The organism is Aliidiomarina taiwanensis (genome assembly GCF_003987015.1).
In the GTDB taxonomy this organism is placed as follows: Bacteria; Pseudomonadota; Gammaproteobacteria; order Enterobacterales; family Alteromonadaceae; genus Aliidiomarina; species Aliidiomarina taiwanensis.
Genome location: NZ_PIPQ01000002.1, coordinates 171,766 through 287,108, shown reverse-complemented (window position 1 = coordinate 287,108; position 115,343 = coordinate 171,766). Strand labels below are relative to the sequence as shown.

Sequence of the window (115,343 nt, the reverse complement as noted above, 5' to 3'; positions counted from 1 at the left end):
CCAAATGACAGTGCAAGCCGCCCAAACAGGGCACCTCGTTTTAGCCACTCTTCACGCCAGCCATGCCATGGCAGCCCTGATTCGGCTGCAGCAGCTTAATATAAGCCACGCCCAAATTGCCGGCTCTCTTAGCTTACTGATAAATCAGCGACTTGTGCTGGTAGGTGAGCAGCGCCGTGGAGTATTCGACTTAAATCAAGTGGATGAAGCTGCCCAACAGGTACTGCTTGGTTCGCCACACCAAGCGGATTATTGGCAGCGTACCGCGCAACTTTTAAAACCGAAACATATCACCCCATGAAGCTTACTTGGTACTATTGGCAAGGCCACCACCTGCATGACACGCACCAAGTTTATACCGGCGTTCAGCAAGCGCGGCATCCTCACTCTGTGGCCTTTCAGCTGATTCAGCGGCACATACGAGCACGCAAAGTGAAGCCTTTACCTAAGTTGGGCCCATCTCGGCAGGCGCGTACTCGTTTCTGGGCCCACTGGCTCACGCGTTGGCATGCGCTGCTAGACAGTGGTTTTGACTTAGCCCAAAGCCTTCAGCAACTTATACAGCAAAGTCGTTTTCAAGAAGAAGCAAGCTTGTGTCATGCTTGTTTGCTTGCCCTGCAACAAGGCAAGCCCTTGGCCCCTCTTTTTCAACAGCCCCCTTTGCCGCTGCCATCACGAAGCCATCACTTACTTGCTTTTGCAGAGCAAGCCGGACAACTCGATGTCATGGTGCAGCAATTAAGCGAGACAGCCCAGCAGTCTTACGAGCAAACAAAAGTGCTACGTCAGGCCTTACTATACCCAGTGGCTGTGCTGTTCATGGTGGCCATACTGGGTGCGGGGTTAAAGCTATTTATTCTGCCTAAATTTGCCGCTCTTTACGCCAGTACAGCCGCAGAGCTACCTGCCCTCACGCGTTTTTTGCTAAGCCCTAGCGCTACCATTTCCGGTGGCCGCCTTGTTTTAGCTGGGGCATGTCTGGTTACGCTTCTGTTTATCACGCGGCTTTGGCTGGGTCCTGCCTTGCGTTGGCACCCATTGCGTCAGTGGCTAGGCCGGGTGCCCCTTTGGTACTCTTGGTACGAACGCCCTTTGGTGCAACAAGACATACATGCCTTGGCACTGGCCATGCAACATGGCATGACCTTACAGCAGGCCCTGTTAAGCGTGGCCCATACCCACCACTGCACCTTCCGCCAGGCTCTTTGGTTACAGGGGTTGCAGGCATTACAAGCGGGCCAAGGAAGTCGCGCCATTTTTGCAGGGCAAGGGCTAACCCCTGCAGAACAAGCCCTCATTCAAGTTGGCGAGCAAACTGGGCGCCTTGACACTAAGCTGTTTTATATTGCTCAACAACAGCAGCAGGCCATATCACGCCGCCGGGCTAACTTGCTGGCTTTGTTACCTAATATCATTCTTATTCTGGTGAGCATTGTGACAGCTGCTGTTATGATTGCTTTATATTTACCACTTTTTCAACTGGGGCTGGCAGTAGCCTAGCGAATTTAGAAGGACCTTTTATGCTCGAACTCATTCAATCTTACCCGGCTCTAGGCCTTAGCCTCGCTGCCTTCATTGGCTTGCTTTTTGGCAGCTTTGCCAATGTGGTTATTGCCCGTCTACCCGTTATGATGCAGCGCCAGTGGCAACAAGAATGTGCAGAGGCTAACAGCAGCGAGGTATCCGAGCAGGCTCGGTTCGATATCGCTTTTCCCGGCTCTCACTGCCCTCACTGCCAAACCCCCTTACGTTGGTATGAAAACATTCCACTACTCAGCTTCCTGTTGCAAGGCGGGGCCTGTCGCCACTGCCAACAGCCTATTTCATGGCGCTACCCGGCAGTGGAAGCAGGCGCTGCTTTTCTAACGGCTCTGTGCATATATTTCTTTGAGTTTTCGCTGCTGGGCTGGAGTTATGCTGTTTTTGTCTACCTCCTGCTCATTTTAACCTGCATCGACAAACAGCACATGCTACTACCCGACCAGCTTACCTTGCCTTTGGTATGGCTTGGCCTACTTGCGAGTGTCTGGGTAACCCCGGTGACGCCGACCGACGCAATTATTGGTGCTGCAGCAGGGTACTTGTGCCTGTGGTTGGTGTTTTGGCTTTTTAAACTATTAACCGGCAAAGAAGGTATGGGCTATGGCGACTTTAAATTGCTCGCCGCCCTTGGAGCCTGGCTTGGTTGGCAGATGTTACCCATGATCATTTTGTTGTCATCGGTAATAGGTGCTGCTTTTGGCCTTATTATGATAGGGTTTCAACGACACCAGCAGGGCAACCCAATGCCCTTTGGTCCCTTTTTAGCATTCGCGGGTATGGTCGCTTTATTTTTTGGCGAGAGCTTGTACCATGCTTATTGGCAATGGCTTGGGCTTTAAGGAGGCTGCATGACTGAAGCACAATTTGTAGTAGGTCTCACCGGCGGCATAGGCAGCGGCAAAACCACAGTGTCTGACTTATTTGCTACCCGACAAATTGTGGTGGTTGACGCCGACCTTGTTGCCCGCGAGGTTGTCGAGCCGGGCGAGCCTTTACTCGACACACTCGCCGATACTTTCGGCACAGACATTTTGCACCCGAATGGGCGCTTAAACCGAGCGGCCTTGCGGCAATTGGTTTTTTCCGACTCCAGCAAAAAAGAGCAACTGAATCAGCTTATGCATCCAGCCATTCGGGCGCGTTTACTCAGCCAGCTTGAAGAAGCACGTTCCCCTTATGTGATTCTTTCTGCCCCTTTATTATTTGAAAATCAGTTAGACACCTACTGCTTACGCACCTTGGTTGTGGATGTTCCCGAGTCAGTGCAAATAGAGCGTACCATGCAACGGGACGATGTAGATTTAGCGCAGGTGCAGGCTATTATGCAAGCCCAGTGGTCACGCCAACAGCGTTTAGACAAAGCCACAGAAGTCATCGACAATAGCCTTCCCATCGACACCCTCGATGCCCGAGTTGAAGCCCTGCACCAGTTCTATTTGCAACTAAGTGAACAATGAACCTTGAAGACAAGCTTGTCTCGCCCTTATCATAGGCGCGCAGCCATTTAATAAAAGAAGTAGAGAGTATTATGAGTCAGTCGGTTACACGCGTAAATTGCCCCACCTGCCAGAAGCAAGTTGAATGGCTACCTAGCTCCACCTTTCGGCCGTTTTGCAGCGAACGTTGTAAGCTAATTGATTTAGGCGAATGGGCGAACGAAGAAAAGCGCATTCCTGGAGAAGAGTTACCTATGAGCGCCAATGAAGGCAGTGACGAATGGGGCTACTAAGGGCCTGTCAGGCCTAGTTTCTTTTCAATGGCACGAAGAATGGGGGTGTTTGCGTCTGGGAACTGGTATTGGCTAAGGTCCTTTGCTGGTACCCAGCGCCACGCCTGACCTTCTTTCCCTTCCACGTCTCCGCTAAAGCCTGTTACCCACCATACATTTAACGCTACCTGTTTTTCTGGGTAGGTATGAGTAATACAACAAAGGGGCTCGGCAGACTGCACCTGCACCCCTAGTTCTTCATGAAGCTCGCGGGTTAATCCTTGCTGGGGCGTTTCATGGGCTTCTATTTTACCGCCCGGAAACTCCCAACGCCCGCCCTGGTGCTGATGGGCAGCACGTAAACTCAACAGTATCTGCTGGTTGGCGTTTATCACAACGCCAACCGCTACCTGCACAAGTTGACTCACTTAGGTTAACTTACCGTGGCAGTGCTTATACTTTTTACCTGAACCACAAGGGCACGGGTCGTTACGACCCACTTTTTCGCCTTCACGTACCATAGGCTGGCCATCCGCTTGAGGTGCGGCTTCTGCCGATGCATGGGTGTATTGGTGAGGTACTTGATCCGCCTTACGACGCTGTTCCTCAACGGCTTCCACATCTTCTTCAGCCCGTACCTTCACTTTACTTAATACGCTAATCACGTCGACTTTCAACGACTCCAGCATATCCATAAACAATTCGTAAGCTTCACGCTTATACTCTTGTTTCGGGTTCTTTTGCGCGTAACCACGTAAGTGAATGCCTTGACGTAAATGGTCCATCGCCGCCAAGTGTTCTTTCCAGTGCGTGTCTAAGCTTTGTAGCATCACGGCTTTCTCAAAGTTCCGCAGAACCTGCTCACCCACTTGCTGTTCTTTTTCTTGGTAAGCTTTCTCAGCTTCTTCAATAATGCGTTCACGCAGCAGTTCTTCGAACAACTTGTCGTCTTTCTCTAACCACTCTTGCAATGGCAAGTTTAGGTCGAAGTCGCTTTGCAAACGTTTTTCTAGGTTCGGCACATCCCACATTTCTTCTAAAGACTCTGGTGGAATGTATTCAGAAATAACGTTATTGAGTACGTCTTTGCGAATCACTTGAATGGTTTCTGCTACGTCCCCTTCATCCAGCAACTCATTGCGCTGGCTGTATACAACCTTACGCTGGTCGTTGGCAACATCGTCATACTCCAGCAGCTGTTTACGAATATCGAAGTTACGCGCTTCCACTTTACGTTGTGCGTTTTCAATCGCTTTGGTTACCCACGGGTGTTCAATTGCTTCACCTGGCTTCATGCCTAAGCGTTGCATCATGGCACTCATACGCTCGGACGCAAAAATGCGCATCAAGCTGTCTTCAAGCGACAAGTAGAAGCGTGAAGAGCCCGGGTCACCTTGACGGCCCGCACGACCACGAAGCTGGTTATCAATTCGACGTGACTCGTGGCGCTCAGTACCAATAATATGCAAACCGCCAGCCGCTATAACCGCGTCGTGACGTTCTTGCCATGCCTTACGCACACGCGTTATTTGTTGCTCGTCGGCTTCACCAAGCTGGTCAAGCTCGGCCTGCAAGTTACCGCCAAGAACAATGTCCGTACCACGGCCCGCCATGTTTGTTGCTATGGTTACAGCTCCGGCTTGACCTGCTTGCTCAATGATTTCTGCTTCCTGCTCATGGAACTTCGCATTCAGTACTTTGTGCTTTATTTTTTCTTTCTTTAACAGGCGAGAAACAAGCTCAGACGTTTCGATAGAACTAGTCCCCACAAGAACTGGACGCCCAGCGTCACGTTGCTCGCGAATGTCTTCAATAATGGCCTTGTATTTGTCTTCCGCTGTAATATAAATAAGGTCGGCACGGTCGTCGCGAATCATTGGCTTGTTGGTGGGTACCACAATGGTTTCCAAGCCATAAATTTGCTGAAACTCAAAAGCTTCCGTGTCCGCAGTCCCTGTCATTCCTGAAAGCTTTTCGTACAAGCGGAAGTAGTTCTGGAATGTAATAGACGCCAATGTTTGGTTTTCGTTTTGAATGGGCACACCTTCTTTTGCTTCAACAGCTTGGTGTAGCCCTTCCGACCAACGACGACCTTCCATTGTGCGTCCCGTGTGCTCGTCTACAATCACGATTTGTTCGTCTTTGACTATGTAGTCTACATCGCGCTGGAACAAGTGATGCGCACGTAACGCCGCATTGACATGGTGTAATAATGAAATGTTTCCTGCAGAATACAGGGAGTCCGCTTCTTCCAACAAGCCTGCTTCACGCAGAATGTTCTCAATGTTCTCTTGGCCTGCTTCTGTTAAGTGCAACTGGCGCGCTTTCTCGTCAATGGTAAAGTCGCCACTTTCGTCGCCTTCTTCCTCTTTACCGTCTTCATGGGTTTGACGTGTTAAGCGCGGTACTAACGCATTAATTTGACGGTAGAGCTCCGAAGAGTCTTCCGCAGGGCCGGAAATAATGAGCGGGGTACGGGCTTCATCGATTAATATCGAGTCTACTTCGTCTATCACAGCGTAGTACAAGTCCCGCTGTACGCGTTCAGCGGGTGAAAACGCCATATTGTCCCGCAGGTAGTCAAAGCCAAACTCGTTGTTTGTGCCGTATAAAATGTCTGCTTGGTAGGCTTCTTTTTTCGCTTGTGGGTGCATACCGGCAATATTGCAGGCTACTGTCATGCCAAGGAATTCAAAGAGGGGTCGGCTCCAGTCTGCGTCACGGCTGGCTAAGTAGTCGTTCACCGTAATAATATGTACGCCACGCCCTGTGAGTGCGTTTAGGTAGGCCGGCAAAGTGGCCGTTAACGTTTTACCTTCACCGGTGCGCATTTCAGCAATGCGGTTGTCGTTAAGAATCATGCCGCCAATCATTTGCACGTCGAAATGGCGCATGCCAAACACGCGCTTACTGGCTTCACGTACAACAGCGAATGCTTCTACAACCAAACTATTAAGTTCTGCACCTTCTTCTAGGCGCTGTTTGAACTCTGCTGTTTTCGCCTGTAACGCTTCGTCAGATAAGGCTTCAAATTCTGCCTCAAGCGCATTAATGCGCTCCGTTTCTTTTGTTAATTTACGAATTATGCGATCGTTACGGCTACCAAATATGCGTTTAACTAAACTACCAATCATTTACTTAGAATTCCTGAGTTTAATTCCGGTGAATTGCCTGCGAATGAGCCGGACAATAGTATATTAAAAAAAACAAAACGGCACCTATCTAGGTGCCGTTTTTAAAAATGCTGCGCCTAACGTTCAGGTGCACGGCGTAATACGTAATTTACAGGGTTTATATGACGCCCATTTTCCAGTACTTCGTAATGCACATGTGGCCCTGTTGCTCGACCTGTTTGCCCAACTTCACCAATGACTTGACCCCGCGTAACAACGTCACCCACTTTAACTTGGTAGCTGTCTAAGTGCGCATAACGGGTTCTTAGTCCTGCACCATGGTCTACTTCTACCAAGTAGCCATAGCCGGAGCGACGGCCAGCATGTGTCACAATACCTGCGCCCGTAGCAGCTACAGGGGTTCCTAAGTCCGCAGCATAATCTATACCGCGGTGCATGGTAGGAGTTCCGGTAAATGGATCACGGCGAATACCATATTCAGAAGCTAGCCAACCCGTGCTAATCGGACGCCCTGCAATGAAGCGTGCATCATCTATATGGTGATGAACCATCACAGACTCAAGGACCTGGAGTTGATTTTGTTGCTCTTTTATTTGCGCCAGCATGGCGTCTAGTTCATTCAGCAAGCTATGGTCGGTGACTAAAGGCCATTCATCTACATTGCTTTCGGGGCCACCCATAGGCACAGACTGCGCCAAAAGGGGCGCTTGCTGGGCACCTTCAACAGAAGCACTCAGCTGCTTGCTGTAAGCTTCTAGGCGGCGTAGCTGACCCTGTAATTCACCCATTTTCATGGTTAAAGCAGAAAGCTCGCGCTGAACCTGACTGCGCACCTGCTGTAATGCAGCCGACTCCATCGCCAGTTCTGTTTGTTTTTGTTGAATACGCTCTTGCGCATAGGCAGGTGGGACACCTTGGTCTTGCCAAGGTTGGTAGTAGCTTGTAATTAGGAACAAAGTAACGCCTAATATAGTGAGTAGACGCCGCCTAGAAAGGTTTACCTTATAGGTGCCCTTCCGGCTTTTAATTTGGATTGCTAAACTCATGCAACATTCACTCACTCAGTTGGTTATTTTACATGCTAAATAAACCGCCAAAAACACTCCAACAGCTACTGGCTCGCGGAACGCTTGCTGAATTGAGTCAACGTTCGAACAAGGCCGAGCATCTTAGCGCACTCTGGCAGCAAGCCATTTCCAAAGAACTTGCTGCGGCCTCACGATGCATAGGGCTTCGTGATGGGGTACTGTCAGTTGCCGTAGCAAGTGCTGCTTGGGCTACGCGCTTGAAACTGACGGAAAAAAACATACTTAAGAATTTCAAGAAAACACCTGAAATTCAAGTAAAAAGCATCGACATACGTGTCGACCCTTCCCTGTTTAAGCAATAACAGGGCTTAAGTAACTAATTGGAGCCTCAGCTGCAGGCTCCTCAAAGGTTACAAACTCCCACGCTTCCTGTTCTTGCATAAGCGCAACAAGAAGCTGATTATTCAATGCATGGCCTGACTTGAAGGCACGCAAATGGCCCAGAATACTGTGGCCCGCCATGTATAAGTCGCCTACAGCGTCTAATACTTTATGCTTTACAAACTCGTCGTCGTAACGTAAGCCGTCGTTATTTAACACGCGAAACTCATCGAGGACCACGGCGTTGTCCATGCTACCACCAAGGGCCAAATTGTTTGCACGCAACAACTCTATGTCTTTCATAAAGCCGAAGGTACGTGCACGGCTAATGTCACGGATAAAGTTCTGGCTGCTGAAGTCCATAGACACCATTTGGTTCGAGCCGGCAATAACCGGGTGATCAAACTCAATCGCAAAGTCGATGCGGAAACCGTTATGGGGTAACAATTCGGCCCACTTATCGCCCTCTTCTACACGAATTGGCTTTTTCACCCGTATAAAGCGCTTTAGTTTTGACTGTTCTTGCACACCAGCAGACTGTAACAAGTAAATAAACGGATGCGAGCTACCATCCATAATAGGAATTTCATGGGAGTCTATTTCCACGTACAGGTTGTCGATACCCATAGCCGCCACTGCAGCAAGCAAGTGCTCTACGGTGGAAACGCGCACATTGTCGTCATTAATTAAGCAAGTACACATACGGGTGTCACGTACTAGTTCAGGCGACGCTTTAATCTCGACTACAGGATCGAGATCGGTGCGGCGGAACACAATACCCGTGTCTGGGGCAGCCGGACGCAACATCAAGTTGACCTTATTTCCCTTATGGAGGCCTACACCAGTGGTTGCAATCGCTTCTTTTAGTGTTCGTTGCTTAATCATTACAATATCCCCTTGCTATGGCGCATAGTCAGCTCGTGCACCAATCGCTTACCTGCCTTTTACTAGGTTATGCTTTACCCTTTCGGCAATAAAAAATTGTCAAACGGCAAAAATCATAACAAATAGCAGACCACTGGTCAAGCCAGTGGCTATTTTTTAGCCTAATCTGCCTGCCGGCGTAAAAACGCAGGAATGTCCAAAAAGTCTTGGTCTGGGTTCCCTTTTGTACGCGGTGCTGTTGCCGGCTCTTCCGCTTTTTGTGGTTCTTCTTCTAGTTTAGGCGCTGTCGCTGTATTGCCCTGGTATGTGCGTGGGGTTTGCTGCGCACGTGTTCCTGAAGCTTCTGCTTTGCGTGGCTCTACTAGGGAAATGTCAGGCTTACGCTCTGCACCAATACCTGTAGCAACAACGGTTACACGCATTTCGTCAGACATGTCTACGTCAATAACAGCACCAATAATAACGCTGGCATTGTCGGAAGCGAAGGCGCGAACCGTCTGACCTACGGTGTCAAACTCTTCCATGCTCATGTCCATACCTGCAGTGACATTCACTAGCACACCACGAGCGCCGGACAAGTCAATGTCTTCAAGTAACGGGCTGTTAATCGCCATTTCAGCGGCTTCTTGTGCACGCTCTTCGCCACTGGCTATTCCGGTTCCCATCATGGCCGTGCCCATTTCACGCATCACCGTTTGCACGTCCGCAAAGTCCACGTTAATTAAACCTGGGCGGGTAATAAGTTCTGCAATACCTTGCACCGCACCTAACAGGACGTTGTTTGCCGCACCAAATGCGTCAAGCAAGGAAGTGCCTCGGCCAAGTACTTTTAGTAGTTTTTCGTTTGGAATGGTAATCAGCGAGTCCACATGTTTTGCTAACTCAGCCATACCCTCTTCCGCTGCAGCCATGCGCTTCTTCCCTTCAAAGGAGAAAGGCTTAGTGACAACAGCAACGGTGAGTATGCCCATTTCTTTGGCAATTTCCGCAACAATAGGTGCAGCACCAGTACCTGTACCACCGCCCATACCTGCGGCAATAAAGACCATGTCCGAACCCTCGAGGTAACCGGCAATTTCTTCCCGGTTTTCTTCCGCTGCCAAACGTCCCACTTCTGGGTTTGCACCGGCTCCGAGGCCCTTGGTGATCTCACCGCCCAATTGGATGGTAATTTCCGCATCGTTACGACGTAATGCCTGCGCGTCTGTATTCGCTGCTAGAAACTGAACGCCTTCAATGGACTGCGCCACCATGTGTTGTACGGCATTACCGCCCCCGCCACCAACACCAATGACCTTAATCACCGCGTCTGTTTCAAACTGTTCCATTATCTCGAACATGTTCATAGTTTTTACCTCTCCACTTTCCTGTAGTTCTTCTTGTTACCCCAACGTTCTAAAACTCGCCTCGGAACCAGCTTTTCAGTCGCGTCCAAATGCGCCCTTCTATTTGTCGGCTTCTCTCTTTTTCTTGTTCTGCCAACTCAAGCTGTCCGAATTTTAACAGACCAACCGCTGTGGCATAAACAGGATCGCTCACATAATCTGTTAATCCTTTCACACCTAATGGGCCACCTAGGCGCACCGGCATTTGAAATACTTGCTCAGCAAAGTCGACGGCACCTTCCATTTTGCTTGTACCACCTGTTAATACAACCCCTGCTGCAATTTGATTGTCTAAACCTGTGCGTTCAATTTCGTCTCGCACTAGTTCAAACAGCTCTAAATATCTTGGTTCCACCACTTCTGCTAGGGTGTGGCGGCTCATAATGCGGGCGGCACGGCCTCCGACAGAAGGCACTTCTATGGTGTCTTCGTTGCTCACCATTTGACGCACTGCACAGGCATACTGCACTTTAATGTCTTCTGCATTACCCAACGGCGTGCGGAAAATTTTGGCAATATCATTGGTCACCTGGTTACCGCCAACTGGAATAACCGCCGTATGGCGTAATACGCCTCCTGCATATATGCAAATGTCGATGGTGCCTCCACCCATATCCACAAGCGCACAACCTAACTCTTTTTCGTCGTCCGTTAATACCGCATGGCTCGATGACAAGGCAGAAAACACTAAGCCTTCTACTTGTAATTCGCAGCGCTCCACGGCCTTTATAATGTTTTTAGCCATATCGTTGGCACAGGTAATAATGTGTACCAGGGCTTCCATACGCACGCCCGACATACCAATCGGGCTTTTAATGCTTTCTTGCGAGTCAATAACAAACTCTTGTGGTAACACATGCAAAATTCGACGCTCTTGGGCAATAGGCACCGACTGAGCTGCGTGAATCACGTTTTCCACATCTTCCTGGGTTACTTCCACGTCGCCTATGGGCACCATGCCGCTTTCATTCTGGCAGCTAATGTGGCGACCTGAAATATTCAGGTACACTGCAGAGGCTCGGCAGTCTGCCATAAGCTCAGCTTCATTGACGGCCGTTTGGATTGACTGCACCACAAGGTTGAGGTCGTTTACGCCTCCCTTGTCCATGCCACGCGAGGGCGTTACCCCTACGCCAATCACACTTAACTCACCGTCAGGGAGTATTTCGCCAATTAATGCGGTCACCTTACTGGTGCCAACATCCAGGCTTACGATCATGGTTCCTTCTTCATTTTTTACTATCACGTTATTCACCTGGTTGTGTGTTATGCCAACCGACAGCAACGCCGGTGTCATAGCGTAAATCCACGTAAGCAATGTCTCGCTCACTCTCAGCCCGAATCGTGGGCAGTAAGTCCATAAAACGTTGCGTTCGCTCTAGTCGAGCTTCCCGGCCGAGTCTTAATTCTATGCCCGACTCAAGCCATAACTGCACCGCAAAGCGGTCTGTCATGGCAAACCGAATAATGTGGTGGTCTCCTTGCGCTAGAAGTGCCTGAATGCGCTGAAACTGAAACACAACTTCGTCTGCGTCACCTTCTGGCCCTTCCAGCTCTGGCACAGTCCCCACCACATAACTTGGGTCTGCCGCGAATAACTCACCCGAGCTATTCAATAATTGTTCTTTATTCCAAATGGCCAAGGGTTCCTGCTCGACCACATAAATACGTAGGGTGCTTGGCCATTCTTTCCTGACCGAAGCCGAATACACCCAAGGCAAACCTTCTACCCGCTGTCGAATTGCGTCGCTATCGGCGGCAAAAAAACTACCCGTTGGCTCTGCCACTATAGCCTTTACCACATCTGCATTCGTGGTATAGGTGCGTTCGCCTTGAATAATCACACCCGTAATAGGCAACTGCTGTTCATCCACCAAGGTTTGATACAGCCAAACACAGCCCACTGCAAGACCAAGCAAAATAATAATAAAGGCGCTTAGCCCTGCCAAAAACTCGTAGCGCTGCTTTTTCGTCATTCCTTTCACGGCGCTGCTCGTTTCCTACTGGTCGACGGCAGATGCCAAAATGCGCATCACCAACTGCGAAAAGCTTAACCCATGCTGTTTCGCGGCCATAGGAACCAGGCTTTTCTCTGTCATTCCCGGCACCATATTCACTTCCAACAACTGGGCATGGCCCTGCTCGTCGAACATCAGGTCGACCCGGCCCCAGCCTTTTCCGCCAACTGCTTGGAACGCCTGCAAAGCGAGCGCGCCTAAGGCTTGCTCTTCAGCTTCACTCAAACCAGCGGGGCAATGGTATTCCGTGGTATTGCTTTCATATTTCGCTTGGTAGTCGTAAAACCCGTTCGGGGTATGTACGCGAATACTGGGTAATGCCTCATCCGCTAAAATACTTACCGTGTATTCTGGTCCTGCTAACCAGCGCTCCACAAGCACTTCTGCGTCAAATTTTGCTGCATGGCTCAATGCCTGGGCAAGCTCTTGCGCCGACTCGGCTACCGCCATACCAATGCTTGACCCTTCACAGGCAGGCTTTACCATGACTTTTCCGCCCATGCGCTGCAATAGGGCGCTGGTGTCTAACGTGGCCAAGTCTTTTGCACGTACCGTGAATGAGGCCGCCGTTGGTAACCCCATGCCTTGCCACAAATACTTGGTACGCGACTTGTCCATAGCCAAGGCACAAGCCAATACGTCAGAACCCGTAAACGGAATACCCAAAGTATTGAGCACAGCTTGCGCTTCACCGTCTTCGCCACCACGGCCATGGAGGGCAATAAATGCCGCCTCTACCCGCTGCTCGGCTAGTTGTGTAAGCGGCTGTTCTGCCGGGTCAAACCAAAGCACATCCAAGCCTTGCTCTTGCAACGCCTTAAACACAGCTTGGCCTGAACGTAAGCTCACCGCACGCTCGGCCGAATGTCCCCCAGCTAATACTGCAACCCGTTGTGGCATGTGCACTGTCTTTGTCATGAGTGCGCCTCCGCAAATTGCAACAAGGCGGTACGGTCTAGTTTCAATTCCGCCAGCTGTTTCGCCAAAGCTCCCACGTTTCCGGCCCCTTGTGTGAGAACCAAGTCGCCCGGCTGAATAACCCGCGCCAAAATTTCTGGCAGCTGCTCAGGCCCTTTGACATACAGCGGCTCTACTTGTCCCCGTTGACGGATAGAACGGCATAAGGAACGGCTGTCGGCTCCTGCAACAGGCTCTTCCCCTGCGCTATACACTTCCAACATTAACAATTCATCTACTTGCGCCAGCACGTCCACAAAGTCTTCATAGAGATCGCGCGTGCGGGAAAAACGGTGTGGCTGATAGCACATCACTAAACGACGCTCGGGCCAGCCAGCACGTACCGCAGCAATCGTGGCTGCCACTTCTGACGGGTGGTGCCCATAGTCATCCACCAGCATGACATCGCCGCCGTCACATGGGTAGACCCCGTATTGTTCAAACCGGCGACCAATGCCTTCAAACTTTTCCAACGCGCTGACAATGGCCGCGTCGTCCAGCCCTTCGTCCGTTGCTACAGCGATAGCTGCTAAGGCATTCAGCGCATTATGTTGGCCAGGCAAATTTAAGCGAATGGCCAAGTCTGGCATGCCTTTGCGTACCACAGTGAACTGACTGGTGTTCCCCACTTGCTGGTAGTTTTTGCCACGCACGTCTGCTTCTTCATGGAAGCCGTAGGTAATCATAGGGCGAGCTATGTCCGCCTGAAGTGCTTCTAACACTGGGTCGTCAATACACAACACCGCCAGCCCATAGAATGGTAAGTTATGCAAAAACTCCATGAAGGTTGCTTGCATACGGTTAAAGTCGCCTTCGTAGGCGTCCATATGGTCTGGCTCCATATTGGTCACCACGGCCACCATAGGTTGCAAGTGCAAGAAAGAAGCGTCGCTTTCGTCGGCTTCTGCAATTAAGTACTTACTATTGCCCAAGCGCGCATTTGTGCCCGCACTGGTTAGCAAACCACCAATCACAAAGGTTGGGTCACTGCCTGCTTCGGCAAATATACTAGCCAGCAAGCTGGTGGTCGTGGTTTTCCCGTGGGTCCCTGCAACGGCAATACCGTGTCGGAAGCGCATAAGCTCTGCCAACATTTCTGCTCGGCGCACAATTGGAATGAATTGTTCTTTCGCTGTTTGTATTTCAACGTTGTCTTCTTTTATGGCACTGGACACCACTACAACGTTTGCGGTTGCCACGTTGTCAGCCGCATGGCCTAAGGTCACCTTGGCACCCAAGCGTTTAAGGCGCAACGTATTGGCGTTTTCGCCCATGTCCGAACCAGACACCCGGTAACCCTGGTTTAGTAAAACCTCGGCAATACCGGCCATACCTGCACCGCCAATACCCACAAAGTGAATGCAACGGACTCGGCGCATTTCTGGCACGTTTACAATTTTAAAAGGTTGCTTGGCGACCTTGCTTGTCATTATTTGTTCCCCACTACTAATTCATTACATCTATGCACGACGGCTTGTGTCGCGTCGGTCACAGCGGCTTTACGCGCATTTTCCGCCATTCCTTGCAAGTCTGCTGGGGCTTTTACTAACCTTTTCAGTTCTTCCGCTAACCGTGCTGCAGTGAACTGCTGTTGCTCAATCACAATGGCCGCACCGACTGCTTCCAGCGCTTTCGCATTGAGCAGCTGGTGGTTGTCTACCGCATGCGGGTAGGGCACTAAAATACTCGCCCGGCCCACACAAGCCAGCTCGCTGCAGGTTAAGGCGCCTGCTCGACAAATAATTAAGTCGGCTTGCTGGTATGCCTCGGCCATGTTGTCTATAAATTCTGTCACCTTGGTTTCTGGGCGATCACCATAGCCTGCTTGCACTGTGGCCAAATGGCCTCGCCCTGTCTGATGCCATACCTGGATAGGGGCATCGGTCCATTCCGCCAGCGCCGTCGGCACCACTTGATTCAAGTGCGCTGCACCCAAGCTGCCACCTACTACCAGTACGCGCAAAGGGTGCGCTGGCGGCTTGATTGGCAGCTGACTTAGGGCTTGAATACTTGCTCGTACTGGGTTGCCAACGTACTCACTCTGCTTAAACTGCTGTTGTGCAGCGTCAAAACCAAGCAACACTTTATTCGCTATGCGCGCCAGTAATCGATTGGTCAGCCCCGCCGCAGCATTTTGCTCATGAATTATCAAAGGAATGCCCTTGCTCCATGCAGCGACCCCTGCTGGTCCAGCCGTATAACCACCAAACCCCAGTACCAAGTCAGGCTTGAGCTTTGTCAAGTGGCCGCGCATTGTAAACACTGCGCCCACTAAACGAAAGGGGGCCGTGAGCCAACCGAAGAAACCACGCCCTCGCAAGCCTTGTTGTGTGACCCCAATAAAGGAAAAACCTGCCTTAGGTACCACGTCTGCTTCCATTCTATTGTTGGTGCCTAGCCAGCTAACCTGCCAGCCTTCGGCTTGCAATTGTTGCGCTACGGCCAAAGCAGGAAACACATGGCCACCTGTGCCACCAGCGGTAATTAATACATGCTTCATGGGGCACCCCCTACCGCTTTTTTCTTATCACTTTCTGGCAACTTATAACCTGTACGCACTTCATAGTCGACGCGTAATAAAATGGCGACGGCCGCTGTCATCACCATCAGGCTGTTGCCGCCGTAACTAACTAGCGGCATGGTCAGCCCCTTAGTGGGAATTAAGCCTGCGGCAGCCCCCATGTTGACCGACGCCTGGAAGAAAAACCAAATGCCAATACCATGGGCTATGTAGCCACCAAAGGCCCGCTTCTGACGCAAAGCACGCTGCCCTAAAGTGAGTGCTTTCACCACAATCACCATGACTAAGCTAAGCGTGAGCAGTACGCCCATAAAGCCAAGCTCTTCGCCAATCACCGCAAGAATAAAGTCCGTATGGGCCTCGGGCAGAAACTGTAGCTTCTGAATACTGTTACCTAAGCCTTGGCCCGCAATATCGCCCCGGCCAAACGCCATCAGTGACTGGGTTAACTGATAACCACTGCCAAAAGGGTCTTCCCATGGGTCCATAAACGAGGTGACCCGGCGCATTCGGTACGGCTCTACCACAATCAAAATGACAAACAGCACAAGAAACGTCAGCATTAAAGCAATAAAGTGCGCCATACGCGCACCAGCAATAAACAGCATTCCCATGGCAGTAAAGGAAAGCACCACCACGGTTCCTAAGTCAGGTTGGAGTATAAGAAGCACACTCATAACCCCCATGACCGCCAGCGCTTTCATAAACCCACGAGCGTTTTTCCGTACTTCGTCGTAGCGCCGATTTAAGTAACTCGCTAAGAAGATGAAGAAGAACAGCTTAGAGAACTCCGCCGCCTGTATGGTAATAGGCCCTACTTTTATCCACCGCGTTGCACCATTCACCTGGTGCCCAATAGCTAACACCAAGACCAACAAAGCAATGGCTAACACACACAAACTATAGTTGTAGCGGTCTAGCAAGGCGGAAGGCACCATCAGCAACGTGGCCCCAATAATAAAACTTAACACCAGGTAAATGCCGTGGCGGGTAATAAAGTGAAAGGGGTTACCCACCAAGCGCTCAGCGATTGGCATAGACGAGGACGCCACCATGACAAAGCCTAAGCCAAGCAGAAAAAGTGCGCACCATAACAGCATGCGGTCGAAGGCTTGCTGTTCAGCACCACCATTCCAAAAATTCACCAGCCCCTGCTTTAACGACTCGCTGCGCGGTATGGTCAGTTCAAGTTGCTGTTCATGAGACTGCATGCACCACCTCCACAGCTTTTCTAAAGGCCATGCCGCGGGCTTGGTAGTTTTCAAACATATCCAAGCTCGCGCAAGCTGGTGAAAGCAACACTAAGCTGCCGGGCGTAGCATGCTCCAAAGCTACTTGTACTGCCTCTGTCATGCTTGCCACCTGAATGGCACCGTTTTTTAACGCTGCCACCCGGTGCCCGTCGCGGCCAAGGGTAATAAGTACGTCCACGGAACTTAAGGGTGCTTCTAATTCTTGTAAATCGCTGCCCTTGGCGTCGCCACCCGCTATCAAAATCAGCTTTTCTGGCACATCAGGACGCAAGCCAAGAATGGCGGCTTCCGTAGCTCCTGGGTTCGTGGCCTTTGAGTCATCAACCCAGCGCACATTGAAGCGATTGGCTATCAGCTCGCACCGGTGCGGCAAGGGTTTAAAACTGCCTATATGCTTTAATGCCTTGGCGGGTTGCAGGCCTAGCTGCAAACACAACCCTAAAGCAGCCATCACATTTAACCAGTTGTGCACCCCAACCACAGGTAAATCTTGGGTTTCAATTAAACGTGTGCCGCGCCAGCAAATCCAATGCTTTCCTTTGTTGCGCTGTAAGCAAAACCCTTCCGCCGACATGTTCTTGCCAAAGGTGGTCGACTTTTGCAATTTGCGCACACCAGGCGCAGTGCCCTGGGGCCGTGTTCCTATGTCGTCTAAATTCCAAACCATGTGCTCTGCATGAGCATAAATGCGATGCTTACTGCGGCTGTAGTCGCGTGTGTCGTCGTATCTGTCTAAGTGGTCTGGGCTTATATTTAAAATGCAGGCCGCTTTTAGTTCTAATTGGTACGTTAAGTCAAGCTGAAAACTCGACAGCTCCAATACGACACAGTCGTGCTCTGTGCTTAACAAGTCCAGTGCTGGCGTGCCAATATTCCCGCCCATGACAGCCTTCCGCCCAGAAGCGTTTAAAAGGTGGTAACACAACTCGGTTACCGTCGACTTGCCATTCGAACCGGTAATACCAATAACAGGGGTCTGTACATACCAAGCAAATAACTCAATATCGGAAATCAGCACCACGCCTGCGTCTCGCGCCATCCGCAGGGCCCCCTTGCGCGTGTCTAGCCCTGGACTCACAATAATTAAGTCCATGCTTAACAGCAGCTCTACACTGAGCTCACCAAAGTGGCACTCGCTCTGCGCTACTAACTCGGCATGCTGCGTCAGTGCGGGCGGCTCCTGTCGCGAGTCCACAACAGTTGGCGTAATACCTTTACTGAGCAGGAAGCGCACAGCAGAAACACCCGTATTGCCAAACCCGGCAACGGCTATGTTTGTGTAATGCTGTAAGTCGCGCTTCATCTCGTCCATGGTTTCCTTCGTTATCTAAGTTTCAAGGTGGCCAACCCAATCAGCACCAGCACCAATGAAATAATCCAAAAGCGCACGATAACACGGGGCTCGGGCCAGCCTTTTAATTCATAGTGGTGGTGAATGGGTGCCATTCTAAAAATGCGCTTGCCCCGTAGCTTGTACGAGCCCACCTGCAACATAACCGACACAGTTTCTAGCACAAACACACCACCCATAATAAGTAAAACCAACTCTTGTCGAACGAGTACGGCAATAATGCCGAGTACGCCGCCAAGGGCCAGAGAGCCTACATCGCCCATAAATACTTGTGCCGGGTACGTGTTAAACCACAAAAAGCCAAGCCCAGCCCCAACAATGGCGGCGCACACCACAGTTAGCTCCGCCGCTTCTGGAATATACGGAATATGCAAGTAGGCAGAAAAATTCACATGACCCGTCACGTACGCAAAGACAGCTAAAGCCCCAGCCACCATAATGGTCGGCATAATCGCTAACCCGTCCAAACCGTCGGTCAGGTTTACCGCATTGCTTGTGCCCACCATCACAAAGTAAGCAAGCACAATATAAAACAGTCCAAGTTGCGGCATCACGTCTTTAAAGAAAGGAATTAACAGCATGGTTTCTGCCGGTTGCGCTGCGTGGTAATACAAATAGGTTGCAACACCTGCGGCAATTACCGACTGCCAAAAATACTTCCACTTCCCTGGCAAGCCCCGTGTGTCTTTGCGCACCACCTTTCGGTAGTCATCAATAAAGCCAACGGTGCCAAACCCAAGTAGCACAACAATCACTGCCCAAATATAACGGTTATTTAAGTCGGTCCACAGCAGCACCGACAGCATTACGGCACTCAGAATGAGCAAACCACCCATGGTCGGCGTGCCGGTTTTGGCTAAATGGGTTTGCGGGCCATCGTCGCGTACCACTTGACCCATTTGCAGCTTTTGCAACCCACGTATTAAACGGGGCCCCAGCCACAAAGACACAGTGAGTGCGGTTAAAATACTTAATATCACCCGCATGGTGATATAGGTTAAAACGTGAAAGCCCGTTGCCACTGTTGCTTGTAAGTACTCTGCTAGCCAAATTAACATACAGTGTCTCCTGCTTGTTCGTTTGTATGTGTGGAATTGGCAAGCAGTGCTGCAACAACTTGCTCCATATGGGCACTGCGTGAGCCCTTCACTAAAACAGTGAGCGCTGGTCGTTCTTGCACAAGCTGCAGCAGTGCTTTCGTTAAACTGACTTTATTGTCAAAGTGTCGCGCTCCATGCTCGCCCGAAAAGGCGTCGTTGGCGCTTTGGCTTAATACGCCTACCGTGTACAGTTCATTCACGCCCGCCTCACGGGCATACACGCCTACTTCTTCATGATAGGCTCGAGCGTCGGTACCTAATTCACCCATGTCACCCAGCACAAAAATGCAATGACCCGGCAAAGTGCTTAATACGTCTATGGCAGCCCGCACTGAACCAACATTTGCGTTATAACTGTCGTCTATCACTGTCAGTCCATTTTCAAGGCGATGTACCCACATACGGCCAGGCACTGGTTGTAACTCACTTAGCCCTTGCACAATGCTGGTCATAGGTATTTCAATAGCCAAACAACAGCTTGCAGCAGCTAAGGCATTACTTACATTGTGCAAACCAGGCATGGCTAACTGCACCCGATCGCGGCTTTTTGCCGTGCAAAGGTCAAAGGCAGCACAGCCTTGAGGGTCAAGCTCAATGTGTTCCGCCCAGACTGTCAGGCCCTGCTTTGCAGGCTTCTCAACGGCCCCTTCATAGCTAAATAACCAGTGCTGCTTCCCTTCTAGTTCACGCACAAACAGGTCATGAAAGTCCGAATGTGCGGGGGTAATCGCTACGCCTGTAGAAGAGAGCTCCCGAAATATTTCCATTTTGGCCCGGGCCACACCCGCAATACCGCCAAAGCCTTCCACATGGGCAGGTGCAATATTATTAATCAGGGCCACATCGGGCTTGGTCAGCCCTGTGGTGTAGGCAATTTCACCTCGGTGGTTTGCGCCAAGCTCTACCACGGCATATTGATGCGCATGGGTTAACCGCAACAAGGTTAAAGGCACTCCAATGTCATTATTAAAATTGCCTTCTGTAGCCAGCACTTCACCCCGCCCTTGTAAATGCAGGGTTAGAATGCGCGCCAGCATTTCCTTCACTGTGGTTTTGCCACTGCTACCGGTAATACCTATGGTTACAGGCGCTACTTCACGCTTCACAGCGGCCGCCAACTGGCCCAACGCATAGCGAGTGTCGGGCACCACCAGTTGCTGGTCGCCTAGCTGCATATCTCGGCTAACAACCACAGCAACAGCACCCTGGTCAAGGGCTTGTTGTGCATAATTGTGGCCGTCAAAGCTGGGGCCTTTTATGGCAATAAACAAGTCGCCTGGGCTTACTGTGCGGCTGTCAATGCTTACTCCGGTTATTTCGGGCGTTGGTTCACCTGCACCCTGCCAGTGGCCTTGAATGTGTTCATTTACCCAGTTTAAAGACACTTTAATCATGGCGCAGCTCCTCGGCTAAAGAAGCCACATAAGCACGTTCGTCGTAGTCGTAACTACGGGTGCCAATAATTTGATAGGTTTCATGCCCTTTCCCAGCGCATACAATGACATCGTTTGGACCTGCTTCGCTCATCGCATGGCGAATAGCGTCCGTACGCCCTGGCATACGCTTATACTCAGTGCCATGGGGCATACCGGTCATAATGTCATCTATAATTTGAGCTGGGTCTTCCGTGCGTGGGTTATCGTCGGTTACCACTGACACATCAGCATATTTGGCTGCTGTTTGGCCCATTTGTGGGCGCTTACCCCGGTCTCGGTCACCGCCACAACCAAACACACACCACAGCTTACCTGTGCAGTGGTTACGTGCGGCCAGCAATACATGCTGCAAAGCGTCCGGCGTGTGCGCGTAGTCGACAATCACTAAAGGACCTGACGGTACCCGGAAAGTTTCCATACGCCCTGGTACAGACTGCAGTTGGCTGATTAAAGGCGCAATGTCTTTTAAGCAGTAACCCGCTGCTAATACTGCTGTTGCCGCGGCCAGCACGTTGGCAATGTTAAATTCGCCAAGCAAAGGGCTGGCCACTCGCAGGCTTTCGTATTCCCAGTTTAACGTCATCTGGGTGCTGTCTTGCTGAAACTGCCAGTCGGAGGCCACTAATGTATGGGGGCGCCCCATATTCTGTGGCTTTAAACTAAACCAGTAGTCGTCTTCTGTGCCCCACTTCGCCGTCACCTTGTCGTCGGCATTCAATACCCGGTGCAGGGCTGGAAAGTCTGTATACAAACGCTGTTTGGCTTTGGCATACGCGCGCATACTGCCATGGTAGTCAAGGTGGTCTCGGCTAACATTGGTGGCTATTACCGTATTAAACTGCAGGCCTTCTACTCGGCCTTGTGCTAACGCATGGGACGACACCTCCATGGTCACCGAACGCGCGCCCTCAGCAACAAAAGCTGCAAGTCGCTGTTGCAAGGTGACTGGGTCCGGCGTGGTTAACTGCTCTGGTAACAACTGGCTCATTAAGCCACTTCCCGCGGTGCCAATAACCGCAGCAGGCGGCTCGAGTTGCTGCCAAAGCTGACCCAATAAATGACTCACAGTGGTTTTGCCGTTGGTGCCGGTAATACCGGTCACGCGAATATGTTTTGACGGGTTGTTAAAGAAGTGGCCCGCAATACTCGACACCTGCATTGCTAGTTTTGGAATATACACAATAGGTACAGGGCCGTCGGTGTCGACTCGAAACAAACGACCTTCAGCTAATATCACGCTGGCACCAGCAGCAATCGCAGCGCTAATAAACTCGCGCCCGTCCACAGCATGCCCAGGCACCGCAATAAACGCATCGCCAGCTGCCACTTTGCGGCTGTCCAACTTCAGCCCGGCCACTTCAATGTCTGGCAGTGGGGTTTTTATAAAGTGCAGTAGTTGCTGTAACTTCATTACTGCGCCCCTCCGCTAAAACCAGCCACGCGCATTGCGCGCTCATCTATATTGTCGGGTGTTAAATTCAAAATACGGGCGGCCTGCTCGGCTACTGCTGAGAATACCGGCGCGGCGACTGAGCCACCATGGTACCTATCACCCGCTGGCTCGTTGATCATCACGGCCATGGCAAAGTGAGGGTTTGACGCTGGCATAACCCCTGCGAAAAGGGCCACATACTCGTCGCCATACCCACCCGCAATTGCTTTTCGTGTGGTACCTGTTTTACCTGCTACGCGGTAGCCTGGTACACCTGCGCGTCGACCGGTTCCATTTTCGCCGGTCACGCTTTCAAGCATTTTCACCACACTTTCCACATACTCTTGTTCAAACACTCTTTCGCCTTCTACTACTTGATCTTGTGCTAATACTGTTAAAGGACGCTTAATACCGCCGCTACCAAGAATGGCGTACATTTGAGCTAACTGAATAGTTGTCGTGCTAAGTCCATACCCATACGACAAGGCAGCTACTTCAAATTCATACCAACGGTTACGGTGGCGCATTTGCCCCATGCTTTCGCCTAGCAAGGGAACTCCCGTGTCTGTTCCAAAACCTACCGAGTAGTAATTCTCAAGTAGTTTGTTCACACCGATATGCAGAGCTAGCTTAGACGTCCCTACGTTACTTGAACGCGCCAAAATACCAGCCAGGTCTAGCTCGCCTTCATTGCGGCCATCTTGAACCCGGCGGCCCCCTACGGTCATCCAGCCCGGGCTGGTGTTTAAGGTGGACTCTGCGTCAAAGTCACCACTTTGCAAGGCGCCTAAAATGACCAAGGGCTTCACGGTAGAGCCTGGCTCAAAACTGTCTGAAATTGCCCGGTTACGCAACTGGTGCGCTTGCACATCGGTTCGGTTATTTGGGTTGTACGAAGGGCTATTCACCATGGCAATAATTTCGCCCGTATGTACATTCACCATCACCAAAGAGCCAGACGTTGCCTGGTGGTAACGAACGGCTCGCTTCAGCTCTGTGTACGCCATCGCTTGCACACGCTGGTCGATGCTTAATCGAATGGACTGTGGCAATTCTGACGCGGTTACTTCGAGTTCTTCAACCACGCGCCCTGCGCCGTCGCGGCGGTATCTGCGCTGACCGGACGTACCCGTGAGGTACTCATCAAACACAGCTTCTATGCCGTCTAAACCTTGCCCGTCAATATTGGTAATACCCACCACATGGGCCGATATTTCCCCTGTGGGATAAAAGCGGCGTGACTCTTCTTTAAGTGACACGCCCGGTATTCTTAATTGCGCCACGTAGTTGGCCACGCCTGGTGTTACCATGCGCTGAAGGTACACGAACCGACGGGTTGGATCTTCCACTTTACTTAATAATTGCTCTACCGGTACATTAAACACTTCCGCTAACGCCGCCCAGCGACGGGTGTCAGCTAAGCTACCGCGCTCATGAATAACCTTCGGGTCAGCCCATACCGTATGAACAGGCACACTCACTGCAAGCTCAACCCCGTTGCGGTCGGTAATATTCCCCCGTTGAACTCGGTCTTCGCTCACCCGCACCGTCCGCAAATCACTCTCATGTATCAGCCGGTCTGGCGACACAACTTGTATATAGGCGGCACGCGCTACCAACATAGAAAACATCAAGCCCAGGGCAACACAAACCACGACAAAGCGGCCATGCAGTGCTTCTGGACGTAATATTTTCTGGTTGCGCTTTATCGCCATGGCACAAGCACCTCCTGCGACTCTTGAGCGGGCTGTAAGCCCAGCTCTTGGCGGGCTAACCGGTCGATGCGACTATGTTCTGACAGGGCATTTTGCTCAATTATTAAGTGCCGCCACTCTACGTCTAGGGCGTCACGTTCTGAGAAATACACCTCGCGCTCGGCCATTAACTCGCGGTACAAATACGTTTGATACACAATGACAAAAGCGCTGAACACGGCCAGCGCTGTCCAAAACAGTAAGCCTTTAAACCGCAGAAGGTCTTGGCCAACCTGTTTCAACAAGTGTGTATGCAAAGGTAAATGTTTCATGGCAAACGCTCCGCAACCCTCAATACCGAACTGCGGCAGCGCGGGTTTTGCTTTATTTCCTCGGCACTTGGTTTAATTGCCTTGCCCAATGTTTTAAGGGTTCTGTTATCAGCAATTTGGTCTTCACGCAGCGGCAAGCCCGGTGGCAGTTGTTCCCGCTGGCTGCACTTCCGCATAAAATGCTTGGTCAGTCTGTCTTCTAAGCTATGAAAACTAATTACCGCCAAACGTCCGCCTGGTTTGAGCGCACTTACGGCAGCTTCCAGTGCGTTTGTCGCTTCCTCTAGCTCATGGTTTACATGAATACGCACCGCTTGAAACACGCGGGTCGCCGGGTGCTTATTTTTTTCTTTGGCTGGGCTCACCTCTTGAATTAGTTTGGCCAACTCAGACGTACGCGTAAGTGGTTGCTCACTTCGGCGCTCGACAATAACGCGAGCGATACGTCCGGCATAGCGCTCTTCACCGTACTGGCGAAAAACATCGGCCATTTCGTCTTGGCTTGCATGGGCTAACCAGTCTGCTGCCGACTCGCCCTGTTCTGGGTTCATGCGCATATCTAACGGACCGTCATTCATAAAACTAAATCCACGCTCGGCGTCGTCTAATTGTGGGGAAGAAACACCAAGGTCGAATAGAATACCGGCCACTTTGCCTGTTAAATTGCGCTCTGCAATGATGTGGGGCAATGCAGAAAAAGGAGTGTGAATAAATTCAAAACGAGGATCGTCGGCAAGCTGTTCGGCAGCCTGCGCAGCAGTTGGGTCGCGGTCGAGCGAAATTAAACGCCCATTTTCACCTAAATGTTCTAAAATAGCGCGACTGTGCCCACCACGTCCAAACGTGGCGTCAATATATATTTGGTCCGGCTGTATTGCTAAGCCCTGAATCGACTCGGTCAGTAACACCGGTATATGCTGTTGAGTTTGCGCCATTATAATGTGAATTCTTGTAGTCGTTCGCTCAAAGTGTTGTCGTCTGCTTGCTCTGCTTCCATGTCTGAGGCTATTTGCTCATTCCAGGCCTGCTCGTCCCAAATTTCAAACTTATTTAACTGACCCACCAACATAAGCTTTTTGGTAAGCCCTGCGTGTTGACGCAAGGTAGGAGCTATTAACACCCGACCGCTTTTATCCATATCACAGTCTTCGGCATAACCTAGAAGTAAGCGCTGCATACGGCGCTCGGCAGGGATCATGCTTGAAAGGCCAGCCAAACGTTGTTCAATGACTTGCCATTCAGGCAGTGGATATAAAAGTAAACAGGGTTGTTTCAAGTCAATGGTGCACACTAATTTGCCTTCACAATCTAAAGACAGCAGGTTGCGATACTTAGCTGGAATAGCTAAGCGCCCCTTTGCGTCTAAATTGATTAAGCTGGCTCCACGAAACATAGCGATCACTTTTCGGGATCGTCATCCGATCCACTTTTCTCCACTTTTCCCCACAATGTTACAGTCTAGGTGTCTACATGAACAACTGTCAAGACAAAAGCAGAACTTTCATGCCGCAAAGGTGCAGCTCTGCCAAGTGGAAAAAGTACGAAGGTAAATTAAGCAATGGAACTGTTTGATAACACGGAGTAAAGCGAAGAAATTAAAAAGAAAGGTGGAGTCAGCCAATAAGCCGGGTTCTGTCGTGGACAATCATTCATCTAGGGCTATAGTCGCCTATAGCCTCATGCAACCTACCCGGATCCGAAGCGGGCCGCCCCAAGGATCCCTATTTGGTCTTGCTCCGAGTGGAGTTTACCGTGCCATGAACTGTTTCCAGCCACGCGGTGCGCTCTTACCGCACCCTTTCACCCTTACCTGTGCACACTTCCGAAGAAGCGGCCATCGGCGGTATACTCTCTGCTGCACTAGTCGTCGGCTCGCGCCGCCCAGGCGTTACCTGGCACTCTGCCCTATGGAGCCCGGACTTTCCTCCCCTTGCTGCCTTAGAAATTCTAAGGAAAGCAAGCAGCGATTGCCTTGGCTGACTCCGCGAAGGAGTATACACCAGCCCCGCTACTGGAGCTATGCTTTCAGCGTAAGTTTATACAAGTCATTGGCACGCAAGCCATAGTGGTTCGCCACCACTTTTGCCGCTTTCTTCGGGGGTAACAAAGCGGTTAACTCGGTGAGTAGCTTCAAAGCCTCTGCTGGAATATCTGACTTATTCAGCTGCTTGCCTGCCACTATCAGCACTATTTCCCCCCGTTGCTGATTCGCGTCCGCTTGCACCTTAGCCAGCACGTCTGCCGCACTGCCATGCAAGTATGTTTCGTATTGCTTACTAATTTCCCGCGCTACCACCACCTCACGCGCTGCGCCTAATACCTCGGAAATAGCAGAAAGTGACTCTGCGATGCGTCGCGGCGACTCGTAAAACACCATGGTGCCCGTTTCGTCCGCTAAGGCTTCTAATGCAGTCACCCGTGCTTGTTGCTTCGCAGGTAAAAAACCTGCAAATAAAAACTTATCGGTAGGTAACCCGCTTGCAGACAAAGCGGTAATAACCGCTGAAGGACCCGGCAATGCGGTCACTTGCACGCCTGCTTGGCGGCACGCCCGTACTAATGGAAACCCAGGGTCGCTGATTAGCGGCGTTCCCGCGTCGGAAATTAAAGCAATAGACTCACCCCCTTGCAGCCGCGCCACAAGCCCCGCCGCTTTTTCTCGCTCGTTATGCTCGTGCAAAGCAAACATAGGCGTGGTTATACCGTAATGTTCCAGTAAAACCCGTGAGTGCCGTGTGTCTTCTGCGGCAATGGCAGAAACACTCGCCAGCACCTGCTGCGCCCGCTGTGTCATATCGTCTAAGTTGCCGATAGGGGTTGGAACTATATACAAAATACCCGGCTTCATTACGTACCTCTGTTTGTTTGTAACCGCAGAGCGGTTTATAGTAGAGCCTAGCTGATAACGGAAGAGAGTTGCATTGTGCCAAAGAAGCTACTGATGTGCATTGCTGTATTGAGCCTTTTAGGTTGTGGCAGCACCCCCGAACAACAAACACCCGCGCCTGTTATACAGGCAGAGCCGAGTTCTGTACAGGCGGCACCAACCGCTGAAGAACTGATAGCAGCTGCAGAAACTGCAGCTACGCCCGCCACTATGCGTACTTATTTATTGCAAGCAGCGGCCGCCTACCTCGACCAGGACCAACCCCAACATGCGGGCGCTATTCTAGTTGAACTTGAGGCGGAGCAGTTTGGCGCACATGAACAAAGCCTATTACGACTTCAACGCGCTCGCTTTTATGCCGCCTTGGGTGACTGGGCGCAAGTCGTCAGCCTGCTACAAGACCTGGACCAACGCTTTACTCAACGCGAACAGCGGGTCCAAGTGCTGGAGCTTAATTATCAGGCGGCGGTGGCCCAACAGCAACATTTACGTGCCGCCGACCAATTACTTTTATTACAGCCCTATCTAGAAACGTCACAGACCGCGCTTATTTGGCAACATATGCGCCAAGTGCCGGCCGACGTTTGGCGCAGCAACCCACGCAGCGTGCACCCGAACGGTCCAGGCTGGTATAGCTTGCTCAACCGGCTCACCACGGCCATTGACGACCAACAAAGCATAGAAGATGTTTTAAGCCAGTGGCAAAGGGCGTTTCCACAACACCCTGCACAACCCATAGTGCAGCAGCTGTTGGACACCCCTTACTTTGCTAACCCTCCGCAACAAGTGGCCGTGTTATTACCTCTCACGGGGCCATTAATGAAGCAAGGGAACGCCGTGCGTTATGGTGTGTTAGCTGCCCTCGCCGAACAAGGTCAGCAAGATGTGCACTTTATTGACACCAATACCTATAGCGACGAAGACATTCTTGCTGAGCTTGAAGCACTGAATATCGAACTTGTTATTGGCCCTTTGCAGCGTGAGCGTGTCGACAGTTTGGCCAGCCACAGTGTACGACCTTGGTTGCAGCTTGCTTTAAACCACCCGCCACAAGCAACCAAGCCTGCTGGCAGTAGTTACTTTGCACTCGATATAGCAGCTGAAACTCAGGCCGCAGCGAAAGCCATGAAGGACAAAGGGTACCAAGGCATTTTGCTCCTCGGGCCAGACAATAATCGGGGCCGACAACTGTCCCGTTTGTTTACCCGCTACTGGCAAGTACAGCAACCAACAGGGCATATACGCACAGGGTTTTATAATAGCAGTGCCGACATGCGTTCACTGGTCAGCGACCGTTTAAAGGTAGCCCACAGCGAAGCGCGAAAAGAGCGGCTAGAGCAAGCCTTTCCTGGTACCGATATTGAAATGCAGTTTCGCAATCGACAAGATATCGACGCCATTTACTTATTGGGCGACGCAACCCAAGCGCGCCTGTTAAAACCTTATATTGACGTCAACCAAAGTGCCTTTGGCAAGCGTATTCCTGTGTATGCCAACTCCATGGTCAATGAACAGACCCAAACTCAAGGAGAATCCGACCTTTCTGGCATTTCCTTCGCAGACGCACCTTGGCTGCTCCCACAACATGCCAAGCAGCCGTTACACCAACAGTTAAGCTCGTTGCTGCGGGGTTGGAGTTTAAGCGAGCAGCGCCTGACCGCTATGGGTTATGACAGCATGCGGCTCGCTCCCCTTTTGGCGCGCATGCAGCAACTGCAAGGTTATAGCTACCAGGGTTTAAGTGGGCAATTGCGGATTGATGAACAAACACTGGTACGAGAGCTAACCTGGGCTATGTTTGATGGAGACCATATTCGTTTGGAGCCATTAAACAATGTCGACACGCGCCCTAGGAACTAAACAAGAAGACACCGCTTTACGCTTTTTAACTCAGCAGGGCTTACGCTTACTCGCTCGCAACTACCGGCTGCGAGATGGTGAAATTGACCTGATTATGTATGACCAGGCATATTTGGTTTTTATTGAAGTTAAATACCGTAAGAATGGCCACTTTGCTGATATTCTAGAACAAATAGATCAGAGGCAACTCGTACGCATAAGGCGCTCTGCCCGAATTTTCATGCATCAACATGGTATGGTAGAGCACCAAACCCTTTGCCGCTTCGATGTTGTGGCAATAACCGGGCAGCCCTTTCACATTGAATGGTTAAAGGACGCATTTTAAACATGCAAGAAACAGTTCAAAATCTTTTTAATGAAAGTATTCAAATTCAAGTTGCCGCCGCAGACAACATAGGAACACCTGTTCTGTCGGCCATTGATAAACTAGTACAAGCCTTGCTTTCCGGTAATAAAGTGTTTACCTGTGGCGATGAAACCAACCGCTTTGTGGCCGCGCACTTTGCCGAGCTCTTACTGCATGGCTGTGCCCTAGAACGGCCACCCTTCGCCGCTATTCATTTAACCGGTCAAGCCCGCGACGAACTTGCGCAAGAATGTTTTGCTCGTCAGGTCAGTGCATTAGGCAATGCAGGTGACATACTGGTGGTGTTTGTTACCCAAACCCATAATGAACGGTTACACCAAGCAATGGCTGCAGCCGTTTCTCGCGATATGACCATTATTACCATTACCGGAGACGACCCGGGGGATATTGCGGGCCTGCTGGGCGCTAACGATATTGAAATACGGGTTCCTTCCAATGTCCGGGCACGTATTATTGAACAACAATTATTTTTAGCACAAACCTTTTGCGACGCTATTGAAGCGAGTATTTTCCAGGGAGTTTAGTCATGTTGTTGCGTCGTTTATGTATTTTGCTATTGGCTTTAATACCTTTAACAGGCTGTACTGTGCTTGCCGTCGGCGGCATGGTGGCAACGACATCCGTTATTTTAGACAGTCGTCAGGTAAATACCCAAATTGACGACTCGGGCTTACATTTACACGTGGTGCAGGGAATTCAAAGCGACGAGCGGTTGAAGAACCAGCGCATTCGCGTGGTGGCCTACAATGGCGATGTGCTACTGGTAGGCCAAGTGGCCTCTCTTGAGCTTAAACAACGGGCTGAACGGGTTGCAGTGGAAAGCGCCACCATACTCACTGTGTTTAATGAATTAAAAGTAGGTGACCCGAAAGGCTTTATTGACCGCTCAAAAGACAGCTGGATTACCACCCGTATTAAAGCCAACCTTTTAAGCAGTAACGAAATTGACACTTCCGGTGTTAAAGTTGTGACAGAAGCTAGTGAGGTGTTTTTACTCGGCATTGTGGACGAACCAGCAGCGCAACATGCCGTTCGTGTTGCCCGAAATACCCCTGGGGTAACCCGTGTTGTCCGTGCATTTTCATTATAAAAAACGCACAAAAAAAGGCAGCCATTTTTGCTGGCTGCCTTTTTCATACAAGGTCTTATTACTTAATGACTTTTAAATGAGGCCGACCACGACTTCTGGCGCTTTTTCCTGCTGAGTCACCCTCATTCTCGGGTGTGCCTTCTGGTGTTTCAACAGGCTTTAAATCAGCAGGGTTTGGCTCTTCCGGTATGAAAGCAGCTTCTGGATCTTCATAAGCAGGCTCAGGCTCAAAAATAGAACCCGCACCATTCTCTCGAGCATAAATAGCAAGCAAAGCACCATAAGGCACTGTAATACGCCGAGGAACACCCCCAAACCGTGCTTGAAACTGCATGTCTACCTCAGCCATTTGCAGGCCAGTGGTAGCGTCCGGATGAATGTTCAATACAATTTGACCGTCTTGAACGTATTCAGCCGGCACTTCCGTGCCAGGCCAATTTGCATCAATCACCACGTGTGGCGTGAGCTCATTGTCCAATAGCCATTCATACAAAGCACGGACTAAATAAGGGCGTTTAGGAGTCATCATAAATACCTAACTTACGCCTTACCCATTTCGCGTTCTACATCCGTTAATGAGTCTTGGAATGACTCACGCTCGAACAAGCGCAGCATATAGTTTTGAATGTCTTTGGCGCCTGCACCAGACAGTTCAATACCGTAAATAGGTAAGCGCCATAACAAGGGCACTAAATAGCAGTCTACTAGGGTAAACTCGTCACTCATAAAGTACGGTTTGTCAGCAAACGCAGGAGCTAATGAAAGAATGCTTTCACGCAGCTCTTGGCGGGCTTGGTCCGCTTCTTTCTTGGTGCCGTTAAGAATGGTATCGGCTAACGCATACCAGTCGCGCTCTAAACGGTACATCATTAAGCGGCTGTAACCACGGTTCACCGGGTAGACAGGCATTAACGGTGGATGTGGGAAGCGTTCGTCAAGGTATTCAATAATAATACGCGAGTTGTACAGCACAAGCTCACGGTCCACCAAAGTTGGAACATTGTCTGGATACGGGTTTAATTGCTGCAAGTCTTCCGGAATATTTCCGTCGTCGATAAAACTAACTTCATAAGAAACGCCCTTCTCAGCCAACACAATACGTGTTTGGTGGCTAAATAGGTCGTCACGTCCTGAGTACAGTGTCATTACTGAGCGTTTATTGGCAGATACAGCCATCTTTTTCTCCACTTTAGCAAACAGCAAAGGGGGCACAAGTGGCCCCCATCCATTCCAAATTAATGAACAGCTTGGAATGCTTTACTTAACATCTCTCCAATACTCTTTCTTCAATAGTATTGTTAAGACTAATAGTACAAATAAGAAGCCTATTACGAATAAGCCCATACGCTGACGTTCCAGTTTTACCGGCTCGCCCACGTAAACAAGGAAGTTCGTAAGGTCAAGCATCGCCTGATCAAACTCTTCTGCATTCAAACGGCCGTTACCGTCCGTTGTCAGAACAGTTACTTCTTGTTCTTTGCCATTCACAACCTTCGTTTCTGTTACCTTGCGTGGGGTACCTTGTAACTCTTCCAGCATCCATGGCATACCAACGTTTTCAAATATAACGTTGTTCACACCAAACGGACGCGACTCATCCGCATAAAAGCTGCGGAAAAAAGTATAAAGCCAGTCGGCACCACGAACACGCGAGACAAGTGTTAGGTCGGGCGGTGTTAAGCCAAACCATTCAGCCGCAGCTGACTTGTCAATTGCAGAAACCATATGCGAACCAACACCGTCACCGGTAAATTGCAATAGCTCTTCACCTAAGTCGACAGGAATACCAATGTCTTCAAAGGTACGTTGGTAACGTTGATACTGAGCGTTATGACATCCCAGGCAGTAGTTCATAAAAATCTGAGCACCGCGCTGTAATGAAGCATTGTCGGTTAAATCGTAATTCGCTTTGTCTAGGGGCATGCTAGGGCCGGCTGCAAATACAGCCGACGGAATTAAGAATGCCACCGCAAGAAGAATACGCTTCATCATTTCGTCAACCTCTCCGGTAATGGCTTGGTTTTCTCATTCTTACTGTAGAACCATAGGAACACGAAGAATGCGAAGTACAAGAAGGTGAATATTTGCGCCATCATCGTATAAATGTCGGTTGCAGGCTTCACACCTAAGTAACCCAACACAATAAAGCTAATGACAAACTGGAAGATATTCAGCTTATGCCAAATGCTACGGTAACGCATGGAACGTGTGTTGCCACGGTCAATCCAAGGTAGCAAGAACAACAATACAATAGCACCGAACATCAGAATAACACCCAGTAACTTAATGGGTACTGCACGCAAAATGGCATAGAAAGGCGTGAAATACCATACCGGCGCAATGTGTTCTGGCGTACGCATTGGGTCTGCGGCTTCAAAGTTTGGCGGCTCAAGGAAGAAACCACCCATAGTTGGCGCGTAGAAAATAACCAGCGCAAACAGAATTAAGAAACCTGCTAATCCAACTAAGTCTTTCACCGTGTAGTACGGGTGGAAAGGAACCGAGTCAACAATGTCGTATTTGTCTGCGTAGTGCTTATGGAATTCAAAGGGCGACTGCTCTTCTTTTGGCACACTGCCTTTCTTGCGCTTCGTGTCAATACCGTCTGGGTTGTTTGAACCCACTTCATGCAAAGCAATCAAGTGTAAGAACACAAGAATAACCAGCACTAATGGCAAGGCAATAACATGCAGAGCGAAGAAACGGTTTAGCGTAGCGCCTGAGATAACATAGTCACCACGAATCCACGTGGTCAACTCGTCACCTACAATTGGAATAGCACCAAACAAGGAAATAATAACCTGTGCACCCCAGTAAGACATTTGTCCCCAAGGTAGCATGTAGCCCATAAAGGCTTCTGCCATTAGCACAAGGAAAATAAGCATACCGAAAATCCACAGCAGCTCACGTGGCTTTTGGTATGAACCATACATTAAGCCCCGGAACATGTGCAGATAAACAACAACGAAGAATGCTGAGGCGCCTGTGGAGTGCATATAGCGCAGTAGCCAGCCGTACTCAACATCACGCATAATGTATTCAACCGAGGCGAATGCGCCTTCTGCTGACGGTACATAGTTCATGGTGAGCCAAATACCGGTGACAATTTGGTTCACTAACACAACCAGTGCTAACGAGCCCATAATGTACCAAATATTAAAGTTCTTCGGTGCAGGGTATTGGGTTACGTGGAGCTTCATCGTATTCGACATTGGAATACGCGCGTCGATCCACTCAATAATACGGTTCATTAAGCTGTCCCCTCGTCTTCACCAATGATGACGGTGTTGTCGTCAACAAAGTAGTATGGCGGAATGACTAAGTTCGTTGGTGCAGGTACCGACTGGAATACCCGTCCAGCTATGTCGAAGCGAGAACCGTGGCACGGGCAGAAGAACCCTGACTCAACGCCTTCAGCAACCGAGAAGCTTTTTGGAATAAACTGCGGTGAACAGCCTAAGTGTGTACAAATACCAACAGCAATAAACCATTCAGGCTTGATAGAACGGTGTTGGTTTTGCGCATACACAGGCTGCTGTGCCACTTGTGAATCCGGGTCTCTCAGGTTCTTTTCGGTTTCATTCAAGCTTGCTAACATTTCTGGTGTGCGGCGAATAATCCATACAGGACTGCCACGCCACTCTACACGGACCAGTTGACCTAGCTCTATTTTATCTATTTTCACTTCAACCGGTGCACCCGCAATTCGGGCTTTTGCACTTGGGTTCCATGAAGCAATAAAAGGTACGGCTGCCCCGACTGCACCTGCCGCACCTACAACGGAGGTGGCAACAGTTAAAAATCGGCGACGGCCCTTATCTACAGGCGCATTGCTCATCCATCTTTCTCCAGTTTTGGACGCTGTGCGGAAAATACCGCAGCACAAGTATGAATACTCGCGACTAAAAAAAATGCTTTCTGATAATAATGAAAACCCTTGCTATTTACAAGGTCTACACCTAGATAGCAGCAATAAAAAACCCAGCAAAAGCTGGGTTTTGTGTCGGTAAAAATAAGCGTTTAACGTTTTGAGAACTGTGGACGCTTACGTGCTTTCGCAAGACCGACTTTCTTACGCTCAACGCGACGCGCGTCACGAGTAACATAACCCGCTTTACGTAAGTCGCTACGTAGCGCTTCGTCGTACTGCATAAGTGCACGTGTAATGCCGTGACGGATTGCACCCGCCTGACCTGTGGTACCACCACCAGAAACAGTTACGTATACGTCGAACTTGTCTGCCATTTCTAGCAATTCAAGTGGCTGACGTACAACCATACGTGCTGTTTCACGACCGAAGTACTCTTCGATTTCGTGGTTGTTGATCTTTATCGCACCGCTACCCGGACGCAGGAAAACCCGCGCTGTAGAGCTTTTGCGACGACCTGTACCGTAGTATTGAGTATCTGCCATAGTCATCTGCTCCAATTAAATATCAAGGGTTTTAGGTTGCTGTGCTGCGTGGTTGTGCTCAGGTCCTGCGTAAACTTTTAGTTTACGGAACATGTCACGTCCAAGAGGACCACGAGGTAGCATACCTTTCACGGCGGCTTCAATAATCATTTCTGGCTTTTTCGCCTGTAGCTTTTCAAAGCTCATCGACTTCAAGCCACCTGGGTAACCACTGTGCGAGTAGTATATTTTGTCTTGTGCCTTGTTACCGGTAACAGTAACTTTTTCAGCATTTACAACAATAATATAGTCACCCGTGTCAACGTGTGGTGTATATTCAGGCTTGTGCTTACCACGTAAACGGGTAGCAATTTCAGTCGCGATGCGACCTAGTGTTTTACCTTCAGCGTCAACGACATACCAGTCGCGCTTGACGGTTGCTGGTTTTGCAACAAATGTTTTCATGTTTATTACCTAGAATTCATGAACTTAGCCGAGGCTTCTCCGGGCTTCCCCGCGAGCATGCCGAATAAATTTCCCGAGGCCCTTTGGCCGACTGCGCTGGGATAACGCAGGGGAAGTAACGTGGGCTGCGCGAGATTATACTGAAAGCTGGTTAGAAGATCATCCCTTTTTATGATTTATATTCCATCGCTAAATACTCGCGCGACTGCATTTCAAGTAATCGACTTAAACAACGCTTAAACTCAAAACTTAACCGACCGCCTGCGTATAGTTTTTCTAGGGGAGCTTCCCCAGACATAATAAGCTTCACGCGGCGCTCGTAAAATTCATCCACTAACGCAATAAAGCGTCGGGCCGTGTCGTCGTTATTACCGCTCATTATGCTGACATTGCTGACCAGTACCGCCTGGTATTTTTCAGCTATGGCAATATAGTCATAAGGGCTTCGTGGCCCTTCACACAGCTCTTTAAAGTCAAACATCACCACATCTGCCGCGGCCATTCGCGCCTGAAGCGGGCGCTTGTTAATGGTCAGCTCAACAGGAGTACACGCCGACTCTTCTTCACCGGCCAAACTACAAAAGTACTGCTTCAAATTGGTGTCCGCTTGTTCGTCCAAAGGCCAGTGGTATATTTCAGCTTTTTCTAAGGTGCGCAGGCGGTAGTCAATGCCGCTGTCTACGTTCACAACTTCACAGTGCTGCTTAATTAAGTCGATGGCCGGTAAAAAACGTGCCCGCTGCAAACCGTTTTTGTATAAGTCGTCGGGGACAATGTTCGAGGTAGCAACCAGTACCACGCCGCGCTTAAACAGCTCTTGAAACAAGGTGCCAAGAATCATAGCGTCGGCAATGTCTTGCACAAAAAACTCGTCGAAACAGATGACCCGTGCATCTTTAGAAAATTGCTCAGCAATAATCGCCAGAGGGTCTGAACGGCCTTTCAGCTTCTTTAGCTCCTCATGAACACGCTGCATAAAGTGATGGAAGTGCACGCGCCACTTTCGTTCAAAGGGCAAGGCATTGTAAAAAGTGTCGACCAGGTAGGTTTTCCCTCGACCAACGCCACCCCAAAAGTAAAGGCCGCGTATTTGCTGCCCAAACAGCTGTGCCCTGCCGGTTAGCACGCGCTTTAACTTGCGGCGCACACGCACACGGCGGCGGGGCTTTACTAATAAGTCGTCAAACAGCCGCTGTAAATGGCGCACTGCATTTTCCTGCGCTTCATCGTAACTGAAGCCTTCTTTCTTTAAATCTTGCTGATACAAGGCCCACGGAGTAAGCTCACTGGGTGGGGGTGCCTGCGTCACTGGTTTATTCATGAAAAAAATACCCTGACATCTGACGACTGAAAACAAAAATACATGATACCATTATTCATAGTAGACGAACTACGTTACCAAGGAGATTTTTAAATGGGCTGGCTCATAGGTATTCTTTTAGTCATTATTGGCGGAGTTATTGGGTTCTTCCTAAGCCGTTATGCATTTCCTGGCGGCCGTAACTCCTCGGCGCTTGCGTCGCAATTGGCCGACACACAACAGCAGTTCGACGCCTATCGGCGCGATGTGGCGGATCATATGGCAACAGCTCGACTTCTTTCCGAACAAGTGGCTGAAGTACAAAGCAAACTCGACACTTTTTTAGGGGACAGTGAACAGATTCTGCAAAGCGACAAAGAATGGCAGGAGCCCTTGCCATTTTTCGCGGAAGGCACCATGCAAGAACTCCGGCAGTCGAACCTGCTGGAAACAGAACGCCGCCGCAGCCGCAGCAATGAAACCAAGCCCCGCCTAGACGAAGCGCCTCTCGACTATTCCGAGCCCGGCAGCGGCATCTTCTCGGCGCCAGACAAAGAAAAAAGCTAACTTCCCCGCTATTCCTTCCACCCGGCCTTGGCGCCGGGTTTTTTCTTCGTGCTGCTTGAAATTCACTTTTTCAGAACTTATTTAGTATCAATGAGTCTGTTTATATGCGACTCGTCTACCCAACGACAGGGTCTGCTCCTGAATGTTTTACGTCTAACTTAACTGTGGGGTACTTTATTCCATGAAACGACTTTATATTCTCATGGCCCTTTTGGCCCTTTCTTTGACTAGTATTACTTCGTTTGCTCAAGTGCCGTTTGCCCAACTCGAACAGCGCATGGGCACTCCCACACTAGCGCCCATGCTGGAGCAGGCCACCCCTGCTGTAGTAAACATTTCCGTGGAAGGTGTGCGCGTTACCCGCCAACGCATTCCCGACGCTTTCCGGCACTTTTTTGGCCAACAAGAACAAACCCGGGAACAGCCATTTCAAGGCTTGGGATCTGGCGTTATTATTGATGCCCAAGAAGGTTATGTGGTCACCAACAACCATGTGGTGGAAGGCGCCTCCGATATCACCGTCACCTTGAACGACGGCCGCACTTTCTCGGCCACCATTCTTGGCACCGACCCCGAGTCCGACATTGCCCTGCTCAAATTGGACGAGCCTTCAAACTTGAAAGAACTGCCCCTAGCCAACTCTGACGAACTCCGTGTGGGCGACTTTGCGATTGCTATTGGGAACCCCTTTGGCTTAGGTCAAACGGTCACCTCTGGTATTGTTTCAGCCCTTGGTCGTGGTGGTTTTGCCGGTGGTCGCCTAGAAAATTACATTCAAACCGACGCCGCTATAAACCGCGGAAACTCGGGCGGTGCTCTGGTTGACTTGAACGGCCGCCTCATTGGAATTAACACTGCAATTTTAGGGTCAACCGGAAACATAGGCATTGGTTTTGCTATCCCTTCTAACATGATGAAAAACCTGGTGGACCAAATTCTTGAGTTCGGCGAGGTACGTCGTGGCATTCTGGGTGTGCGTGGTCGCGACCTAGACCAACAATTAGCCGACGCCTTAGGCATCGACCGCACCCAAGGTGCTTGGGTCAGTGAAGTTATACAAGACAGTGCTGCCCAGCAAGCAGGCCTGCAAGCGGGCGACGTAATTGTTAGCATCAATGGCACCCAACTCCACTCCATGACGGAGCTTGCCGCCAAAGTCGGAGCCGCAGGGGCGGGTCGTGAAGTACGACTAGGGATTATTCGTGACGGTCGCGAACTAAGCCTGAACGTCAAGTTAAGCGAAGCTGAAACCACAGTAACAGCTGCAACAATGCACCCTGCTCTACGCGGAGCTACCTTGCAAAACAATGGGGGTAATGGCCTGCGAGTTACAGGAATTGAAGTCAAGTCGCCGGCGGAGCAAATTGGACTGGCAGAAGGCGACGTTATTGTGGCGGTGAACCGTCGCCCCGTGAACTCGGTCACTGAGCTACGCAGCCTGTTAGAGCGAAGCAAAGGGGTAACGGCCCTGACGATTACTCGAGGCAATCGACAGCTTTATTTACTCTTACCCAACTAAAACCTGAGGACCCTTCCTAGAATTCGAGGGCGGAGAACTACCTCCGCTCTCTTTTCAGTGTTAAGATCGGTTTATAATTCACCGACATAAAGACACTGCATGGCTAAGCAACACGCTTCATTACTCACGCAATACCTTATTAAGCCCGCTTTGCTTGGCTTTATTGTTGCCGCCTTAGTGCTGGCCGTTTTGCCTTTGGTACAACAGCCAACCGAATCCAGTCGGGTCGCCACAGCCAGTGACTTGGTCAGCTTTGCTGACGCTGTCGAGCTTGCAGCTCCTGCCGTGGTGAACATATACACGACCCAAAGCAGCCACCCCAATGCCCACTTGCAAGGTCCGCCCACTCTTCGCTTAGGCTCTGGGGTGATTATGAATGCCAAGGGCTTTATTCTGACCGCGCGGCATGTGGTGTCAAACGTGGACCAAATACGAGTGGCCTTACAAGACGGCCGCGTTTTCGGCGCCCAACTCATTGGCAGCGACAGCCTTACCGACCTTGCCGTACTGCGTATTGCCGCCGACAACCTTGCCGTTATTCCACGCAACGACAGCTATACCCCGCGGGTGGGTGACGTGGTGCTTGCCATCGGCAACCCTTACAACATTGGACAAACCGTAACCCAGGGCATTATTTCTGCGACCGGACGTAACAACCCCGACAATGCTTACTCTGAATTTATAAGAATGGACGCAGCCATTAATGAAGGTAACTCAGGTGGGGCCTTAGTCAATTCGCGTGGGGAATTGGTGGGTATTAATAGCGGTCGTTATTTGTCGGAACAAGGTGAAGAGCTGACCGGTATTTCTTTCTCAGTTGCTTACCATTTAGCTGAACGTGTCATGGAGCAAATTATTGCGGAAGGCTCAGTAACCCGTGGCTACTTTGGCGTAGAAGCGCGGCATGCCTTCCACCCCGAGCTCAACATTCCAGGTGTGGTTATTGAGCGCATAGAGCCGGAAGGCCCAGCTCACTTGGCAGGCCTGCGCCCGGGCGACTTCTTAGTTCGTATCAATGGGGTAGAATTGAAAAGCCTAAACCAAGCGCTAGACATGGTTGCTGCAACCCGTCCGGGCACCAGCATTCGTATCGACTTTGTGCGCCAACAGCAGTATTTAACCACTGAAGCTGTTATTCAACATTTGCGCGTACCGGAAGAGTAACAGCACAGCAATACAACGGGTTTACATAGAAACCCGTTGTATGTTGGCGCCTAAAGCCGTTAGTTTTTCTTCTATTTTCTCGTAGCCACGGTCTATGTGGTAAATACGCTCTACTTCCGTTTCGCCTTTTGCCACAAGCCCCGCAATAACCAAGGAAGCAGACGCACGTAAATCGGTACACATTACTTGTGCACCACTTAGTTCTGCTGCTCCACGGCAAATGGCGGTATTGCCGTCTAAGTCGATGTCCGCTCCCATGCGCTTTAATTCTGGTACATGCATGAAGCGGTTTTCAAAAATAGTTTCCCGCACCCAGCCTGTGCCTTCGGCAATGGCATTTAAGGCCGTAAACTGTGCTTGCATGTCGGTAGGAAACGCAGGGTGTGGTGCAGTTACAATATTTACCGAACGTGGTGTACCTGTACTGCGCAGCTCAATAGTGGTCTCGCCGCGGGTAATGTCCGCGCCAGCGTCGCTCAGTTTCTTTAATACCGCATCAAGTAAGCTTGGGTCTGTGTGGGTACAGCGAATGTGCCCGCCTGTTGCAAGCGCTGCCACTAAAAAGGTGCCTGTTTCTATCCGATCAGGCATCACTCGATATTCGCCGCCGTGTAATCGCGACACGCCTTGAATACGAATGGTGTCAGTCCCTGCACCGCGAATGTCCGCGCCTAAGGTATTTAAGAAGTTCGCCAAATCAACCACTTCGGGTTCGCGAGCAGCGTTTTCAATAATGGTTTCACCCTTCGCTAGGGTGGCAGCAGCCATTAAGTTTTCTGTACCTGTCACACTGACCAAGTCTAAAATAAGGTGTGCACCCTGCAAGCCATTGGGTGCTTTTGCTTTAATATAACCTTGCTCGACGCTAATTTCCGCGCCCATTTGGCGTAAACCTTCAATGTGCAAATTGACCGGGCGAGCACCAATAGCGCAGCCCCCAGGCAGAGACACTTCAGCTTCACCACACTTAGCAAGCAAAGGGCCAAGCACCAATACAGACGCTCGCATGGTTTTAACTAACTCATATTCCGCCACATGCCCATGCTTTACCCCCGGGTGAATTTTGTAACTGTCTTGGCCTTCACGGCTGTGGGGAATGCCTAACTGAGCCAGAAGTTTTAAAGATGTTTTAACATCTTGCAAACGAGGCACATTGTGCAACGTCACCGGCTCATCTGCGAGTAAAGATGACAGCAAAATAGGAAGTGCTGCGTTTTTAGCACCCGAAATGCGTACGTCACCACTTAGCTTTGCACCACCTTTAACAATAAACTTTTCCATTTCTTAACGCTCTAGCTTGGCATGTTGAGCATTTTCTCGCGGCGCCATTGCTCCGGAGTAAAGGCTTTAATTGAAAGTGCATGAATTGTGCCGTCGGCAATTTTGTCATTCAGCGGTGCATAAATGAACTGCTGCTGCTTCACACGGCTCATATCAGCAAACTGTTCACTCACTGCAATCACTTGATAATGTGTGCCTTCCGACTTCACATGTACTTCATCTAGCCCAAGCTCATTTTTTAATAACTCTTCAACTACAGACGGTTCCATCTGACTCCCTTTTACAATTAACTGCTTAAATTTATTCGACGCCTTAGGTTAACGAAAGCAAGGCGGTAACACCACTTACTTCCGCAAAGGCGAGTAGCTGTTTGCTAACGTCTTGTAAAGCCAGCTCTCGGTTTTGCCGCCCTAGTTCGGCCTTCAATTGGATAAGCATGGCCAAACCCGCCGAGTCCACCTTTTCTACCCCGGCTAGGTTGAGCGTTAGCACGCCTTCACCAGTAGCCCAGTCACGGCGTGTGTGCCACGCCTGGGGCACAGTGTCGCGGTTTAAACCACCCTGTAAAAACACCGCCCCTTGTTTATGCTCAAAACTAAGCGCATCGTTTTGTTGTGTCTGGTTCATAGGCAACTCAATTATCACCTTGGCTAAATAAGAATTGGCCAATAAGATTTTCCAATACCATGGCCGAGTTGGTATTGATGACTTCGCCACCGTCTCCAAGTATTTGCACATACTCGTCAATAAACCCAGGCTCAAGCCCTATATATTGTTCACCAATAATGCCCGAGGTTAGCACCGACGCTGTGCTGGTTTCTGGGAAGCGGTTATAGCGGCTGCTAATCTTCATTTCCACCACGGGCTCGTAGTATTCACCCTCTAAACGGATAGCCGACACACGGCCCACCACAACCCCCCCCACCTTTACGGGAGAGCGAACCTTCAAGCCGCCGATATTATCAAACTTGGCAATCAGGGTGTATGTGTCACCACGGGTGGTGTCACTGGTATTGGCAACTTGTAGTGCCAGAAACAACACAGCCGCAATAGCCGCAGCAGCAAAAATACCAACCAATAATTCCATTGTACGTGTGGTCATAAATCACCCAAACATAATAGCAGTTAAAATAAAATCCAAACCAAGAACAGCAAGTGAGCTATACACTACCGTTTGTGTGGTAGCAGCGCTTATTCCAGGCGACGTTGGTGTGGCTGTGTAGCCCTTAAATAAAGCAATCCAAGTGACAACTACGGCAAACACCAAACTTTTAATGACACCGTTCATAATATCGTCTTGCCAACTAACACTTGCTTGCATAACCGACCAGAAGGCGCCGTCGTCAACCCCTAACCATTCAACCCCCACCATAAAGCCGCCATAAATACCTACGGCATTAAACATAAGGGCTAACAAGGGCATGCTAATTACCCCAGCCCAAAAGCGCGGGGCTACAACGCGACGCAATGGGTCCACCGCCATCATTTCTAAACTCGACAGTTGCTCGGTTGCTCGCATTAAGCCTATTTCAGCGGTAAGGGCTGAACCTGCGCGGCCCGCAAATAATAAAGCGGTGACCACAGGGCCTAGCTCTCGCAGTAAGGACAAGGCAACCATAGGCCCAAGGGCTTGTTCGGCACCAAAGTCCACTAAAATAGTGTAGCCTTGCAGGCCTAGCACCATGCCAATAAAAAGCCCGGATATAATAATGATCAGCATCGACTGCACGCCCACAACATACAGTTGACGTATTAACAGCGGAAAGCTTTTCCGTGGCTGTGGTTTTCCTATAATGGCTTGCGCCAGCATAATGGTGGCTTGACCTATGCCCTGCACTGTCTTTATTACTTGCCGACCTAAGGCATGCAATACACTCATGACAACTCCCCTAGCAAGTCTTGGTGGTATGCAGTTGCTGGTAAATGAAACGGCACGGGGCCGTCTGCTTCCCCTTTTAAAAATTGCCGTACCAGCTCAGAGCCGCTGTCGCGAAGCTCTTGTGGCGTACCCTGGCCTACTACTTTTTTATTCGCCATCACAATCAGGTGGTCTGCAATACTCATCACTTCTTTCACGTCGTGTGACACCACAATACTGGTTAAGCCCAAGGTTTTATTTAATTCGTCAATGAGCTTGACCAAAACCCCCATGGAAATAGGGTCTTGTCCGGCAAAAGGCTCGTCGTACATAACCATTTCAGGGTCTAGAGCAATAGACCTAGCTAAAGCAGCGCGGCGCGCCATACCCCCTGACAGTTCACTCGGCATAAGCTGGCCTGCGCCTCGTAAGCCCACGGACTCCAGCTTCATTTTAACAATGGTTTGAATAATATTGTCTGGTAATTTGGTGTGCTCACGCAGGGGGAAGGCCACGTTCTCAGCGACTGTTAATTCCGCAAACAAGGCACCACTTTGAAACAACATGCTCATGCGCTTACGTGTTTCATACAGTTCGCGCCTGCTGAGCTTAGCCATGTTTTTACCAGCAAAGTGCACACTGCCTTTTTCAGCAATGAGCTGGCCCCCTATAAAGCGCAATAGCGTGGTTTTCCCACACCCGCTTGGGCCTAACACGCCGGTTATTTTACCCCGCGGAATATGCAAGGTAAGGCCTTCATAAATAAGGCGTTCACCCCGTGCAAAATGCACATTGTCTAACTCAACCAAGTTTCCCACATTCACTCTCGCTTTCTTGTGAAACTAAAGGCGCTGCTAAGTCACAGCGCGCCTCTAAATAGAGCTGAATAAAGTCATAGTGTAACGTAATTCAGGCAGTAAGTATTAATCACTTTTCTGAGTGGCAGGAACTTGTACTAAGTCAAGTAAAGCTTCAGCAAAAGCTGCTTCGTTTTTTTCTTCACCCGTGGCTAAACCAAACTGTTGGCACAACCTGTGGCCAAGTACCGCATACCAGGCAATACGGGCTTGCATAGGGCCTGCGCTGCTATTATCCAGCAGCTCAAACAAGTCCAGCTGTCGCTGACGAATAATCGACATAAGTTGCGGGTTGCTAGCCGCAGCAGCAATAATGGCACTGTCCACGCCAAGTTTACCCTGTTTATTGTGGTTTAATTCTGTTTCCAATAGCGCCTTAATTTCCACGTCCGGGGTACGCTCAGCTTCGCCAATCAAGTCGTCTCGCGCCTGCTGACGTCTATCCACATAACGTTCTAGCATGGCACTAATTAATGCGTCTTTGCTTTCAAAATGGTACAGCAACCCGCCTTTGCTTATTCCTGTTGCAAGTGTCAGGGCGTCAAAGGTTAAGTGCGCTGCGCCTTTTTCTTGTACCAGTGCTTCTGCACATTCCAAAATAAATGAACGCTTACTTGGTCTACCACCGCGCCCAGTGGCTTTTACTACAGTCATTTCCTACTCCTTAAAACTCGGCAGCAGCACCTTGCCACCAACCGACCATCCGGTACAGTAACCTAAGCATGCGGTGAAGTAAATAGCGCAGCAAATATTCATGTTCTTCAACCTAACAAGCTACAAAGTGATATACTTCAAGGAAGACACAGATAGAGTTAGGAACCTCCTTATGTCAACAACGGATTATCTGACCCAAGGCCGCCGCGTCCTTGAAATTGAACGCGCCGCATTAGCGACCTTAGAGAAGAATTTAGATGCCCAGTTCAGCCAAGCCTGCGAGCTTATGCACTATTGCCAAGGCCGCGTGGTTGTTACCGGTATGGGTAAGTCAGGCCATATTGGCGGTAAAATAGCGGCCACCCTTGCGAGCACGGGTACTCCCGCCTTTTTTGTTCATCCGGGCGAAGCCAGCCACGGCGACTTAGGCATGATCACCAAACAAGACGTGGTGCTTGCCCTGTCAAACTCCGGCGAAACCGGTGAAGTGGTAAGTATTATCCCTGTTCTTAAGCGGTTAAATGTTCCTTTAATTGCCATGACAGGGCGTCCCGACTCAACCCTTGCAACCCTGGCCGACGTGCATGTATGTGTTGCCGTAGAGGAAGAAGCATGTCCATTGGGCTTAGCTCCTACAGCCAGTACCACGGCCACTCTGGCCATGGGCGACGCCCTCGCTGTATCCCTATTGCATGCCCGTGGTTTCACAGCTGACGACTTTGCACTATCCCACCCAGGTGGTAGCTTAGGGAAACGTTTGTTGTTGCGGGTGGCCGACATCATGCATACAGGCGCACGTATTCCTATGGTGCCTACCGGTGCTATAACCACAGACGCTTTGCTTGAAATGTCACGAAAGGGGCTGGGTATGACCAGCATTGTTGACGACAACAACAAATTGCTTGGTATTTTTACCGACGGTGACTTGCGCCGAATACTGGACTTACGCACCGACGTGCACCAAACCCCCATTGACCAAGTGATGACCGCTGGCTGTATTACAGCAACCGCTGACATGCTAGCTGCAGAAGCCTTGCAACTGATGGAGTCGCGTAAAATAAATAGTTTAATTGTGGTCGATGCGCAGCAACAGGTGATCGGCGCATTCAATATGCACGACATTTTACAGTCGGGAGTTATTTAATATGGTGTCTACTTGGTACGGCAACCTACCAGACCACCTTATGCAACGCTTGGCACAGGTGAAAGTGGTGGTGTGCGACATCGATGGCGTGTTTTCCGATGGTCGCATTTATTTAGGTAATGACGGTGAAGAGTTAAAGGCTTTCCACACCCGCGACGGCTTAGGCGTAAAAGCCCTACGCTCGGCAGGTATTGAAGTAGGCGTTATTACGGGCCGCACATCGCACATTGTTACTCAGCGCATGCAAGCGCTTGGTGTGCCTTATATTTATCAAGGCCGGGAGCAAAAACAAGCAGCCTTTGACGAGATTTTAACAGCACTTGATCTCACATCAGAACAAGCCGCCTATATAGGCGACGACAGCCCCGACTTGCCATTGATAAAAGCTGCGGGCATGGGCGTAGCGCCACAAGACGCACACCCGCAAGTGCGCCTTGCTGCAGACTATGTTACCACCTGCCCTGGCGGCTTTGGCGCTGTCCGCGAGCTGGCCGACTTAATTCTTCAGGCCGCAGGTAAACTCGAACAAGTGACAGAGAGCAGCACGTGAATCAGCGCACCTTATTCATCATCGCCTTGGTGGCAATCATGGCAACCTTGGTGTTATGGCAACCCTGGCAAGATGAACAGCAAGCGCCCGGCACAGAGGCGCCACAGCAGGCGATGCCCGACTTCACCGCTGAAAACCTCGTGTCACAAGTGTTCGATGCCGACGGACGCCTGACACACCGCATTCAAGCGTCGCAAATGGCACACTTTAGCAAACGTAAGCTAACCGAGCTAAACAACCCCATTTATGCGACCTATTTAAACAGTGTAGGCAGCGAAGACACGGCCGAATTATGGCAAGTCACCGCGTTAGAAGGCCACCTGTATGACGACGAAAAATTAGAGTTACTAGCTGAAGTTGAAGTAACCAACTTAACGGAAATTGGTTATATTCGGCATATCGAGCTAGCCGACTTAACCATTGACCTTGTTAAGAAAACCATGGTGAGTCAGTCGCCTGTGGTTATTTCTGGACCACAGTTTACAATTCGAGGCATTGGCCTCACCATTGATATTGAAACGCAACAATTGGAATTAATGAAGCATGTTGAAACCATTTACTACCCTGCTCGTACTTTGCCTTAGCCTGTGGGCAAGTGGTGCTGATGCAGCCAGCACCTTAGAGCGCGACTTTGAGCAACCCATTAATATTGACGCCGACAAAGAGTTTTTCGACTTGCGCAACAATATATTTCGGGTTGAAGGCCATGTCATTGTTACCCAGGGCAGTCTCGTCATACATGCTGACCAATTAGAAGTGGAAGGCTTTGGCAGCGACGAAAACCAAGCAGAGCTTTTTATTGCTACCGGGAGCCCCGCCACATATAGCCAGCAAGTGGAAGAAAATGTCACCGTCACAGCGAGTGCCCAGGTTATTACCTATGACGCCGCCACACGAACACTCACCCTTACGGGCAATGCAGAGCTGGAACAAAGCGGAAGCTTTTTAAAAGCTTCTGAAATTACCTATGACTTAGAAAACCAAGTCATTAGCGCGAAACGTGGTGACGAACCGGGTCAGCGTGTGCGCACAAGCTTTCAGCCACGCGAACAACAAGCGGACCAAGGGAATAATTAAGCATTATGGCGCAGTTACGAGCAGAACATTTAGCAAAGTCATATAAAGGCCGTACCGTGGTAAGCGACGTGAGCCTTAGTGTTAAGGCGGGGCAAGTGGTTGGTTTACTTGGCCCGAACGGCGCGGGTAAAACCACGACCTTCTATATGATCGTCGGCCTAGTGAGAAACGACAAAGGCGGCATTTTTCTTGATGACGAAGAAATTACCTTACTGCCCATGCATGAGCGAGCGCGTCGAGGAATTGGCTACCTACCGCAAGAGTCTTCCGTGTTTCGTACCCTGTCGGTACGGGAAAACATTATGGCCATTTTGGAAACCCGAAAAGACCTAACGGCCGACCAACGTGAAGACAAACTCGACAGCTTGGTGAGCGAATTTAGTATTGGTCATATTATCAACAGCGCCGGAATGGCATTGTCCGGTGGTGAACGCCGTCGTGTCGAGATAGCTCGTGCCCTAGCGGCTGATCCTGAGTTTATATTACTGGACGAACCCTTTGCTGGGGTCGACCCAATTTCTGTCATTGATATAAAAAAAATCATCCATCAACTACAACAACGTGGTATAGGTGTACTTATAACAGACCACAATGTTCGCGAAACATTGTCCGTATGTGAGCACGCCTATATTGTAAGTCAGGGCCACTTGATTGCCCAAGGCACCCCACAGCAGGTACTAGCTAACCAAAAAGTGAAAGAGGTGTATTTAGGCGAACAGTTTTCCTTGTAATTCCCTATAAAAGCGCAATCATATAAGTATACGTATTATTCAAGGAGCTTGAGTTAACGCACTATGAAGCAAAGTCTGCAGCTTAAAATTGGTCAACAACTGACGATGACACCTCAGTTGCAGCAAGCGATCCGACTTTTGCAACTGTCTTCCATGGAGCTAGCCCAAGAAGTCCAAGAAGCACTTGATAACAACCCCTTGCTTGAAGTTGCTGAAGAACAAGAAAGCCACGAACAGCCGAAAGCAAAAGACACCGCTGAGAACACCGTCGACGCAAGCGAAGTGGACACGGCTGACGCCTTAACCAACCAAGACATTCCCACAGAGTTACCAACCGATAGTACCTGGGACGACACCTTTACTGCAGGCTCAAGCACCGGTACAAGCTCTGGCAGTGGCTCGGGCGCAGGCATGGCTGCTGAAGACGACTACATTTACCAAGGTGAAACCAGCGAAAGCCTGCAAGACTATTTACTCTGGCAAATGCGCTTGTCTCGCTTTTCCGACGCGGACCAGTTCATTGCTGAAGTTATTATCGACGCTATTGACCACGCAGGCTACCTAAGCCTGCCCCTCGACACCATTTTACTGGCCGTACAAAAAGAGTACCCAGACATCGAGGCCGAAGAAGTGGCTGTGGTATTAAAACGTATTCAGCATTTCGACCCCATAGGCGTGGGGGCGCGTGAAGTAAGTGAATGCTTACTGTTACAGCTAGAGCAGCTTGCGCCTGACACCCCGTGGCTTACAGAAACAAAGCACATCATTACCGAGCATATCGACTTGTTAGGTAATCGCGACTACCGCACCTTGGCCCGGCAAACAAAGCTAAAAGAAGACCAGTTACGCGAGGTCATGCGCCTTATCCATACACTCCAGCCACGGCCAGGCGACAGCTTTATGCCCAGTGACGCAGAGTATGTCATACCCGACGTGGCCGTTCGGAAGCACAAAGGCCGTTGGGTTGTCGAGCTAAACCCCGACGCATTGCCTAAGCTTAGAGTAAACGAAGAATATGCGGCCCTTGCACAACAGGCAAGAAATGCCGAAGATGGTCAATATATACGGCACCACACACAAGAAGCGCGATGGTTTATTCGCAGTATTGAAAGCAGAAATGAAACTTTATTGAAGGTAGCTAATTGTATTGTGCAGCGACAACAGGCATTCTTTGAATATGGAGAAGAAGCCATGAAGCCGATGGTGCTGAATGATGTCGCGGAAGCTATTGAAATGCATGAGTCGACGATATCACGCGTGACAACACAGAAGTTTATGCATACGCCACGGGGCATTTTTGAACTGAAGTATTTCTTCTCTAGCCATGTCAGCACTGAAAATGGCGGAGAATGTTCATCAACAGCTATACGTGCCTTAATTCGAAAAATCGTGGCGGCGGAACCCGCAGCAAAACCCTTAAGCGACAGTAAAATAGCTGAGCTTATGGCAGAGCAAGGAATTAACGTCGCTAGAAGAACGATTGCGAAGTATCGGGAAGCTCTCAACATCCCGCCTTCCAATCAAAGAAAAAGCCTTTTATAAAAGGCGGCAACAGAAGGAAGAGGTAATATGCAAATCAATCTAACTGGACACCATGTTGACATTACTGATCCACTACGTAGCTTTGTAGACACTAAGTTCGCCAAGTTACAGCGACACTTCGACCACATTACCAATGTTCATGTTGTACTCACTGTCGAAAAACTTCGTCAGAAGGCCGAGGCAACCATACACCTTAGTGGTGGTGAGCTCTTTGCTACGTCGGAACATGAAGATATGTACGCCGCAATCGATGGCCTCATCGACAAGCTCGATCGCCAAGTTATTAAACACAAAGAAAAACTTAGAAAACACTAACATTTATGGATTTACGTGAAATCTTGAGCCCGGACTGCACCCTAAGTGCAGTTCGGGATACAAGCAAAAAGAAAGCCCTAGAAACCATTAGTAAGCTGATAGCCCCTAAATTAGGAGGTGTTAGCAGCGACGATGTTTTCGACAGCTTAATTCAACGGGAGCGTTTAGGCAGCACAGGAATTGGCTTAGGCATTGCCATTCCACACGGACGTCTCAGCCATGCCAGCCACCCTGTCGCCGCATTAATCACCTTGGAAACTCCCATCGACTTTGACGCCATAGACAACCAACCTGTAGATATAATTTTCGCTTTACTGGTCCCAGAAAACGAACCAGAAGCCCACTTAAAAACCTTATCGGAAGTCGCCCAGCGCCTAGACAGTAAAGGTTGCTGTCGCAAGTTTCGTGCTGCCACCAGTCACGAAGAACTCTACACCTTGTTTACAGAAGCAGACGCCCCATGCAATTAATTATTGTTACCGGCCGTTCAGGCTCAGGTAAAACCATCGCCCTGCGGGTACTTGAAGACCTTGGCTTTTATTGTGTAGACAATTTACCCATTCATTTATTGCCCGCGCTTATCCACTCACTGCCTGGTTACAACTCCATAGCGGTCAGCATTGACGTGCGCAATATGTCGGAAGATGAAGAAAACCTAAGCGAGTCCATCGAGTTTTTACCCGACAACATTAAACCTGAAATTCTGTTTATCGATGCCAACGACGACGTGCTTCTTCGCCGCTATGGTGAAACCCGCCGCATGCACCCATTGTCACGGGTTGAAAGTTCGTTACCCGACGCCATCGCCATGGAAAGCAGAATTTTAAGCTCGCTGAAAGAGCTCGCCAAATGGCACATCGACTCAAGCGGTCTCAGTGTGCATGAGCTTAGCGAACAAGTACGTGAATTGGTTCTGGGGCGTTCAGACAACAACCTCATCATTACCTTTCTTTCCTTTGGGTTTAAGCATGGGGTGCCTAAAAACGCCGACACAGTATTTGACGCGCGTATTTTGCCTAACCCTCACTGGGAGCCGGAACTAAAGCCCTTTACTGGCCGCGACGAGCCTGTCATACGCTATTTATCAGCACAGCCATTGGTCACGAAATTTGTCCAACAAGTGGAAACTTTTACCGACACTTGGCTACCCTACTTCCAACGCAGTAACCGAAGCTATTTAACCATTGCAATCGGCTGTACCGGTGGGCAGCACCGCTCTGTGTATATTGCAGAAACCCTTGGCAAGCGTTTTAACGACATGGGTATCGCCGTTCAAGTTCGTCATCGTGAACTCGACAAAAAAGAGAGTTAACCGAGAGCCCTATGCCAGAAATACGTCGTACGTTAACCATACGTAACAAGCTTGGCTTGCATGCTCGCGCTGCCACTAAATTAGCTAAGCTTTCTCATGAGTTTGCCGCCACCATTCATGTACGGCAAGGCGATAAGGAAGTAGACGCCAGTAGCGTAATGGGCTTGCTGCTGTTAGCCAGTCAGCAAGGGCGCGACATTGAAATCATTGCCTCAGGCGACGAGGCGGAAGCAGCATTGGATGCTATCGAAAAGCTTATTCAAGACAAGTTTGACGAGGAGGCTTAAGCGCCTCCCGTCACCTGCCCACTTATTCTCCGGCAATTTTCATTTCTTCAAGTAAAATTGAACCTGTTTGAACCCCGTGGCGCATATCCACGTCATTCCCTATCGCCACAATCGACTTCAACATATGGGCTAGGTTGCCGGCGATCGTGACTTCCGTCACTGGAAACTGAATTTCGCCGTTTTCAACCCAGAAGCCGCCCGCGCCGCGGCTGTAGTCGCCGGTCACAACATTCACGCCCTGACCCATTAGCTCGGTTACCAATAATCCGGTGCCCATACGCTTACACAGGGCGTCTAAGTCATCAGAGCCATGCTCTACTAGCCAGTTATGAATTCCACCCGCATGACCTGTTGCCACGCTATTTAGCCGGCGTGCGGCGTAGCTGGTGAGTAGATAGGTTTCAAGCACTCCTCCGGAAACAATTGAACGCGGCTTCGTCGCAACCCCTTCGTGATCAAAGGCGCTCGACGCTAAGCCACCTTTTATCAAAGGGTCTTCGTTAATATTAAGCCACTCAGGCAGCACTTGCTGGCCTAGCTTGTCTAAAAGGAAGCTACTTTTCCGATATAAGTTACCGCCACTGATGGCACTTACAAAGTGGCCAAACAGCCCATGGGCTACGTCGCGGTGAAAAATAACCGGTGCTTTGCGCGTGGTTAAACGCTGAGCGCCAAGCCGCGACACAGTATTTTGCACTGCCTCTGCCGCCACCTGCTCCGGTGCAGTTAAGTCACTAAATTTTCTGGCGAGCGTATACGCATAGTCGCGCTCCATGCGGTCGCCGTCTTTAGCAATCGGCATGCAGCTTAAACTATTTCGTGAACTCAAATAGTGACCTAAAAAGCCATGGGTGTTGCCATACATTCGAAAACCACAGTGCGTGGCATAGTTGGCACCATCGGAGTTTACAATGCGTGGGTCCGCTGAAAGCATTGCTTCTTCACACTTCAGAACCTGTGCACTGGCAAACTCAGCGGTTTGGTCCGCTTCATAAAACAGCTCAAGGTCTACCGGTTCCTGCGCCATTAAAGCCGCATCGGCTAACCCCGTGTAGGGGTCCGCTTCTGTGTAGCGTGCAATTTCACACGCTTTTTCAACCGTTGCCGCCACCGCTTCAGGCGACAAGTCTGCTGTACTGGCATTCCCTTTGTGCTGCCCACGATACACACTAATACCCAAGCTACCGTCTTGGTTAAACTCCACGGTTTCTATGTCGTTCATGCGTGAACTAACCGACAACCCTCGGCTGTAGTTAATAGCGCATTCGGCGGCGCTGGCCCCTAAACGTTTGGCGTGTGCTAAGGCATTGCTTACGGCTTCTTCCGCACGCGCTACTTCTTGCTCTAACTGTTTCCGACTTGTCAAAACGTAAACCTCTTATCTCAAGGAAAAACACAGATACTGCAGCAAACGTACCACAGCAGCGCCCTTCCTGATAAACTATGTAGCATTCATACCCAATTGCTGCACGAATGACGGAAAATTATATGTCTGAAGACAAAACTCTAATGGATGACGATTTGCGCCCAAGTAAGTCGGAGCGAAAACGTGAAGTGCTTGCCCTAACCGACTTAGGTCGGCAGTTGGTGGACATGTCGCCACACGAGTTGGCCGGCTTACCCATTTCAAGCTCCTTAATGGAAGCCATTAAGCTTGCCCAACGGGTACGCAACAAGCACGCTGCGTTTAAGCGCCAAATTCAATACATTGGCAAACTCATTCGCTCCAGCGACGCCCAAGCTATTCTCGACGCCATGGACGCACGCCAGCAAGCGTACTTGGTAGAACAAAAGCATTTCCATGCGCTCGAGCAGTGGCGCGACCGGCTTATTAGCGAAGGCGACGCCGCTTTACACGACGTGCTAGAGCAATGGCCCCATATCGACCGCCAGCACCTTCGCCAGCTTATTCGCACGGCGCAAAAGCAAGCTGAAACCAACAAGCCACCTACTGCCGCGCGCGAGTTATTCAAGTACCTTCGCGAGGTCTCTCAAGCCTAGTCGGTACCACCCACTGTCATACCATCTATCTTCAATGTCGGTTGGCCCACGCCAACCGGCACACTTTGCCCATTCTTACCACACACGCCTATGCCCTTATCAAGCGCTAAGTCGTTACCCACCATAGACACTTGCGACATGGCTTCTGGGCCATTACCAATCAAGGTTGCCCCCTTAATCGGTGTGGTTATTTTGCCGTCTTCAATTAAATACGCTTCCGAAGCACTAAACACAAACTTACCCGAGGTAATGTCTACCTGACCGCCCGAAAACTGCGGGGCATAAATACCCTGCTTGACGCTGCTAATAATTTCTTCGCGATCATAGTCACCCCCAAGCATGTAAGTGTTGGTCATGCGTGGCATCGGTAAGTGTGCGTAAGACTCTCGGCGGCCGTTTCCGGTCGCCGCAACGCCCATAAGGCGCGCGTTCATTTTGTCTTGCATATAGCCCACTAAGCGCCCGTCTTCTATTAATACGTTGTGGCCACTCGGTGTGCCTTCGTCGTCGACACTCAAGGAGCCTCGGCGGTTGGCTAAGGTGCCATCGTCTACTATGGTGCAGCCTTTTGCGGCCACCTGCTCACCAATACGGCCGGAATAGGCAGACGCGCCTTTGCGGTTAAAGTCCCCTTCTAAACCATGCCCTACCGCTTCATGCAGTAGGACACCCGGCCAGCCGGCCCCTAGTACCACAGGCATGGTGCCCGCCGGCGCTGGTTGTGCCTCAAGCATCACTAATGCTTGGCGCACAGCTTCTTCCACCATGGCCACATAACGCGGCTTACCGTCGCCTTCTGTTAGTAAAAAGTACTCATAGTCGACGCGGCCACCCCCGCCGGCACTGCCGCGCTCGCGGCGACCGTTTTGTTCAACCAGCACAGTGCAGTTCAAGCGTACCAAGGGTCGCACATCGCTCGCGAGGGTGCCGTCCGTTGCCGCCACCAGCATGTGTTCCCATACGCCGGTCAAACTAACAGACACCTCACACACACGCGGATCAAGCTTACGTGCTTGTTTGTCCATACGTTGTAGCAGGTCTATTTTCTGGGCTTCTGCCAGGCTTTGTAGCGGGTTCTCCGACAAATATAGGGGCGAAAACTCCGTATTGGTGAGCACCTTCACTTGGCGCTCTTGGCCTGCTTCCGTAATGCCGCGCGCAGCTGCCACGGCGTCGCTAAGGGACTGGTTTGAAATCGTGTCCGCATAGGCAAACCCCGTTTTCTCACCGGTAATAGCACGCACGCCAAGGCCGGCTTCAATGGAGAAGCTACCCCCTTTCACAATACTGTCTTCAAGCGACCAGGTTTCATGCACACTGTTCTGCAAGAAAATATCCGCAAAGTCTAAACTCCCCGAATACATGGACTGCAAGCCCCGCTGCAAGCCTGCTATGTCTAAGCCATGGGGTGTCAGTAGCGTCTCGGCTACTTGCTCTTCTATGTGCTGTTGTTCATTCATGTATAAACCGTACCTCAAATCGATTGTGCGCTAATACTGGCATATTTGCCCGCACTGCCTCTAATGCTTTCATATCTAGGGTCGCCGAGGCAATACCCTCCCCGCTGCTTTGCTGCGCAACGACCACGCCCCAGGGGTCGACAATCATGGAGTGTCCCCAGGTTTCTCGGCCATCGGCATGCTCACCCCATTGGTTTGGCGCCAGCATATACACTTGGTTTTCAATCGCCCGCGCACGAATCAGAATATCCCAATGGGCCTTGCCTGTGACCTTGGTAAACGCAGAAGGTAAACTAATTAACTCAGCACCTTCAGTACGTAGCTGCCTGAATAACTCAGGAAAGCGCACATCATAACAAATTGCCATACCTAAACGACCAAAAGGCGTGTCTACCACACGCACCTGCGAACCAGGTTGTGTATATCTAGACTCCCGGTACTGCTTGGTGTTATCTGCAACTGCCGCATCGAATAAGTGCAACTTGTCATAGCGCGCGCATTGCGCCCCTTGCGCATTAAATAGCAGTGATGCAGCCGCATACCGAGTGCCCGACAAAATAGGTAAGGTTCCTGCTAACACCCACACATTATGTTGCTTCGCTAGGGCTGACAAATACTCTTGCACGGGACCTTGCCCCAAGGGCTCGGCGTGTTGGCGTATATTCGCTTCACCCGCACCGAAACATGAAAACGCTTCCGGAAGTAACACCAACTGGGGCCGTGCTGCTGGAAGCTGTGCAAACAAGGCTTCCACTTTGGCTTTGTTTTCTGCCCAGGTGGCGCCTGAATTCATTTGCAACACACTAACCGTTGCCATGCTCTTGCTCCTCATCCATTGTCTCGGGAAGGCCTTGCGTTTCATCTGGCTCAGGTTGCTCTAATGTTTCTTCTAATTTACGCAACTCTTCTTCTGGCAATTCCACGTTTTTCGCGTCCCGCTTCACTTCTGTAACCACAGGAGCACTGACTGTACCCGACACCTGATACTCCAAGCGTGAAATAACCTTGGCTTCATGCAGTACCCGGTCGATCACCAAGGCGGCTAAACCACTGGGCGGGTTAATCATCCAAGCCAATAACACGGGTAAACTCGAGGTGACTTTCGGCGTAAACGAGAGCTGGTAGTCCAGCGCTTCGGTCACCAAGTCTGTGGTGCCGGCTACGGTTAAGTCCCCTGCTGCGCCTATCATTTCTGTGTCTGAGGTGCTGACAGTGCCCTGGTGAATATCGAGGGTGCCACCAAAGCTGGAATAGAACATGCCGCGAGCGAATATGTCACGAAAATCCAAAGTTAACTTACGCAAAATGCTTTCTAAGCTTAGAACCGAAAGAAGCCGAGCACCACCGTCATTCACGTCCCGTAGGTACCCAGCCCCAAGTGTGTAAGTTAGGTTACCGTTCAGGGTTTCGCGGTTTAGTTCAACTAAGCTGCCACTCCAGCCTAGGCTCCCTTTCACGTTCACAGCCGAGTCTTGCACCACAGAATTTGTGCCCCATCCTAATAGCAGAGCACTAATATTGCTGGTATTAAATTCCCCTTCAATGTGGCTTGCAACCCGCTCATTCTGCACCGTCCAGCCCCCTTTTAGGTCCAAGCGCGTGCCCGACTTCAGCAGCCGTAAATGGCGCAGTTGCTCGCCCTCAAACCTACCATCTAAGCCAAAGGTAACGCGACCTAGGTCTTTACCATCGTAGCGACAAATACGGCAGGTCATTTCAATGGCGGGTATGCGCGCCAACCAATTGCTTTCCACCAAGCCCCGCTCAGGTACTATTGGCTTCTCCTCGTTTGCAGCATCATCCTGCTCGCTGGTAAAGGCTGAAAGCTCAAGGAAGTCCGCATTCACTCGAATGGCGTCGCTGTGCTCTGCATAGTCCAGCGTCATACGGGTTTCGTCTGCATTGAGCTGACCAAACCAATGACTATCTTGCTTCGTTAAATCCACATCCACCGTATGAAAACGCTGAGTCCACGCATTTAAGGTCGCAATATCCGCTGTAAACTGACTGCTTTCAGGTAAGTAACTCAACAGGCTCGTGCTCGGTGTGTCCGCTGCGGGTAGTGCCTCTACCGTTTCTTCCCAACGATTGAAAAGGGTCAGCCACTGGGCTATATCCACTTGTTCGCTTTTTACATGCAGAGCTAACCCTTGCTCCGGCAAAGGTTTCTCCGGCACTGGGCCTACTCGCACTTGAGCCGCATGGAACCCCTTTTCACCCAAGGTTAAACGCCCTTCAAGGCTAACTACATTTTCAATGCCCGTGGTTAAACGCAAACCTTCGTTATCGCCTGCAAGCTGGGTTTGCCAAAACCAGATTTCCCCCGGCTGTTTATGAAATGGCTCTGGCAGTTTGCTTTCAACCCCGGTTAAGTTTGTGCGCATATCCCACAGGTAATCGAACCCAGTTTCCTTATGTAGGTTCATCTCAAATGTTGCCGTTGTGGCTATTTCTCCAGACATATGTTGCAACACAGGTGCGGCTGGGAACGCATCGGCAACTGCAGTCATGCCCCATTCGCCACGCACGTCTGCCGCCACCTGGTAGCCCTGTTCAGTTGGAGTCCCGGTTACTGCAAGTGTGAGCGGAATACCATGCCACTCAGCCGTTTCTGGCTGAAAGCTCAGGCCCCCATTACGAATGCGCAATAGTCCTGAAACGTTCTCCAAATCTGTATTGATAGCAGCAAAATGTATTCGTTGAGGCATCAAAGAAACACTGGCTTCTAGCTGCGTGTCGGCGCCATCAAAAAAGGGCACGGAAAGCTGAAACTGGCCACTGATGTCGCCATGGGCTACCACCTGCTCTAAAGCAGCGCCCACCGAGTCTTTTAACGAACTATGGGCAAATACCTGCTGCGCCGCCGCAGCATTGCCCGCTACTTCAGCGCTTACATGCATCCAACGCTCTGCTGAAAGGAGTTCTGGCAAGCGCACTTGCACATTGCGTGCCGCCACACCGCCAATACTTGCTTGCGCTGCATTAATACGTAAGGTCTCATTTTGATAGTAAACAACTGCCCGGTCCGCCTCTAGGGGTAGCCAGTCGGTTCGAAAACTAAAGTTCAGGTTGGTTAATGCCGCTTTTGCTTGGAAGACCCCTTCCCCCGCTTTGTAAGGAAAGTCCACTAAGCTTCCGCGCCAGACCATACTGAGTTCGTCAAGCACGCCTTCGTTAATTGCTTGTCGCAAGTATCCATTGAGTTTGTCCCCTAGCTGTAACGGCAAGTAAGCCAAAGCATTAAGGGCTGGCATATTGCGTGACGAGGTACCCACGGCCCATTCTACTGTCGGTGTTTTGCCCTCTCCGCCCGCTAAACGAAAGTCTTGAATTAAGTCGAACTGAGGTAAACTGATCCGTGCGTTAGGTATGCGTAAGCTCCAGCCACTGGCGTCTCGCTCCCAATAACCGCTCCACTCCAACCGGCTTAATTCTTGCGCCTGCTTGAAGGTACTTGGAAATAATAAAGACACATCCTCGCCTTTTATTTCAAAGCGGCCACGCTGGGCGTCGCTCCAAAACTCAAAGCTTAATCCGGAAACTCCTGGTATACCTCTATGGTGCTGCCAGGAAAGGTCGTTGGCTTGCACATAAAACTGCCACTCACGCTGTGGCGACAAGCGCACCTTAAAGGCTTCTATATGGCCTTGAGGCTGTAAACCCGACGACCACTGCCGAACTTCTTCACCGGGCGAACCAAATAAACTCCACACAGGCCCAAAGTTGCGTATTTCTAGCGTGTCGAGGTTCCATAGGTGCTGCCCGTCTTGGTATTCCCAAGCCACCGCAGCAATGGGCCACGCTTGTCCGTCAATCGTTACTTGCAAGGGTTCAGAGTTCATCAGCCAGCCCCCTTCTTGCGGGGTTAATAGCCAGGTGGTGGCGCTGGTGGAAAGGGTGTGCGTGTCCGTGCCTCGTTGCCACTCCAAGTGGTTTTTGTCGAAATGCACCTGCCCATGAATAAAGCGTGCATTTTCGAACTCAATCCAACCGCGCAAGTTAAATTCTGCTCGGACAATGTCGGCAGTTGAGGTGAGCTGGGCTATCCAAGGGGAAATATCAAGACGGCTGGCTTCAACGTATAAGTTGCCCGTTAGTGCGTGCTCACTTTTACTGTCAAATTCAGCTATAAAGTTTAAGTGGTTTGCGGTGACATCGGGCACACTAAAGCGGCCCGTGGCTTGCCGCATACCGCTGCGGTTTAGCCAGCGCAAGCCTTCAATATGTATGGTACGTTCACGGCCGTCTGCCGTGTGTAAATTTAAAGTACTATTGCGAACCTCAAAATGCTCTAACTGGTTTAGCAACAAGTTTTCCAGAGCGCGAATAATGGGCAGGTTTCCTGTTTGCCGCTTTTGGGCATATATGTCTACCACCACATCGTCTAATTCGAACTCTTCGAATACCAACTGGCGCGCTGCTAGGCTTTGCCAAAAACTAAGCACCACCTGCACTTCGCCCAGCTCTAGTTCAAAAGGCAGCGACTCGTCTGTCACCAACGCCATTTCTTCAAGCACCAAAGCGGGGCCAAAGTGAGTCCAGCGGGCATTCAGTGCGCCTATTGTGACCTCTTGGCCATAGTGTTCTTGAATAAAGAGCTCAATATCCGTGCGGTAATGGTCTAGGTAGGGCAGAGAAAGGCGCACAGCAGACAGTAGCAAGGCCGCCGTGACCAGAAGTATTGCCAATAGCAGCCACAGTTTGTTGACACAATAAGCCAAAGCACGCCATGCTTTCACTACATCATCACCACATCAAATTGCTCTTGGCTATATAAAGGTTCTACTTGCACCTTCACTTTTTTTCCCACAAACATTTCTAACTCAGCCAAGGCATGGGTTTCTTCATTTAGTAAGCGCTCAGCAACCGCCGACGAGGCATACACAATAAACTCGTCTGCGTCATACGCACGGTTTACGCGCACAATTTCGCGCATAATTTCGTAGCTCACAGTTTCGACGGTTTTAATAGAACCGCGGCCATGACACACCGGACATTCCGAGGCCAGCACATGCTCTAAGCTTTCACGGGTACGCTTCCGGGTAACCTCCACCAAGCCTAATGAGGTAAAGCCACTAATGGTGGTACGGGCTCTGTCTTTGTTAAGTGCTTGCTCTAAGCTATGCAACACGCGGCGGCGGTGGTCTTCGTTCTGCATATCAATAAAGTCGACAATAATAATGCCGCCCAAATTGCGCAGTCGTAACTGCCGTGCAATGGCCTGGGTTGCTTCAATATTGGTATTAAAAATAGTGTCGGCCAGGTTTCTGTGGCCCACAAACGCACCCGTATTAATGTCTATGGTGGTCATGGCTTCCGTTTGATCAATAATCAAACTGCCGCCCGACTTCAGCGTAACATGGCGGTTTAACGCCCGCTGTATTTCGTTTTCAACATCGAACAAGTCGAAAATGGGCCGCTCCCCATCATATACCTCAAGCTTGCTGACAAGCTCGGGAATAAACGACTCCACAAAGTCTGTTAGTTCTTGGAAAGCCAAGCGCGAGTCAATACGCACCCGCTCTACGGTAATACCCACCATGTCCCGTAATACCCGCGCAGCCAACCCTAAGTCTTCGTAAAGCACACCACCCTTGCTTTTCTTTTTGCGTCGTTCTTGAATTTTAGCCCACAGCCGACGTAAAAACTTGGCGTCTTCTGCTAGCTCTTCTTCCGTCACCTTTTCTGCTGCAGTGCGTACAATAAAACCCACGTCGTTGTCAGAATAGTCCGTGGCCAACGTACGCAGCCGATCGCGCTCTTCTTCGGTTTCAATTCGCTGCGACACGCCCACATGCTCCGAACGTGGCATAAGCACCAAGTAACGCGATGGAATAGAAATTTCAGTGGTTAAACGTGCACCTTTGGTACCGAGCGGGTCTTTTAGCACCTGCACCATAATGTATTGGCCTTGGCGCACAAGCTGGGTAATGTCTTTGGCGGGCGCACCTTCGTCGGCGCAGTCTTTTTGGAAAATGTCAGAGGCGTGTAGAAAAGCGGCTTTCTCTAAGCCAATATCAACAAAAGCAGCCTGCATGCCTGGCAGTACGCGGTTTACCTTTCCCACGTAGACATTGCCCACCAAGCCGCGGCGTGACTCTCGTTCAATGTGTATTTCTTGCAAAATACCGTTTTCTACAATAGCAACGCGCGTTTCACTTGGTGTTACGTTTACCAATACTTCTGCGGTCATTCCCACTCCTCATCTACAGCTTACATAGACGTTCTAAATCCAGCCTGATTTAGCAACGCTTCCGTTTCGCATAGGGGCAGCCCCACCACGCTGGTATAACTGCCCGAAATAGAGCGCACAAACCGTGCAGCAAGCCCTTGAATACCATAACCGCCCGCTTTGTCTGCAGGCTCGCCGGTTTGCCAGTACGCTGTTATATCAGACTGCGACAAAGGCCGAAAATTCACTTCTGTTACCACACAAGCATTCAGCACACGCTCGGTATTACGCAAGCATACAGCGGTCATCACTTGGTGCGTGGCCCCAGAAAGTCGCCCCATCATGCGTTCGAAGTCTGCTTTGTGCTGGGGTTTTTCTAATATGGCTTCGCCACTCACCACAATGGTGTCCGAGCCGAGCACCCAAACCTGCCCATTGTCCGCCGCAAACCGTTCTACTCCTGCGGTGGCTTTTTCATAGGCCAAGCGCTGCACATAATCCCCTGGCTTTTCAGCAGGCAAAGCCCGCTCTTCTATGCCTACAGGGCAGGCTTCGAAGTCTGCATAGAGGCTGGCTAGCAGCTCTTTGCGTCGGGGCGAAGCCGACGCCAATATTAAACGACTCATCGAATATGAAACCTGTGGCGAATTTTTCGTAGTATTAAATACAACCAAGGCCACACAAACGCCGAACTGAGTACTGGCCAAAAGTAGTTGCTCAGCAGTGTGGCATTGTTTAAGTAATGTTCAATAATAAAGGTAATGGCTCGCGCCAGGCCTACTAACACGCCAATAAGGCTCGACTGCTGCAAGAGTGAAAAGTGGCGCAAGCGCTGATAATGGCGGACCACAGGGTAAGCTACTAAAGAGTACGCAGCTGCGTGTATGCCCAGGGTGGTTCCTAGCAGAACATCCACAATGGCGCCCAAAATAAACGCAACGCCTATATTCACCCGGTGCGGCAAAGCCAACAACCAATAAAATAATACCAGCAGCTGCCAGTCAGGTCGCCAAGCGGCCATGCCTAAACTCATGGGCATTAACGACAGCACTAATCCAATCACTAGGGTGGCTAAAACCACCCCACGCTGCCCTAGACTAATAGGCTCAACTATCATTTTCACTGTCCTCGCCACGCATGCGCTCGCGCAGTTGTTGCACGGGGTTGTACACAGGTTGCTGCTCTGCGCTTGCTTGCCACACCAATAGGAGCATACGAATACGGTCTAAACTAGCCACAGGGCGGGCTGTTACCTGTGCAAAAGGGAGTGTCAAGTCGCGGTCAATGTCTTCAATCACCGCCACCGGGTAGCCTTCTGGAAAGACCCCTCCTAACCCTGAAGACAGCAACAAGTCACCTACCTCTAATTCTGTGGAATGAGGCACATGCATTACTTCCAGCGCATTTGTTTGACCAACCCCTTGCACCACCACGCGAATACCACTGCGCTCAGAGCGAGTCGGAATAGCATGGCTTTGATCGGAAATAAGCAAGACTCGGGCGGTGGTTAGGCCAACACTACTTATCTGCCCTACCACCCCATTTTCATCCAGCACTGGCTGACCAATGAACACGCCGTTCACTGTGCCTTTGTTCACCACCACTTCATGTAAAAACGAGTCGCCGTCAACAGCAATGACCTCGGTCACCATACGCAAACTGTCTTCACGAGCATCGGAGGCGAGTAACCGACGCAGTCGCTCGTTTTCCAGCTTTAAAAACTGATAGCGTTGCATTTCACCCTGCATATCCAGCATTTGCGTGCGCAGCTGGCTTAGCTCATGGCGCATTTGTCGCCGACTTTGCAGGTTTTCACTTAGTCGCGAAAAGGTTTGTTCCGGTAAGGTGGCAAGGTACTGAACTGGGCTTACAATGGAGTTCAGTACCATGCGCGTTGGCTGCATGACCGACAACCGGTGGTCTAGCACAATAAGAAAAAACGCCAGCAATAAAGCTAGCGTTAAGCGAAGCCGCAGTGAAACTGTACGAGCAAAAAGCGGTGTCACGGCTTAGTCTTCGCTAAACAGGTCACCGCCATGCTGGTCGATAAGCTCTAACGCTTTACCGCCACCGCGTGCAACACAGCTCAGTGGGTCGTCAGCAATAATCACTGGAATACCGGTTTCTTCCATCAACAAACGGTCGATATCTCGTAGCAAGGCGCCCCCGCCGGTCAGCACCATACCGCGCTCGGAAATGTCGGAGGCAAGTTCTGGCGGCGCTTTTTCAAGGGCGACCATCACAGCACTCACAATACCCATCAGCGGCTCTTGTAGCGCTTCTAAAATTTCCGTACTGGTTAGCGTGAAAGAACGTGGTACACCTTCGGCTAGGTTACGACCGCGCACTTCAATTTCAAGAATTTCGTCGCTGGCGTAGGCCGTGCCTATTTCTTGTTTAATTCGCTCGGCTGTTGCTTCACCAATCAGAGAGCCGTAGCGGCGACGGACATAGCTAATAATAGCTTCGTCGAACTTGTCACCACCAATGCGTACAGACGAAGAGTACACCACACCGTTTAGAGAGATAATACCAACTTCCGTGGTACCGCCACCAATATCCACCACCATTGAACCGGTAGCTTCCGAAACAGGCAGGTCGGCACCAATCGCTGCAGCCATGGGCTCTTCAATAAGTAACACGCGACGTGCACCAGCCCCTAACGCTGACTCACGAATAGCTCGGCGTTCAACTTGCGTTGCACCGTAAGGAATACACACCAGCACCATAGGGCTAGGGCGTAATAAATTATTTTCATGCACGGCTTTAATAAAGTGCTGCAGCATTTTTTCAGTCACATGAAAGTCAGCAATCACGCCGTCCTTCATGGGCCGGATGGCTTTAATATTGCCTGGCGTACGGCCTAGCATAAGCTTCGCTGCCTGCCCTACCGCTGCAATGCTTTTCATGCCACCAACACGGTCTTGCCGAATAGCAACCACGGAAGGCTCGTCAAGCACTATGCCTTTGTCTTTCACATAAATAATCGTATTTGCCGTACCGAGGTCAATCGATAGGTCATTCGAAAATACGCCACGCAGCTTCTTGAACATACGGAAGGGGTCCCATAAATTATTTTATCTTTAAAAACAGTTAACTTAACAACCACATGGTGTCGGAGCAAGCGGTTTTACTGTGGTGAACCTTAAAAGTATACCACTTACTAAGCGCACTCTGCCACCAGTACCTAACAGGCACCCGGGCGAATATAACCCTGCGATTGCACGCACACAGAACGGCTTTGAGCGCCCGAGTCAAAGGTGAGCTCGACTGCGCCGACACCACACAACCCCGTGGTGGCTGGCCCTGGGCAACCTTTACTATTAAAGGTAAAGCCAGTGTTTACTCCCACAATACTCGAGGTCACCGTTAAACTGGCGTCGCCTAAGGGAATCACACGGTCCGCTTCTGCCGTCAGCGACACCCCAGCAGGCGCCGACAAGGTTATGGCATTCGCATCGTAGGTAACGCCATAACAACAGCTCGCACCGTCTTGCATCGCTCGCTGCTGCTGCAACCGCAGCAGCCCCATAAGCCGCGCTTCCAGCGTCGCCAGTTCAGTACTCGGGTCGTTTGCCATAAAGCGTGGCACCGCCGTAACAGCCAGAATACTAATCACCACAATGACAATAATCAGCTCGACTAAGGTAAAACCGGCAGACTGTCTTTTGCTTCTTTTCATCTGATTACCCTAGCTTGTAACATACTGACAAATATAAGAGTCGCTCGCCATACCGTACAAGAATTAACCACACTTGCAATATGAATTTGTTCATTTCCATTGTATGCTTGTCATAGACAATGTTCATATTGAATACGGAATAGCACCATACCTATGCAGACACACAGCATAACACGAGAAAAAGGTTTTACGCTGGTCGAAATCATTATCGGCATTGTGACGCTGGGAATTGCACTTTCTTTACTTTCTACCCTGCTATTTCCACAGGCAAAGCGCAGTGTCGAGCCCCTCATTGAAATGCGCGCCGCCGAACTTGGCATTGCGCTGATGAATGAAATCACCAGCAAAAGCTTCGACGAAAACAGCGACCACAGTGGTGGGGCTGTTCGTTGTAACGAAATCAGTGCTCCACCCTGCTCCCTCGTGCTTGGGCCTGAAAGCGAGTCCCGCGACAACTATAACGACGTAGACGACTACCATGACCTGTCGAACATGACCAACAGCCTCGGCGATGACCTTAGTGCCCGTTATCCTGGGTACTCCTACAGCATTAGCCTGTGTTATAGCGATAACCAAGGCACGTGCGTAGCAGCCGGCACAAGCTTATTTAAGCGCGTGGATATTGCCGTAACAGCACCCACAGGCCAAGTTTATAACTACAGCGGGCTCAGGGGGAATTACTAATGGTCTCCACTCACCGCAGTCAAGGTTTTACCCTCGTTGAGCTTATTGTTGTCATTGTCCTGCTCGGTATTGTAGGCACCTTTAGCTTCAGCTATTTAGGCTTTGGCGCCAAAATATTTTCCGATGCCGTCGGCCGAGACCAGCTCATGAGCCAAAGTCGCTTTGCTGTAGAGCGTTTAAGCCGAGAGCTGCGCAATGCCCTGCCCCGTAGTGTTCGCGTGGATAGCAATGTCAATGGCAGCTGTATTGAACTGGTTCCCATTATTAGCAGCAGTAGTTATGTACAGTTACCGCAACCCGGGGCCTCGTCAGACAAATTCTTTGAAGGGGTAACCCCTATTGCCGAACCCGGCAGCGTCATGGTTGGCCAGTATTTATATGTGTACGCCACCAATGCAGCCATGGTCTATAACAGCAATTCGCCGCGCCGGAAGGTTATCGACACCATCACCCCCCACAGCAGCAATAGCAACCTGTCTGTTTTTTCCTTTGTGGGCAACCCGAAGTATTTTCCCAAAAGTAGTCCCGCACGCCGCTTCTTTATTACCGAGCAACCGGTGAGTTGGTGCGTTACTCCCGCAGGGGAATTACAACGCTTCAGCGACTATGGCTTCCATAATAACCAGCGTAGCTTAAGCCAGTTAGTCAGCCTAGGCGGGCCAATGGAAGTGATGGCCAAGCAGCTGAATAATAACCTAGCCGACTCTAGCCAGGCTCCTTTTACAGCTTCCGCTTCCACCTTACAGCGCAGTAGCTTAGTTCTACTCGACTTGCGTTTCGGCCGTGCCAATGACACCGAACCATTACGCATACAACACGAGGTGTTTGTTCCCAATGTGCCATAAGCAAAAGCAACAACAGGGCAGTGCCCTCATGGTCGCTATTTTTATTATCGTCGTGATGAGCGTGATCGGTGCTGCACTTGTGCGCGTACTTAACGACAGTGCCACCGCAGGCGTTACTGAAACCTATGGCGCCCGTGCTTACCACGCAGCCCAAAGCGGCATCGAAGTGTTTTTAACCGAACTTTTCCCGCACGACGCTCCCGTCGATAGCTGCCCCGCACGGGTTGGTCACATTAAAGACACCACTGCTTATCGTGTGTATACGTTTACGGCGCCGGCACTGGCCAACTGCACCACCACCATTCGCTGTGACCAAACCGACGTGACACCTTATGTTGGGCGGCATTTCCGCATTTTCAGTACCGGCCAATGCGCCATAGGCAACCAGCGCTTCACCCGCCAGCTACTCGTGGAGGCACGTGATGAGAGTTAAATTAAAGTGGGTTTTAGCCTTGGTGTTTTTGTTTGCAGGAGTGGCAGAGGCCGCAACTTATGCACTGCCAAATGGCCCATTACCTAATAACTGCTCTAGCAGCGGGCAAACCGTAACGTGCAGCAGCCTAAATTTAAACTGGGATGACAAGGTAATTATTCAAGGTAGCAGCCATGTCACTCTAAAAGTAAATAACGATGCAAAGTTCAGTAACGCAGAAGTGAACCTAGGTGGCGGCCCCAACAAGCTTTCAATAGAAGTTGGCAAAGACTTTATAAGCAATAGCGGTGTGGACATAGAAGCGAATATTGTCGTTTCAAATAAGTTTGAATTAGCCCATCAAGGTTCGCTGAAAGGAAGTGTCGAAGCGAAAGAAGTTTCTTTAGGTGGCGAAAGCAGCATACACGGCAGCGTAACGGTCCAGGAAAAGCTAACGGCTGGTAGTGGAGTCACCATCGTTGGTGACATCAATGCAGAAGAAATTAAAGTAGGCAGCGACTCGACTATTACAGGCGACATTGTCGTTAGTGATAAAACGGAGTTCGGATCGCGCAATATTATTCAAGGTGGTATTTCTGCAAAAGAAATCAAGGTAGGCAGCGACTCGGCTGTTACAGGCAACATTGCTGTTAGTCATAAGGCTGAGTTCGGCTCACGCAATATTGTTCAAGGTGACATCAGTGCGAAAGAAATTAAGGTAGGCAGTGACTCTTCAGTCACCGGTCATTTGGCGAGCGCAGAAAAAACCACCATTAACGCAAGCAGCCAGATCTCTGGCAATATTATTGCTAAAAAACTAGAGCTAAATAGTCACTCCACTATAAACGGTAACATATTTGTTTCTGGCGAAGTCGATATCAAAGCGCATAACACGATTGCGGGCAACATCATTGGCCACGATATAGACATTGGAAGTAACAGCAGTGTCGAAGGCGATATTGATGGTTATAAAGTCAAGCTTTCAAGCAGCTCTGTGGCAGTCACTGGGAATGTTACCGCAACCACTGAAATTGACATAGGCTCGGGAAGTAGCATCAGCGGCGACGCCACCGCCGATAAAATAAAAAATAATGGCGGCAACAATGACTCCGCAGTGGCTGGCGATATATATTGCAATAGTAGAACGAACTTTGCTCGTCAGTGCCAACCTTTATCAAGCTCAGGCTCGGCCCCTGGCGGCTCTGGCGCATTTGGTATTGCTAGCTGCTCGGCCGAGTTCAGCACCATGCTTGGCTACGGTGTGATAGGCGACGCCGACTTTGAATACGACGATAAAGCCAAAATAAATAATATTAATATTACCGGCAGCAATGGGAACACGCCAACACCACAAGGGGTTGTAGACACAGTTCCCACCACTTTTCCCGCCTTAAACCCGGCAACTTTTCCTGCTTTCAGTACTGGCTCAATAAATAAAACGAATGAGTCGAATATCCCGCCAGGTAGCTACAACAAAATAAAGTCAACCAACAATAGTACTTCAACCCAAGGCGGCACATATTTCATTGATGAAGTGGAAGTGGGTGAGAACGACAAACTCTACCTCGCTGCTGGAGAGTATTATATTAATACGCTTGAGCTGGACGAAAAAGCAAAGTTAACCCTCGGCTCGGGCGACTACTTTATAAAAACAGCAGATTTAGACGAAAACGCTGAAGTCATCATAGAGCCCGGTGCCACCGTGCGTCTTTATATTAAGGACGAATTCGAAACGGACGAAAATGTAAAAATAAATCATAGCAACGGCTCTGTTGCTAGCTTGAGCATTTTTCTCTACTCAGATGCAGAGCTCGAACTAGGTGAAAAGAGCAAGTTTACGGGATTTATCTATAGCCCCTTTAGCAACACAGATATCGAGCTTGACGAAAAAGTACATTATGAAGGCGGCATTATTAGCGCCGGCGAAGTCGAGTTTGATGAGAAAGTTAAAGTCACGTTTGACGAAGTAGACACCTACGAGCAAATACTGGAAGCCTCAGGCTGTAATATTGCTCCACCAGACCCCGAAGTACACCACTACCGCATTGTGTTGCCGCAACAAGAATTAGTCAGCTGTTATGCGGCGCCTGTGACAGTAAAGGCGTGTGCAAATGCCGATTGTTCTTCAGTGTATGCCAACACCGTTGAGGGCACACTGCAGTCTAATGTGGCAGCTGCCGTTTGGAATGGCACAAACTCAAACACTGCGGCTGTCACCTTTGCTACGGGCGAAAGCACCTATGGTTTAAGCTTAGTCCCAGGCGGAAGCACGACAGTTTCCTTAAACAACCTAGTGCCTTTAGCAGGCAACACAACCCAATGCGTGGACGCCTCGGGAACAGCCACCTCTTGCGATATATTATTTAAAACTGCTGGGCTATTAGTAAGCGCTGCTTCACCAACCGCCGGTGTGGATACGGCTGTCACTGTACGTGCAATAGAAACCAATACCACTACCGGGGCCTGCATGGCCCGTGCGACTGGCACACAAAGCGTGCGCTTGGGTATGGAGTGTAGCAACCCAGGCTCCTGCGCAGCAGGACAAAGCTTTACCGCGAATGGTCAACCGCTCAGCATGTATAACAACACGGGGAACGGTGATATTTTTGATGACAGCATAGCGAACACCAGTGTTGCGCTCAGTTTTGATAGTTCAGGTACGGCAACCTTTAATGCCAATTATACGGACGTGGGCCAAATTCGTATTCATGCCGCCCTCGACTTAGACGAAGCCCCTAATGCAGGCGAGCCAGGCATTGACGACCCTGACGTTACGCTTTCAGGCACAGGCTCTTACGTCGTGCGACCACACACACTGACTGTTCAGGGGCTAGACGATGACGGTAATCCAGTGGCTGCCACAACGGATACAGGCCACGGCTATAAAGCCGCTGGCGAGCCCTTCAAAGTGGCTATCCAATCGCTGAATGCAAATGGCGATATAACACCGAGCTTTGGCAAAGAATCAACACCTGCAAAAGGCTCTGTGGCTTTCGATTCGGTTGTATTTCCAAATGATGGCTATGGTGAACCTAGCGACCTGGATGTAGAAGACTTAAGCACCATTCCAGACCAAGATAATCCTGGTAGGCTTATTGGCGAAGGCGCTGTTTGGAATGAAGCTGGCACGGTAAACATAACCGCCGCATTGAAGGGTGGTAAGTACCTGGGAGTTGTTGATACCGCTATCAAGCCTGCTTCCACCGTCGGTCGTTTTTACCCGCACCACTTTATAGTTGCCAGCTCTGCGGTAACCAATAGTTGTGCCGCAAGTGTCGCAGAGTCTTTTAGTTATTTAGGGCAACCTGAAATAGGCATTGATTTCACCGTACATGCCGTGAATGCGAGCGGTGACTTGGTGCAAAACTATGGCCATGCAAACTATGCGGGCGTCGCTGCTATTAGCGCAGCCGCCGTCGACACCACCAATGGCTTACCTACCGGCCGATTGATAGCCGATGTCAGCGCAACTTGGGTTGACGGCGTTTATGAAGTTGCCCTAACTGATGCAGAAGTCACACGACGTGCCGACAATACCCCCGACGGGCCTTTTGGCGACACCCGCATTCAACTAACCATAAGTAATGCTGAAGACAACCCATTTACCGACGCGACTGAAGACCTTTCCGGTGTACTTAGCTTACGCTATGGCCGCATGGTGTTAGAAAACATCTACGGCCCAGAAGACGAAAACCTCAACGTCCTATTACGCTCCGAATACTGGGACGGTGCCTTTTTCGTGAAGAACTTAGCAGACAACTGCACGCCTATCAGCGCCAGTAATTTAGCTCCGGTCGGGGCGAGTAGTATCGTCTCAACACCAGCTAGCGCGCCCGGTGCCACACTCGTCAATGGCGACGTACAACCCGGCGATTTATATTGGCAAGCCCCCACTGCAGGCGATACCCCTGGCGAGTTTGAGTTTGAGTATCAAGCGCCCGGTTGGCTACTCTACGACTGGGGCTCTGGTGGAAACGAGAACCCCACCGCCACAGCCGGCTTTGGGGTGTACCGAGGAAACGACCGAATTATTTTCAGTTTAGAAAGGAATTTTTAAAGAGCGTGCTTATTGCACGCTCACATCAATAACGCGCTCTTCAACAGAGCTAGGTAACACCAGGTTTTCTGCACTTTGCAAAATTAATCTGAACGTTTTCCCGCTCGCAGAAGGCTCTATTTCAAGCTCTACCACAACTTCTTGTGCACCTATAGTAAAGCTAGGCGACGCACTTGTTAGCGTAAAGTCTGTGCCCTCAAGTGCCGTACCATTTTCAACAAAAACCGTAAGCGTTCCTGCTAAAGGTGCCACATTAGTGAATGGGAGAACAAGCACTCGCTCCGCCGGCTCGCCTGCACTCGGCGCTGTATACCCTACAGTCCCACTAGGGGGAATAAGCTCAGGTAACGTCGGTGTATCGCGCGGTTCAATTTGAACTGTTACCATGCGGCTTTCTGGGAGCGTAAGTCCATTCGCTTGGGTAAACAACAAGTCAAACTCCTTAGGTTCACCGCCTAAGTCTTGTGGCAGTAGAGTCACGTCTACCGTTAGCTGGTCACCATTCACTGTGGCTTGTATATTCGGGTCAAAGTCGACACCCGATAAAGCAGTGCCATTCCGACCTTGCACCTGCACACTTGCGCCAGTTGCCTGATCACTTAATGGAAAATATAAACTGATATTTTCTGATACGTTCCAACGAGGCACAGGCACCTTAATTAACTGTGGGCTAAGCGTAAGGTATGGCGCCGGAGCAGGGGCCCCGTTGTCCACAATAGCGACTGTAATAGCAGGCTCGCTTGGCAAGTTCAGGTGAAGTGGGCTATGCAGCTCAACTTGGAAGTGCTGAGTGCTTGTTTCTGCTGCATTTACAAGTAAACGAAGGGGCACCGAAATAACACCCATGCCTTTTTCGACCACGAATTGCTCACTGACCACTGCGTAGTCTGTGTCCACCGTTGCAGAATCGTCAATGAATGTAACGCCAAGCTCAGCAACTTCCGATAAAACCTCTGTTAAGGTCAAGTTTAACCGCGCGTCTTTCGCACCTGCTGCTGGTTCATGCACAGTCAATGTACTCGGGGCAGACACCCGTGGGTAAGCCGATGTATCTTCATTACTATGGGTAATGGTTACATACACAGACCGTTCGGCTGGCAGTTTAATACCTTCAGCAGAAACCAACTGAATCCAAAAGCCTACGTCTTCTTTCGTGCCTTGGTCATGCATCAGCACAAGCTCTATTTCCACTTCACGCTGCCCAGCATTCACGTTCACTGCACCTGCACCCGTCGCATCAACAGCTTGATAGTGCACACCGGCTACGGCCGTGTCATCCACCGTTCGCCACTCCAACGTGGCACTTTGTGACAACATATCGCTCAAGGTAAAAATGATGGGGTAAGCAGTAGACTCGCGCTCCACTGAAGGCATACGCAAGTTAAGGCTACTGGGTACATTTAAATCAGGGACTTGCACGCTGGCGTTATAGTTTAGTACCACTTCCATTTCTCGGTTGCTACTAAGGTCTAGCCCTTCAGCACTCAAGAATTGCAGGGTGAAGCTTAACGCATCATCAATCGCTAGGCCTATCACAGGAACAGAAAACACCAGCTCTTGAGCTCCGGCGGCTATACTACAAACACCATTTTCACACTGACTTCCTGTCAAGCTGCGGAAGTGCGTACCTTCTTGAGCAGTACCAGCTAACATATGAATGCTCACGGTTGCGTCTTGTCGCAACCGCTCTGTTAAAGGCAATACAAATACGTACTCTTCTTCGCCACTGGTTGGAGCAACCAAGGTTCGTTGTGTAGGAATGTTCAGTACACTCACCGCATCTGGTTGCCCACTAACATCCACAGGGGTTATGCTGACTGTTTGAACAACGGTTGAACCTAAGCGGGCATTTACAGAAGGCAGAAGCTCCACGCGAAACTCACGAGCCTGCGTTCGAGCAGGATCGTTTAATAAGGTTACTTCTATATTAGCCTGACGCTCCCCCTCGTTAAACGGAACCGCACCAGAGCCTGCAACATAATCTCGCCCTTCAATCGCCGAACCCGCAACCAATCGAAATTTCACCTCACCCGCAATGGGGGCCGCTAAAGAAAAGTTCACAGGTATGGAATACACCATAGACGCATCCGCCGCATCCATAGTCACTGTTGAAGAACCAGCAAGGGTAATTTCAGGGAATGGGTTATTCACAGCACCCGGCACATTATCTGGGTGCTCTTCATTGCAGCCGCTTAATAAAGCAATGCTAAACAGAAAAAACACAACAGCAGCTTTCGCTTTTGCCCATAATATCAAACGATTCATTCCAGCTCCTTTGGACAACGAACGGCTGCCCTCACCAACCCACTTAAAACAACCTAATTACAACAATCTATTATGTGTTAATTTAGCTGCAAATGGCACCCTCAAGCAAAATAATAAACCAAGAAACTTGGCTAGCAGCCTGAAGTGACCACCTCGAATGTCGGTGGATCTTTGCGAGCAGCATCCATGTTGTATTTTACATAGCAGTTATCACGCTTTGAAGAGGAGCTTTTACGAACACTAAAAGTAACCGACTCATCAAGCACAGTTTCAATAAACCATTCGCTACCGTCTACACCCGCTGCGTCTATTATACTTTCCCGCTTCGTACCACCTTGCGCATCACGCGACTTTGGATATAAAGCCTCACCTTTAAGGGCCGTGCGAGCGTACTCGATGGTTGCCGTTGACTGTAACTGCGCCTTAAGCCCTTGCAAGGTACTAATGCGCGCGTCTTTAGAGAAATCAAAAAACTTTGGCGCCGCCGTTACCGCTAAAATACCCAGAATAACAATGACAATAATAAGCTCTATCAGGGTGAAACCTTTTTGTTTATACACTTTTAAATTCCTTTACTTACACGCATACAATTTCGTGCATTAAAACGGGTTATATGTTCTTACTCTCTAAGCAGCTAACAATGGTCTAACCGCACACCAACCTCAGGCGTTGCACCAGGAGACTCTGCCGCACGGTAAAAGGCATAACAGTCTGTGGCTTGAATGGCTGCCCCTTCTTTCTTAAAGCTTGCGTGTGTTATGTAAATAAGCCCCGTTGCATGGTGGTACACCCAGTCACTATTATTAACTAACGTTGTGCTTTTCTGTAATTCAACCGCTTTTAAAATACCATCTGGGGTCGCCGTTGGGTATCCATACACAAGGTGAACACCTTCCACATACACATTGTCAGCAATGATGGAGTTGGTTTTACCTTCAATAGCCGCCCGTGCATTAATTAAATGTGCTGCACTTTCCATAGCGCCCCTTAACCCATTTAAACTGTTTTTACGGGTTTGACTAGTGAAATCAAAAAACCTTGGTGCTGCCATAACAGCAAGTATGCCCAAAATAACGATAACAACAATGAGCTCTACGAGTGTAAAACCTTTTTCTACTTTCATTTGTGCATTCTCACAAGAAGACCTGACCTTTTTCATTCTCAGAAAAGGCATCATTCTCTAAGCTATATTATCAGCACTCCGAGTCTTCAACTTCAATTTCATAGGAAGCTGGGTTCGAGCTTGTCGGTTGCACTCGCACATAAGTTACGTAACATTGTTTTATGTTTGTATAAGTGACAGTGCTTGGTATGGGGTCATTATACCCTTTGGGTGCAAAGCCAATAATAGGCTGACCAGCAGCGACTGTTTCTACAAAGTCCCAGTCTTGGCTGCTAACCCCTGCAGCCACGCCTATGCCGGCAAGTGTAGCTTCTGGGTATTCTAATGTTTCCCCCGCAATAGCTTTCTTTGCATACTCAATATTAGCCGCACCTTCTAGTGCCGCCTTTAAGCCTTTTAAGGTACTTTTCCGCGCATCACTACTGAAATCAAAAAACTTCGGCGCCGCTGTCACAGCTAAAATACCAAGAATAACAATGACAATAATCAACTCAATAAGGGTAAAGCCATTCTGTTTTTTCATCCGAAGTTCCTTTTCAATTCCTTTTATAGGATAATTTGTATCCGATTTTAACCACCATACGAAGAGTCTGTAAGTACACTAATTGTACTTTTAAATTGATTTCCTTTTGTAAAGTCATAGGAACGGCTGGCCATGCCTGCCCTACGGGGTTGTACGTAATAATTGGCTACAACACCATGGGTATAAAAAAAGGAGCCGAAGCTCCTTTTTTAGCCGTCATGCAGTGCATGACCTACTGTTAATTAACAGCCATTGGTTTCTATCGAAATCACTGGAGGCGTATTAGCATCTGCTCCGCTTGCATTATACTCTACATAACATTTATCAATAGTTGTGTGGTCCGCAGCATCAAGTGCAGCTGTTTGAGTCGTTGATGCAGGCGCTACCCGAGTTATTGAAGAAGCGGCTGTAGTAGCAATTAGCCAATCTGACGTCGACATACCCGCATCAGTAGCTATATTGTCTGCTGTTGGGTAAGCAGGGCTACCACTAATAGCACTCTCAGCATACTTCACTTGCATTGCCCCTTGAATCGCTGCTTTTGCGCCTCCTAGGGTACTTTCACGCGCATCACTCGAAAAATCAAAAAATTTCGGTGCGGCGGTAACGGCGAGGATGCCGAGAATAACGATCACGATGATCAGTTCGATAAGTGTAAAACCTTTTTGCTTTTTCATGGTGTATACCTTTGTTGATGTTTTAAAAAATGTATTCCTGCATAGTGCACAGCAAGGTTTAAACATTGCTGCTGGAATTCTTAGTTTCTATTCAAATTTACGCTTACGTTACCTGTGCGTGGATTATAAACAAAATTATTTCCTACGGTAAGGTAATCATTACCACTTGGGGCAGAAGTGAGCCCTTTTATTGTGTTTGTTTGATAATAAACACAAATATCATTGGTGCCATTATTTTCTGCAGTTACATAAAAGCGAACTTTACTCGCGTCAGTAAAGTTTATACTTGCCGTAGGCGCGCCTTGCAGTATGGCTGCAAATAGCGAACGACAGTCGTTCGCATTCATGTTCTGGTCGTGGGCGGTTTCGTTCAGGTTGCCGCTTACCGGATAACCTCGGTTGCCGTCCACATTTACGCGCACCATATCAATAATAACAGAAGCACCCGCACCTGTGGCTGGGTTGGTGCCGCTTGGTCGCCCGTCCAGCTCCCATTGGCCGCGCACTATACCGACTGCGCTGGCAAAGCCCCCGGCAACGCCTTCCACCGAAGCGTCTTCCGCTTCACTGGCCACGTTAGTAAAGCGCGGCAATGCGGCGGCGGCAAGCAAGCCTAAAATAACCACCACAATAATAAGTTCAATTAAGGTAAACCCTCTTTGTTTTATTTTAATCATCCAATGTTTCCTTAAATACCCCTTGCATTTATATGGTAACACTCTATTTAGTATATATGCTATGCGCCAGTCCAAATTTAGTACAACTTCTCAACCTGCCCACGCGCGGGGTAAAAGTGAAAGACTTCTGTCCCTGCGTAATAAAAGCGGCACATGTCTTGTGCGGCATCGTATTGCGCACTTAGTTCCCGCTTTAGCTGTTCACCTGCAGCAAGTATGCTCCATAGCTCAGTACAGCCTTGCACCCCTTGCTGCGCAGCCTGTGGCCACCCTTCACGGCTCATAGCTATGGGCACCTGCACCGTGTTGTTGCTGCCGTCCCTGTCGGTTAAAGGCAGTAATAATACCTCTGGTTCCCCTTGCCGCATCCATTCAACCCGTGCCCGCATCAGGTTTTCCGAAAACCGGGTCATGGCGGTTTGTAACTCTGCATTTCGCCAAGCGGCTTTGGGGCTAAATGCAATACGCACCAAGACAGTTGCTAATAAAACCATCACAACAAAAGCGGCTAAGAACATAAGTAGGCTCCGGCTTCGCTCTGGTTGCTGTTCCATTTATAAGCTTCCTGTCATGTCCATCATGCTCCACATGGGGAGGAATATACCCATGGCTAAAAAACCAACAATAAGCGCTACGCCACCAATGAGTATGGGCTCTATTTTGGAGAGCAAGTTCTTTAAGTCGTAGTCTACTTCGCGCTCGTAATACTCCGCCGACTCCAGCAATAAATCGTCGAGGTTACCGGTTTCTTCTCCGACGGCTATCATTTGTAACACCAGCGCACTAAATAGCTGACTCGAGCGGCTTACCCGGCTTAGTGACTCGCCTCGTTCAATGCCTCGACGCATTTCAATAATGCGTGTGGCCATATGGCGGTTGTCCAAGGCCTCCGACACGAGGTTCAGGGCTTGGGTTAAGGGAACGCCTGCATTGAGCATGACACTGAAGCTGCGGCAAAAACGCCCTAGCAGTGAACGTTCAATAATGTCGCCCATAATAGGCAGCTTAATTTTCCAGTGGTCCCACTTTGCTCTGCCATGCTCTTGGCGAACCCAGTAACTGACCCACGCTACGGTACCTGCCACACCCAGCAGCAATAGGTGCCAGTAATTCACAAAAAAGTTGGAGCTCGCTAAAAGCATACGGGTCACCAATGGCAGTTCAACGTTCATGCTGGTGAACATGGAAACAAAGTTCGGAATAACAAACATATTCAGCACAAACACAGCAATAATTAAACTCACCACCACAAAGCTAGGGTAACGCGTGGCCTGCTTTATACGCTTTCTCGTTTCCTGCTCATTTTCCAAATAAAAAGCTAACTGCTGAAAACTTTCTTCTAGCCGTCCTGTGTTTTCCCCTACATGCACAACCGCTACCACAAGTCGCGGAAATACTTTCGGGTAGTCGGACATAGCAGCCGACAAACTACGGCCCCGCTCTAGCTCGTCGCTAATGCCTTGCAAGGCTGCCCCAAGCTGTTTGTTACTGGCGTTTTCAGCTAAGCCTTGCACGGCCCGCAGCATCGACACCCCCGCTTTAGTCAGCGCATACATTTGGCGTGTAAACATGACCAAGTCGGGCAAGGGTAACTGCCGAACCAGCAGCTCTTTCATGTTGATACTGCCGAAGCTACTGCCACTTCCTTGAGTACCAGCAATAATTTGCACGGGCACAATGCCTTGGCGCATCAGTTGTTCAGCCACGGCACTTTCATTTGCGCCATTTAGCGTGCCTTTTACCATATTGCCTTGGCGGTCGCGGCCTTGGTAACGGAAGCTACTCATCCGTTACTTCTCCAGCTTGCTGTTGCAAGGCTTCCTGTGCGGCCATTTCTTCGTCATCTAAATAAGGCAGTCCAGCCACCAAGGTCATCACCTCTTCAAGGGTGGTGAGGCCCTGCGCCGCATATTCAAGTGCTGTCTGCGCCAAGCTCTTAAATGACTTGCTTTCCTTTACTGCGGCTGCAAACGCTTCCGTGTCGCTGGTGCGCAACGCGGCCATCATGCGCTCGTCAATTTCCAGCAATTCAAACACACCCACACGGCCACGATACCCCGTGTAGTTACAGCGTTGGCATCCTCGCCCTTTTTTTAAGGTGGCGTTTTCAGGAATTGGGCCAATCATGACTTTTACTAAATAAGCGTCTTGCGGATCTACCTGAGCCGCTTGGTCACAGTGGGTACAAACACGCCGTAAAAGACGTTGCGCCAGCACTGCTCGCAAGGCACTAGCCACTAGGTACGGGGCCGCTCCCATGTCTATCAAACGCATGGCGCTGGTGGCCGCATCGTTGGTGTGCAACGTCGAAAGCACCAAGTGACCGGTAATGGAGCCTCGTAGACCAATTTCCACGGTTTCTTGGTCTCGCATTTCACCCACCATAATAATGTCGGGGTCTTGTCGCAACGTGGTGCGCAGCACACGCGCAAAGGTCAAGCCAATATTGCTGCTCACCTGCACTTGTGAAACCCGTGGTAACCGATATTCCACGGGGTCTTCTACGGTAATTATTTTCTTCTCTGGCTGGTTTAACTCACTGAGCGCCGCATACAAGGTGGTGGTTTTACCCGAGCCCGTAGGCCCTGTGACCAGAATAAGCCCGTGGGGCCGATGCAGGTGGTGGCGGAACCGCTTTATCATAGGCTCTGGCATGCCTGTTTGCTCTAGTTGCAATAGCCCCGACGACTGATCAAGCAATCGCATAACACAGGCCTCACCATACTGGGTGGGCATGGTCGACAAACGCACATCGATAAGTTTTTTAAGCACCCGCATTTGAAAGCGGCCGTCTTGGGGCAGGCGCTTTTCAGAAATGTCCAAGCCCGACATCAGCTTCAGTTTAAGTACAACCGCACCACCAATGTTTAATTCGTTCAGCATGGTTTCTTGCAGCTGGCCGTCTACCCGCTGCCGAATACGCAGGCCTTTTTCATCCGGCTCAAGGTGAATGTCTGAAGCGCGCACCTGCACCGCATCAGAAAATATCGACTGCAGTAAGCGGGCAACCGTGACATCCCCTTCGTCGCTTTCGTCTGTCAGTTGCTCAAGTGAAAACTCGTCATCACCCCCGCTCTCTTGCTGCAGTTGCTGGGCTAGCTCGTCTATTTCTTGGGTGCGGCGGTACAGGTTGTCAAACGACTCAATAAGCTGTTGTTCGGGCACCACCGCAAGGTTTACCTGCCGTGGGGAAAGTAATGCGGAAATAGCATCTATTGCCGTAAGGTCGGCAGGATCACTCATCCCCACGGTGGCCGTGTCATCGTCGGCCTCAAGTACTATGGCTCTATGTCTCCGGGCCTGTACTTCGGGTAACAAGCGCACTACGTTAGAGTCAAGCCGCAGCTCGCTAATATCCACCAATGGCACGCCGAGCTGCTGCGATAAAAACTCTAACAGCTCTAATTCTGTCACAAAGCCTAAGTCGACTAAGGTATGACCGAGCTTACGCCCCGATACACGCTGTTCAGACAGGGCCTGGTTCAGTTGGCTTTCAGTAATGACTTGTTCGTGAACCAACAAGTCGCCTAATCGCATGCGTAATCGAGGACGTGTCATGGCTGTAACTCCTCAATTCGTTGATGAATAAAGGTGCGCGTGGCAACCGACAAAGACGGGTCTGTTAAAGCGTTTCGGTAGGCCTCAATGGCAGCACTTGGGTGTGCTAACTCTTCTTCTGCCATAGCCAGCCCCAGCCACCATCGACCTTCACTTGCTCGCCAAGTCGTTAAAACTTGGTAAGTACTGCGGGCTAGTTCAAACTGCTCAAGCTCGTGGGCCAATGCCCCCCGTAAAATAAGTAAGTCCGCATACTCAGGCAGGCGATTGTCTACCCGCTCTAGTAAGCGTAGTGCCATGTCTTTTTGTTCTGCCCGCTCGAGCATACGTGCTTGCAATAACATCAGCCGCGGCGTTTGCGGAAACTGTTCCAGCCCTTGTTCAAGTACGTTTAAAGCGTCACTTAAAAACCCTTGGCTAAAATAGTACACCGCCAGCTGCTCACGGGCTTCATGGTAACTCGGAGCTAGCACCAGCGCCTCTTGCAGGTCCTTGGCACCTGCTTGACGGTCCCCTTGTTGTAAAGCTTGCATGGCCTGCTGAAAGCGCTGCTCGGCTAACTGCTGTGCCGACACCTGGGTGCGCTCAATTTGCATGTGTCCTGCAGGCGCTTTAGGCGGTTGCTCAGCGGTTTGAACGGGCGCTCTCTCTTCGCCTACCGGCTCTTCAGTCTCTTCTATCGTTATTTCTTGCTCGGCGGGAGCTGCTGGCTCCGCTGCCGCTTGTGCAACTGGGTACATTTGGCTGGCATGAATGGGCTCTGCCTGAGGCGGCTGTGGCTGCTTTTCGGCTGCCACCAGAACCTGCTCCTGAGGCGTGTCTGTCGCTTCTGGCTGCGCTAATTCAACAGGCTCTTGTATAGCAACAGGCGTTTCGTCCATGGTGAGCATGCGCCAGCCAAATAGCAGGGCCAACAATACACCGACACTACCGAGGGTACCGAGCAGGAAAAACAGCCACGCCGGTTTGGCTTTTTGCCCATGGCTCAAATTGGGCACAGTACGCTGCGCTGCAAGCTCTTGCTGCTCACGACTGTCAATGTCTTTTAATACTTGGTTAATCAAGCTCATAACTACACCCAGTCCATTGCATAAGCGATTCCTGCCACACATACTACACCAAGCATGGCGCCAATCGCAGCCCAACTCCCTGGCCCCATTCCCATTGCGCTGGCATCCTCAGTGTCTTTTACAGCTGCCAGCACATCTTTACGGATGAGTTTTCGGCGCCCTGCGCCATAAGCGGAAAGCAAGGCTTTATGTGCTATCACATTCGCTAAACGTGGTACGCCTCGACTCGCCTTGTGCACGCGTTGCACCAAGTTAGGGGTAAACAGAGGCAATCCCGCATACCCTGCGACCATCAACCTATGCTGCAAATACTGCCCCATTTCTTCTCTGTTTAAACTGTCTAAGGCATAGCTAAACGTAATACGCTGGCGAAGCTGACGGAACTCTCGTTTCGCTAAACGCTCGTCTAACTCTGGCTGCCCCATTAAAATTAAGTGAACTAACTTACGCGACTCGGTTTCTAAATTAGAAAGCAACCGCAAGGCTTCTAAGCTTTCTTTCGGTAAGGCCTGCGCTTCGTCCAACAGAATCACCACCGAACGGCCCAAGGTGTTAATGCGCAGCAGCTCTTGCTCTAGCGCTTGGGTCAGCCTGTGCTGATCCATCTTGTCCACCCCCTCAATACCTAACTCTACAGCAATGGCTTGACGCAGCTCGGCGGGTGTTAAGTAAGGATTTGGAATATAAGCAGTGACAAAATGATCGGGCACTTCATTCAGTAATTTTCGGCAGAGCAGGGTTTTCCCCGTGCCCACTTCACCCGTTATTTTAATAAAGCCTTCGCCGGTTTTTAGGGCGGTTAACAGCACATTTAACGCAGCATCGTGCGACTGCAAGCCGCAATAGAAGCTTGTATTTGGCGTTAGGGTAAAGGGCAGCTCACGCAAGCCGAAGTGGTATAAATACATAAGGTTACTCGGCTTCGTACCAGCGGCGTAATAGTTCTCGCGAGCGTTCAAGCTCACCGTCCCAGGTGTCTACCCCCACAATGGTTGGGCGCAGCATAATCACCAGCTCTTTTTTGCTTTCACGCTGACGTCGGTTGGTAAACAGCTCCCCTAAAAATGGAATGCTGCCCAGAACAGGCACTTGGCTTGTGTCTTCCACATAGCTGGTTTGCATTAAGCCACCAATAATCACCACTTCGCCGTCGCGCGCTCGAATAATGGTGTCCGACTCGCGAATATTGCTGCGCGCTAAGGGCAATACAAACCTGTCTTCATTGAGAGATATAATTTTTTCTTGCTCTGTGGTTTCCGTAACCGAAGGGTGCACATGCAAGGTAATTTGTCCCGACTCGCCAATTTGCGGTGTCACATCGAGCGCAATCCCAGAGAAGAACGGCGTTAACTGAATATTCGGCGTGGACGTGGTAGCCGTCCCTGTCACTGTGGTGGTGGACACGTCGGTCACAAAGTACTCGTCTTCACCTATTTTTATAACCGCTTTTTGGTTATTCGTAGCTGTCACCCGTGGGCTGGAAAGCACCTGTACCTGGCCTTGCGAAGACATGAGCTCGACCATACCAGCAAAGGTTTGGTTGCTAAAGCTAATGCCCATCACACCGCCTAAGCTACCACTGTCAATATTGGCGCCACTAAAGGAAACTTCCGTAACCCCGCTGCCAATTTTACTGGTGATTTTCGACCAATCGACACCTTGCTGGTACTGGTCATTTAAGGTCACCTCAACAATACGCGCCTCTAGCACGACTTGCCGCTGCAAGCTGGTTTGTGCAGAATTTAAAAAGTCACGTACTGCACGTATTTCTGCGGGAAAGGCGCGCACTGTGGCTAAGCCAGCTTGAGGAGACACCACAACTTTACGGCCTTGGCCATCGCCAATAATGCCTTGCAATAGTTCTTCTAGCCCCTTCCAAAAGTCGGTTTCTGAGCTCGTGCTAATGGAGCTGCCCGCTTGGCGGCTGCCCATCAAGTTGTTATTGCCCTGCTGGTCGGCTAAATTATTTTGGCCCAGACTGTTATTGCCCATAGTGTTGTTATTGAAGTTCTGGCCCGACATTTGGCCACCGCGGTTGCTGCTGTCCACCACGCCGCCTGCCGTTATTTGCGTTTGGCTAATGCCGTAACGGCGCAGGGACAAATAATCAAGGGCTATGGTTTCTGTACGTAACCCGGCAGGGAATACCCGGTAAATTCTGCCTTCCTTGCGAATATCAAAGCCGTAAATGTCTTGCACCACGTCCAAGGTTTCTTGCAACGTAACATCGCGCAGGTTCACAGTAATGCGACCCTGTACCTGCGGGTGCACCACCAAACTATAAGGCGACTCTTCTGTGAGCTGGGCGAAAAAGTCGGCGGCCGCCATATCCCGGGCTTGAATGGAAAACCGCGGCTCATCAAGTAAGGCTTGCACAGCTGTGCTGCGCTCACTCATGCCTTGCCTTAACGCCGCACGAACTTCATCGGGCACGCGGCGCTCTGCCTCAGTATTTGCAGGAGACCCCGTTTGCAACATATCCTGTGCTTCTACAGAAAGCTGTTCATTCGACTTACTTGCGCAACCGGTTAGGGCGCTCAAGGCAAGTAAGCAAATGCCGAATAGATGTGCTTGGCTTGTTTTTATCATTTATTATCCCTGCCTCGTTTTATTGCATCCTGGGCAAACACGGCGAGCACTAGCTCATCTTCATTTTGCCTGAGCAGCACGGTGGAAGCATGTATCGCATGCACCGTCCATGGGCCAACCTGGTCGCCTACATAATAGTTACGACCGTCAATAAGAGCACGCCCTCGTCCTTGCTGAAACCAAATACTTTGAAGGTGCAGCTGCGGTGCTCTAGCCTGAGCTGCCGCCGGAGCTTGTATACTGGCCGGTGGGCGAGTTGGGTCTACAGTCGGTCGCGCGGCCCAAGCAGGCATGCTACAGAGCAGCCCTCCAATTCCAAAACCAATGCCTAAACCAATATAAAATCGACTAATTGCCATCTGCCACCGCCGCATAACTAAGTGTAAAAAGTTCCAGAGTAACGCGTGCTTCTGGGTGCTCTTCTACCTGGTAATCAAACCCCTGCCAATAAAACGACAGGGGCAAGCCTGACAACGCTTCCAAATAGTCGTGTATTGCAAAAAAGTCGCCCGTTAAGGTGACCTTCACTGGATACTGCATAATATTCACAGTATTCGCTGTTTCTTCACTTTGCTCAATAAAAGGCTGCGGCTGCTCTGTTACAAAAGCTTCCAAAGTCAAACCAGCCCCCGACTCCAGCAAAGCTTCAAGCCATGCTAGCAGTTGTTCGGGCTGCATAAACTCGGCTTTTTCGTCTAGCAATTCACCCAGCCGGTTGCGCTCTCTTTCAAGGCGCTGCAATCGTGCTCGTAAAGCTTCATTTGGGTCCACCGCAGCTTGCGCTTCTAAGCTGGTTACTTCCTCGGCCAATGCTTGGTTTTGCGCCGCACTCGTCGTTAACGCCGCTTGCTTCTCTTGAACGGAGAGGTATGCCGGCTCAACGGCTACAAGCCAAGCCAGCCACGCCACAGCAAGCAACAACACCACACTCAGCAGCCAGCGTTCACGCGGTACCCGGCTGGTAAACCAAGCATCAAATTTCAGGTACAAGGATTTCATTTAATTTTATACCCTCCATTTGTTCTTCAATCAGCGCTTCTTGATCATTCGTTCGGGGCTTGCTCAGTAAGGCAAAGTTTAATACGCGGCTCGTGTCTCGCTGCAAGTCAACCACGGAAAATTGATGCTTTGCTAGGGTGGTGGTTTGTGAAAACTTGGCCATCCACCGTGGTATTAAGCCTGCTTCTAGCGTGCTCCCCTCGAGCTCCACGCCTTCGGGGGTAATTGAAATACGCGTCAGCCACACCCCCTGAGTATGAATAGAAGCCAGCTCTTGTAAAACCGGAGACAAGTTGTCGCGTTGAATGGTTCCACGGTTTTCAAACTCAGCAAGTAACGCTTGGCGCGAACTAATTTCTAACTCGGTTTGGGCAGTTTGACGCAGCAAGCTTCGCATGGGCTGTTGCCGGTTGGCTTGTGCCACTAAGTCCATCATTCGTTCGTTTAGATTTTGCTGGCTCTGTGTTAATGCGTCCTGTTGCTCTTGTAGCGAGTGAAGTGCGTATTCCAGGCCACCGCGCGCCATCGCCGCAACAAGCAGCACAGCAGCAACCGCCCATACTACACGTTGACTCGTCAAGGTTTCTTTGACCGGGTGCAAAGAGCTATGATAAAGATTCAAGCGACGCTTCATACCTTCACCTCCGCCGCCTCAGTTTGCTCTTCCGTTAGCCAAGTTACACCAGCCAATACCGCTAAGTCTTTGTAGTCACCCCGCTGCAGTTCTTTGGCCCAAGCTGGGTAGAGCAGCACACTATGTTCCACACCCAGTTGAGCGCCCAGAAACTCAGCAACCTGCTTTGCTTCGTAGTGTGCCGAAGCTACCACTAAGTGACTCAGAGGCGCCTGGCGCAGTTGGCCACTGTAAAAGTCAAGCGAGCGTTGGACTTCCAACGCCAGCACTTCAAGTTCTTCTGTGTCCTGTGCGGAAATGCTACTCAGTGGCCGAATGCGGGTGAGCGCACGGTTTAACACCAGCTGATTGTTCACAATAATTTGTAACTGACTCACTTGGTGCAGAGACTCCGTTAACAACACCAGCTTCTCTTCTTCAGGGAACCAGCGTGTCAGCGCCAGCACTGAATTCACAATGCCTTGAATGTGGAATTTTGCTGCATGCAAAACCTCAAGAATCGGCTGTAAGAAACCCCGGCTTGCTACAATGACGCTTATATTCTTGCTGCCGCTGGCTTGAATAGGCGGGTCATAATAGTCCGCTACAATATCTTCCGCCGGTAGTGACACTAAGTCCTTTAGTGTCCACTGCAATGCGTTCGTAATTTCGTCTTCTGGCAGGCTTGGCTTTTCCACGCTTACTTCTTGCACCAAGCCAGCTCCAAGCACAAGCTGCAAAGGTTGGTTTTTTGTGGGAAATTTTTCGTAGCGGGACAGCAACGCAGAAATCGCAGCAGGGGTATCGCCATCGACAATGTCAACATCGTCGTTCACAACCAATTCCCAGCTGCCGCCTCGCCATTGAATAGCACCTTCGGCATCCAATGGGTGAGTGACGGATTTTAAAACCGCAATATACACTTTTTCTTTATGCACACTTATAGAGTACGCATATTGCTGCTTTTTTTTACGGGGCCACTTCAATCAGTCTGCCTCTACTTATTGTTTTTACTTAACTTAATGTTTACAAGTGTATGTTAATTTAAGCATGCACTGCAATCAATCATTCACTCTAGTTTATACACTGAGCTTCCACTGTAAAAGCTCACCTGCCCAATAAGGCACAAAGGTTTGTCCAGCCACTACTACTTGTTCGGGTACACGCCATTCTTCTCGCGCTAAAGTAATGGTGTTGGTATTCACTGGCAAGCCATAGAATTCAGCACCAAACCGGCTCGCAAAGTTCTCTAGCTTATCCAGTGCATTCATGCGCGTGAAAAATTCAGCGTATAACTCAATGGCGGCCGGGGCCGAGTAACAACCAGCACAACCGCAAGCGTTTTCTTTATTGGCTTGTGCATGGGGCGCCGAGTCGGTGCCAAGGAAAAAACGTGAGTTGCCACTGATAGCGGCGGTCTGCAAAGCTTCTTGGTGTGTTCTGCGTTTCAGCACAGGTAAGCAAAAGTTGTGGGGGCGCACACCACCTACCAGCAAGTCGTTGCGGTTCATTAATAAGTGTTGCGGAGTAATGGTGGCTGCCACACCGGCACGCGCTTCGGTCACGAACTGAGCAGCATCGGCGGTGGTTATATGCTCAAGTACAACTTTCAAACCCGGGTGCTGGTCAACAATATCCACCAGGTAGCGGTCTATAAACACTTTTTCCCGATCAAAAATATCTACTTCTGGCTCGGTCACTTCGCCGTGCACCAATAAAGGCACTCCCAGTTCTGCCATGGTTTCAAATACTTCCGCCATGCTGGTTACGTCCGTTACACCCGCTGCTGAGTTGGTGGTAGCGCCAGCTGGGTACAGTTTAAACCCAATCACAAAGGGGGTCTTTGCCGCCTCACGTATTTGCTCTGCTGTGGTGGTTTGCGTGAGATAAAGAGCCATCATCGGCTGAAAGGAATGCTCCGCCGGTACCGCTTGCATAATGCGCTCGCGGTAGCTTGCAGCTGCTTCAACCTGAGTCACCGGAGGCACCAGGTTTGGCATAATTACAGCCCGGTGAAAGGCTTTTGAAGTCTCGGGAACAATATCGGTCAATACGTCACCGTCGCGAACGTGCAGGTGCCAGTCGTCGGGGCGTAATAATGTCATGTGCTGAGCGGGCATACGAAGCGTCCTTACAAAAACAAGAATGCTTATAGTATACAGTTTTTTAGCGTTGCTATAACACCTGCTCAGGTTATTCGTTCACCAAGGCTTGCACTGGATCAAGTTGCGCCGCTTTTCTGGCAGGTACATAACCAAATACCAAGCCAATAATAAAGGCACAGCCAAAGGCCAGCATGACAGGCGCCGTTGAAAACAGCACCGCAGTGCCTAAGCTGCCCAGCACCCACGTAACCCCAATGCCAATAGCAACACCGAGGGCACCACCTATTAAAGAAACGGTTACCGCCTCAATTAGAAACTGTTGCTGAATCAGCGCTGGCTTCGCGCCTACCGCCATTCGAATTCCTATTTCACGAGTACGCTCCGTTACGCTTACCAGCATTATATTCATCACGCCAATGCCGCCCACCACCAATGAAATCACAGCAATCACGCCAAGCAACACTGTCATGGTGTTTTGGGTTTCTGTTGCCGTTTCTATAATCGACGCCATGTTGCGGATCATAAAGTCTTCGACACCGTGCCGCTCTAATAAAAGGGCGTGCACGTCTTCTTGTACTTTTTTCATCAGCTCGGCATCAGAGTTGATGGCGGCAACAGTGACGTTTCTTAAATGGCGTTGCCCAAATAAACGCAAGCTTCCTGTGCTATAGGGCACAAACACCACATCGTCTTGGTCCTGTCCCCACGGCGTTGCACCGCGGGCTTCCATCACACCTATGACCCGAAACAGCACATTGTGAATAAGCATCACTTCCCCAAGCGGGTTCCGGTCAGGGAATAGCTGTTGCCGCACTGTTTCACCAATCACTGCAACAGTGGCATACAGGGCTTCGTCTTCTTTGGTAAAGAAGCTCCCCTGCGACAAGGCCCACTGGCGCGCTATTGGAAAGTCGGCATAGGTTGCATTCACTTGAGCTTCTTTATCGAAGCCTTCGCGGCGGAGCGTTCGACTAGAAGTCAGCTCCGGCACAGCGGCTAAAATATTCGGCAATTTATTAATGGCATCCACATCTTCTGGCATTAGGGTAGCCACTTGCCACCGACCCCGTGTATTCGGTGCGCCAGGAAATACAGACAACAAGTTCGAGCCCATGGCACTAATACGGTCGACCACTTCTTGCTGGGCCCCTTGGCCAATCGCCAGCATGGAAATAACGGCCGCCACCCCAATCACAATACCGAGCAATGTGAGTGCGGTACGGAAAATATTTGTCCGCAGCGAGGTCAATGCAGTTACTAAAGAGCGCCAAGTACTTTGTGCCCACGACGGCTCTTTATGTGGCAAAGAAGGTTTTGCTTGGCGCTCTTCGGGCTTGGCATGGGCAGCTATTTCGTCGCTAATAATATGGCCGTCTTTTAGCTCGACAATGCGATCCGCATGGGCCGCCACTTCCGGCTCGTGGGTAATCAAAATGATCGTGTGGCCTTCTTCCGACAGCTGTTTTAATAACGCCATTACTTCCGCCGAGCTTTTACTGTCTAAAGCACCCGTTGGCTCGTCGGCTAGAATAATGTCACCACCATTCATCAACGCGCGTGCAATAGACACCCGCTGCTGTTGCCCCCCGGAAAGCTCACTTGGTTTATGGTGCGTTCTTTCCTGTAAACCCAAGCGCGTGAGTAATGCCGTTGCCCGCTCTTGTTGTTCGGCACGAGTCGCGCGCGTGTAATTTGCCGGTAGTTCAGCATTTGCTTGGGCCGTTACGCCCGGCAGTAAGTTATATTGCTGAAACACAAATCCAAACGACTCGCGGCGTAATTGCGCCAGCCGGTTGGCCGACATATCCGCTACTTTTTCACCACGTAGCCAATAGTCACCTGTCGTGGGCTTGTCTAAACAGCCGAGAATATTCATCAAGGTCGACTTGCCCGATCCCGAGCTACCAATAATGGCAACGAACTCACCCGCCTGAACCTCGAAATCAATGTTGTGCAATACTTGCGTGGTAACGCTACCCGTTTGATAGGCTCGCGTAACGCCACGAAGCTTTATGAATGGTTGCTGCGACTGACTCATGGTGATTCCTTAACTACGACGCATATTTGGTGCGCCATTGCCCTTTGACTGCGGGCTGCCACCTGAAAGTACAACCTCATCGCCTGCTTGCAAGCCAGATTTTATTTCAACATACACACGATCCGAAAGCCCCGTTTCCACCATAACGCTTTCCACTTCACCGTTACGGCGAACTTTCACTTCAGCACGTTGAGGCCCCCGAGGGCTAATCGCTGATGCCGGCACACTCAGGACATCCTCTGCTTTATTCACAATAAAGAACACCTGTGTGGTCATTTGTGGCAATAGGCGGCCTGTTTCGTTTTCCACATCAAATAAAGCATTGTAAAGCACCACATTATTCTCAACACTCGGCGTCGGTTCAATTAAGTCTAAAGCGCTATACCAACGCTCCCCGCGGCTGCCCAAGGTGGTAAAGTACACTTCCGTGCCTTTCATTAAACGACTGATGTCAGCTTCTGACACTTGCGCCTCCACTCGCATCACCGACAAGTCGGCAATGGTTAAAATGGTCGGCGTGGTTTGCGCTGCGTTCAACGTTTGCCCGCGGCGTGCTGCCATGCTCACCACAGTGCCGCTCATAGGCGCATAAATACGCGTATAGTTTAAGTTTGCTTCATCAGCCCGAAGCGACGACTCGGTTTGCTCAATTTGCGCTTTAATGCCCTCAACACGTGCTGCTTCCGCTTTTGCTTGAGCAATGGCTGCTTCTAAGGCTTCTTCCGAGGTAGCATTCTCTTCAAGCAAACGCTGCTGCCTGCGCAAAACAAGCTGAGCTTGCTCATGCATGGCGATACGCTCGGCCAACTGCGCTTGTTGGTATTTAAGCTGTGCACGCACGCCGTCTAAACGAGCACTAAATACGGTGGCGTCTATTTCTGCAAGGAGTTGCCCTGCTTCTACATAGTCGCCCACCTCCACGTGCAACACTTCTAATTGACCCGAGACTTGCGCGCCCACATCCACATAATCCCGCGGCTCAATACTGCCCGTGGCTGTCACTATTTGCTCGAGCGTACGGCGCTCAACTTTTGCCGTGGAAAGCTCGGCCCCGTTACTTTTATCTTCAGGTATAAGCCACCAAGTTAAAGCCATTGCTACCGCAATAATGATCGCACCTATGAATGCCCATTTTTTCATATTATTTCCCCAAGTCCGCAGGCGCTACGCCTACTTCAGATAACGCCTCAGCCCAGTGCTTGCGACAGCACGAGATATATTTTTCGTTACCACCAATAGCAATTTGCTCACCCGCCTTAATGGCTTTCCCGTCACTATCAACCCGCAAACTCATGGTTGCTTTGCGGCCACAGTGGCAAATGGTTTTCATTTCAGAAAGCTTGTCGGCCACAGCCAACAACACAGCACTTCCGGCAAACGCTTGGCCAAAGGCGTCTGTACGCAGGCCATAGCACATTACAGGCACATCTAACGTGTCCGCCACCTGCGTCAGCTGCCAAACTTGTGCAGGTGTTAAAAACTGCGCTTCGTCTAACAACACGCAGTCGATAGTTCCTTGTTTCAATTCCGCAGCCACTAGGTCAAACAAGTTTTCCTCCGCCACAAAAGCGCGCGCCTCGCGGGCAATGCCTAAGCGTGAGTGCACTTGTCCTACGCCCGCCCTATTGTCCAGAGCAGGTGTCAGCAGCAACACCTGCTGATTTCGTTCTTCATAGTTGTGTGCTACTTGCAGTAACGAGGTGCTTTTTCCCGCGTTCATTGCGGAGTAAGTAAAGTACAACGAGGCCATTCGCCTAGAGTTCCCTGTTTTATGTGATAGCTGTGGAAAGTATTAAGACCTTACCCAAGTGCTGCCTACTGCGCAATTCGTTTACAGGGCAACAGCGGTTATTTTGCGATATACTGCAACACGCTTGTCGCGTTCAGTTCATTAACAGGAGTTACGCATGCCTTATTCGTCTTCATCTGCCGCCGAACCAACAACATACTCTCTTGATTTTATTCGAGAAATGCCAAAGGCAGACTTACATCTTCACCTCGACGGTAGCCTGCGTATGAGCAGCCTCATCGAGATGGCGAAGAAGGTAAACATTTCTTTGCCGGCCGACACCGTAGAAGGCTTAAAAGAAAAAGTATTTAAGCCCAGTTACGACAACTTAGGCGAGTACCTAGCAGGCTTTCAATACACCTGTGCCGTGCTGCGCGATATCGAAAATATGGAACGGGCGGCTTACGAGCTGGCTGTAGACAACCTAGCAGAAGGTGTGAACTACATTGAAGTGCGCTTTGCTCCGCAACTGCTTATGGACCCTGCCAACGGCATTGGCTTTGACGAGGTAATGAAAGCAGTGAATAACGGCTTGCAGCGCGCCAAAGACGAATACAACAGCCGCAACGACGTAGGCCTAGCCCCTGGTTTAAAACCGCCCTTTGAATACGGCATTATCAACTGTGCTATGCGCATGTTTGGCAAAAAAGGCTTTTCGCCTTACTACACCCAACTTTTTTCTTTAATGCGAGACCACGACGAAATCTCTGTGATTAAAGCGGCCGCCATGGAAATGATCCGCGCCAGCGTGCGTATGCGCGACGAAGAAGGCTTGCCTATTGTGGGTTTAGACATTGCCGGCCAAGAAAATGGTTATCCAGCCCACCGCTTTAAAGAAGTGTATGAATATGCACACCAAAACTTCCTGTTAAAAACAGTGCATGCCGGTGAAGCCTATGGCGCAGAAAGTATTTTTGAAGCTTTAACTCGTTGTTATGCCGACCGCTTGGGCCATGGCTATTCTTTGTTTTCACCCGAGTTAATAGAAGACCCCAGCATTACCGACAAAAAAGCCTACAGTAAGCATTTAGCGTCCTTTATTGCCGACCGCCGCATTGCTATTGAAGTATGCTTAACCAGTAACCTGCAAACCAACCCCAGCATTGGCGACATTACAAACCACAACTTCCGCTTTATGTTGGAAAACCGCATTGCCACGGTTATTTGCACCGACAACCGCCTCGTTTCCAGCACCACCTTGAGCGACGAATATAAATTGGCTTTGGACAACTTCCCTATTCCACTTAAGCGCTTGAAGGACATGGTGGCCTACGGATTTAAAAAGAACTTTTTCCCCGACACCTACATAAAAAAACGCGCCTATGCCAAGCACTCCCTTGAGTACTTCGACACCATAGCGCGTAAATACGGTTTTATTTAATTAGCCCTCGTGAGACAGCCAAGCTTCACACCAGTCGGCGTGAGGCTTTGGCTTATCATAGTAATACCCTTGCCCCCACATATTCCGCTGCTTACAAAACTCCGCCTGCTCTGCTGTTTCAATACCTTCCGCTAGCACTCGTATACGCAAATTCTTCGCCACCGTTAAAATGCTTTCTATCATGGCAATATCAGCTTTACTTTCCGGCACTCCACGAATGAAGCTTTGGTCTATTTTTAGCTCTTGTGCAGGTAGTTCTCGAATGTAAGTTAACGACGAATACCCGGTGCCAAAGTCGTCAATGGAGAACTGGACGCCGTGAGTTTGCAGCGCTTTCATTTTTTCAATACTACCGCTTAAGTCTTCCACCACGAGCCCTTCGGTAATCTCCAATACCAAGCCACAGGAGTTTGCTCCTGCTCGCTCAATAGCAGTAAGCACCTCAGTCACAAAATGTTTACTCCGTAACGTGCGTGGGCTGATATTCACCGCAATGGTCAAATCTCGTTGCTGTTGCTGCCAACCAGAAAGGAATTCAAGAGACCTTTCCAAGACCCACATGTCGAGCTGCTTAATCAAGTCGGAACGTTCTGCCACAGGAATAAAGTCCCCCGGCGAAACTAAACCGCGTACAGGATGATGCCAGCGCACCAGGGTTTCCGCTCCTGCTAAGGCACCTGTTTCATCTACCTGAGCCTGTAAATAGCACTCAAGCTGTTCCTCTCGTAACGCTTCGCGCAGCTCATGCTCTATCAGGAAAATATACTCCGCCCGCCGACCGTCTTCGTGGCGATAATTAAAAATTTGATTACCGCCTAGGTCTTTCGCCGTATGCAGTGCCGTTTCAGCAGAGCGCAGTAATCCTTCTGGCGTTTCTGTACTGTCAAGCAACCGAATACCAATACTTACGGTAATAGACACGTCTTGCTCTTCTATGCATATAGGTTTGCTACACAAATTTAAAACATCTTCTGCCAAGACCAGCGCTTTCGCGCGCATATCCTGCTTTTCCATACGCTCTGGCTTCATAATGAAGCAGAATGTGTCAGCCCCAAAATGCGAAAGCCGAATACCGGACGACTTTAATTTGCGCAGACGCATGCTTAATTTAGTAATAACTTCATTGCCAAATTGAAAGCCGCGGGCGTCGTTTATGACCTTAAAGCGGTCAATGTTAATTAATAATACCGCCCCATAGGCTCCCCTTGCGTGCGCTCCATCAATATACCTTTGCAGTCTCTCCATGGTGCTGGTGCGGTTAGGTAAATGCGTTAAACTGTCGTTATACGCTAAAAAGTGCAGCCGCTCTTGTATAGCTTTTTGCTCGGTAATGTCTTGGCGCACCCCAACAAAGTGGGTCACCTCACCCGCACTGTTTTTCAAAGGTGTAATGGTTTGTAGCTCCACAAACTCACTGCCATCGGCTCGCTTATTATACAACTCACCGGTCCAGCTTTTCCCTTCATTTAATCGTGCCCATAAGGCTGTAAAGGTACTGCGTGGGGTTTTGCCAGAGCTCAATATTTTTGGGTCGCTGCCAATCAGTTGTTCGCGGCTATAGCCAGTATTGTTCACCATCGACTGGTTCACATATTCAATGCGGGCTTGGTGGTCGGTTATCACCACGCCTTCACTGCTTTGCTCAATGGCTGTCGAAAGTTTTATGAGCCGCTCTTCGTTGGCATTGCGTTCAGCCAGCATACTATTCAAGGCCTGGTTGATTTCCGTCAACTCAGAGGCGCCTCGTACGCTTTCTAATTGGTCTAGTTGATGGTGCACCGCTCTGGTTATATTTCGCACCAACGCTTGTGCTGGCTGCACCACACGATGGTTTAGGTACGCTATTGATATCGTTAGGATGAGTAACAGAATAAACGCCCACCCCCCGATAAGCGGAAGCTTATATACGAAAGCATCCGCCCACGTTATTGGTAGCATATACTCCACAACAAACACCTGATATTCCGGCTCAGCGAGGGCGTCGGGCACTGTTTTAATAGGAATATAAGCCAAGTAACTGTCGGTTTTGGTGACATGTTGTATTTTTAAATTTTGCTGCTGAATACTCGCTAAGAATACCTCCTCGCTGCTCTGTGGGAACATGGAAGTCAGCGACTTCACTTGCGCTTCACCCAGTACATTGACCCTTTGCTCCCCTGCCTGAGTAAATAATGCGGCTTCCTTAACACGGCGATGCGCTTTTAGCTCAGAAATAATCTCTTCAACAGCAGGAATCTTCTGATAGCGAAACGACCGATTCATTGCTCCTTGGGTTAACCCCATTAAGGTTTGCAGTTCGCGTTTTATATGTTCATGGGAGCTTTCAACTTGTTCGTGAGTTAAGTACAAGGCTGACATCATAATGGTGGCACTACCCAGAAGCAGTACAATGGCCACAATTTGGTTGAGTAAGCTTTTCGAATTAAAGCGGCAGCCTTGCATTATCGTTTCACCACATCTTTACATGCACCTAAAGTCAAGGCTGGCTGAGCCTGTGTAATACGAGGTAGCGCCTCTGCAATTAAGTCACTTAACTCCGGATAAGGGACGCTGGGTTGCTGTAGGGTCAAATAAGGGACACTTTGTACCGCTGAAGCCAAGTCTAATTCCGCCACTCCGGCGTTGGCTTCAACTGCTTTCACAACGTCAGCACCACCTGAATTCAATGCCTTTACACCACTGTCCCAGTAGTCTGTAGCAAGCCAATTTATAAGCTCTTCATGTACTTCATAAGCTGACTTGGTAACCACAAACACATCGTATGTTTCAGTGCTGAGGGACTTATCATCAAAAACCACAACTGCACCATTAGACTTCAACTGCGACAAATAGGGCTCAATAGCCAGCACTGCGTCTACCTCACCGGAAAGTAGCGCCTGCGGGTGTTTGGTTAAACTAATAAAGTGAAAGTGTGTTTGACCAGGTTGCCAATTCAAGGCGGGTACAGCTTCTGCCAATAAAAAGGCATTAAAAGGGGACTGTTCATAACCCAAAAAAGCAGGCTGTTTCTGCTCGCCCGCACGCATCATAATGGCGCGTGTCCCTGTGGCGGGACCAAGTACCTTCGCAATACACACGCCCCCTTGGGTATGGGCATATAGCTCAAGCGCTTCTTCTAAGGACATAAAGGATGCATCTAGCTCTCCAGCATAAAACAGGTTGTTCACCACATTCATAGAAGTCACTAAATTAATCGAGAAAGATCTGCCTCCTATGTAATCACTACTTTCTGGGCAGTCTGGACACTGAAGTGCCGTGGAAGCAACAAAAAAGGGCTGAAATCCTAAATATGGATTTACAGCTATATTCAGCGGTTCTTGCCGCGGTGTGCACGCTATAATAATTACAATCATACTCACACCGACAACGGCACATAATGCTAGTAAATACCGCATTAAACCTCACTGTTCGTTAACCTCAAGTATAATTAATTTAGCACATGCAATACCTCTCTGGGAACATACGTAACATTTTTCGCATTTTCTTTGATGCAGGTCATATTTCCTTGCGTCAGCCTTTCTAAATGCAAAAGCCCCCACCGGTAAGGGTGAGGGCTGTTAAATAAACATCTGAGTGTATGTTTATCAGGGCTAAAAAGGAATGTCGTCGTCGAAGTCGCTTTGTGGCGGTGTCGGGGTTGGCGCTGGCTGTGGTGCTGGCTGCTGTGGCGCTGCCGGTTGACCATAACCACCCTGTTGAGGGGCTGCTGCTTGGCCATAACCACCTTGCTGGCCTTGCTGCTGGCCGCCACCGTAGCCGCCCTGTTGCCCACCTTGCTGGCCGCCGCCATAGTTACTTGAGCCACCCTGCTGACCACCAAAGTTACCGCCACCGCTGCGGCCGTCTAGCATTTGCATTTCGTTTGCAACAATCTCTGTGGTGTAGCGGTCTTGGCCGTCTTGCCCCTGCCACTTACGAGTTTGCAATTTGCCTTCAATATATACTTTCGACCCCTTTTTTAAGTACTCACCGCAAATTTCAGCTAAGCGGCGGTAGCACACCACACGGTGCCATTCGGTTTGCTCTCGCTGCTCACCGGTTTGTCTGTCTTTCCATGACTCACTTGTCGCTATGCTTAAATTGGCGATAGCTGTACTGTTTTGGGTATAGCGCATCTCGGGGTCTGCCCCAAGGTTGCCAATTAAAATAACTTTGTTTATTCCGCGCGACATTCTGTTCTCCTGTTATTTCTTTTCATACGTTGCAATAAGCGCTGAAATCTCATCGGCCTTATAGCTTTGCTTATTCACTTTCAAATACGCCGTTTGCTCTTCTGCAATGACTACAGCCTCATCGACGCCTGGCTGTTGGCTCAGTGCAGTGGCTAGTTCGCCCGCTGCAGCCACGCTCAAGGAGCCTAGCTGTAAAGTAACCCGTGTACCACTAGAAACTTTTTGCATGCCCACCGTAAAAGCTAACCAACATAGTAGCAGTACAATGCAAAAAATCATAACGGCATGTGCGCCCCAAAACTGAGCAATAGTGCCGCCTAACACACCTCCTAAAAAGGCGCCGAAAAACTGAAACGTGGTGTAAATACCACTGGCTGAGCCTTTATTACCAGCGGGGGCGTGCTGACTCAGTAGCGCGGGTAAGTTTGCTTCCAAGTAATTAAAGCCAATAAAAAACAGCCAAACGGCCAGCACAAAACTAGCTAAATGCTGAGAAAATACCGCAATAACCACCAGCGCGCTGACAATCATTAAAGTAGCGGTGCGTAAACCACCAATCACTTTGTCGTGACGTATAGCCCTTAACATCATGGGCACCATAACGGCAAACGAAAGCAGTAGGGTTGGCAAATACAACCAGCTATGATTTTTTGCAGCCAGGCCTACCTCAACCAACTGACTTGGTAGCGTAACAAACAAGGCCGTCAATACCAGGTGCAGCACCAACACGCCCGAATTCAGCCGCTGTAATTGGCTGTTTTTAAATAAGCGCTTTAATTCTTTGGGTACGGGCAAAATATCGCGGGAAGGTACCCGCTGCTGTGGCACAGGAAGCACGGTAACAAACGCAACCATCGACGCTAAGGTCAGTGCTGCGGTTAGCCAGAACAACCCTGAAACACCCACCACAGCGCCAAGTAACGGGGCCACAATGAGGGCCACCACAAAGCTAAGGGCAATCCCCATACCTATGCTGGCCATTACCTTCGGTCGCTGCTCTTCTCGCGCGCTGTCGGCAGCTAAGGCTAAAATGGCTCCAGCAATGGCGCCTGCGCCTTGTAAAACACGCCCCACAATGACCCAGGCTAAAGTGTCTGCCAGCGCGGCAACCACGCTACCTAAAGCAAAAATGGCTAAGCCACCTAAAATAATGGGCTTACGGCCCCAACGGTCGGAGGCTATGCCCATGGGTATTTGTAGCATGGCCTGGGTTAGTCCGTAGGCACCAATAGCAATACCCACCAGCAGGGGCGTGTAGTCTGGATAGCTTTGCCCATAAATAGCCAATACCGGCATGATCAAAAACAGGCCAAGCATACGTAAGCTAAATATGGCAGCCAAAGACACGGCTGCTTTTTTCTCAGTAGGGTTTAATTTTGATGACTGCATAAGCTCTATAAAGGCCAAAAACGTACCATTGAAAGGCAGCTATGCTATCAGAAAAAGCCGGTTACAGTAAGCAACAGCTAGGCATCGTGGTTGCTAACTTTTTATGCGATAATAGGCGATCACATTCGGCGCCAGTGTTAATGAAGGACAGCATGAAGACAATAGATATTCGGGGTGCACGCACTCATAACTTAAAAAACGTTAATCTTGAAATCCCGCGCGATAAACTGGTGGTTATTACCGGCCTTTCTGGCTCGGGCAAGTCGTCGCTTGCCTTCGACACCTTATACGCAGAAGGGCAACGCCGCTATGTAGAGTCTCTTTCTGCTTACGCTCGGCAGTTCCTAAGCTTAATGGAAAAGCCTGATGTAGACAGCATCGACGGGCTTTCCCCTGCTATTTCTATTGAACAAAAGTCCACCTCCCATAACCCCCGTTCAACGGTGGGTACTATTACTGAAATATACGACTACCTGCGTTTGATGTTTGCTCGGGTGGGGGAACCACGCTGCCCAACTCATCATATTACACTGGCTGCCCAAACCATTAGCCAAATGGTTGACCAGGTACTGGCGCTGCCTGAAGGTAGTCGCATTATGCTGCTTGCACCGGTTGTTTCTGGTCGTAAGGGTGAGCACCAGAAAACCCTAGAAAACTTGGCTGCCCAAGGCTTTTTACGGGCGCGTATCGACGGCAATGTCTGCGACTTAAGCGACCCACCTAAACTAGAACTGCATAAAAAACACAACATTGAAGTGGTGGTAGACCGCTTAAAAGTACGCCCCGACATTCAACAGCGCTTAGCCGAGTCTTTTGAAACCGCCTTAGAGCTTAGTGAAGGCACCGCCATGGTGGCACCTATGGACGAAGACAGCGACTTAGAGCCGCTGCTTTTTTCTGCGAATTTTGCCTGCCCTCAGTGTGGCTTTAGCATGCAAGAGCTTGAGCCGCGAATGTTTTCCTTTAACAACCCGGCGGGTGCTTGCCAAACCTGTGACGGCTTAGGTGTTGAACAGTACTTCGACGCAGCAAAGGTAGTGAGCAACACAGAGTTAAGCCTTTCCGGCGGCGCTATTCGAGGCTGGGACAAGCGTAACTTTTACTACTACCAAATGCTGTTGTCTTTGTCGAAACACTACAACTTCGACTTAAATACGCCATTTGCAGAGCTCGACGAACACATACAGCAGGTGGTGCTGCAAGGCAGTGGCACTGAAGAAGTGACCTTTTCCTATGTGAACGACCGGGGCGATACGGTGACCCGCAAGCATACCTTTGAAGGTATTTTGCCCAACATGCAACGCCGCTACCACGAAACAGACTCCACTGCGGTGCGCGACGAGCTGGCCAAGTACTTAGCTACTAAGTCGTGCCGTAGTTGTGTGGGTACTCGCTTACGTCAGGAACCACGTAATGTGTTTGTGGCCGACACCACACTGCCCGAAGTGGTGGAACTGTCGATTGGCGATGCACTGGCTTTCTTCCAAGGTTTGTCCTTAGAAGGTCAGCGGGCGCAAATTGCTGAAAAAATTCTGAAAGAAATTAACGACCGGCTGCAGTTCTTAGTGAACGTCGGCTTAAACTACCTGACCTTAAACCGCAGTGCCGACACCTTGTCGGGCGGTGAAGCCCAGCGTATTCGCTTAGCCAGCCAAATCGGAGCTGGCTTAGTGGGCGTGATGTACGTGTTAGACGAGCCCTCTATTGGCCTGCACCAACGGGACAACGAGCGCCTCCTAAGCACCCTCACCCACTTGCGCGATTTAGGTAATACTGTGCTTGTGGTTGAACACGACGAAGACGCCATTCGTTCAGCCGACCACGTAATCGACATAGGTCCAGGCGCAGGTGTGCATGGTGGCCAAGTGGTTGCAGAAGGTACCATGGACGACATTATTGCTACGCCAGGCTCGCTCACGGGTGACTACCTGTCCGGTAAAAAAGAAATTGCGGTGCCCCCAAAACGCCACGCGCCAGGTGAGAACTGGGTGGAAATTGATGGCGCTTCAGGCAACAACCTCAAGCATGTTAATTTGCGCATTCCTACAGGCTTAATGACCTGTGTGACCGGCGTTTCCGGCTCGGGTAAGTCCACATTAATTAACAACACCTTGTGGCCTCTGGCACAAAAGGAACTGAACAAAGCCACCCACGACAACGTAGCGCCCTATACAGCCATTCGCGGGCTAGAGCACCTCGACAAAGTGGTAGACATTGACCAAAGCCCCATTGGGCGCACGCCGCGTTCCAACCCGGCCACCTACACAGGTATTTTCACTCCCATTCGGGAATTGTTTTCTGGTGTACCTGAAGCGCGTGCACGGGGATATAAGCCCGGCCGATTCAGCTTTAACGTGAAAGGTGGGCGCTGTGAGCCTTGCCAAGGCGACGGTTTAATAAAAGTTGAAATGCACTTCTTACCAGATGTGTATGTGCCTTGTGATGTGTGTAAAGGCAAACGTTATAACCGCGAAACCTTAGAGATTCTCTACAAGAACAAAACCATCGACGAAGTGCTCGACTTAACTGTGGAAGACGCTCGTGAATTTTTTGACGCCGTGCCGGCCATTGCCCGCAAGCTACAAACCCTGATGGACGTTGGGCTTTCTTACATTCGCTTAGGTCAGTCGGCCACCACCTTATCGGGTGGTGAAGCCCAGCGGGTGAAACTTGCACGTGAGCTGTCCAAGCGGGACACGGGCAAAACCCTGTACATTCTGGACGAGCCCACCACAGGGCTGCACTTCCATGACATACAACAGCTGCTAGCCGTACTGCACAGACTGCGGGACCATGGCAACACCATCGTTATTATTGAGCACAACTTGGACGTGATTAAAACCGCCGACTGGATTATCGATCTCGGCCCTGAAGGTGGCAGCGGTGGCGGTGAAATACTGGTGGAAGGCAGTCCAGAGCACGTCAGCGAGCACCCTGGCTCGTACACGGCCCGCTTTTTAAAACCACTGTTGGCTAAGGCAAGGTAATGGAAGGCATACCTTTACCTCCCAAGCATACGGGCGAACTACTCAAAGACGTGGTCGCCCAAGCCCGCGCACTGCCCAATGAAGGCGCCGTGGCAGACTACATTCCGGCACTGGCTAAAGTAGATCCAAACTACTTAGGGCTGGCCGTCGTGGAGTTAGACGGCCAAGTGCATACTGCAGGCGACGCCCATGTCCCCTTTTCAATTCAAAGTATCTCCAAAGTGTTTGGCCTTACTTTGGCGATGGAACGAATGGGCGACAGCTTGTGGGAACGGGTCCGCATGGAGCCTTCCGGCCAAGCCTTCAATTCTATTATGCAGCTTGAATGGGAGCATGGTATTCCCCGCAACCCCTTTATTAATGCGGGGGCTATTGTGGTTGCCGACACCTTGGTGTGTCGCTATTCGGCAAGCCGAACCGCCTTTACGCAGTTTGTGCAAAGCTTAGCGCAGAACGAAAGCATTCAAGTCAACGAACAAGTATGGGACTCGGAGCGCGAGCATGGTGCCCGCAACGCTGCTCTTGCCTATCTCATGAAAAGCTTTGGTAATATCAAAGCCAGCGTCGAGCATGTGCTCGACCATTACTTTTACCAATGCTCTCTTGATATGAGCTGTGTGGACTTAGCCCGCGCACTTGGTTTTTTGGCAAACCGAGGGGTTCAACCTGGCACTGATGAGGTTGTCTGCGACCCCCGTTCAACCCATAGAATAAACGCCATGATGTCTACCAGTGGCATGTACGATCAGTCGGGCGAGTTCGCTTTTAGCGTGGGTTTACCTGCGAAAGGCGGTGTCGGTGGTGGCTTAGTGGCCGTGGTACCAGACTATGGTGTTATTTGTGCGTGGAGTCCACGTTTGAATCCTTATGGCAATAGCCACCGAGGTATGTTCATGGTGCGCACTTTGGCGGAAGAGCTAGGGCTGTCGGTTTATAGTTAGTTCATGCCGCTTGTTACACTGGGCATGTTCGGCTCGATACTTTGCCCTAAACCAAACTGTTCGAGTATCGCCGCAAGCTCACCGTTTGCTTTCATATCCCGTATAAGTGCATTTATAACTTCTGCTTGTTTCATTGCATCGGGGTTGAATACCACTTGTGTCACATAACTGTGGTCAATAAAGTCTGAAGCGGTTACTAACTCCATACCCGGCCGGTTAATTTTACGCTGCCAACTCACATACTCGCTGCCTAAAATTATCATATCGATTCGCTTCCCTAGCAACATATTCAGTAGAGTGTCTGAGCTCATGGCTGTGTAAAAATTAAATTGCGTTTCTAAGGTGTCGGCGGCTGTTTTCATTTCCGTATACTTATAATGGTAGCCAAATACACCGCCCATGCATGCCGCTTGCAACGGTTCGAAACTTGTTTCGCCCTTCTCTAAAGACTCTTTCAGCGTGTAATAGCGGTTATCACCGTACGTAAGTCTTTCACCCCACAGATAGTCCTCTGCGTTGGCCCAACCCCAACTTTTCGACTCAAACAGCAAAAGGTCGCAACAGCCACCTGACTGTAGCTCTCGGAACCTGTCTTTAGGGCGTACTTCACGCAAAATAAATTGGTAGGTGGTTTGGCGGGCGTTAAAGGCCTTAAGCAGCTCACCGGTCACATGCGTCGATAAGCGAGAGGAAAAGTAAGGACGGAAGTCGTAAGCGGCCACATAAACAGGCTCTGCTGCCGAACTAAGTCGCGGCAGCAGAGCTGTCATAATAACTAAAAACAATGTGGCTATATACGTCAAACGAACTCCCAAAACCCTCTAAACCATGGCGTTATGTTTTAGAGGGCAAAGTAGCCGAAACCTTATTGCACAGGCAGGCTGTAATAGGTTGCAGCACCCGGACCAACCGGCAAGCCTAATACAAATACAAACACATAAAACAGTGCAACCCAACCGACCAAGAAAATTAAACTATAAGGTAGCATAATGGAAATTAATGTGCCTATACCTAAGTTCTTCTGGTAACGCGCGGCCACCGCCAAGATTAACCCAAAATAGCTCATCATGGGGGTTATAATGTTGGTAACAGAGTCACCAATTCGGTACGCAGCTTGAATTAGCTCAGGTGCATACCCTACTAACATCAGCATAGGCACAAAAATAGGTGCTGTCACGGCCCATTGTGCCGAGGCCGAGCCAAGCATCAAGTTCACAAAGGCACACATTAAAATAAACAGCACAAACACCGCAGGGCCCGTTAAGTTAATGGCCTGCAAGAAGTTAGCGCCATTCACCGCCATAATCGTACCGAAGTTGGTCCAGGCAAAGAAAGCCACAAACTGTGCGGCAAAGAATACCAACACAATATAAAGCCCCATCGAGCTCATGCTGGCCGCCATGGCGTCAATCACGTCACGGTCGTTACGCATTGTTTTGGTGACAAAGCCGTATACAAAGCCTGGAATACCAAAGGTGATAAAAATGAAAACCACTATACCGTTTAAGAACGGAGAGCCTGCAACACCACCGGTCTCTTGGTTACGCAGCACGCCCCATTCAGGCACAACGGTTAAGGCCAAAATGCCCAGTAATGCCACGAACGACAAACCAGCAAAAACTAACCCTTTACGCTCTAACGGAGTGAGTTTGTCCATGCTTACGTCGTGTTCAATGTCTGCATGGGGGTCCATGTCGTCTGGGTTGTATTTGCCAAGCTTAGGCTCAACAATTTTTTCCGTAACAAAAGCACCCAGCACTGCAATTAAAAAGGTACTAACAAACATGAAGTACCAGTTCATTTCTGGGCCCACGTTATATTCAGGGTCAATAATTTGAGCAGCGATAGTGGTAAACCCAGCTAGCAGCGGGTCAACCGTGCCAATAAATAGGTTGGCACTGTAACCAGCTGAAACCCCGGCAAATGCTGCAGCAAGGCCCGCTAGCGGGTGTCTGCCGAGCGAGTGGAAAATGAGTGCCGCTAACGGAATAAGCACAACATAACCAAGCTCTGAAGCCGTGTTTGAAACAACACCGGCAAATACCACGGTAACAGTGACCATGCGTGGCGAGGCATTCATCACCATACCGCGCATCATGGCTTCTAATAGGCCACTTCGTTCTGCAATACCTACCCCTAGGATAGCGACAAGTACAACACCTAAGGGCGGAAAGCCTGTAAAGTTCTTCACCAGGCTCGACACCATCCAACGCAAGCCGTCGCCACTCATGAGGCTATTCACGAATATTTCTTGCCCTTCAGAACCTGGACGCGGGTCCAGCACGCTGACATTAAAGTAGCCCGCAATCCCACTTGCTAGTATGACAATACCCGCAAACATGGCAAACAAAGTAACTGGATGTGGTAATAAGTTACCGAGCCATTCGACGGTATCAAGAAAGCGAGTAAACCAACCGCGCTGTTGGTTTTCAGGTCCCAAGTGTTCATTTTTCTGCTGATTTTCTGCAGACATGCCATTCTCCTCTATGGGCTTGACGCATTCAGACGCGCTGGAAGTTTATTAGTAAGCGGGACATTCTATATTAAACAGGTGACTCATGGTAGCACAGCGCTATAATGAGCCTAAGAACTAAGACAAACGGAGACTCTCAATGGCACTGCACATTATTAATCACCCGCTCATTCAACACAAAGTAGGCCTCATGCGGGAAGCAAATATCAGCACCAAAAGCTTTCGTGAACTAGCCAATGAAGTTGGCAACCTACTTACTTATGAGGCCACCAAAAACATTCGTTTAGAGCCGCGTGAAATTAAGAGTTGGAGCAACAATACTCTGCAAGTGCAAAGCATTAAAGGTAAAAAAATTACTGTCGTGCCCATACTCCGTGCTGGCTTAGGCATGCTCGACGGCGTACTCGCATTAATACCAGGTGCCAGAGTAAGTGTTGTGGGCCTCTATCGCGATGAAGAAAGCTTAGAGCCCGTGGCGTATTTCGAGAAGTTTGCAGGCAGTATTGACGAACGATTAGCCTTAGTCATCGACCCCATGCTGGCTACAGGCGGCACCATGAATGCAACCCTCGACATGCTAAAAGCACGAGGCTGCACCAATATTAAAGTGTTAGTGCTAGTGGCGGCCCCAGAAGGCGTTGCCAATGTAGAAGAAAAGCACCCGGACGTAAACATTTATACCGCCGCCCTCGACTCCCACCTCAACAAGAACGGATATATCATTCCAGGCCTTGGTGACGCTGGCGACAAGATCTTCGGCACCCGTTAATCAACAAACAAAAAAGGCGCCCTCAGGCGCCTTTTTAAATCGTTTAAAGATTATTATTGAACAATCTTAGAAACAACACCCGCACCTACTGTACGGCCACCTTCACGGATAGCGAAGCGTAAACCTTCGTCCATCGCGATTGGGGCAATTAGTTCAACAACGAACTTGATGTTGTCACCAGGCATAACCATTTCTACGCCTTCTGGTAATTCTACTGAACCAGTTACGTCCGTTGTACGGAAGTAGAACTGTGGACGGTAGCCTTTAAAGAATGGCGTGTGACGACCACCTTCTTCTTTGCTTAGTACGTATACTTCAGCTTCGAACTTCGAGTGTGGGTTGATTGAACCAGGCTTCGCTAGTACTTGACCACGCTGAATTTCTTCACGCTTGGTACCACGTAGTAGTGCACCGATGTTCTCACCCGCACGACCTTCGTCTAGCATCTTACGGAACATTTCAACACCCGTAACGGTTGTCTTGGTGGTTTCTTTCAAACCAACAATCTCAACTTCGTCACCTGAGTTTACAATACCGCGCTCTACACGACCTGTTACTACTGTACCACGGCCTGAAATAGAGAATACGTCTTCAATTGGTAGCAAGAACGGCTTGTCAATGTCACGCGTAGGCTCTGGAATGTAGCTGTCTAGTGCTTCAGCTAGCTCAATAATCTTCGCTTCCCACTGCTCTTCGCCTTCTAGCGCTTTAAGAGCTGAACCTTGGATAACTGGTAAGTCGTCACCTGGGAATTCGTACTCAGAAAGAAGTTCACGAACTTCCATTTCTACAAGCTCTAGTAGCTCTTCGTCGTCTACCATGTCGCACTTGTTCATGAATACTACGATGTAAGGTACACCTACCTGACGTGAAAGTAGGATGTGCTCACGAGTTTGTGGCATAGGACCATCGGTAGAAGCTACTACTAGAATAGCACCGTCCATTTGCGCAGCACCGGTGATCATGTTCTTAACGTAGTCAGCGTGTCCTGGGCAGTCAACGTGTGCGTAGTGACGCGTTGGTGTGTCGTATTCAACGTGTGACGTTGAAATAGTAATACCACGCTCACGCTCTTCAGGAGCATTGTCGATTGCTGCGTAGTCTTGAGCAGCACCACCGTAGGTTTTTGCCAATACGGTTGCGATTGCCGCAGTTAGAGTAGTTTTACCGTGGTCAACGTGGCCGATAGTACCAACGTTTACGTGCGGCTTAGAACGTTCAAATTTTGCTTTTGCCATGACTATATTTCCTTACTAAAAGTTTAAAGCCCGGTCTCTAAGGACCGGGACCAGACCTTAACTAATCTTGGGTGTTACGAGCAGCAATAATTGCTTCTGCAACGTTGTTTGGAGCTTCTTGGTACTTCAAGAATTCCATTGCGTATGATGCGCGACCTTGCGTTTGTGAACGCAAGTCTGTTGCATAGCCAAACATTTCGGCTAATGGAACAAGTGCATTAACAGCTTTCAAACCACCTGGTGCGTCAACCATACCTTCGATCATACCGCGACGTCGGTTTAAGTCACCAACTACGTCACCCATGAAGTCTTCCGGTGTGACTACTTCAACCTGCATGATTGGCTCTAGAAGTGCTGGGTTCGCTTGCAGCGCACCCTTCTTGAAGCCCATGCTACCGGCGATTTTAAATGCCATTTCGTTCGAGTCAACATCGTGATATGAACCGTCATACAGCGTTACTTTAACGCCAAGCACTGGGAACCCTGCAAGAACACCGTTCTGCATTTGTTCCTGACACCCTTTATCAACGGCTGGAATGTACTCTTTCGGTACAACACCACCAACGATTTCGTTCACGAACTGGTAAGTTTCTTCTTCTTCACCTTCAGCGCTATCGCCTTGGTCTAAGCCTAGTGGTTCCATACGTAACCAAACGTGACCGTACTGACCACGACCACCTGATTGACGTACGAACTTACCTTCCACTTCCACGGTGTCACGTATTGTTTCACGGTAAGCAACCTGAGGTTTACCTACGTTACACTCTACGTTGAACTCACGCTTCATACGATCTACAAGTACGTCAAGGTGAAGCTCACCCATACCTGAGATGATCGTCTGGCCTGATTCTTCATCAGTCTTCACACGGAACGACGGGTCTTCAGCAGCTAGTTTACCTAGTGCAATACCCATTTTCTCTTGGTCAGCCTTAGTTTTTGGCTCAACCGCTACAGAGATAACCGGCTCAGGGAATTCCATACGCTCAAGAACAACCACACGGTCGTTAGAACATAAGGTGTCACCTGTCGTTACATCTTTCAGACCGATAGCTGCAGCAATGTCACCCGCACGAACTTCTTTCAGTTCTTCACGGTCGTTCGCGTGCATTTGTACGATACGTCCGAAACGCTCACGCTTCTGTTTCACCGAGTTGTATACTGAGTCACCAGCGTTTACTACACCTGAGTAAACACGGAAGAACGTCAATGTACCAACAAACGGGTCTGTTGCGATTTTAAACGCAAGTGAAGCAAATGGCTCATCGTCCGCCGACTTACAGTTAATTTCATCACCTTCTGGTGTAACACCACGGATGTCTTTAACTTCAGTCGGTGAAGGTAAGTATTCAACAACTGCGTCAAGCACTGCCTGAACACCTTTGTTTTTGAACGCAGAACCACACATAACAGGAACGATTTCGTTCGCTAGCGTGCGAATGCGTAAACCTTCTTTAATTTCTTCTTCTGAAAGCTCACCTTCTTCAAGGTACTTATTCATCAGATCTTCGTTAGCTTCAGCTGCTGCTTCAACAAGTTCAGCACGCATTTCTTCAGCTTCATCAGCTAGCTCTGCAGGAATGTCTTCAAGCGTGAAGGTCATACCCATGTCTGCTTCGTTCCAGTTAATAGCCTTCATACGAACAAGGTCTACTACACCGGTGAAGTTTTCTTCTGAGCCAATTGGAATTTGTAATGCAACTGGGGTAGAAGCTAAACGTGTTTTAATTTGGTCAACAACGTTTAAGTAGTCAGCACCCATACGGTCCATCTTGTTGACGAACACCATACGTGGAACTTCATACTTGTCAGCCTGACGCCAAACTGTTTCAGTTTGCGGCTGAACACCAGAAGAAGCACAAAGAACAACAACGGCAGCGTCTAGTACACGTAGTGAACGCTCTACTTCTACAGTAAAGTCAACGTGTCCTGGCGTGTCGATGATGTTAATGCGGTGCTCTGGGAACTGTTGGTTCATCCCGCTCCAGAAGCTGGTTACAGCAGCCGATGTGATAGTAATACCACGCTCTTGCTCCTGCGCCATCCAGTCTGTTGTTGCGCCACCATCGTGCGTTTCACCGAGCTTATGGCTACGGCCAGTATAGAATAGTATACGCTCAGTAGTGGTTGTTTTACCTGCGTCTACGTGAGCACAAATACCGATATTACGGTAGCGCTCAATCGAAGTTTTTCTTGCCACAATAGATTCCTCTTTTGTTGAGCGTGATTACCAGCGGTAGTGAGCAAACGCTTTGTTTGCATCAGCCATACGGTGAACGTCTTCACGTTTACGTACTGCAGAACCTTTGTTCTGTGATGCGTCAAGCATTTCACCTGCAAGGCGTTGTGCCATTGATTTTTCACCACGAGTACGGGCTGCATCAACCATCCAACGCATACCTAGGGTATTACGACGAACTGGGCGTACTTCTACTGGTACTTGGTATGTAGAACCACCAACACGGCGAGACTTAACCTCAACCGACGGGCGGATGTTTTCTAGAGCATCTTCAAATACAGCAAGATGATCTTTTCCTGCTTTTTCAGCTACGATGTCTAATGCATCGTAAACAATGTTTTCAGCGACTGATTTCTTACCATCAACCATGACAACGTTAATGAATTTCGCCAATAAATCTGATCCGAACTTAGGATCTGGCAGTATCTTACGTTGACCTATGACGCGTCTTCTAGGCATTATATTTCTCCGATATCTTCAGGGTTTTACCCAAAACATGACTAATTTAGTTTGGCCTTACTAGAACGGAGAACCGTTAAGACTTGGGCCGTTTTGCGCCGTACTTAGAACGGCCTTTTCTACGATCGTTAACGCCTGCACAGTCAAGTGCGCCGCGAACTGTGTGGTAACGCACACCTGGTAAGTCTTTAACACGACCACCACGAATAAGAACAACACTGTGCTCTTGTAGGTTGTGCCCTTCACCACCAATGTATGAACTTACTTCGAAGCCGTTCGTTAAACGTACACGACAAACTTTACGAAGTGCTGAGTTTGGTTTCTTAGGTGTAGTGGTGTACACACGAGTACAAACACCACGTCTTTGTGGGCAAGCTTGCAAGGCCGGTACGCTGCTTTTCTCGACCGGCTTTTTGCGTCCTTTGCGCACTAACTGGTTTACTGTTGCCATGGTTTCTCCACATATAGCATTTACATTTGCGAACAAAAGACCGCACCACCTAGCCTCTGCTAGTGGGTGCAGCTTCCGTTATTTTATGGTCTCAGTCGCTAAATCAGGACCAAAAAACAAGTTAATTCCCCAATCTGGGGAGGCCGAATTTTATAGGTCATTAAATGGACTGTCAACCGCTATCCGTATTATAGCGTTTATACAAGGCTTATGCTCGACAAAACTCCCCTAAAACAGAAAACCCCAGTAATCACTGGGGTTTTCTTAACAAAAGCGAAGAACTTCACATTGCGTGTTTATTTTTCTATTTGAGTATCGTCCCGCTCTTTTTTGAAACGAACCTCGGTGACCTGAACATCAATAAGTTCACCCGCAGCATTAAAATAAAAGTGGGTCGTTACTTCAATAATTTCGGTGGGGGTTTCATAGCGTTCTGTGCTACTGTTCGTGTAACTACCATCAGGACTGCTACTCACCATTACCCTAGCTATCTTGGCTTCCGGGTCTACCGTTCCTACATGACGCACAGTACTGGCAAGGTCTAATTGTTCAATGTGAAAAATACTCCCTTGTTCGTCTCGCACAACAATTACATAGTTGTTTTTTAGCTTAACCGACTCAGAGCAACTTACCTGGCAACTTGGCGTATTCACTACCAGTTTATCTGCCAATGCTTGACTCGCATGTACCAAACCAAAAGCGATGAAGCCAACCAAAAACGATTTTTTAATCATTATGTATCTCCAAACAATCAACATGTTAACAAAAAACACATAAAAACACTAACACTCATCATTGTATGGAGCGAGATTTCCATTGTCAATGCGATACATCTGGCATAAAAAAAGGGCCCTTTAGGGCCCTTTTAAACTGCACTATACAAGATTACTCTTCGTCAGTTTTATCATTTTCACTCAAGGCTTCTGATAGTTGCTGCGATGCTTCTGCTGCAGTTACTGAAGACTGAGTTCCCATGCTTGCACGACGCTTACGCTGACGCTCTTGGTGGTACGCGTAACCTGTACCTGCCGGGATTAAACGACCAACAATGACGTTTTCTTTCAGGCCACGTAGTGGGTCTTCTTTACCTTGTACGGCAGACTCAGTAAGTACGCGTGTGGTCTCTTGGAACGATGCCGCAGAAATAAACGACTCAGTAGACAAGGACGCTTTGGTAATACCAAGTAACTGACGTTCAAAGGTTGCACCCATTTTACGCTGTGCTTCCAGTTCACGGTTCACGTCAACAACATGCGAGTACTCAACCATTTCACCTTCAAGGAAGTTACTGTCACCCGGCTTAGAAATAATAACCTTGCGTAACATCTGACGAACGATAACTTCAATATGCTTATCGTTAATCTTCACACCTTGTAAGCGGTAAACTTCTTGTACTTCGTTGGTGATGTAGTTAGCAACTGCAGACACACCACGTAAACGTAGAATATCGTGCGGTGCTTCTGGACCATCGGCAATAACGTCACCTTTGGTTACTTGCTCACCTTCGAACACGTTCAGCTGACGCCACTTGTGAATCATCTCTTCGTAGTGCTCTGCACCGTTCAGAGATAACGCATCTGCGCTGCCTTCCGCTGGAGTAATAATTAAGCGGCGCTTACCTTTAGTTTCACGACCGAAGGAAACGGTACCCGTAATTTCAGCAAGAATAGCTGGCTCTTTTGGCTTACGTGCTTCAAAGAGGTCAGCAACGCGTGGTAGACCACCCGTAATGTCTCGAGTTTTCGAGCCTTCTTGTGGAATACGTGCCAGTGGGTCACCTACGTTTACATCGGAGCCGTCGGCTGATGAAACAATAGCACCACCTGGTAAGAAGTACTGAGCTGGCATATCTGTGCCTACAATAAGTACGTCTTCGCCGTTTTCGTCAACAAGTTTTACTGCTGGACGCATGTCTTTACCGGCACTGGTACGCTCACCTGTGTCGAGTACAACTACGCTGGTTAAACCTGTTAATTCATCGGTTTGGGTACGCATGGTCACGCCGTCGATCATATCAACGAACTTAATCTTACCTTTTACTTCGGTAATGATTGGGTGTGTATGCGGGTCCCAATTAGCAACAAATTCGCCTGCTTCAACCTTCGCTTCGTCACTCTTCTGAAGAACAGCACCGTACGGAAGCTTATAGCGTTCGCGCTCAGCACCAAACTGGTCAATCAGCGTTAGCTCAGCAGAACGAGAGGTAATAACCGGACGACCGTCTGAGTTCACAACAAACTTGGCATTGTGAAGCTTCAATGTACCTGCGTTTTTCACTTGAATGCTGTTATCAGCAGACGCTCGTGACGCCGCACCACCAATGTGGAACGTACGCATGGTAAGCTGTGTTCCTGGCTCACCAATTGACTGAGCGGCAATAACACCCACTGCTTCACCTGGGTTCACCAAGTGACCACGGGCTAGGTCACGACCGTAACAGTGTGAACATACACCGTGAGTTGACTCACAGGTAATAACAGAGCGTACTTTAATTTCGTCTACTGAGTGCTCTTCAACTAAGTCACACAGTTTCTCGTCAAGCATGGTGTTACGCGGAATCAACACGTCACTGGTGCCTGGCATAAGTACGTCGTCACATACCACACGACCAAGGACACGCTCGCGTAGCGGCTCTACAACGTCACCACCTTCAATCAGTGGCTTAATGTAAAGACCGTCGTGGGTACCACAGTCAGACTGGCTAATCACCAAGTCTTGTGCCACGTCCACTAGACGACGTGTTAGGTAACCTGAGTTCGCTGTTTTCAGTGCGGTATCCGCCAAACCTTTACGCGCACCGTGGGTCGAAATAAAGTACTGGAGTACGTCTAGACCTTCACGGAAGTTCGCTTCGATTGGCGTTTCAATGATGGAGCCATCTGGCTTAGCCATCAGACCACGCATACCGGCAAGCTGACGAATCTGAGCAGCAGAACCACGCGCTCCCGAGTCGGCCATCATGAAGACAGAGTTAAATGCTTTTTGCTCTACTTCATTACCGTCCGCGTCTACAACTGTTTCAACAGACAAGTTATCCATCATGGCTTTGGAAACGTGCTCGTTCGCCGTTGACCAAATATCGATAACCTTGTTGTATTTCTCACCTGCTGTTACTAAGCCCTGCTCAAACTGCTCTTGAATTTCAGCAACTTGCGCTTCGGCGTCAGCAATAATTTCAGCTTTAGCTTCTGGAATTTCCATGTCGTTAATACCGACAGAAGAACCAGAAATCATGGCGTAGTTAAAGCCCATGTACATTAATTGGTCAGCAAAAATAACCGTTGCCTTCAAACCACAGTCACGGTAACAGCGGTTTAATAGCTTAGAAATTTGCTTTTTACCCATATCTTGGTTGATTAAGTCGAAAGACAAACCTTCCGGCAGAATCAACGAGAAAATGGCACGGCCTGGTGTGGTGTCGTAAATTTTAGTTTCACGAACCATTTCACCGTCGGTGTCTAAGTACGAGTTTTCAATACGAATTTTAACCCGGCTGTGCAGCTCAACGTGGCCACCACGGTATGCGCGCTCGGCTTCTTTCTCGTTCTTAAACACCATGCCTTCGCCTTTACCGTTCACTTTGTCACGTGTCAGGTAGTAAATACCTAGAACAACGTCTTGTGAAGGAACAATAATAGGCTCACCACTGGCTGGTGAAAGAATGTTGTTGGTCGACATCATTAACGCACGCGCTTCCATTTGCGCTTCAAGCGTTAATGGTACGTGTACCGCCATTTGGTCACCGTCGAAGTCAGCGTTATACGCCGCACATACGAGTGGGTGAAGTTGAATCGCTTTACCTTCAACTAGCACTGGCTCGAACGCCTGGATACCTAAACGGTGCAGCGTAGGTGCACGGTTTAATAGCACAGGGTGTTCGGTAATAACTTCGTCAAGAATGTCCCAAACTTCTGGTAATTCACGCTCAACCATTTTCTTAGCAGCTTTAATAGTGGTCGCTAAACCACGGTTTTCAAGCTTGCCGTAAATGAATGGTTTGAATAGCTCAAGCGCCATTTTCTTCGGTAAACCACACTGGTGTAAACGTAACGTAGGACCAACTACGATAACAGAACGACCAGAGTAGTCGACACGCTTACCTAGAAGGTTTTGACGGAAACGACCCTGCTTACCTTTGATCATGTCGGCCAAAGATTTCAATGGACGACGGTTAGACCCAGTAATCGCACGACCGCGACGGCCGTTATCCAGAAGTGCGTCTACTGCTTCTTGCAGCATACGCTTTTCGTTACGCACAATAATGTCTGGTGCCGCTAGGTCTAATAGGCGCTTCAGTCGGTTATTACGGTTAATTACACGACGGTATAAGTCGTTTAAGTCTGATGTAGCAAAACGACCACCATCAAGAGGTACTAATGGGCGTAGTTCTGGCGGTAATACTGGTAATACTTTTAATATCATCCACTCAGGCTTATTACCTGACTGATGGAACGACTCAAGTAACTTCAACCGCTTGGTAATTTTCTTACGCTTTGTTTCTGAATTTGTTTCAGGTAACTCTTCGCGTAGCATGCGAATTTCGCTTTCTAAGTTCACTTGCTCAAGTAAGTGCAAAATCGCTTCCGCACCCATCTTGGCTTCGAACTCATCACCGTGCTCTTCAAGGGCATCTAGGTACTCTTCTTCGCCTAGCATAGAGCCAACTTCAAGCGAAGTTAAACCTGCATCGGTTACAACATACGATTCGAAGTATAAGATGCGCTCAATGTCGCGCAAAGTCATATCAAGCATTAAACCAATACGGCTTGGTAATGACTTCAAGAACCAAATGTGAGCCACCGGGCTGGCAAGCTCAATATGAGCCATACGCTCACGGCGCACTTTAGTTAGCGTTACTTCAACGCCACACTTCTCACAAATAACACCACGGTGCTTCAGGCGCTTATACTTACCGCATAAGCACTCATAGTCTTTTACTGGGCCGAAAATACGGGCACAGAAAAGGCCGTCACGCTCAGGTTTGAACGTACGGTAGTTAATGGTTTCCGGCTTTTTAACTTCACCGAATGACCAACTACGAATTTGATCTGGCGAGGCCAAGCTAATACGAATGCGGTCAAACTGATCGCCTTCTTTCGCTGGCTGCATGAACTTTAATAAGTCTTTCACGTTACGTCTCCTGTCGGAGTTAAAGCTAGTCGGAGGGCCGTGAAGCCCTCCGGGCCTGGGCCGTTATTCGTCTTCTAACTCGATGCTGATACCAAGCGAGCGAATCTCTTTCAACAATACGTTGAATGACTCAGGCATGCCTGGATCCATTTCATAGTTACCGCCGACGATGTTCTTGTACATCTTGGTTCGTCCTTCGACGTCGTCTGATTTCACTGTCAACATTTCTTGCAGCGTATATGCCGCACCGTATGCTTCTAGTGCCCAAACTTCCATCTCACCGAAACGCTGACCACCGAACTGTGCTTTACCACCCAGCGGCTGCTGAGTAACAAGGCTGTAAGAACCAGTAGAACGTGCGTGCATCTTGTCGTCTACCAAGTGGTTCAGCTTCAACATGTACATGTAACCAACCGTTACCGGGCGCTCAAACGCGTCACCTGTACGACCGTCGTAAAGGGTGATTTGACCAGACTCTGGTAAATCAGCCATTTTCAGAAGCTCTTTAATTTCAGATTCTTCTGCACCGTCGAACACAGGAGATGCAATAGGTAGACCCGCTTTCAGGTTGTCTGCCAAGCGCAACACTTCATCGTCGCTAAAGCTTGAAATATCAACTTTTTGACGGCCATGACCTAAGTCATATACCTCTTGCAAGAAAGTGCGTAACTTATCTAGCTTTTCTTGCTCAGCAAGCATCTTCTCAATTTTACGCCCAATGCCACGTGCAGCAGCACCTAAGTGCGTTTCAAGAATCTGACCGACGTTCATTCGCGACGGAACACCCAGTGGGTTCAGTACGATGTCGACAGGCTCTCCGTCTTCATCAAACGGCATGTCTTCAATAGGAACAATGGTAGAAATTACACCTTTGTTACCGTGACGACCGGCCATCTTGTCACCCGGCGCTATATCACGCTTAACGGCTAGGTATACTTTTACAATTTTCAGTACACCAGGCTGTAAGTCGTCGCCTTGGGTGATCTTCAGACGCTTCTGCTC

At 49.7% G+C, this 115,343-nt stretch carries 110 protein-coding genes and 1 other RNA gene (2 of these 111 only partly in view); 32 read left to right on the top strand and 79 right to left on the bottom strand.

The window, feature by feature from the left end:
- The 5 genes from CWE15_RS05715 to yacG form a co-directional block, all read left to right on the top strand.
- Positions 1–301, top strand: partial view of a GspE/PulE family protein gene (locus CWE15_RS05715; protein WP_126757116.1) — the end only. The gene continues 677 nt to the left of window position 1, outside the view; the window shows 301 of its 978 coding nt (coding positions 678–978); the start codon falls outside the window, past its left edge; the stop codon is at positions 299–301.
- Positions 298–1,500 carry a type II secretion system F family protein gene (locus tag CWE15_RS05710; protein WP_126757115.1) on the top strand — a complete coding sequence of 401 codons (1,203 nt, stop codon included), beginning with the start codon at positions 298–300 and terminating at the stop codon, positions 1,498–1,500. Before CWE15_RS05715 ends, CWE15_RS05710 begins: the two co-directional genes overlap by 4 nt.
- Positions 1,501–1,520: 20 nt before the next feature.
- Entirely contained in the window at positions 1,521–2,381 is an 861-nt protein-coding gene (locus CWE15_RS05705; RefSeq protein ID WP_126757114.1) for a prepilin peptidase, read from the top strand.
- A gap of 9 nt (positions 2,382–2,390) precedes the next feature.
- On the top strand, positions 2,391–2,999 hold the full coding sequence (gene coaE, locus CWE15_RS05700; RefSeq protein ID WP_126757113.1) for a dephospho-CoA kinase: 609 nt from the start codon (positions 2,391–2,393) through the stop codon (positions 2,997–2,999).
- A 71-nt stretch (positions 3,000–3,070) separates the two neighbouring features.
- Entirely contained in the window at positions 3,071–3,271 is a 201-nt protein-coding gene (gene yacG / locus CWE15_RS05695) for a DNA gyrase inhibitor YacG (RefSeq protein ID WP_126757112.1), read from the top strand.
- Here yacG and mutT read toward each other — a convergent pair.
- The 3 genes from mutT to CWE15_RS05680 all read right to left on the bottom strand — a co-directional run bounded on the left by mutT (position 3,268) and on the right by CWE15_RS05680 (position 7,430).
- On the bottom strand, positions 3,268–3,678 hold the full coding sequence (mutT, locus tag CWE15_RS05690; protein WP_126757111.1) for an 8-oxo-dGTP diphosphatase MutT: 411 nt from the start codon (positions 3,676–3,678) through the stop codon (positions 3,268–3,270). The genes yacG and mutT overlap by 4 nt on opposite strands.
- Positions 3,679–6,384, bottom strand: coding sequence for a preprotein translocase subunit SecA (secA, locus tag CWE15_RS05685; protein WP_126757110.1), 2,706 nt, complete (start codon positions 6,382–6,384; stop codon positions 3,679–3,681).
- Positions 6,385–6,500: 116 nt separating this feature from the next.
- The gene (locus tag CWE15_RS05680; protein WP_126757109.1) at positions 6,501–7,430 is read right to left on the bottom strand and encodes a M23 family metallopeptidase; all 930 of its coding nucleotides are present in this window, start codon (positions 7,428–7,430) and stop codon (positions 6,501–6,503) included.
- A gap of 32 nt (positions 7,431–7,462) precedes the next feature.
- On the opposite strand from CWE15_RS05680, the gene CWE15_RS05675 reads away from it, so the two are divergent.
- Positions 7,463–7,774 carry a DciA family protein gene (locus CWE15_RS05675; protein WP_126757108.1) on the top strand — a complete coding sequence of 104 codons (312 nt, stop codon included), beginning with the start codon at positions 7,463–7,465 and terminating at the stop codon, positions 7,772–7,774.
- On the opposite strand, the gene lpxC is transcribed toward CWE15_RS05675, so the two are convergent.
- The 18 genes from lpxC to rsmI form a co-directional block, all read right to left on the bottom strand.
- Positions 7,764–8,678, bottom strand: coding sequence for a UDP-3-O-acyl-N-acetylglucosamine deacetylase (gene lpxC / locus CWE15_RS05670; protein ID WP_126757107.1), 915 nt, complete (start codon positions 8,676–8,678; stop codon positions 7,764–7,766). The genes CWE15_RS05675 and lpxC overlap by 11 nt on opposite strands.
- A gap of 161 nt (positions 8,679–8,839) precedes the next feature.
- Positions 8,840–10,018, bottom strand: coding sequence for a cell division protein FtsZ (gene ftsZ / locus CWE15_RS05665; protein WP_126757304.1), 1,179 nt, complete (start codon positions 10,016–10,018; stop codon positions 8,840–8,842).
- A 55-nt stretch (positions 10,019–10,073) separates the two neighbouring features.
- Positions 10,074–11,282 carry a cell division protein FtsA gene (gene ftsA / locus CWE15_RS05660; protein WP_241971861.1) on the bottom strand — a complete coding sequence of 403 codons (1,209 nt, stop codon included), beginning with the start codon at positions 11,280–11,282 and terminating at the stop codon, positions 10,074–10,076.
- Between the two features lie 28 nt (positions 11,283–11,310).
- Positions 11,311–12,039: a cell division protein FtsQ/DivIB gene (locus CWE15_RS05655; protein WP_157980720.1), complete on the bottom strand. Its 729-nt coding sequence runs from the start codon at positions 12,037–12,039 to the stop codon at positions 11,311–11,313.
- 24 nt (positions 12,040–12,063) lie between these two features.
- Complete coding sequence (locus tag CWE15_RS05650; protein ID WP_275065505.1) at positions 12,064–12,999, bottom strand: D-alanine--D-alanine ligase; 936 nt, start codon at positions 12,997–12,999, stop codon at positions 12,064–12,066.
- Positions 12,996–14,468 carry a UDP-N-acetylmuramate--L-alanine ligase gene (gene murC / locus CWE15_RS05645; protein WP_126757104.1) on the bottom strand — a complete coding sequence of 491 codons (1,473 nt, stop codon included), beginning with the start codon at positions 14,466–14,468 and terminating at the stop codon, positions 12,996–12,998. The genes CWE15_RS05650 and murC overlap by 4 nt, the downstream gene beginning before the upstream one ends.
- Complete coding sequence (gene murG, locus CWE15_RS05640; protein WP_126757103.1) at positions 14,468–15,538, bottom strand: undecaprenyldiphospho-muramoylpentapeptide beta-N-acetylglucosaminyltransferase; 1,071 nt, start codon at positions 15,536–15,538, stop codon at positions 14,468–14,470. Before murG ends, murC begins: the two co-directional genes overlap by 1 nt.
- Positions 15,535–16,770 carry a cell division protein FtsW gene (gene ftsW / locus CWE15_RS05635; RefSeq protein ID WP_126757102.1) on the bottom strand — a complete coding sequence of 412 codons (1,236 nt, stop codon included), beginning with the start codon at positions 16,768–16,770 and terminating at the stop codon, positions 15,535–15,537. Before ftsW ends, murG begins: the two co-directional genes overlap by 4 nt.
- The gene (murD, locus tag CWE15_RS05630; RefSeq protein ID WP_241971853.1) at positions 16,757–18,124 is read right to left on the bottom strand and encodes a UDP-N-acetylmuramoyl-L-alanine--D-glutamate ligase; all 1,368 of its coding nucleotides are present in this window, start codon (positions 18,122–18,124) and stop codon (positions 16,757–16,759) included. Before murD ends, ftsW begins: the two co-directional genes overlap by 14 nt.
- 11 nt (positions 18,125–18,135) lie before the next feature.
- Positions 18,136–19,221 carry a phospho-N-acetylmuramoyl-pentapeptide-transferase gene (gene mraY / locus CWE15_RS05625; protein WP_126757101.1) on the bottom strand — a complete coding sequence of 362 codons (1,086 nt, stop codon included), beginning with the start codon at positions 19,219–19,221 and terminating at the stop codon, positions 18,136–18,138.
- Positions 19,215–20,657: a UDP-N-acetylmuramoyl-tripeptide--D-alanyl-D-alanine ligase gene (locus tag CWE15_RS05620; protein WP_126757100.1), complete on the bottom strand. Its 1,443-nt coding sequence runs from the start codon at positions 20,655–20,657 to the stop codon at positions 19,215–19,217. The genes mraY and CWE15_RS05620 overlap by 7 nt, the downstream gene beginning before the upstream one ends.
- Positions 20,650–22,110 (bottom strand): UDP-N-acetylmuramoyl-L-alanyl-D-glutamate--2,6-diaminopimelate ligase, encoded by a 1,461-nt coding sequence (locus CWE15_RS05615; protein ID WP_126757099.1) that lies wholly within the window; start codon positions 22,108–22,110, stop codon positions 20,650–20,652. Before CWE15_RS05615 ends, CWE15_RS05620 begins: the two co-directional genes overlap by 8 nt.
- On the bottom strand, positions 22,110–23,846 hold the full coding sequence (locus CWE15_RS05610; protein WP_126757098.1) for a penicillin-binding transpeptidase domain-containing protein: 1,737 nt from the start codon (positions 23,844–23,846) through the stop codon (positions 22,110–22,112). The genes CWE15_RS05615 and CWE15_RS05610 overlap by 1 nt, the downstream gene beginning before the upstream one ends.
- Positions 23,837–24,157, bottom strand: coding sequence for a cell division protein FtsL (gene ftsL / locus CWE15_RS05605; protein WP_126757097.1), 321 nt, complete (start codon positions 24,155–24,157; stop codon positions 23,837–23,839). The genes CWE15_RS05610 and ftsL overlap by 10 nt, the downstream gene beginning before the upstream one ends.
- Entirely contained in the window at positions 24,154–25,092 is a 939-nt protein-coding gene (gene rsmH / locus CWE15_RS05600) for a 16S rRNA (cytosine(1402)-N(4))-methyltransferase RsmH (protein ID WP_198674979.1), read from the bottom strand. Before rsmH ends, ftsL begins: the two co-directional genes overlap by 4 nt.
- A complete protein-coding gene (gene mraZ / locus CWE15_RS05595) occupies positions 25,092–25,550 on the bottom strand; it encodes a division/cell wall cluster transcriptional repressor MraZ (RefSeq protein ID WP_126757095.1) in 459 nt (152 codons plus the stop codon). Before mraZ ends, rsmH begins: the two co-directional genes overlap by 1 nt.
- Before the next feature lie 212 nt (positions 25,551–25,762).
- An RNA gene (gene rnpB, locus CWE15_RS05590) (RNase P RNA component class A) lies at positions 25,763–26,141 on the bottom strand.
- Between the two features lie 33 nt (positions 26,142–26,174).
- A complete protein-coding gene (gene rsmI / locus CWE15_RS05585) occupies positions 26,175–27,005 on the bottom strand; it encodes a 16S rRNA (cytidine(1402)-2'-O)-methyltransferase (RefSeq protein WP_126757094.1) in 831 nt (276 codons plus the stop codon).
- Between the two features lie 75 nt (positions 27,006–27,080).
- On the opposite strand from rsmI, the gene CWE15_RS05580 reads away from it, so the two are divergent.
- Genes CWE15_RS05580 through CWE15_RS05565 form a run of 4 tightly spaced genes read left to right on the top strand, consistent with a single transcriptional unit; the run spans position 27,081 to position 30,361 of the window.
- Positions 27,081–28,904, top strand: coding sequence for a penicillin-binding protein activator (locus tag CWE15_RS05580; protein WP_126757093.1), 1,824 nt, complete (start codon positions 27,081–27,083; stop codon positions 28,902–28,904).
- On the top strand, positions 28,879–29,229 hold the full coding sequence (locus CWE15_RS05575; protein WP_126757092.1) for a YraN family protein: 351 nt from the start codon (positions 28,879–28,881) through the stop codon (positions 29,227–29,229). The genes CWE15_RS05580 and CWE15_RS05575 overlap by 26 nt, the downstream gene beginning before the upstream one ends.
- A gap of 2 nt (positions 29,230–29,231) precedes the next feature.
- Positions 29,232–29,795, top strand: coding sequence for a D-sedoheptulose-7-phosphate isomerase (locus CWE15_RS05570; protein ID WP_157980719.1), 564 nt, complete (start codon positions 29,232–29,234; stop codon positions 29,793–29,795).
- Between the two features lie 2 nt (positions 29,796–29,797).
- The gene (locus CWE15_RS05565; protein WP_126757090.1) at positions 29,798–30,361 is read left to right on the top strand and encodes a BON domain-containing protein; all 564 of its coding nucleotides are present in this window, start codon (positions 29,798–29,800) and stop codon (positions 30,359–30,361) included.
- A gap of 58 nt (positions 30,362–30,419) precedes the next feature.
- Here CWE15_RS05565 and CWE15_RS05560 read toward each other — a convergent pair whose 3' ends face one another.
- The 8 genes from CWE15_RS05560 to zapE all read right to left on the bottom strand — a co-directional run bounded on the left by CWE15_RS05560 (position 30,420) and on the right by zapE (position 36,539).
- Entirely contained in the window at positions 30,420–30,890 is a 471-nt protein-coding gene (locus CWE15_RS05560; RefSeq protein ID WP_420807749.1) for a ClpXP protease specificity-enhancing factor, read from the bottom strand.
- Between the two features lie 11 nt (positions 30,891–30,901).
- Entirely contained in the window at positions 30,902–31,537 is a 636-nt protein-coding gene (sspA, locus tag CWE15_RS05555) for a stringent starvation protein SspA (RefSeq protein WP_126757089.1), read from the bottom strand.
- An 81-nt stretch (positions 31,538–31,618) separates the two neighbouring features.
- A complete protein-coding gene (locus CWE15_RS05550; RefSeq protein WP_126757300.1) occupies positions 31,619–32,350 on the bottom strand; it encodes a cytochrome c1 in 732 nt (243 codons plus the stop codon).
- Positions 32,350–33,612 (bottom strand): cytochrome b, encoded by a 1,263-nt coding sequence (locus CWE15_RS05545; RefSeq protein ID WP_126757088.1) that lies wholly within the window; start codon positions 33,610–33,612, stop codon positions 32,350–32,352. The genes CWE15_RS05550 and CWE15_RS05545 overlap by 1 nt, the downstream gene beginning before the upstream one ends.
- Complete coding sequence (petA, locus tag CWE15_RS05540) at positions 33,612–34,199, bottom strand: ubiquinol-cytochrome c reductase iron-sulfur subunit (RefSeq protein WP_126757087.1); 588 nt, start codon at positions 34,197–34,199, stop codon at positions 33,612–33,614. The genes CWE15_RS05545 and petA overlap by 1 nt, the downstream gene beginning before the upstream one ends.
- A gap of 182 nt (positions 34,200–34,381) precedes the next feature.
- Positions 34,382–34,774, bottom strand: coding sequence for a 30S ribosomal protein S9 (gene rpsI / locus CWE15_RS05535; protein ID WP_126757086.1), 393 nt, complete (start codon positions 34,772–34,774; stop codon positions 34,382–34,384).
- A 15-nt stretch (positions 34,775–34,789) separates the two neighbouring features.
- Positions 34,790–35,218 (bottom strand): 50S ribosomal protein L13, encoded by a 429-nt coding sequence (gene rplM, locus CWE15_RS05530; protein ID WP_126757085.1) that lies wholly within the window; start codon positions 35,216–35,218, stop codon positions 34,790–34,792.
- Between the two features lie 169 nt (positions 35,219–35,387).
- Entirely contained in the window at positions 35,388–36,539 is a 1,152-nt protein-coding gene (zapE, locus tag CWE15_RS05525) for a cell division protein ZapE (protein ID WP_126757084.1), read from the bottom strand.
- A 93-nt stretch (positions 36,540–36,632) separates the two neighbouring features.
- Here zapE and CWE15_RS05520 point away from each other — a divergent pair, with 93 nt between their 5' ends.
- From CWE15_RS05520 to CWE15_RS05510, 3 genes are all read left to right on the top strand, one after another.
- Entirely contained in the window at positions 36,633–37,085 is a 453-nt protein-coding gene (locus tag CWE15_RS05520; protein ID WP_126757083.1) for a Z-ring associated ZapG family protein, read from the top strand.
- Between the two features lie 181 nt (positions 37,086–37,266).
- Complete coding sequence (locus CWE15_RS05515) at positions 37,267–38,604, top strand: DegQ family serine endoprotease (RefSeq protein WP_126757082.1); 1,338 nt, start codon at positions 37,267–37,269, stop codon at positions 38,602–38,604.
- Between the two features lie 99 nt (positions 38,605–38,703).
- Positions 38,704–39,768 (top strand): trypsin-like peptidase domain-containing protein, encoded by a 1,065-nt coding sequence (locus tag CWE15_RS05510; RefSeq protein WP_126757081.1) that lies wholly within the window; start codon positions 38,704–38,706, stop codon positions 39,766–39,768.
- Positions 39,769–39,789: 21 nt separating this feature from the next.
- Here the strand turns inward: CWE15_RS05510 and murA are convergent, their stop codons facing one another.
- The 7 genes from murA to CWE15_RS05475 all read right to left on the bottom strand — a co-directional run bounded on the left by murA (position 39,790) and on the right by CWE15_RS05475 (position 44,418).
- A complete protein-coding gene (murA, locus tag CWE15_RS05505) occupies positions 39,790–41,049 on the bottom strand; it encodes a UDP-N-acetylglucosamine 1-carboxyvinyltransferase (RefSeq protein ID WP_126757080.1) in 1,260 nt (419 codons plus the stop codon).
- 11 nt (positions 41,050–41,060) lie between these two features.
- Entirely contained in the window at positions 41,061–41,318 is a 258-nt protein-coding gene (locus tag CWE15_RS05500) for a BolA family protein (protein ID WP_126757079.1), read from the bottom strand.
- Positions 41,319–41,361: 43 nt separating this feature from the next.
- The gene (locus tag CWE15_RS05495) at positions 41,362–41,676 is read right to left on the bottom strand and encodes an STAS domain-containing protein (protein ID WP_157980718.1); all 315 of its coding nucleotides are present in this window, start codon (positions 41,674–41,676) and stop codon (positions 41,362–41,364) included.
- A gap of 7 nt (positions 41,677–41,683) precedes the next feature.
- Positions 41,684–42,151: an outer membrane lipid asymmetry maintenance protein MlaD gene (gene mlaD / locus CWE15_RS05490; RefSeq protein WP_126757077.1), complete on the bottom strand. Its 468-nt coding sequence runs from the start codon at positions 42,149–42,151 to the stop codon at positions 41,684–41,686.
- 3 nt (positions 42,152–42,154) lie between these two features.
- Positions 42,155–42,928 (bottom strand): lipid asymmetry maintenance ABC transporter permease subunit MlaE, encoded by a 774-nt coding sequence (mlaE, locus tag CWE15_RS05485; protein WP_126757076.1) that lies wholly within the window; start codon positions 42,926–42,928, stop codon positions 42,155–42,157.
- Positions 42,925–43,725, bottom strand: a complete 801-nt coding sequence (locus CWE15_RS05480; protein WP_126757299.1) for an ATP-binding cassette domain-containing protein — start codon at positions 43,723–43,725, stop codon at positions 42,925–42,927. The genes mlaE and CWE15_RS05480 overlap by 4 nt, the downstream gene beginning before the upstream one ends.
- A gap of 105 nt (positions 43,726–43,830) precedes the next feature.
- Positions 43,831–44,418, bottom strand: coding sequence for a TetR/AcrR family transcriptional regulator (locus tag CWE15_RS05475; protein ID WP_126757075.1), 588 nt, complete (start codon positions 44,416–44,418; stop codon positions 43,831–43,833).
- 172 nt (positions 44,419–44,590) lie between these two features.
- Here CWE15_RS05475 and CWE15_RS05470 point away from each other — a divergent pair, with 172 nt between their 5' ends.
- From CWE15_RS05470 to CWE15_RS05425, 10 genes are all read left to right on the top strand, one after another.
- Positions 44,591–45,562 carry a KpsF/GutQ family sugar-phosphate isomerase gene (locus CWE15_RS05470; protein ID WP_126757074.1) on the top strand — a complete coding sequence of 324 codons (972 nt, stop codon included), beginning with the start codon at positions 44,591–44,593 and terminating at the stop codon, positions 45,560–45,562.
- A gap of 1 nt (position 45,563) precedes the next feature.
- Positions 45,564–46,112, top strand: a complete 549-nt coding sequence (kdsC, locus tag CWE15_RS05465; RefSeq protein ID WP_126757073.1) for a 3-deoxy-manno-octulosonate-8-phosphatase KdsC — start codon at positions 45,564–45,566, stop codon at positions 46,110–46,112.
- Positions 46,109–46,696 carry an LPS export ABC transporter periplasmic protein LptC gene (gene lptC / locus CWE15_RS05460; protein ID WP_126757072.1) on the top strand — a complete coding sequence of 196 codons (588 nt, stop codon included), beginning with the start codon at positions 46,109–46,111 and terminating at the stop codon, positions 46,694–46,696. Before kdsC ends, lptC begins: the two co-directional genes overlap by 4 nt.
- Positions 46,656–47,189 carry a lipopolysaccharide transport periplasmic protein LptA gene (gene lptA / locus CWE15_RS05455; RefSeq protein ID WP_126757071.1) on the top strand — a complete coding sequence of 178 codons (534 nt, stop codon included), beginning with the start codon at positions 46,656–46,658 and terminating at the stop codon, positions 47,187–47,189. The genes lptC and lptA overlap by 41 nt, the downstream gene beginning before the upstream one ends.
- Positions 47,190–47,194: 5 nt before the next feature.
- A complete protein-coding gene (gene lptB / locus CWE15_RS05450) occupies positions 47,195–47,920 on the top strand; it encodes an LPS export ABC transporter ATP-binding protein (protein ID WP_126757070.1) in 726 nt (241 codons plus the stop codon).
- A 63-nt stretch (positions 47,921–47,983) separates the two neighbouring features.
- A complete protein-coding gene (locus CWE15_RS05445) occupies positions 47,984–49,462 on the top strand; it encodes an RNA polymerase factor sigma-54 (RefSeq protein WP_126757069.1) in 1,479 nt (492 codons plus the stop codon).
- 27 nt (positions 49,463–49,489) lie between these two features.
- On the top strand, positions 49,490–49,777 hold the full coding sequence (hpf, locus tag CWE15_RS05440; RefSeq protein WP_126757068.1) for a ribosome hibernation promoting factor: 288 nt from the start codon (positions 49,490–49,492) through the stop codon (positions 49,775–49,777).
- A gap of 5 nt (positions 49,778–49,782) precedes the next feature.
- Positions 49,783–50,247 carry a PTS IIA-like nitrogen regulatory protein PtsN gene (ptsN, locus tag CWE15_RS05435; RefSeq protein ID WP_126757067.1) on the top strand — a complete coding sequence of 155 codons (465 nt, stop codon included), beginning with the start codon at positions 49,783–49,785 and terminating at the stop codon, positions 50,245–50,247.
- A complete protein-coding gene (rapZ, locus tag CWE15_RS05430) occupies positions 50,238–51,089 on the top strand; it encodes an RNase adapter RapZ (protein WP_126757066.1) in 852 nt (283 codons plus the stop codon). The genes ptsN and rapZ overlap by 10 nt, the downstream gene beginning before the upstream one ends.
- Positions 51,090–51,100: 11 nt before the next feature.
- The gene (locus tag CWE15_RS05425) at positions 51,101–51,376 is read left to right on the top strand and encodes an HPr family phosphocarrier protein (RefSeq protein ID WP_126757065.1); all 276 of its coding nucleotides are present in this window, start codon (positions 51,101–51,103) and stop codon (positions 51,374–51,376) included.
- Positions 51,377–51,398: 22 nt separating this feature from the next.
- On the opposite strand, the gene pmbA is transcribed toward CWE15_RS05425, so the two are convergent.
- Entirely contained in the window at positions 51,399–52,742 is a 1,344-nt protein-coding gene (pmbA, locus tag CWE15_RS05420; protein WP_126757064.1) for a metalloprotease PmbA, read from the bottom strand.
- Positions 52,743–52,864: 122 nt separating this feature from the next.
- Between pmbA and yjgA the strand changes: the two genes are divergently transcribed.
- Entirely contained in the window at positions 52,865–53,377 is a 513-nt protein-coding gene (yjgA, locus tag CWE15_RS05415) for a ribosome biogenesis factor YjgA (protein WP_157980717.1), read from the top strand.
- On the opposite strand, the gene tldD is transcribed toward yjgA, so the two are convergent.
- From tldD to CWE15_RS05370, 9 genes are all read right to left on the bottom strand, one after another.
- Positions 53,374–54,837 carry a metalloprotease TldD gene (tldD, locus tag CWE15_RS05410; RefSeq protein ID WP_126757062.1) on the bottom strand — a complete coding sequence of 488 codons (1,464 nt, stop codon included), beginning with the start codon at positions 54,835–54,837 and terminating at the stop codon, positions 53,374–53,376. The genes yjgA and tldD overlap by 4 nt on opposite strands.
- Entirely contained in the window at positions 54,830–55,654 is an 825-nt protein-coding gene (locus tag CWE15_RS05405; protein WP_126757061.1) for a carbon-nitrogen hydrolase family protein, read from the bottom strand. Before CWE15_RS05405 ends, tldD begins: the two co-directional genes overlap by 8 nt.
- A complete protein-coding gene (locus CWE15_RS05400) occupies positions 55,641–59,576 on the bottom strand; it encodes a YhdP family protein (protein ID WP_126757060.1) in 3,936 nt (1,311 codons plus the stop codon). The genes CWE15_RS05405 and CWE15_RS05400 overlap by 14 nt, the downstream gene beginning before the upstream one ends.
- Positions 59,576–61,030 (bottom strand): ribonuclease G, encoded by a 1,455-nt coding sequence (gene rng, locus CWE15_RS05395; RefSeq protein ID WP_126757059.1) that lies wholly within the window; start codon positions 61,028–61,030, stop codon positions 59,576–59,578. Before rng ends, CWE15_RS05400 begins: the two co-directional genes overlap by 1 nt.
- Positions 61,031–61,050: 20 nt before the next feature.
- A complete protein-coding gene (locus CWE15_RS05390; protein ID WP_126757058.1) occupies positions 61,051–61,635 on the bottom strand; it encodes a Maf family protein in 585 nt (194 codons plus the stop codon).
- The gene (gene mreD, locus CWE15_RS05385; protein WP_126757057.1) at positions 61,632–62,126 is read right to left on the bottom strand and encodes a rod shape-determining protein MreD; all 495 of its coding nucleotides are present in this window, start codon (positions 62,124–62,126) and stop codon (positions 61,632–61,634) included. The genes CWE15_RS05390 and mreD overlap by 4 nt, the downstream gene beginning before the upstream one ends.
- A complete protein-coding gene (gene mreC / locus CWE15_RS05380; protein WP_126757056.1) occupies positions 62,116–63,015 on the bottom strand; it encodes a rod shape-determining protein MreC in 900 nt (299 codons plus the stop codon). The genes mreD and mreC overlap by 11 nt, the downstream gene beginning before the upstream one ends.
- 3 nt (positions 63,016–63,018) lie before the next feature.
- On the bottom strand, positions 63,019–64,062 hold the full coding sequence (locus tag CWE15_RS05375) for a rod shape-determining protein (RefSeq protein ID WP_126757055.1): 1,044 nt from the start codon (positions 64,060–64,062) through the stop codon (positions 63,019–63,021).
- Between the two features lie 134 nt (positions 64,063–64,196).
- Positions 64,197–64,691 carry a prepilin-type N-terminal cleavage/methylation domain-containing protein gene (locus tag CWE15_RS05370; RefSeq protein ID WP_126757054.1) on the bottom strand — a complete coding sequence of 165 codons (495 nt, stop codon included), beginning with the start codon at positions 64,689–64,691 and terminating at the stop codon, positions 64,197–64,199.
- 153 nt (positions 64,692–64,844) lie between these two features.
- On the opposite strand from CWE15_RS05370, the gene CWE15_RS05365 reads away from it, so the two are divergent.
- Genes CWE15_RS05365 through CWE15_RS05350 form a run of 4 tightly spaced genes read left to right on the top strand, consistent with a single transcriptional unit; the run spans position 64,845 to position 70,689 of the window.
- Complete coding sequence (locus tag CWE15_RS05365) at positions 64,845–65,375, top strand: type II secretion system protein (protein ID WP_126757053.1); 531 nt, start codon at positions 64,845–64,847, stop codon at positions 65,373–65,375.
- Positions 65,375–66,220, top strand: coding sequence for a PilW family protein (locus tag CWE15_RS05360; RefSeq protein ID WP_126757052.1), 846 nt, complete (start codon positions 65,375–65,377; stop codon positions 66,218–66,220). The genes CWE15_RS05365 and CWE15_RS05360 overlap by 1 nt, the downstream gene beginning before the upstream one ends.
- The gene (locus CWE15_RS05355; RefSeq protein ID WP_126757051.1) at positions 66,210–66,653 is read left to right on the top strand and encodes a pilus assembly PilX N-terminal domain-containing protein; all 444 of its coding nucleotides are present in this window, start codon (positions 66,210–66,212) and stop codon (positions 66,651–66,653) included. The genes CWE15_RS05360 and CWE15_RS05355 overlap by 11 nt, the downstream gene beginning before the upstream one ends.
- On the top strand, positions 66,643–70,689 hold the full coding sequence (locus tag CWE15_RS05350; protein ID WP_126757050.1) for a DUF6701 domain-containing protein: 4,047 nt from the start codon (positions 66,643–66,645) through the stop codon (positions 70,687–70,689). The genes CWE15_RS05355 and CWE15_RS05350 overlap by 11 nt, the downstream gene beginning before the upstream one ends.
- 9 nt (positions 70,690–70,698) lie before the next feature.
- Here the strand turns inward: CWE15_RS05350 and CWE15_RS05345 are convergent, their stop codons facing one another.
- The 20 genes from CWE15_RS05345 to CWE15_RS05250 form a co-directional block, all read right to left on the bottom strand.
- Positions 70,699–72,954 carry a Calx-beta domain-containing protein gene (locus CWE15_RS05345; protein ID WP_126757049.1) on the bottom strand — a complete coding sequence of 752 codons (2,256 nt, stop codon included), beginning with the start codon at positions 72,952–72,954 and terminating at the stop codon, positions 70,699–70,701.
- Between the two features lie 131 nt (positions 72,955–73,085).
- On the bottom strand, positions 73,086–73,514 hold the full coding sequence (locus tag CWE15_RS12110; RefSeq protein ID WP_126757048.1) for a prepilin-type N-terminal cleavage/methylation domain-containing protein: 429 nt from the start codon (positions 73,512–73,514) through the stop codon (positions 73,086–73,088).
- Between the two features lie 74 nt (positions 73,515–73,588).
- Positions 73,589–74,077: a type II secretion system protein gene (locus CWE15_RS12105; protein WP_157980716.1), complete on the bottom strand. Its 489-nt coding sequence runs from the start codon at positions 74,075–74,077 to the stop codon at positions 73,589–73,591.
- A 70-nt stretch (positions 74,078–74,147) separates the two neighbouring features.
- A complete protein-coding gene (locus CWE15_RS05330; protein WP_126757046.1) occupies positions 74,148–74,600 on the bottom strand; it encodes a prepilin-type N-terminal cleavage/methylation domain-containing protein in 453 nt (150 codons plus the stop codon).
- Between the two features lie 242 nt (positions 74,601–74,842).
- Entirely contained in the window at positions 74,843–75,277 is a 435-nt protein-coding gene (locus CWE15_RS12100) for a prepilin-type N-terminal cleavage/methylation domain-containing protein (RefSeq protein WP_126757045.1), read from the bottom strand.
- A gap of 80 nt (positions 75,278–75,357) precedes the next feature.
- Complete coding sequence (locus CWE15_RS05320) at positions 75,358–75,954, bottom strand: type II secretion system protein (protein ID WP_126757044.1); 597 nt, start codon at positions 75,952–75,954, stop codon at positions 75,358–75,360.
- A gap of 77 nt (positions 75,955–76,031) precedes the next feature.
- Positions 76,032–76,508, bottom strand: coding sequence for a hypothetical protein (locus tag CWE15_RS05315; RefSeq protein WP_126757043.1), 477 nt, complete (start codon positions 76,506–76,508; stop codon positions 76,032–76,034).
- A complete protein-coding gene (locus CWE15_RS05310) occupies positions 76,509–77,741 on the bottom strand; it encodes a type II secretion system F family protein (protein WP_126757042.1) in 1,233 nt (410 codons plus the stop codon). It lies immediately after the preceding gene.
- Positions 77,734–79,512, bottom strand: a complete 1,779-nt coding sequence (locus CWE15_RS05305; protein ID WP_126757041.1) for a GspE/PulE family protein — start codon at positions 79,510–79,512, stop codon at positions 77,734–77,736. The genes CWE15_RS05310 and CWE15_RS05305 overlap by 8 nt, the downstream gene beginning before the upstream one ends.
- Positions 79,509–80,582: a tetratricopeptide repeat protein gene (locus CWE15_RS05300; protein WP_157980715.1), complete on the bottom strand. Its 1,074-nt coding sequence runs from the start codon at positions 80,580–80,582 to the stop codon at positions 79,509–79,511. Before CWE15_RS05300 ends, CWE15_RS05305 begins: the two co-directional genes overlap by 4 nt.
- 2 nt (positions 80,583–80,584) lie before the next feature.
- Positions 80,585–81,490 carry an ExeA family protein gene (locus CWE15_RS05295; RefSeq protein ID WP_126757039.1) on the bottom strand — a complete coding sequence of 302 codons (906 nt, stop codon included), beginning with the start codon at positions 81,488–81,490 and terminating at the stop codon, positions 80,585–80,587.
- Positions 81,491–81,494: 4 nt separating this feature from the next.
- Complete coding sequence (gene mshL, locus CWE15_RS05290) at positions 81,495–83,171, bottom strand: pilus (MSHA type) biogenesis protein MshL (RefSeq protein WP_126757038.1); 1,677 nt, start codon at positions 83,169–83,171, stop codon at positions 81,495–81,497.
- Positions 83,168–83,530, bottom strand: a complete 363-nt coding sequence (locus CWE15_RS05285) for a hypothetical protein (protein ID WP_126757037.1) — start codon at positions 83,528–83,530, stop codon at positions 83,168–83,170. Before CWE15_RS05285 ends, mshL begins: the two co-directional genes overlap by 4 nt.
- Complete coding sequence (gene gspM / locus CWE15_RS05280) at positions 83,520–84,170, bottom strand: type II secretion system protein GspM (protein ID WP_126757036.1); 651 nt, start codon at positions 84,168–84,170, stop codon at positions 83,520–83,522. The genes CWE15_RS05285 and gspM overlap by 11 nt, the downstream gene beginning before the upstream one ends.
- Positions 84,145–84,804 (bottom strand): PilN domain-containing protein, encoded by a 660-nt coding sequence (locus CWE15_RS05275; protein WP_126757035.1) that lies wholly within the window; start codon positions 84,802–84,804, stop codon positions 84,145–84,147. The genes gspM and CWE15_RS05275 overlap by 26 nt, the downstream gene beginning before the upstream one ends.
- Positions 84,801–85,769 carry a type IV pilus biogenesis protein PilM gene (locus CWE15_RS05270; RefSeq protein WP_126757034.1) on the bottom strand — a complete coding sequence of 323 codons (969 nt, stop codon included), beginning with the start codon at positions 85,767–85,769 and terminating at the stop codon, positions 84,801–84,803. The genes CWE15_RS05275 and CWE15_RS05270 overlap by 4 nt, the downstream gene beginning before the upstream one ends.
- 93 nt (positions 85,770–85,862) lie before the next feature.
- The gene (gene pyrC, locus CWE15_RS05265) at positions 85,863–86,903 is read right to left on the bottom strand and encodes a dihydroorotase (RefSeq protein WP_126757033.1); all 1,041 of its coding nucleotides are present in this window, start codon (positions 86,901–86,903) and stop codon (positions 85,863–85,865) included.
- Between the two features lie 73 nt (positions 86,904–86,976).
- Positions 86,977–88,926, bottom strand: a complete 1,950-nt coding sequence (locus CWE15_RS05260; protein WP_126757032.1) for a MacB family efflux pump subunit — start codon at positions 88,924–88,926, stop codon at positions 86,977–86,979.
- A gap of 9 nt (positions 88,927–88,935) precedes the next feature.
- Entirely contained in the window at positions 88,936–90,066 is a 1,131-nt protein-coding gene (locus CWE15_RS05255) for an efflux RND transporter periplasmic adaptor subunit (RefSeq protein WP_126757031.1), read from the bottom strand.
- A 1-nt stretch (position 90,067) separates the two neighbouring features.
- Positions 90,068–90,676 carry a thymidine kinase gene (locus tag CWE15_RS05250; protein WP_126757030.1) on the bottom strand — a complete coding sequence of 203 codons (609 nt, stop codon included), beginning with the start codon at positions 90,674–90,676 and terminating at the stop codon, positions 90,068–90,070.
- A gap of 157 nt (positions 90,677–90,833) precedes the next feature.
- On the opposite strand from CWE15_RS05250, the gene CWE15_RS05245 reads away from it, so the two are divergent.
- Positions 90,834–92,096: an adenosine deaminase family protein gene (locus CWE15_RS05245; RefSeq protein ID WP_126757029.1), complete on the top strand. Its 1,263-nt coding sequence runs from the start codon at positions 90,834–90,836 to the stop codon at positions 92,094–92,096.
- Here CWE15_RS05245 and CWE15_RS05240 read toward each other — a convergent pair whose 3' ends face one another.
- The 4 genes from CWE15_RS05240 to CWE15_RS05225 all read right to left on the bottom strand — a co-directional run bounded on the left by CWE15_RS05240 (position 92,097) and on the right by CWE15_RS05225 (position 97,657).
- Positions 92,097–94,538, bottom strand: coding sequence for a putative bifunctional diguanylate cyclase/phosphodiesterase (locus CWE15_RS05240; protein ID WP_126757028.1), 2,442 nt, complete (start codon positions 94,536–94,538; stop codon positions 92,097–92,099). It lies immediately after the preceding gene.
- Positions 94,538–95,449 (bottom strand): type 2 periplasmic-binding domain-containing protein, encoded by a 912-nt coding sequence (locus tag CWE15_RS05235; protein ID WP_126757027.1) that lies wholly within the window; start codon positions 95,447–95,449, stop codon positions 94,538–94,540. Before CWE15_RS05235 ends, CWE15_RS05240 begins: the two co-directional genes overlap by 1 nt.
- Positions 95,450–95,686: 237 nt before the next feature.
- Positions 95,687–96,268 carry a single-stranded DNA-binding protein gene (locus CWE15_RS05230; protein ID WP_126757026.1) on the bottom strand — a complete coding sequence of 194 codons (582 nt, stop codon included), beginning with the start codon at positions 96,266–96,268 and terminating at the stop codon, positions 95,687–95,689.
- Positions 96,269–96,280: 12 nt separating this feature from the next.
- A complete protein-coding gene (locus CWE15_RS05225) occupies positions 96,281–97,657 on the bottom strand; it encodes an MFS transporter (RefSeq protein ID WP_126757025.1) in 1,377 nt (458 codons plus the stop codon).
- A gap of 152 nt (positions 97,658–97,809) precedes the next feature.
- Here CWE15_RS05225 and uvrA point away from each other — a divergent pair, with 152 nt between their 5' ends.
- Both uvrA and CWE15_RS05215 read left to right on the top strand, forming a co-directional pair.
- Positions 97,810–100,644 (top strand): excinuclease ABC subunit UvrA, encoded by a 2,835-nt coding sequence (gene uvrA, locus CWE15_RS05220; protein ID WP_126757024.1) that lies wholly within the window; start codon positions 97,810–97,812, stop codon positions 100,642–100,644.
- A complete protein-coding gene (locus CWE15_RS05215) occupies positions 100,644–101,585 on the top strand; it encodes a glutaminase (protein WP_126757023.1) in 942 nt (313 codons plus the stop codon). Before uvrA ends, CWE15_RS05215 begins: the two co-directional genes overlap by 1 nt.
- Here CWE15_RS05215 and CWE15_RS05210 read toward each other — a convergent pair.
- Both CWE15_RS05210 and CWE15_RS05205 read right to left on the bottom strand, forming a co-directional pair.
- On the bottom strand, positions 101,582–102,388 hold the full coding sequence (locus CWE15_RS05210; protein ID WP_126757022.1) for an ABC transporter substrate-binding protein: 807 nt from the start codon (positions 102,386–102,388) through the stop codon (positions 101,582–101,584). The genes CWE15_RS05215 and CWE15_RS05210 overlap by 4 nt on opposite strands.
- A gap of 62 nt (positions 102,389–102,450) precedes the next feature.
- A complete protein-coding gene (locus tag CWE15_RS05205) occupies positions 102,451–104,058 on the bottom strand; it encodes an AbgT family transporter (protein ID WP_126757021.1) in 1,608 nt (535 codons plus the stop codon).
- Positions 104,059–104,197: 139 nt separating this feature from the next.
- Between CWE15_RS05205 and upp the strand changes: the two genes are divergently transcribed.
- The gene (gene upp, locus CWE15_RS05200; protein ID WP_126757020.1) at positions 104,198–104,827 is read left to right on the top strand and encodes a uracil phosphoribosyltransferase; all 630 of its coding nucleotides are present in this window, start codon (positions 104,198–104,200) and stop codon (positions 104,825–104,827) included.
- Positions 104,828–104,880: 53 nt separating this feature from the next.
- Here the strand turns inward: upp and tuf are convergent, their stop codons facing one another.
- The 7 genes from tuf to rpoB form a co-directional block, all read right to left on the bottom strand.
- The gene (tuf, locus tag CWE15_RS05195) at positions 104,881–106,065 is read right to left on the bottom strand and encodes an elongation factor Tu (RefSeq protein ID WP_126757007.1); all 1,185 of its coding nucleotides are present in this window, start codon (positions 106,063–106,065) and stop codon (positions 104,881–104,883) included.
- Between the two features lie 61 nt (positions 106,066–106,126).
- Positions 106,127–108,262, bottom strand: coding sequence for an elongation factor G (gene fusA / locus CWE15_RS05190; RefSeq protein WP_126757019.1), 2,136 nt, complete (start codon positions 108,260–108,262; stop codon positions 106,127–106,129).
- Positions 108,263–108,289: 27 nt separating this feature from the next.
- Entirely contained in the window at positions 108,290–108,760 is a 471-nt protein-coding gene (gene rpsG / locus CWE15_RS05185) for a 30S ribosomal protein S7 (RefSeq protein ID WP_126757018.1), read from the bottom strand.
- Positions 108,761–108,836: 76 nt separating this feature from the next.
- A complete protein-coding gene (rpsL, locus tag CWE15_RS05180) occupies positions 108,837–109,211 on the bottom strand; it encodes a 30S ribosomal protein S12 (RefSeq protein ID WP_126757017.1) in 375 nt (124 codons plus the stop codon).
- A gap of 296 nt (positions 109,212–109,507) precedes the next feature.
- A complete protein-coding gene (locus tag CWE15_RS05175; RefSeq protein WP_126757016.1) occupies positions 109,508–109,945 on the bottom strand; it encodes a hypothetical protein in 438 nt (145 codons plus the stop codon).
- A 151-nt stretch (positions 109,946–110,096) separates the two neighbouring features.
- Positions 110,097–114,341, bottom strand: a complete 4,245-nt coding sequence (gene rpoC, locus CWE15_RS05170) for a DNA-directed RNA polymerase subunit beta' (RefSeq protein WP_126757015.1) — start codon at positions 114,339–114,341, stop codon at positions 110,097–110,099.
- A 63-nt stretch (positions 114,342–114,404) separates the two neighbouring features.
- Positions 114,405–115,343, bottom strand: the final stretch of a protein-coding gene (gene rpoB, locus CWE15_RS05165; RefSeq protein WP_126757014.1) for a DNA-directed RNA polymerase subunit beta. It continues 3,090 nt past the right edge of the window; the window shows 939 of its 4,029 coding nt (coding positions 3,091–4,029); the start codon falls outside the window, past its right edge; the stop codon is at positions 114,405–114,407.

Bases quoted from the DNA above. Each gene is read 5' to 3' on its own strand.
- CWE15_RS05710 (WP_126757115.1), top strand. From the start codon at position 298: ATGAAGCTTACTTGGTACTATTGGCAAGGCCACCACCTGCATGACACG.
- CWE15_RS05705 (WP_126757114.1), top strand. From the start codon at position 1,521: ATGCTCGAACTCATTCAATCTTACCCGGCTCTAGGCCTTAGCCTCGCT.
- coaE (WP_126757113.1), top strand. From the start codon at position 2,391: ATGACTGAAGCACAATTTGTAGTAGGTCTCACCGGCGGCATAGGCAGC.
- yacG (WP_126757112.1), top strand. From the start codon at position 3,071: ATGAGTCAGTCGGTTACACGCGTAAATTGCCCCACCTGCCAGAAGCAA.
- secA (WP_126757110.1), bottom strand. From the start codon at position 6,384: ATGATTGGTAGTTTAGTTAAACGCATATTTGGTAGCCGTAACGATCGC.
- CWE15_RS05680 (WP_126757109.1), bottom strand. From the start codon at position 7,430: ATGAGTTTAGCAATCCAAATTAAAAGCCGGAAGGGCACCTATAAGGTA.
- CWE15_RS05675 (WP_126757108.1), top strand. From the start codon at position 7,463: ATGCTAAATAAACCGCCAAAAACACTCCAACAGCTACTGGCTCGCGGA.
- lpxC (WP_126757107.1), bottom strand. From the start codon at position 8,678: ATGATTAAGCAACGAACACTAAAAGAAGCGATTGCAACCACTGGTGTA.
- ftsZ (WP_126757304.1), bottom strand. From the start codon at position 10,018: ATGTTCGAGATAATGGAACAGTTTGAAACAGACGCGGTGATTAAGGTC.
- ftsA (WP_241971861.1), bottom strand. From the start codon at position 11,282: ATGATCGTAAGCCTGGATGTTGGCACCAGTAAGGTGACCGCATTAATT.
- CWE15_RS05655 (WP_157980720.1), bottom strand. From the start codon at position 12,039: ATGACGAAAAAGCAGCGCTACGAGTTTTTGGCAGGGCTAAGCGCCTTT.
- CWE15_RS05650 (WP_275065505.1), bottom strand. From the start codon at position 12,999: ATGACAAAGACAGTGCACATGCCACAACGGGTTGCAGTATTAGCTGGG.
- murC (WP_126757104.1), bottom strand. From the start codon at position 14,468: ATGACAAGCAAGGTCGCCAAGCAACCTTTTAAAATTGTAAACGTGCCA.
- murG (WP_126757103.1), bottom strand. From the start codon at position 15,538: ATGAAGCATGTATTAATTACCGCTGGTGGCACAGGTGGCCATGTGTTT.
- ftsW (WP_126757102.1), bottom strand. From the start codon at position 16,770: ATGCAGTCTCATGAACAGCAACTTGAACTGACCATACCGCGCAGCGAG.
- murD (WP_241971853.1), bottom strand. From the start codon at position 18,124: ATGGACGAGATGAAGCGCGACTTACAGCATTACACAAACATAGCCGTT.
- mraY (WP_126757101.1), bottom strand. From the start codon at position 19,221: ATGTTAATTTGGCTAGCAGAGTACTTACAAGCAACAGTGGCAACGGGC.
- CWE15_RS05620 (WP_126757100.1), bottom strand. From the start codon at position 20,657: ATGATTAAAGTGTCTTTAAACTGGGTAAATGAACACATTCAAGGCCAC.
- CWE15_RS05615 (WP_126757099.1), bottom strand. From the start codon at position 22,110: ATGAAGTTACAGCAACTACTGCACTTTATAAAAACCCCACTGCCAGAC.
- CWE15_RS05610 (WP_126757098.1), bottom strand. From the start codon at position 23,846: ATGGCGATAAAGCGCAACCAGAAAATATTACGTCCAGAAGCACTGCAT.
- ftsL (WP_126757097.1), bottom strand. From the start codon at position 24,157: ATGAAACATTTACCTTTGCATACACACTTGTTGAAACAGGTTGGCCAA.
- rsmH (WP_198674979.1), bottom strand. From the start codon at position 25,092: ATGGCGCAAACTCAACAGCATATACCGGTGTTACTGACCGAGTCGATT.
- mraZ (WP_126757095.1), bottom strand. From the start codon at position 25,550: ATGTTTCGTGGAGCCAGCTTAATCAATTTAGACGCAAAGGGGCGCTTA.
- rsmI (WP_126757094.1), bottom strand. From the start codon at position 27,005: ATGAAGCCGGGTATTTTGTATATAGTTCCAACCCCTATCGGCAACTTA.
- CWE15_RS05575 (WP_126757092.1), top strand. From the start codon at position 28,879: ATGTCGACACGCGCCCTAGGAACTAAACAAGAAGACACCGCTTTACGC.
- CWE15_RS05570 (WP_157980719.1), top strand. From the start codon at position 29,232: ATGCAAGAAACAGTTCAAAATCTTTTTAATGAAAGTATTCAAATTCAA.
- CWE15_RS05565 (WP_126757090.1), top strand. From the start codon at position 29,798: ATGTTGTTGCGTCGTTTATGTATTTTGCTATTGGCTTTAATACCTTTA.
- CWE15_RS05560 (WP_420807749.1), bottom strand. From the start codon at position 30,890: ATGATGACTCCTAAACGCCCTTATTTAGTCCGTGCTTTGTATGAATGG.
- sspA (WP_126757089.1), bottom strand. From the start codon at position 31,537: ATGGCTGTATCTGCCAATAAACGCTCAGTAATGACACTGTACTCAGGA.
- CWE15_RS05550 (WP_126757300.1), bottom strand. From the start codon at position 32,350: ATGAAGCGTATTCTTCTTGCGGTGGCATTCTTAATTCCGTCGGCTGTA.
- CWE15_RS05545 (WP_126757088.1), bottom strand. From the start codon at position 33,612: ATGAACCGTATTATTGAGTGGATCGACGCGCGTATTCCAATGTCGAAT.
- petA (WP_126757087.1), bottom strand. From the start codon at position 34,199: ATGAGCAATGCGCCTGTAGATAAGGGCCGTCGCCGATTTTTAACTGTT.
- rpsI (WP_126757086.1), bottom strand. From the start codon at position 34,774: ATGGCAGATACTCAATACTACGGTACAGGTCGTCGCAAAAGCTCTACA.
- rplM (WP_126757085.1), bottom strand. From the start codon at position 35,218: ATGAAAACATTTGTTGCAAAACCAGCAACCGTCAAGCGCGACTGGTAT.
- zapE (WP_126757084.1), bottom strand. From the start codon at position 36,539: ATGAATAAACCAGTGACGCAGGCACCCCCACCCAGTGAGCTTACTCCG.
- CWE15_RS05520 (WP_126757083.1), top strand. From the start codon at position 36,633: ATGGGCTGGCTCATAGGTATTCTTTTAGTCATTATTGGCGGAGTTATT.
- CWE15_RS05515 (WP_126757082.1), top strand. From the start codon at position 37,267: ATGAAACGACTTTATATTCTCATGGCCCTTTTGGCCCTTTCTTTGACT.
- CWE15_RS05510 (WP_126757081.1), top strand. From the start codon at position 38,704: ATGGCTAAGCAACACGCTTCATTACTCACGCAATACCTTATTAAGCCC.
- murA (WP_126757080.1), bottom strand. From the start codon at position 41,049: ATGGAAAAGTTTATTGTTAAAGGTGGTGCAAAGCTAAGTGGTGACGTA.
- CWE15_RS05500 (WP_126757079.1), bottom strand. From the start codon at position 41,318: ATGGAACCGTCTGTAGTTGAAGAGTTATTAAAAAATGAGCTTGGGCTA.
- CWE15_RS05495 (WP_157980718.1), bottom strand. From the start codon at position 41,676: ATGAACCAGACACAACAAAACGATGCGCTTAGTTTTGAGCATAAACAA.
- mlaD (WP_126757077.1), bottom strand. From the start codon at position 42,151: ATGACCACACGTACAATGGAATTATTGGTTGGTATTTTTGCTGCTGCG.
- mlaE (WP_126757076.1), bottom strand. From the start codon at position 42,928: ATGAGTGTATTGCATGCCTTAGGTCGGCAAGTAATAAAGACAGTGCAG.
- CWE15_RS05475 (WP_126757075.1), bottom strand. From the start codon at position 44,418: ATGACTGTAGTAAAAGCCACTGGGCGCGGTGGTAGACCAAGTAAGCGT.
- CWE15_RS05470 (WP_126757074.1), top strand. From the start codon at position 44,591: ATGTCAACAACGGATTATCTGACCCAAGGCCGCCGCGTCCTTGAAATT.
- kdsC (WP_126757073.1), top strand. From the start codon at position 45,564: ATGGTGTCTACTTGGTACGGCAACCTACCAGACCACCTTATGCAACGC.
- lptA (WP_126757071.1), top strand. From the start codon at position 46,656: ATGTTGAAACCATTTACTACCCTGCTCGTACTTTGCCTTAGCCTGTGG.
- lptB (WP_126757070.1), top strand. From the start codon at position 47,195: ATGGCGCAGTTACGAGCAGAACATTTAGCAAAGTCATATAAAGGCCGT.
- CWE15_RS05445 (WP_126757069.1), top strand. From the start codon at position 47,984: ATGAAGCAAAGTCTGCAGCTTAAAATTGGTCAACAACTGACGATGACA.
- hpf (WP_126757068.1), top strand. From the start codon at position 49,490: ATGCAAATCAATCTAACTGGACACCATGTTGACATTACTGATCCACTA.
- ptsN (WP_126757067.1), top strand. From the start codon at position 49,783: ATGGATTTACGTGAAATCTTGAGCCCGGACTGCACCCTAAGTGCAGTT.
- rapZ (WP_126757066.1), top strand. From the start codon at position 50,238: ATGCAATTAATTATTGTTACCGGCCGTTCAGGCTCAGGTAAAACCATC.
- CWE15_RS05425 (WP_126757065.1), top strand. From the start codon at position 51,101: ATGCCAGAAATACGTCGTACGTTAACCATACGTAACAAGCTTGGCTTG.
- yjgA (WP_157980717.1), top strand. From the start codon at position 52,865: ATGTCTGAAGACAAAACTCTAATGGATGACGATTTGCGCCCAAGTAAG.
- tldD (WP_126757062.1), bottom strand. From the start codon at position 54,837: ATGAATGAACAACAGCACATAGAAGAGCAAGTAGCCGAGACGCTACTG.
- CWE15_RS05405 (WP_126757061.1), bottom strand. From the start codon at position 55,654: ATGGCAACGGTTAGTGTGTTGCAAATGAATTCAGGCGCCACCTGGGCA.
- rng (WP_126757059.1), bottom strand. From the start codon at position 61,030: ATGACCGCAGAAGTATTGGTAAACGTAACACCAAGTGAAACGCGCGTT.
- CWE15_RS05390 (WP_126757058.1), bottom strand. From the start codon at position 61,635: ATGAGTCGTTTAATATTGGCGTCGGCTTCGCCCCGACGCAAAGAGCTG.
- mreD (WP_126757057.1), bottom strand. From the start codon at position 62,126: ATGATAGTTGAGCCTATTAGTCTAGGGCAGCGTGGGGTGGTTTTAGCC.
- CWE15_RS05375 (WP_126757055.1), bottom strand. From the start codon at position 64,062: ATGTTCAAGAAGCTGCGTGGCGTATTTTCGAATGACCTATCGATTGAC.
- CWE15_RS05370 (WP_126757054.1), bottom strand. From the start codon at position 64,691: ATGAAAAGAAGCAAAAGACAGTCTGCCGGTTTTACCTTAGTCGAGCTG.
- CWE15_RS05365 (WP_126757053.1), top strand. From the start codon at position 64,845: ATGCAGACACACAGCATAACACGAGAAAAAGGTTTTACGCTGGTCGAA.
- CWE15_RS05360 (WP_126757052.1), top strand. From the start codon at position 65,375: ATGGTCTCCACTCACCGCAGTCAAGGTTTTACCCTCGTTGAGCTTATT.
- CWE15_RS05355 (WP_126757051.1), top strand. From the start codon at position 66,210: ATGTGCCATAAGCAAAAGCAACAACAGGGCAGTGCCCTCATGGTCGCT.
- CWE15_RS05350 (WP_126757050.1), top strand. From the start codon at position 66,643: ATGAGAGTTAAATTAAAGTGGGTTTTAGCCTTGGTGTTTTTGTTTGCA.
- CWE15_RS05345 (WP_126757049.1), bottom strand. From the start codon at position 72,954: ATGAATCGTTTGATATTATGGGCAAAAGCGAAAGCTGCTGTTGTGTTT.
- CWE15_RS12105 (WP_157980716.1), bottom strand. From the start codon at position 74,077: ATGAAAGTAGAAAAAGGTTTTACACTCGTAGAGCTCATTGTTGTTATC.
- CWE15_RS05330 (WP_126757046.1), bottom strand. From the start codon at position 74,600: ATGAAAAAACAGAATGGCTTTACCCTTATTGAGTTGATTATTGTCATT.
- CWE15_RS12100 (WP_126757045.1), bottom strand. From the start codon at position 75,277: ATGAAAAAGCAAAAAGGTTTTACACTTATCGAACTGATCATCGTGATC.
- CWE15_RS05320 (WP_126757044.1), bottom strand. From the start codon at position 75,954: ATGATTAAAATAAAACAAAGAGGGTTTACCTTAATTGAACTTATTATT.
- CWE15_RS05315 (WP_126757043.1), bottom strand. From the start codon at position 76,508: ATGGAACAGCAACCAGAGCGAAGCCGGAGCCTACTTATGTTCTTAGCC.
- CWE15_RS05310 (WP_126757042.1), bottom strand. From the start codon at position 77,741: ATGAGTAGCTTCCGTTACCAAGGCCGCGACCGCCAAGGCAATATGGTA.
- CWE15_RS05305 (WP_126757041.1), bottom strand. From the start codon at position 79,512: ATGACACGTCCTCGATTACGCATGCGATTAGGCGACTTGTTGGTTCAC.
- CWE15_RS05300 (WP_157980715.1), bottom strand. From the start codon at position 80,582: ATGAGCTTGATTAACCAAGTATTAAAAGACATTGACAGTCGTGAGCAG.
- CWE15_RS05295 (WP_126757039.1), bottom strand. From the start codon at position 81,490: ATGTATTTATACCACTTCGGCTTGCGTGAGCTGCCCTTTACCCTAACG.
- mshL (WP_126757038.1), bottom strand. From the start codon at position 83,171: ATGATAAAAACAAGCCAAGCACATCTATTCGGCATTTGCTTACTTGCC.
- CWE15_RS05285 (WP_126757037.1), bottom strand. From the start codon at position 83,530: ATGGCAATTAGTCGATTTTATATTGGTTTAGGCATTGGTTTTGGAATT.
- gspM (WP_126757036.1), bottom strand. From the start codon at position 84,170: ATGAAATCCTTGTACCTGAAATTTGATGCTTGGTTTACCAGCCGGGTA.
- CWE15_RS05275 (WP_126757035.1), bottom strand. From the start codon at position 84,804: ATGAAGCGTCGCTTGAATCTTTATCATAGCTCTTTGCACCCGGTCAAA.
- pyrC (WP_126757033.1), bottom strand. From the start codon at position 86,903: ATGCCCGCTCAGCACATGACATTATTACGCCCCGACGACTGGCACCTG.
- CWE15_RS05260 (WP_126757032.1), bottom strand. From the start codon at position 88,926: ATGAGTCAGTCGCAGCAACCATTCATAAAGCTTCGTGGCGTTACGCGA.
- CWE15_RS05255 (WP_126757031.1), bottom strand. From the start codon at position 90,066: ATGAAAAAATGGGCATTCATAGGTGCGATCATTATTGCGGTAGCAATG.
- CWE15_RS05250 (WP_126757030.1), bottom strand. From the start codon at position 90,676: ATGGCCTCGTTGTACTTTACTTACTCCGCAATGAACGCGGGAAAAAGC.
- CWE15_RS05245 (WP_126757029.1), top strand. From the start codon at position 90,834: ATGCCTTATTCGTCTTCATCTGCCGCCGAACCAACAACATACTCTCTT.
- CWE15_RS05240 (WP_126757028.1), bottom strand. From the start codon at position 94,538: ATGCAAGGCTGCCGCTTTAATTCGAAAAGCTTACTCAACCAAATTGTG.
- CWE15_RS05235 (WP_126757027.1), bottom strand. From the start codon at position 95,449: ATGATTGTAATTATTATAGCGTGCACACCGCGGCAAGAACCGCTGAAT.
- CWE15_RS05230 (WP_126757026.1), bottom strand. From the start codon at position 96,268: ATGTCGCGCGGAATAAACAAAGTTATTTTAATTGGCAACCTTGGGGCA.
- CWE15_RS05225 (WP_126757025.1), bottom strand. From the start codon at position 97,657: ATGCAGTCATCAAAATTAAACCCTACTGAGAAAAAAGCAGCCGTGTCT.
- uvrA (WP_126757024.1), top strand. From the start codon at position 97,810: ATGAAGACAATAGATATTCGGGGTGCACGCACTCATAACTTAAAAAAC.
- CWE15_RS05215 (WP_126757023.1), top strand. From the start codon at position 100,644: ATGGAAGGCATACCTTTACCTCCCAAGCATACGGGCGAACTACTCAAA.
- CWE15_RS05205 (WP_126757021.1), bottom strand. From the start codon at position 104,058: ATGTCTGCAGAAAATCAGCAGAAAAATGAACACTTGGGACCTGAAAAC.
- upp (WP_126757020.1), top strand. From the start codon at position 104,198: ATGGCACTGCACATTATTAATCACCCGCTCATTCAACACAAAGTAGGC.
- tuf (WP_126757007.1), bottom strand. From the start codon at position 106,065: ATGGCAAAAGCAAAATTTGAACGTTCTAAGCCGCACGTAAACGTTGGT.
- rpsG (WP_126757018.1), bottom strand. From the start codon at position 108,760: ATGCCTAGAAGACGCGTCATAGGTCAACGTAAGATACTGCCAGATCCT.
- rpsL (WP_126757017.1), bottom strand. From the start codon at position 109,211: ATGGCAACAGTAAACCAGTTAGTGCGCAAAGGACGCAAAAAGCCGGTC.
- CWE15_RS05175 (WP_126757016.1), bottom strand. From the start codon at position 109,945: ATGATTAAAAAATCGTTTTTGGTTGGCTTCATCGCTTTTGGTTTGGTA.